The sequence below is a fragment of the Chitinophaga filiformis genome, from assembly GCF_023100805.1.
GTDB classification, from domain to species: Bacteria; Bacteroidota; Bacteroidia; order Chitinophagales; family Chitinophagaceae; genus Chitinophaga; species Chitinophaga filiformis_B.
The window spans coordinates 6789196-6904538 of record NZ_CP095855.1; the positions used below are offsets into that span (position 1 = coordinate 6789196).

At 47.1% G+C, this 115343-nt stretch carries 90 protein-coding genes (2 of these 90 only partly in view); 49 read left to right on the top strand and 41 right to left on the bottom strand.

Annotation, left to right across the window (positions count from 1 at the left end; genetic code table 11):
• Positions 1-949, bottom strand: the 5' portion of a protein-coding gene (locus MYF79_RS26405) for a glycoside hydrolase family 43 protein (RefSeq protein ID WP_247810886.1). It extends 563 nt beyond the left edge of the window; 949 of the gene's 1512 nt are visible here — the first part of the coding sequence; the start codon lies at positions 947-949; its stop codon lies off the left edge, out of view.
• Positions 950-1055: 106 nt separating this feature from the next.
• Positions 1056-1913, bottom strand: coding sequence for a hypothetical protein (locus tag MYF79_RS26410; RefSeq protein ID WP_247810887.1), 858 nt, complete (start codon positions 1911-1913; stop codon positions 1056-1058).
• A 111-nt stretch (positions 1914-2024) separates the two neighbouring features.
• Between MYF79_RS26410 and MYF79_RS26415 the strand changes: the two genes are divergently transcribed.
• The 5 genes from MYF79_RS26415 to MYF79_RS26435 all read left to right on the top strand — a co-directional run bounded on the left by MYF79_RS26415 (position 2025) and on the right by MYF79_RS26435 (position 6854).
• Complete coding sequence (locus MYF79_RS26415; protein ID WP_247810888.1) at positions 2025-3125, top strand: hypothetical protein; 1101 nt, start codon at positions 2025-2027, stop codon at positions 3123-3125.
• Between the two features lie 106 nt (positions 3126-3231).
• Positions 3232-3636 carry a hypothetical protein gene (locus tag MYF79_RS26420; protein ID WP_247810889.1) on the top strand — a complete coding sequence of 135 codons (405 nt, stop codon included), beginning with the start codon at positions 3232-3234 and terminating at the stop codon, positions 3634-3636.
• Between the two features lie 50 nt (positions 3637-3686).
• Entirely contained in the window at positions 3687-4580 is an 894-nt protein-coding gene (locus tag MYF79_RS26425; protein ID WP_247810890.1) for a helix-turn-helix domain-containing protein, read from the top strand.
• An 84-nt stretch (positions 4581-4664) separates the two neighbouring features.
• Complete coding sequence (locus tag MYF79_RS26430; RefSeq protein WP_247810891.1) at positions 4665-5396, top strand: SDR family oxidoreductase; 732 nt, start codon at positions 4665-4667, stop codon at positions 5394-5396.
• A gap of 456 nt (positions 5397-5852) precedes the next feature.
• Positions 5853-6854, top strand: coding sequence for a 2-hydroxyacid dehydrogenase (locus MYF79_RS26435; RefSeq protein ID WP_247810892.1), 1002 nt, complete (start codon positions 5853-5855; stop codon positions 6852-6854).
• Between the two features lie 92 nt (positions 6855-6946).
• On the opposite strand, the gene MYF79_RS26440 is transcribed toward MYF79_RS26435, so the two are convergent.
• A complete protein-coding gene (locus MYF79_RS26440) occupies positions 6947-7723 on the bottom strand; it encodes a hypothetical protein (RefSeq protein ID WP_247810893.1) in 777 nt (258 codons plus the stop codon).
• Positions 7724-8202: 479 nt separating this feature from the next.
• On the opposite strand from MYF79_RS26440, the gene MYF79_RS26445 reads away from it, so the two are divergent.
• The gene (locus tag MYF79_RS26445; RefSeq protein ID WP_247810894.1) at positions 8203-8370 is read left to right on the top strand and encodes a hypothetical protein; all 168 of its coding nucleotides are present in this window, start codon (positions 8203-8205) and stop codon (positions 8368-8370) included.
• Between the two features lie 361 nt (positions 8371-8731).
• The gene (locus MYF79_RS26450) at positions 8732-9418 is read left to right on the top strand and encodes a class I SAM-dependent methyltransferase (protein ID WP_247810895.1); all 687 of its coding nucleotides are present in this window, start codon (positions 8732-8734) and stop codon (positions 9416-9418) included.
• Between the two features lie 86 nt (positions 9419-9504).
• Here the strand turns inward: MYF79_RS26450 and MYF79_RS26455 are convergent, their stop codons facing one another.
• The 6 genes from MYF79_RS26455 to mnmD form a co-directional block, all read right to left on the bottom strand.
• Positions 9505-10023 (bottom strand): DinB family protein, encoded by a 519-nt coding sequence (locus MYF79_RS26455; protein WP_247810896.1) that lies wholly within the window; start codon positions 10021-10023, stop codon positions 9505-9507.
• A 182-nt stretch (positions 10024-10205) separates the two neighbouring features.
• On the bottom strand, positions 10206-11003 hold the full coding sequence (locus MYF79_RS26460) for a polysaccharide deacetylase family protein (RefSeq protein ID WP_247810897.1): 798 nt from the start codon (positions 11001-11003) through the stop codon (positions 10206-10208).
• Positions 10996-11772 (bottom strand): glycosyltransferase, encoded by a 777-nt coding sequence (locus MYF79_RS26465; protein WP_247810898.1) that lies wholly within the window; start codon positions 11770-11772, stop codon positions 10996-10998. Before MYF79_RS26465 ends, MYF79_RS26460 begins: the two co-directional genes overlap by 8 nt.
• Positions 11773-11796: 24 nt before the next feature.
• Positions 11797-12975, bottom strand: a complete 1179-nt coding sequence (locus MYF79_RS26470; RefSeq protein WP_247810899.1) for a glycosyltransferase family 87 protein — start codon at positions 12973-12975, stop codon at positions 11797-11799.
• 514 nt (positions 12976-13489) lie between these two features.
• Positions 13490-16960: a peptidase inhibitor family I36 protein gene (locus tag MYF79_RS26475; protein ID WP_247810900.1), complete on the bottom strand. Its 3471-nt coding sequence runs from the start codon at positions 16958-16960 to the stop codon at positions 13490-13492.
• Positions 16961-17093: 133 nt separating this feature from the next.
• Positions 17094-17765, bottom strand: coding sequence for a tRNA (5-methylaminomethyl-2-thiouridine)(34)-methyltransferase MnmD (gene mnmD / locus MYF79_RS26480; protein WP_247810901.1), 672 nt, complete (start codon positions 17763-17765; stop codon positions 17094-17096).
• A 267-nt stretch (positions 17766-18032) separates the two neighbouring features.
• On the opposite strand from mnmD, the gene MYF79_RS26485 reads away from it, so the two are divergent.
• Both MYF79_RS26485 and MYF79_RS26490 read left to right on the top strand, forming a co-directional pair.
• The gene (locus MYF79_RS26485) at positions 18033-19067 is read left to right on the top strand and encodes a LacI family DNA-binding transcriptional regulator (RefSeq protein ID WP_247810902.1); all 1035 of its coding nucleotides are present in this window, start codon (positions 18033-18035) and stop codon (positions 19065-19067) included.
• 20 nt (positions 19068-19087) lie between these two features.
• Positions 19088-20188 carry a glycoside hydrolase family 43 protein gene (locus MYF79_RS26490; RefSeq protein WP_247810903.1) on the top strand — a complete coding sequence of 367 codons (1101 nt, stop codon included), beginning with the start codon at positions 19088-19090 and terminating at the stop codon, positions 20186-20188.
• 96 nt (positions 20189-20284) lie between these two features.
• On the opposite strand, the gene MYF79_RS26495 is transcribed toward MYF79_RS26490, so the two are convergent.
• Together MYF79_RS26495 and MYF79_RS26500 are read right to left on the bottom strand one after the other, a co-directional pair.
• Positions 20285-21853 (bottom strand): RagB/SusD family nutrient uptake outer membrane protein, encoded by a 1569-nt coding sequence (locus tag MYF79_RS26495; RefSeq protein ID WP_247810904.1) that lies wholly within the window; start codon positions 21851-21853, stop codon positions 20285-20287.
• A gap of 22 nt (positions 21854-21875) precedes the next feature.
• Positions 21876-25061, bottom strand: coding sequence for a SusC/RagA family TonB-linked outer membrane protein (locus MYF79_RS26500; protein ID WP_247810905.1), 3186 nt, complete (start codon positions 25059-25061; stop codon positions 21876-21878).
• A gap of 392 nt (positions 25062-25453) precedes the next feature.
• Here MYF79_RS26500 and MYF79_RS26505 point away from each other — a divergent pair, with 392 nt between their 5' ends.
• On the top strand, positions 25454-26245 hold the full coding sequence (locus MYF79_RS26505; protein ID WP_247810906.1) for a response regulator transcription factor: 792 nt from the start codon (positions 25454-25456) through the stop codon (positions 26243-26245).
• On the opposite strand, the gene MYF79_RS26510 is transcribed toward MYF79_RS26505, so the two are convergent.
• Positions 26246-26749 carry a hypothetical protein gene (locus tag MYF79_RS26510; protein ID WP_247810907.1) on the bottom strand — a complete coding sequence of 168 codons (504 nt, stop codon included), beginning with the start codon at positions 26747-26749 and terminating at the stop codon, positions 26246-26248.
• A gap of 240 nt (positions 26750-26989) precedes the next feature.
• On the opposite strand from MYF79_RS26510, the gene MYF79_RS26515 reads away from it, so the two are divergent.
• The 6 genes from MYF79_RS26515 to MYF79_RS26540 all read left to right on the top strand — a co-directional run bounded on the left by MYF79_RS26515 (position 26990) and on the right by MYF79_RS26540 (position 35121).
• Positions 26990-27397: a hypothetical protein gene (locus MYF79_RS26515; RefSeq protein ID WP_247810908.1), complete on the top strand. Its 408-nt coding sequence runs from the start codon at positions 26990-26992 to the stop codon at positions 27395-27397.
• Positions 27398-27561: 164 nt separating this feature from the next.
• Positions 27562-28644 (top strand): efflux RND transporter periplasmic adaptor subunit, encoded by a 1083-nt coding sequence (locus MYF79_RS26520; RefSeq protein WP_247810909.1) that lies wholly within the window; start codon positions 27562-27564, stop codon positions 28642-28644.
• A gap of 27 nt (positions 28645-28671) precedes the next feature.
• Complete coding sequence (locus MYF79_RS26525) at positions 28672-31839, top strand: efflux RND transporter permease subunit (protein WP_247810910.1); 3168 nt, start codon at positions 28672-28674, stop codon at positions 31837-31839.
• The gene (locus tag MYF79_RS26530) at positions 31832-33265 is read left to right on the top strand and encodes a TolC family protein (protein WP_247810911.1); all 1434 of its coding nucleotides are present in this window, start codon (positions 31832-31834) and stop codon (positions 33263-33265) included. Before MYF79_RS26525 ends, MYF79_RS26530 begins: the two co-directional genes overlap by 8 nt.
• Before the next feature lie 170 nt (positions 33266-33435).
• A complete protein-coding gene (locus MYF79_RS26535; RefSeq protein ID WP_247810912.1) occupies positions 33436-34563 on the top strand; it encodes a glycoside hydrolase family 130 protein in 1128 nt (375 codons plus the stop codon).
• A gap of 129 nt (positions 34564-34692) precedes the next feature.
• On the top strand, positions 34693-35121 hold the full coding sequence (locus tag MYF79_RS26540) for an SRPBCC domain-containing protein (RefSeq protein ID WP_247810913.1): 429 nt from the start codon (positions 34693-34695) through the stop codon (positions 35119-35121).
• A gap of 25 nt (positions 35122-35146) precedes the next feature.
• On the opposite strand, the gene MYF79_RS26545 is transcribed toward MYF79_RS26540, so the two are convergent.
• From MYF79_RS26545 to MYF79_RS26555, 3 genes are all read right to left on the bottom strand, one after another.
• Positions 35147-35593, bottom strand: coding sequence for a hypothetical protein (locus tag MYF79_RS26545; protein WP_247810914.1), 447 nt, complete (start codon positions 35591-35593; stop codon positions 35147-35149).
• Entirely contained in the window at positions 35568-36740 is a 1173-nt protein-coding gene (locus MYF79_RS26550) for a DUF4221 family protein (RefSeq protein WP_247810915.1), read from the bottom strand. The genes MYF79_RS26545 and MYF79_RS26550 overlap by 26 nt, the downstream gene beginning before the upstream one ends.
• A 62-nt stretch (positions 36741-36802) precedes the next feature.
• Positions 36803-37009 carry a hypothetical protein gene (locus tag MYF79_RS26555; RefSeq protein ID WP_247810916.1) on the bottom strand — a complete coding sequence of 69 codons (207 nt, stop codon included), beginning with the start codon at positions 37007-37009 and terminating at the stop codon, positions 36803-36805.
• 300 nt (positions 37010-37309) lie between these two features.
• Between MYF79_RS26555 and MYF79_RS26560 the strand changes: the two genes are divergently transcribed.
• Entirely contained in the window at positions 37310-37849 is a 540-nt protein-coding gene (locus MYF79_RS26560; RefSeq protein ID WP_247810917.1) for an SRPBCC family protein, read from the top strand.
• A gap of 110 nt (positions 37850-37959) precedes the next feature.
• On the opposite strand, the gene MYF79_RS26565 is transcribed toward MYF79_RS26560, so the two are convergent.
• From MYF79_RS26565 to MYF79_RS26595, 7 genes are all read right to left on the bottom strand, one after another.
• The gene (locus MYF79_RS26565; protein WP_247810918.1) at positions 37960-39888 is read right to left on the bottom strand and encodes a glycoside hydrolase family 97 protein; all 1929 of its coding nucleotides are present in this window, start codon (positions 39886-39888) and stop codon (positions 37960-37962) included.
• A 23-nt stretch (positions 39889-39911) separates the two neighbouring features.
• On the bottom strand, positions 39912-41042 hold the full coding sequence (locus MYF79_RS26570) for a glycoside hydrolase family 105 protein (RefSeq protein WP_247810919.1): 1131 nt from the start codon (positions 41040-41042) through the stop codon (positions 39912-39914).
• A gap of 31 nt (positions 41043-41073) precedes the next feature.
• On the bottom strand, positions 41074-42786 hold the full coding sequence (locus MYF79_RS26575; RefSeq protein WP_247810920.1) for a RagB/SusD family nutrient uptake outer membrane protein: 1713 nt from the start codon (positions 42784-42786) through the stop codon (positions 41074-41076).
• Between the two features lie 55 nt (positions 42787-42841).
• Positions 42842-45976 carry a SusC/RagA family TonB-linked outer membrane protein gene (locus MYF79_RS26580; RefSeq protein WP_247810921.1) on the bottom strand — a complete coding sequence of 1045 codons (3135 nt, stop codon included), beginning with the start codon at positions 45974-45976 and terminating at the stop codon, positions 42842-42844.
• A gap of 485 nt (positions 45977-46461) precedes the next feature.
• The gene (locus MYF79_RS26585; RefSeq protein ID WP_247810922.1) at positions 46462-48561 is read right to left on the bottom strand and encodes a chondroitinase-B domain-containing protein; all 2100 of its coding nucleotides are present in this window, start codon (positions 48559-48561) and stop codon (positions 46462-46464) included.
• Between the two features lie 173 nt (positions 48562-48734).
• Positions 48735-49226 carry a hypothetical protein gene (locus tag MYF79_RS26590; RefSeq protein ID WP_247810923.1) on the bottom strand — a complete coding sequence of 164 codons (492 nt, stop codon included), beginning with the start codon at positions 49224-49226 and terminating at the stop codon, positions 48735-48737.
• 12 nt (positions 49227-49238) lie between these two features.
• A complete protein-coding gene (locus MYF79_RS26595) occupies positions 49239-50303 on the bottom strand; it encodes a serpin family protein (protein WP_247810924.1) in 1065 nt (354 codons plus the stop codon).
• A 187-nt stretch (positions 50304-50490) separates the two neighbouring features.
• Between MYF79_RS26595 and MYF79_RS26600 the strand changes: the two genes are divergently transcribed.
• The 6 genes from MYF79_RS26600 to MYF79_RS26625 all read left to right on the top strand — a co-directional run bounded on the left by MYF79_RS26600 (position 50491) and on the right by MYF79_RS26625 (position 64328).
• On the top strand, positions 50491-54576 hold the full coding sequence (locus tag MYF79_RS26600) for a hybrid sensor histidine kinase/response regulator transcription factor (protein WP_247810925.1): 4086 nt from the start codon (positions 50491-50493) through the stop codon (positions 54574-54576).
• 218 nt (positions 54577-54794) lie between these two features.
• Positions 54795-57977: a SusC/RagA family TonB-linked outer membrane protein gene (locus MYF79_RS26605; protein WP_247810926.1), complete on the top strand. Its 3183-nt coding sequence runs from the start codon at positions 54795-54797 to the stop codon at positions 57975-57977.
• 20 nt (positions 57978-57997) lie between these two features.
• Positions 57998-59641: a RagB/SusD family nutrient uptake outer membrane protein gene (locus tag MYF79_RS26610; protein ID WP_247810927.1), complete on the top strand. Its 1644-nt coding sequence runs from the start codon at positions 57998-58000 to the stop codon at positions 59639-59641.
• A gap of 17 nt (positions 59642-59658) precedes the next feature.
• A complete protein-coding gene (locus MYF79_RS26615; RefSeq protein ID WP_247810928.1) occupies positions 59659-60918 on the top strand; it encodes a glycan-binding surface protein in 1260 nt (419 codons plus the stop codon).
• An 89-nt stretch (positions 60919-61007) separates the two neighbouring features.
• Complete coding sequence (locus MYF79_RS26620) at positions 61008-62750, top strand: alpha-L-arabinofuranosidase (RefSeq protein ID WP_247810929.1); 1743 nt, start codon at positions 61008-61010, stop codon at positions 62748-62750.
• A 111-nt stretch (positions 62751-62861) separates the two neighbouring features.
• Positions 62862-64328 (top strand): MFS transporter, encoded by a 1467-nt coding sequence (locus tag MYF79_RS26625; protein ID WP_247810930.1) that lies wholly within the window; start codon positions 62862-62864, stop codon positions 64326-64328.
• Positions 64329-64340: 12 nt separating this feature from the next.
• Here the strand turns inward: MYF79_RS26625 and MYF79_RS26630 are convergent, their stop codons facing one another.
• Both MYF79_RS26630 and MYF79_RS26635 read right to left on the bottom strand, forming a co-directional pair.
• The gene (locus tag MYF79_RS26630; RefSeq protein WP_247810931.1) at positions 64341-64808 is read right to left on the bottom strand and encodes a group II truncated hemoglobin; all 468 of its coding nucleotides are present in this window, start codon (positions 64806-64808) and stop codon (positions 64341-64343) included.
• A 16-nt stretch (positions 64809-64824) separates the two neighbouring features.
• Positions 64825-65148 carry an antibiotic biosynthesis monooxygenase family protein gene (locus MYF79_RS26635; RefSeq protein WP_247810932.1) on the bottom strand — a complete coding sequence of 108 codons (324 nt, stop codon included), beginning with the start codon at positions 65146-65148 and terminating at the stop codon, positions 64825-64827.
• A 175-nt stretch (positions 65149-65323) separates the two neighbouring features.
• Here MYF79_RS26635 and MYF79_RS26640 point away from each other — a divergent pair, with 175 nt between their 5' ends.
• The 4 genes from MYF79_RS26640 (at position 65324) to MYF79_RS26655 (ending at position 73621) form a co-directional block, all read left to right on the top strand.
• Positions 65324-65689, top strand: a complete 366-nt coding sequence (locus tag MYF79_RS26640) for a winged helix-turn-helix transcriptional regulator (protein ID WP_247810933.1) — start codon at positions 65324-65326, stop codon at positions 65687-65689.
• Between the two features lie 78 nt (positions 65690-65767).
• Positions 65768-68203: a bifunctional YncE family protein/alkaline phosphatase family protein gene (locus tag MYF79_RS26645; RefSeq protein WP_247810934.1), complete on the top strand. Its 2436-nt coding sequence runs from the start codon at positions 65768-65770 to the stop codon at positions 68201-68203.
• Positions 68204-68631: 428 nt separating this feature from the next.
• Positions 68632-71817, top strand: a complete 3186-nt coding sequence (locus MYF79_RS26650; protein ID WP_247810935.1) for a SusC/RagA family TonB-linked outer membrane protein — start codon at positions 68632-68634, stop codon at positions 71815-71817.
• Between the two features lie 22 nt (positions 71818-71839).
• Positions 71840-73621, top strand: a complete 1782-nt coding sequence (locus MYF79_RS26655) for a RagB/SusD family nutrient uptake outer membrane protein (RefSeq protein WP_247810936.1) — start codon at positions 71840-71842, stop codon at positions 73619-73621.
• A 97-nt stretch (positions 73622-73718) separates the two neighbouring features.
• On the opposite strand, the gene MYF79_RS26660 is transcribed toward MYF79_RS26655, so the two are convergent.
• From MYF79_RS26660 to MYF79_RS26670, 3 genes are read right to left on the bottom strand one after another with little or no spacing between them, the layout of a single operon-like run.
• Positions 73719-74423, bottom strand: coding sequence for a hypothetical protein (locus MYF79_RS26660; RefSeq protein WP_247810937.1), 705 nt, complete (start codon positions 74421-74423; stop codon positions 73719-73721).
• Between the two features lie 30 nt (positions 74424-74453).
• On the bottom strand, positions 74454-75155 hold the full coding sequence (locus MYF79_RS26665) for an LA_2272 family surface repeat-containing protein (RefSeq protein WP_247810938.1): 702 nt from the start codon (positions 75153-75155) through the stop codon (positions 74454-74456).
• Positions 75156-75175: 20 nt separating this feature from the next.
• Positions 75176-75880 (bottom strand): hypothetical protein, encoded by a 705-nt coding sequence (locus tag MYF79_RS26670; RefSeq protein WP_247810939.1) that lies wholly within the window; start codon positions 75878-75880, stop codon positions 75176-75178.
• 124 nt (positions 75881-76004) lie between these two features.
• On the opposite strand from MYF79_RS26670, the gene MYF79_RS26675 reads away from it, so the two are divergent.
• Both MYF79_RS26675 and MYF79_RS26680 read left to right on the top strand, forming a co-directional pair.
• Positions 76005-76229 (top strand): DUF2798 domain-containing protein, encoded by a 225-nt coding sequence (locus MYF79_RS26675; RefSeq protein ID WP_247810940.1) that lies wholly within the window; start codon positions 76005-76007, stop codon positions 76227-76229.
• A 21-nt stretch (positions 76230-76250) separates the two neighbouring features.
• Positions 76251-76820, top strand: coding sequence for a Crp/Fnr family transcriptional regulator (locus MYF79_RS26680; protein ID WP_247810941.1), 570 nt, complete (start codon positions 76251-76253; stop codon positions 76818-76820).
• Positions 76821-76894: 74 nt separating this feature from the next.
• On the opposite strand, the gene MYF79_RS26685 is transcribed toward MYF79_RS26680, so the two are convergent.
• From MYF79_RS26685 to MYF79_RS26700, 4 genes are all read right to left on the bottom strand, one after another.
• Complete coding sequence (locus MYF79_RS26685; RefSeq protein ID WP_247810942.1) at positions 76895-77173, bottom strand: hypothetical protein; 279 nt, start codon at positions 77171-77173, stop codon at positions 76895-76897.
• Between the two features lie 209 nt (positions 77174-77382).
• Positions 77383-77580 carry a hypothetical protein gene (locus tag MYF79_RS26690; RefSeq protein ID WP_247810943.1) on the bottom strand — a complete coding sequence of 66 codons (198 nt, stop codon included), beginning with the start codon at positions 77578-77580 and terminating at the stop codon, positions 77383-77385.
• Between the two features lie 108 nt (positions 77581-77688).
• Positions 77689-78786 carry a hypothetical protein gene (locus MYF79_RS26695; RefSeq protein ID WP_247810944.1) on the bottom strand — a complete coding sequence of 366 codons (1098 nt, stop codon included), beginning with the start codon at positions 78784-78786 and terminating at the stop codon, positions 77689-77691.
• 57 nt (positions 78787-78843) lie between these two features.
• The gene (locus MYF79_RS26700; protein WP_247810945.1) at positions 78844-80688 is read right to left on the bottom strand and encodes a glycoside hydrolase family 2 protein; all 1845 of its coding nucleotides are present in this window, start codon (positions 80686-80688) and stop codon (positions 78844-78846) included.
• A gap of 208 nt (positions 80689-80896) precedes the next feature.
• Between MYF79_RS26700 and MYF79_RS26705 the strand changes: the two genes are divergently transcribed.
• Positions 80897-81694, top strand: a complete 798-nt coding sequence (locus MYF79_RS26705; protein WP_247810946.1) for a hypothetical protein — start codon at positions 80897-80899, stop codon at positions 81692-81694.
• A 25-nt stretch (positions 81695-81719) separates the two neighbouring features.
• On the opposite strand, the gene MYF79_RS26710 is transcribed toward MYF79_RS26705, so the two are convergent.
• On the bottom strand, positions 81720-81941 hold the full coding sequence (locus MYF79_RS26710) for a hypothetical protein (protein ID WP_247810947.1): 222 nt from the start codon (positions 81939-81941) through the stop codon (positions 81720-81722).
• Positions 81942-82045: 104 nt separating this feature from the next.
• On the opposite strand from MYF79_RS26710, the gene MYF79_RS26715 reads away from it, so the two are divergent.
• The gene (locus MYF79_RS26715) at positions 82046-82924 is read left to right on the top strand and encodes a serine hydrolase (protein WP_247810948.1); all 879 of its coding nucleotides are present in this window, start codon (positions 82046-82048) and stop codon (positions 82922-82924) included.
• 12 nt (positions 82925-82936) lie between these two features.
• Here MYF79_RS26715 and MYF79_RS26720 read toward each other — a convergent pair whose 3' ends face one another.
• The 6 genes from MYF79_RS26720 to MYF79_RS26745 all read right to left on the bottom strand — a co-directional run bounded on the left by MYF79_RS26720 (position 82937) and on the right by MYF79_RS26745 (position 87723).
• Complete coding sequence (locus MYF79_RS26720) at positions 82937-84235, bottom strand: BamA/TamA family outer membrane protein (protein ID WP_247810949.1); 1299 nt, start codon at positions 84233-84235, stop codon at positions 82937-82939.
• Positions 84236-84355: 120 nt separating this feature from the next.
• On the bottom strand, positions 84356-84862 hold the full coding sequence (locus MYF79_RS26725) for a GNAT family N-acetyltransferase (RefSeq protein WP_247810950.1): 507 nt from the start codon (positions 84860-84862) through the stop codon (positions 84356-84358).
• A gap of 11 nt (positions 84863-84873) precedes the next feature.
• A complete protein-coding gene (locus tag MYF79_RS26730; protein WP_247810951.1) occupies positions 84874-85308 on the bottom strand; it encodes a MarR family winged helix-turn-helix transcriptional regulator in 435 nt (144 codons plus the stop codon).
• A gap of 253 nt (positions 85309-85561) precedes the next feature.
• A complete protein-coding gene (locus tag MYF79_RS26735; RefSeq protein WP_247810952.1) occupies positions 85562-85810 on the bottom strand; it encodes a hypothetical protein in 249 nt (82 codons plus the stop codon).
• A 155-nt stretch (positions 85811-85965) separates the two neighbouring features.
• The gene (locus MYF79_RS26740) at positions 85966-86712 is read right to left on the bottom strand and encodes a M57 family metalloprotease (RefSeq protein ID WP_247810953.1); all 747 of its coding nucleotides are present in this window, start codon (positions 86710-86712) and stop codon (positions 85966-85968) included.
• Positions 86713-86979: 267 nt separating this feature from the next.
• A complete protein-coding gene (locus tag MYF79_RS26745; protein WP_247810954.1) occupies positions 86980-87723 on the bottom strand; it encodes an SDR family oxidoreductase in 744 nt (247 codons plus the stop codon).
• Positions 87724-87816: 93 nt separating this feature from the next.
• Here MYF79_RS26745 and MYF79_RS26750 point away from each other — a divergent pair, with 93 nt between their 5' ends.
• The 3 genes from MYF79_RS26750 to MYF79_RS26760 all read left to right on the top strand — a co-directional run bounded on the left by MYF79_RS26750 (position 87817) and on the right by MYF79_RS26760 (position 90107).
• Positions 87817-88386, top strand: coding sequence for a Crp/Fnr family transcriptional regulator (locus MYF79_RS26750; RefSeq protein WP_247810955.1), 570 nt, complete (start codon positions 87817-87819; stop codon positions 88384-88386).
• Between the two features lie 103 nt (positions 88387-88489).
• The gene (locus tag MYF79_RS26755) at positions 88490-89224 is read left to right on the top strand and encodes a carboxypeptidase-like regulatory domain-containing protein (protein ID WP_247810956.1); all 735 of its coding nucleotides are present in this window, start codon (positions 88490-88492) and stop codon (positions 89222-89224) included.
• Positions 89225-89258: 34 nt separating this feature from the next.
• Positions 89259-90107 carry a helix-turn-helix domain-containing protein gene (locus MYF79_RS26760; protein WP_247810957.1) on the top strand — a complete coding sequence of 283 codons (849 nt, stop codon included), beginning with the start codon at positions 89259-89261 and terminating at the stop codon, positions 90105-90107.
• A gap of 90 nt (positions 90108-90197) precedes the next feature.
• Here MYF79_RS26760 and MYF79_RS26765 read toward each other — a convergent pair whose 3' ends face one another.
• A complete protein-coding gene (locus MYF79_RS26765) occupies positions 90198-90398 on the bottom strand; it encodes a hypothetical protein (protein ID WP_247810958.1) in 201 nt (66 codons plus the stop codon).
• A 250-nt stretch (positions 90399-90648) separates the two neighbouring features.
• Between MYF79_RS26765 and MYF79_RS26770 the strand changes: the two genes are divergently transcribed.
• On the top strand, positions 90649-91392 hold the full coding sequence (locus tag MYF79_RS26770; protein WP_247810959.1) for a lysophospholipid acyltransferase family protein: 744 nt from the start codon (positions 90649-90651) through the stop codon (positions 91390-91392).
• Positions 91393-91755: 363 nt separating this feature from the next.
• Here the strand turns inward: MYF79_RS26770 and MYF79_RS26775 are convergent, their stop codons facing one another.
• A complete protein-coding gene (locus MYF79_RS26775; protein WP_247810960.1) occupies positions 91756-94506 on the bottom strand; it encodes a putative LPS assembly protein LptD in 2751 nt (916 codons plus the stop codon).
• A 238-nt stretch (positions 94507-94744) separates the two neighbouring features.
• Between MYF79_RS26775 and MYF79_RS26780 the strand changes: the two genes are divergently transcribed.
• The 8 genes from MYF79_RS26780 (at position 94745) to MYF79_RS26815 (ending at position 105872) form a co-directional block, all read left to right on the top strand.
• Entirely contained in the window at positions 94745-96400 is a 1656-nt protein-coding gene (locus MYF79_RS26780) for an N-acetylmuramoyl-L-alanine amidase (protein WP_247810961.1), read from the top strand.
• A gap of 217 nt (positions 96401-96617) precedes the next feature.
• Positions 96618-97616 carry an MlaD family protein gene (locus MYF79_RS26785; protein WP_247810962.1) on the top strand — a complete coding sequence of 333 codons (999 nt, stop codon included), beginning with the start codon at positions 96618-96620 and terminating at the stop codon, positions 97614-97616.
• Positions 97613-99667, top strand: coding sequence for an OstA-like protein (locus MYF79_RS26790; RefSeq protein WP_247810963.1), 2055 nt, complete (start codon positions 97613-97615; stop codon positions 99665-99667). Before MYF79_RS26785 ends, MYF79_RS26790 begins: the two co-directional genes overlap by 4 nt.
• Positions 99664-100803: a Na+/H+ antiporter NhaA gene (gene nhaA, locus MYF79_RS26795; RefSeq protein WP_247810964.1), complete on the top strand. Its 1140-nt coding sequence runs from the start codon at positions 99664-99666 to the stop codon at positions 100801-100803. Before MYF79_RS26790 ends, nhaA begins: the two co-directional genes overlap by 4 nt.
• A 70-nt stretch (positions 100804-100873) precedes the next feature.
• Positions 100874-101332 carry a hypothetical protein gene (locus MYF79_RS26800; protein ID WP_199652494.1) on the top strand — a complete coding sequence of 153 codons (459 nt, stop codon included), beginning with the start codon at positions 100874-100876 and terminating at the stop codon, positions 101330-101332.
• A gap of 48 nt (positions 101333-101380) precedes the next feature.
• Positions 101381-101902: a hypothetical protein gene (locus tag MYF79_RS26805; protein WP_199652495.1), complete on the top strand. Its 522-nt coding sequence runs from the start codon at positions 101381-101383 to the stop codon at positions 101900-101902.
• Between the two features lie 101 nt (positions 101903-102003).
• Positions 102004-103548 carry an NAD(P)H-hydrate dehydratase gene (locus MYF79_RS26810; RefSeq protein WP_247810965.1) on the top strand — a complete coding sequence of 515 codons (1545 nt, stop codon included), beginning with the start codon at positions 102004-102006 and terminating at the stop codon, positions 103546-103548.
• An 89-nt stretch (positions 103549-103637) separates the two neighbouring features.
• Complete coding sequence (locus MYF79_RS26815) at positions 103638-105872, top strand: sodium-translocating pyrophosphatase (protein WP_247810966.1); 2235 nt, start codon at positions 103638-103640, stop codon at positions 105870-105872.
• 1527 nt (positions 105873-107399) lie between these two features.
• Here the strand turns inward: MYF79_RS26815 and MYF79_RS26820 are convergent.
• On the bottom strand, positions 107400-108401 hold the full coding sequence (locus MYF79_RS26820; protein WP_247810967.1) for a helix-turn-helix transcriptional regulator: 1002 nt from the start codon (positions 108399-108401) through the stop codon (positions 107400-107402).
• Positions 108402-108506: 105 nt separating this feature from the next.
• Here MYF79_RS26820 and MYF79_RS26825 point away from each other — a divergent pair, with 105 nt between their 5' ends.
• The 6 genes from MYF79_RS26825 to MYF79_RS26850 all read left to right on the top strand — a co-directional run.
• Complete coding sequence (locus MYF79_RS26825; RefSeq protein ID WP_247810968.1) at positions 108507-108725, top strand: hypothetical protein; 219 nt, start codon at positions 108507-108509, stop codon at positions 108723-108725.
• Positions 108726-108859: 134 nt separating this feature from the next.
• Positions 108860-111238, top strand: a complete 2379-nt coding sequence (locus MYF79_RS26830) for a TonB-dependent receptor (RefSeq protein WP_247810969.1) — start codon at positions 108860-108862, stop codon at positions 111236-111238.
• Positions 111239-111261: 23 nt separating this feature from the next.
• Positions 111262-112131: a DUF4249 domain-containing protein gene (locus MYF79_RS26835; RefSeq protein WP_247810970.1), complete on the top strand. Its 870-nt coding sequence runs from the start codon at positions 111262-111264 to the stop codon at positions 112129-112131.
• Between the two features lie 75 nt (positions 112132-112206).
• Positions 112207-112833 carry a hypothetical protein gene (locus tag MYF79_RS26840; RefSeq protein WP_247810971.1) on the top strand — a complete coding sequence of 209 codons (627 nt, stop codon included), beginning with the start codon at positions 112207-112209 and terminating at the stop codon, positions 112831-112833.
• Between the two features lie 358 nt (positions 112834-113191).
• Positions 113192-113584 (top strand): BlaI/MecI/CopY family transcriptional regulator, encoded by a 393-nt coding sequence (locus tag MYF79_RS26845; protein ID WP_199652503.1) that lies wholly within the window; start codon positions 113192-113194, stop codon positions 113582-113584.
• Between the two features lie 31 nt (positions 113585-113615).
• Positions 113616-115343, top strand: partial view of a M56 family metallopeptidase gene (locus MYF79_RS26850; protein ID WP_247810972.1) — the 5' portion only. The gene runs 255 nt beyond the window's last position; the window shows 1728 of its 1983 coding nt (coding positions 1-1728); the start codon lies at positions 113616-113618; its stop codon lies beyond the right edge, outside the window.

Consider the following 115343-nt stretch of genomic DNA (forward strand, 5'->3'; position numbering starts at 1 on the left):
TTGAGCTGCTGTCTGTTTGCTGACTGATGAAAGAAGGCCAGGAACCATTACTGCCCCATACCAATTCTGCCAGCATACCTTCACGACCGGTGAATACATTGCTCTCCTTATTGTAAGCATGATAAATATACATGTACTTCCCATTGTTCTGCTGTACAAATGTTCCGTGACCTGGGCACTTCCAGCCTTCGTTTGTCTGCAATACAGGGTTCCGGTCATACTCCTCATAAGGGCCTTTAAAATCCTTCGACCTGGCAACACGTACGTTATAGCTGCAGCCTTTGCCGCAACAATCGCCGGCGGAATAGAATAAGTAGTAGAAACCGTCATTGTGCAGTATACTCTGCCCTTCCATTCCCATACGGTTAGTGTCTTTCAAAAGGGAGAACATCTCCCCCTCCAGTTTCAATCCATCGGCAGATAGCCTGCTGCCCAGTATTTCGATCGGCCGCTGATCGAGGCCATAGGCCTTAAAGGTGATATACAGCTGCCCCTTATCGTTATACACAAACCCATCTATCACTTCTTTGCCAAAACTTATAATCACACCATGATCTTTGAATCCTCTGTCGGGGTATTTTGAAGTAGCAACACCAATGCAGGAGACATTATCAGACTTCCGGCGAGCTGTGTAATACATGTAATAGGTGTTGTTATGGAAATAATATTCCGGTGCCCAGAAAGAACCAGAGGTCCATTCAGGCGTCTTGTCAAACACATAGCCAACCTGTTTCCAGTTGTGCAGGTTATCTGACGTATAGATGGGAAAATGTGGCGCCCATTCTGAGGAAGTGCCGACCGCGTAATACCTGTTCTTCACTTTGATAATGGACGGATCTGCGAAATCGCCGGAGATAAAAGCTTTTGAATTTCCCTGTCCCATCAATGAAGAGGACTGAACATATAAAAAGCCGATCAGTAATAACAGGTTGTTAAAATAGTATCTCATATTTGTACAATAACGTGAATGCGAAAAATACAAAATCGATATGATTACGCATACATCTTTCGGGAATGATTGCAGTGCGGCAACTGCCGGCCGAACAGAGCTCCATTTACCTTTCCCAAATCTTCTTAATAACTTTTAAATATTGTAAACGTTTATATACCGCCGGCCTGTTCTCAACCCCTCCTCCTGTTGTTTTCCCATCGTCATAATCCATCTCCTTTTCAAACATCTCTTGTTCGACAGGTTTGTTCCCTTTTTCCGGCTCAGCCGCTGTATTTTCACCTTCCTCCTCTGCAAGCATTTCCTGTTCGAAGCGCTCCCATTCATCCAATGGCTGTTTTAAAGCAATACCTCCTTTATGGGCATATTCAACATAATCTTCCGCCGGCTGCGGCAATTTTCCCTCACAATCCCTTGAACACAGGTTCACGAGCAAAGGCATAACATCTGATCCAACCCATAGAGATATCCAAAGCTGATTCGTTTGATGATAAGCCATTTCTTTTCCGCAAACACTGCATTTTATTGTATTTCCTGAATATCTGACCGGATTATCTGCAAGATCCGGGAAACCTTTTCTGTTTTTAAAATTTCCATAAAGCCCACTTGTGCTAACCCTACTGCTTTTTAAATTTTTGCAATTTGTTATTTCATAGGGGAACCAGAACAGGTTGTAAGATGTATACGGATCAAAATATTCCATCGCCTCCATTTCTCCTATCTCAGGTGGGATGCGTTTCAGGCTGCTCCCGTATAGCCGTACTTTCTTTACCTTTTTCAATTTGGAGATTGTTTCCGGCAACGTATATATCTGAGAAAAAAGTTCTGGTCCCAGCTCCTCCAAAGGCGCAAATTCTTCGCCGCCTTCCAAAGCAATTCTGTCAATATAATCACAGAGTTTGTTCCATGCCTGACTATTCCGATCCTGCACATCGTTTTTTATTGCGGAAATCCTGTCATTCATACATTCCATTTTTGTCCGTGATCAAATTACTCATTTTTTATCTATAATTTACAACCGCATTATATCTATACCTAAATACCAACGCTTTAACGTTTTGGCTAACTACCTTATATGGCTGACATAACATCATTTGAAACATTAGACATGGAAATTGAAAACGTCGGGGGAAAGCCTGTTGTGCTGGAAGCCTTATGGGGAGGAGACACACGGGGATGGTCTTTACTACTGTATGTTTATACTGTGTCTGGATTCTCGTTCACTAAACGCACTACAAGACACTTTTTAGGCCACGTTGCTCTTCCTGAAGAGATGGAACAATTTACTGACGGCAGGCCGTCCGTATCCTTTCTCGCGGAACAGTTCGGAAGCAGCGCTTCCAAAAAATATAATCTTACCTTTTATTTCCCATCCCCCAAGCACGCCGATGAAGACTGCCCCACGTGGGAAGAGCGGCACCTCGCAATCACCTGTGCAGATTGCCATAAATTAATTATTCCCACGGATAGCCCGTATTTGCCAAAGGACATTTGCTATGATTGTCATCTCACCAGAGAACGAGATAAAGAGCTAAAAGATGATGAGCCCTGTGACGAAGGCGTTCACATGTACATGTGTAAAGATGGAGAATACGAACACCTGGGCTATAGCACATACTTCGATTCCTTTACAATTGCCCCTTTTATTGATGAAAAAGTAAAAAAACGGCTGACGAAGAATCCGGTAGATGTGGTTGAACTCGGCAGGGAGGATATCATCGAACTGAAATGTAAATTAGAAGACGCCTTAAGTGAGAAGCTGAAAAGCTACACAAAGCCTGTGATTAATGAACGAATGAGAAAATTCCTGATCACAGATACTATTGAGTATAAGGGGAAGGATTACGAAATTACGAGAAATTCCAATCACGAGCACATGGAAATTTCCAATTTCATTTACAGCGTTCAGACCGCAGAAAAAGCTATTGCCGGCAATTATATTTATAAAATCTACTTTAAAAATGGATTCACATACCGGGATGACCATTTCTTACGCTTCATCCATTATGTTTGCCAGGGCGCAACAAACATTGTAAATATAAACAGTGAACATAAGCATATACTGACCGATACAGAAATAATGAGAACACTGAAAAAATTAGAGCAGGTACATTGTGTGACAATATACAACGGCGAGGTTAGTATTACCCAGATGGGCAGATGTTTAGTTTCCTAGGAAAACCAATGTCCTATTGGACATTTCAACACCATAACAATGACAATAACAATATAAAATAGTCAAGACCTAATCTGACAGTATTGCATTCATCTATAAGCCTCCTATGTTTAACTTCTTCAAAAAACGCAAACCGGTTATACCGCCTTTCGATAAGCTGCAAGCCTCTCCAATAAAAGATTGTTATTTCTATCGCGTGGCCCAATGGCATCGGCTATCAGACGGAAACATCCTCGCAATTGATCCCAATGCGCCAAGAATAGTCACATTTGACCCCTGGCCACAGCTTATTTTCCTGGAAGCCGACGGCAAGAGAACGGTGACAGAATTTGTTGCCTATCTGGCATCAAGTTACGAAAAGGAAGTGCCATTGGAACTGGACGACACTGTTTTGACAACCATTGACAATGTACTAAAAACAGGTCTTATTCAGTTATCAACTATACCTATACAATTAGATCCAAAGATTCTAAAACCTTCCGATAACAATATAATTGATAAGCTGAAATGAAATAGTACCTTAAGTACATAATACGCGTTTGAATTTTGTAATATTGCCCTATGAAAGCAAAATCACTGAACGACTATTACAAGGCCAATTTCAACTGGCTGCCGGATCATATTCAGCAGGAAATAGGCCGTTTTAATGTGTTTAAGTTGGATGATTTTGTAAGACAACATTACAAACCGGTGCCTTTTGGCAGGAAGGACTATTATAAAATAAGCCTGATCATCGGGAAGAATAAAGTTTATTATGCCGATAAGATATTTGAGGTAAAGAAGCATGCAGTACTGTTTTCCAACCCCCAGGTTCCTTATAACTGGGAAAACCTGGATGGCGAGCAAAGCGGCTATGTTTGTGTCTTTTCCGCCGATTTCTTTTATCAGTTTGGCAACCTGAAAAATTATGAAGTATTCCAACCCGGCTTCCTGCCTGTATTTGAATTAACGCTGAAACAGGTGACAAAACTCAGGCAGTTATTTGAGCAGATGATGATTGATCTCAACTCCAGCTATGTACATAAATACGATGCATTGAGAAACCTGGTGTTTGAGATCGTGCATTATGTATTAAAGACGCAACCAGCGTTTAACACAAGTGGACAGAAACTTAATGCTTATAATAAAGCCGTACAATTCCTGGAACTGCTGGAACATCAATTCCCAATTGAAGATGTTCGCCAGAGGCTGCAATTACGGACTCCGGCAGATTTTGCCGGGCAATTGGCTGTACACGTTAATCACCTGAACAGGGAGGTTAAGACGGCTACCAATAAAACCACGTCCCAGCTGATTGCTGAGCGTATTCTACAGGAAGCAAAAATATTGCTAAGGCATACTAAGTGGAATATATCTGAAATTGCATTCGCCTTAGGATACCCGGAGGTCACTCATTTTAACAACTTCTTCAAGAAACAGATGAACATCAGCCCTACCCAATTCAGGGACGTTTGATTTTCGTAAGGCTTCGTTTGAATTTCGTTACATCACCTTTAGGCAGCATGCTACCTTTGCTATGTAAAATTTAAACGCCGTACAATGAATCTTACCAATCAAACAATCCTGATAACAGGTGGCACCTCTGGGATTGGCTACCATCTTGCTGTTCGCCTGCATGAAAATAATAATAAAGTAATTATCTGCGGCAGGCGGAAAGACCGCCTCAGTGAAATATCCAGCGCACATCCCGGCATCGATACTTATGTATGTGATATGGAAGATGCCGATCAACGTGTCATGTTGGCCGAATGGGCAATCAACACTCATCCATCACTGAATGTCCTGGTCAACAATGCCGGTATCCTTCATTATGTGGATTTGACAAAGCCGGTTGATCAACAGCAACTGACAGCTGAAGTAACCACTAACCTGATAGCACCCATTCATTTGAGTGGCCTGATGATAGCACACTTACAAAAGCAGGAGAATCCAGCCATTATGAATGTAACGTCCGGGCTGGCATTCACTCCTATCGCGAATATGCCGGTTTATTGCGCTACGAAAGCAGGTATGCATGCCTTTACGATGTCACTGCGACATCAACTGAAAAACACCTCCATCAAAGTATTTGAAATCATTCCACCGGCTGTCAAAACCAACCTGGGCAAGTCTGATGGCAATGACGATACAGGCCATGACGCGATGGATGTGAAGGAATTTGTTGAGCAGGTGCTGCTGGTGGCAGAGCAGGACCAGTATCAAAAAGGCATAGGAATAGCGGAAGGACTGGTGGCACAAAGGGATGCCTTGTTCGATGTTATCAATCATTAACCTTTATATAAGCTGTCTCAGAATAATTTTGAGACAGCTTGTTCATATATCAAGATATATTGACAAAAAAAACAACTCCTTCCGATCGTTACGCCCTTGCGGCTCCAGTTTGTTTTTGCCACAGGCCAAGGGTTACCAATGTTTCTGCTCTGCTTACTCCTCCTTGTTCTCTCAAAATAGCAAAGCCCTTTACCGCGAAGGATCTTATCGTAAAGCCGGGTCTCTTTCAGGTCATAAACTGATATTATCTTAACATTCTCATGTATTCCAACTCGGGTTTATTAGCTATCTTGGGGCTTACCAGCAGCTCCCAGGTTAGCTTCAGGCCCGCTGACATGCTATAGGCGCTGATATCAATCATATCTACAGTCAACCGGCGTCATATCATTCTCTTAAAAGCGGCAGCTACCTTTATGCGCACCATTTGAATTGTAAATATTAAATATTTGAGATAATATGAAAGTAGCAGTATTCAGTGCACATAAATTTGAGAAGGATTATTTGCTTGAAGCAGCAAAAGGAAGACACGAACTATCCATGTTCGAACCATCCCTTACCGCTACTACGGCAGCCCTGGCAAATGACTACGAGGCCGTCTGTATTTTTGTAAATGACGATGCATCCGCAGAGGTTTTGCAAAAGCTTTCATCTAACGGCGTAAAATACCTGGCGCTACGCTCAGCCGGCTTTAATCACGTCGACTTAAAAACCGCCGGGAAATTAGGCATAAAAGTAGCAAGGGTACCCGATTACTCCCCTTACGCCGTGGCTGAACATACCGTTGCTTTAATGCTTGCACTTAACCGAAAACTACTCAAAGCCCATAACCGCATCCGCGACCTGAACTTCTCTCTGGACGGGCTAACAGGATTTGACCTGAACGGAAAAACGGTTGGTATAATAGGGACCGGCAAGATCGGGAAATTAGTGGCACAGATCATGCGTGGTTTCAATTGCAAAGTACTGGTCTTCGACATCTATCAGGATACAAGCTGGGCTACTGATACGGGGGTTGTATATCAGGATCTTGATTATGTATGTGAGCACTCCGATATCATCTCGTTGCATACGCCATTGAATGAACATACCCAATATATAATAAACCGGGAACGTATCAACAAAATGAAGAAAAACGTAATGATCATCAATACAAGCCGGGGTGGCCTGATCAATACAAAGGATATCATATTGGGCTTAAAAGACGGGCAGATCGGATACCTGGGATTAGACGTATACGAAGAGGAAAAAGGATTGTTCTTTGAAGACCATTCCAACGATATTTTACAAGATGATGTGATTGCAAGACTGATGACCTTTCCCAATGTGCTTATAACCAGTCACCAGGCTTTTCTGACAGATACCGCATTGCAAAATATCGCTGAAACAACCATGGGGAATTTAACCTGCTTTGAAAAAAATATTGAATGTAAGAATGAACTGATTGACAAATCAGCATAAGGGCAAAACAGATAGGATAAACCTAAACGGCTTATCCTATTGTCAGATATTCGGGTTCCTTGCATCTCAGACATTCACCCGTTTTTTTCCTTTTAATTGCTTTTCAGGATCACCAGTTGCTTCGGCTCGAGGTATAATTTCACGAAGCTGGCGCCATTGCTTTGCTGTATCTCCACTCCACACTTACGGCCGTAGATGTATCTCATCTGCTGCTTATCTTTATTGATGCCCGGGTCTACGAGAACATATTCTTCCTTTGCGTCTGCAACAGCAGAATTGTATACAACCAGTATTTCTTCGTTGGAAAGGATGCGTGAAAAGGCCAGGACACCTTGCGGACTGTCGGAGAAATGAAAGTTACGCCGCTCAGCGGATGTTTGCCTGAAATGCATTGTTCCGTGCCTCAATGCCGCTTCTTTCCCGCATAAGGCCGCAATGGCTGTAATCTCTCTGTAAATGTATGATCGTTGGCTGAGCATATTCGTCGACTGTTCATCCGGTGTAAACATCGCTTCCCAGTCCTCATAGCTATTGCCTTCCCCGGGTGTACCCATAGCGCAGAGCTCGAATCCCATGCCGGCAATCACCTGTTTTGGGCAGGCATTAAAACTAAGCCAGCGTTTGATTTCTCCACCTGCCCGCTGATGATCGTCAATAGAGCTTACCATCAGCTCACCGTATTTACCCTCGCTCAACACACTTCTTTGCAGGGCATCGTAGTGCTTAATGAATTCGCCCGGAGGAGTTTGCCCTTTGATGACACCGGCCAGCAGGAAATAAATGAATTTCTCCTGCCATTCACGATGCCCGGCGGTCCAGGCGCTTTTGCCTGGCTTTGGGGAAAGATCAACATTGTGGAAAGATATCATGTATGCATTTTCATTTATATGCACAAGCCGTGCATGTTAACTAATCATTCAATCTCAGGTAAATTTAATCTGAAGACATGGCTGAGAAGAATGACGGCTATCGACGACCTGGATGATTGTAGTCATTATATTCAACCCCAGGTAGCATGCGGTTAACGTTTTTTTTACTGGCACGAAATACTGCAGGCCGGAAAACCGCGGTACCGGTCGCCTTAGAATTTTGAACATCAGAAAAATTTAATAAATTAGTAGAGTAGTTTATTCTATAACCCTCAAATGATTAACCCGATGAACCTAAACCCTTATGTTATCTACACTGATACTAATTTCCGTTAGCCCATACATCACCTGTAATAAACACAGATGCGACACTTTCCCGTTTAACATTCACCAGAACTTTTATACGTGCTGAACAACCGCTCCATGGCATAGCTCCCCAGGCTGAAGACAGGAGAGGACAACTTTAAATATTACTCACTATGAAAAAAGTCCCAAAACAGAAAAAACTGCAGCTGGTAAAGATCAAAATCGCCAATCTTAGCAAGCTAAAGGATGACGCTATGAAAGGAGGCCGTATTTGCGAAACCTCCCTTGCTGAGACCTCCTGCCCTACCTGCTCCCGTGGAGAAACACTGTGTGATTGCTAAAGGAAGACAGTGTCAAAGGCTATTATCAAGGCCTTTGACACTGCCTGTAGTTATACCTGACATTGTCATAAGGATGAGTATGCAAGCATTTTGAACTGATGAGATGTGAAGCCTGCGCCCCAGCAAACAAAAAGAATGTTGGTGGTGTTATCTTATTATTAAACAGCGATATAAAGTCGAAGGAAGGGACCATTATAGATATTACAGTCTACGTTTTTAGTTAAGCTCATCATCCACGATACAAACAACTACGGAATGCAGAAATATTAAGCGGTAGATCCGGGCGGATCTACCGGTGCCGTCATACCGGCATCAGGCAGCTTATGTATTTACCAAACCATTGAGATTAAACCAATACATTATGATACAGAATTTAGCGAATCTCGGCAATATTAACACAAAAGAATATTGGGACGACAGATTCAGTTCAAATAACAAAAAGTCATGGCGGGCAAATGCCGGGGAAAATCAAACTAAACTTTTTGCTTACGAGATTGTGAAAAGATTAAAAATGGATGCTGATTTCGATGGAACTATTCTTGACTTTGGTTGTGCGCTGGGGGATGCAATACCCATTTATAAAGAGCGCTACCCAAAAGCCAGGTTTATGGGAACGGATTTTTCAACTGCAGCTATAGAGATCTGCGTCAGGAAATTTGGGGATATCGCGACTTTCATGGCCAAGGATGCTGATGGTATTCCGGCCGTAGATGTAATCATTATGTCAAATGTATTGGAACATTTACCTAAACATAAGGAGGTGGTAGATACATTACTGAGTAAGTGTAAAGACCTATACATTGCTGTGCCATATGACGAGCAGGAGCCTTTGCATGAAGAGCATGTCAATTCATATGACCGCCACACGTTTGACTACCTGAATGCTGAAAACGACGTTTATCTGTGCAGGGGGTACGAATTTAAACAAATACTGAAATCGTACATCTACATTGAATTGAAAAACCTGATACGCCCGCTTTTTAAAGTGCCACTGTATAAAGGAGGGCTCAACAGGCAGATCTTATTTCATATAAAAAGTCCAAAATAATTACACCAGTCAGATACTTCACCGGAGTTAATGCAAATGGCTACAGTTTTTCCCTGTAGCCATTCGGGTTATTATTATTAATAAGCTTACTTAGCAGTATTTTTCATGGCCTGTTCCTGCTCATAAGTCGGACCATACATGCCGGGCACACTATTTCCTGTGGTACGCAGGTAAACGATCATTTCGCCGCGATGGTGATAAATATGATTAAAGAGAAAGCTCCTTGTAACCATACCCCGTGGAAGCGGCCCCAGAACAGTATGCTCTCCCACCTTCATTGTCCAAGGCACCTGCAGGCTTTCTTCTGTCACCGTTTTCAGCGCTGCTCTTGCCTTTTCTACATTGTCTTCAAACAAAGCAAGTGTTGCCTGGATATCCGCAGGATCGCCCCGCTCCAAACGATCAGCCGCCATATCGTACACATCTTGTGTAAGCGTACCGGTGTACCAGTAATAGATAGTGGCAATGTGCTGTGCCAGCTGCCCCATTGTCCAGGAAACAGGTGAAGGCTTAAAGTTAATGTCCTTCTCAGGCACTGCCTGCAGCAATTTCCTGGTGCTGGCCACCTCATGTTCAAATTCCTGTAACAAGGTTTGTACAATCATAAGCAAAGTTTTGATGAAGATACAAAGTGATTACATATCATCCATCATTACTGAAGTACATGTAGTACAGGTTATTGTACCAACTAACGGATAAGTCTGTCGGCCCGGGGAATACCCAACGCGCTTCCACTTGATGCATCTATGCAGCGTCACAGAGATAAAGAGCAGGATACAAGATTAGTTCAGGGGTGAACATGTGCAAGTTGTTCATATTCCCTGAGCCATTCCACATGCGTGCAGAACTCCCCTTTCTGTTGCAGGTATTGCAGGAAGCTGTTTAAGCGCTCTTGCATTTTGATACCTGATACCCGACGGATATAAGCCGGCAAGGTGTAATCTTTAAGATCGGCCAATTCCCACGGGTGGAAATAGGTGGACAGCATACCATCCTTTTTGAGTATAGTGTTGCTGAAATGCCGGGTAACAAAGCCGGGCATATTCTTGATGCTGAGCCAGAAAACGGGATAGCGGCACAAAGGAGATACAGAGGAAGGCATTATCCACAGGCCGTTATCCTGGAAGGGCGTTCTTGGTTTGTCCCGGTTATTATAACGTCCCGGCAACCAGGTGGGGTTCAGGGACGCGTCGTACAGGTAACCGGCATTTTTCAATGCAGTCGTACTGACCGGTTTAAGACGGGGCATACGGAAGCCGTATACAGGCTTGCCTGTTATATCCTGTAATGCCAGCCGGGAACTTTCCAGGTGTGCGGTTGCAAACTCGCTATGATAATAAGCATGAGAGGCCACTTCATGCCGGGTGGCCAACTGGCGTACCAGCTCAGGATAGCGCTGCGCCCAGTGAGCTGTGATAAAAAAAGTAGCCCGTACCTGGTAGCGCTCAAAGAGGTCCAGCACGGTCATCAGCCCATTGTAGGAAACAGACATTTGCTGCTCCGGCGGCACCTGTCCGCCAAATTCCAGGGGAATATCAAATTCCTCCACATCTACACTTATCAGCAACCTGTTTACCTTACTCATGATGCATTTTTAAGATCCTTATATAGTTCCGCAGCTCCCGTAACAACAACTTTAGCCTGAAGGAAGAAAAGCTGATACCGGAACGGCAGGTAATATCCAGCGATTCCATGATAATCATCGGATCCTGACCTGCCATGTAAATAAATTCGCTATCGTATAAAAAACCGTCTATTCTGGTAGACAACAATACGCGGCGTCCATGCCGGTTAAAACCTTTCAGGCCTGCCTGGGCATCGTTGATCTTCAGATGCAGCAGGAAACGGTTCATACAACGGCTTATCTGCGTAATAACCTTGCGCCTGGCCGGCAGTAATTCCAGGTAAGCAGCCCCCCTTTCTCCTGCCACAACATCTGCTCCTTTCAGCAGCAGCTCATATACCTTTTTTATAACGGCTACGCCAAAAGGAAAATCCAGGTCCGTATATACCTGCAGATCAAAACGGGAGTGTTTTGTGCCCTCCCGCACGGCATGTCCCTTTCCACGGTTCACCGGGTAGCCCACAATGATGATATCCGGAATAGCTGACTGGAGCTGCGCGATGTGCTGCAGTCCAAAGTTACGTGTAGATCCGTCATTCACCAGTATAAGCTGTACCGGCGCCGGCGCAAGCATGCGCCGTACTTCTTCATAATGTTGCAGCAATGTGCCCACCCAGTTCTCCGGGGGATTGCAGCAAGGTAATATAAGATCAAGACCGGTGGTTGTAGTCAATACATTCCCCGGCCTTGTATTAACATTCACAGGTGTTAATAAAGGCTGCACAGACATAAGGCGGTTATGTGTTGTATTGTATTAAGTAACGTCGGGATTCCTCCATCCCCCTATATGAGCCTGTAAAAAAAGCAGTACAACGGTACAAGGCAATGCTTTAATATGCCAGGCAATGGCATATTGATTAATGAACTTCGGCACCAGGTCCGTTGGTGAAAGGGATACCACCACCAGCGTAAACCATAACAGGCCATTACGCCAGCTAAGGGATAAAGGCATCACACAGCAGGCAATAGCCACGCCGGTAACTGCCATAATGTAGGTGGGGGATTCTGTGCTTTGATTAAAAACTACGATCCATATCAGCAGGTAGGCCAGCAACATCCAGGGATAACCCTCTACGCGCTTTAACAGCCCATATATCAATACATGCAGGAGCATTACCACTGCTATCAGCAATGCTATTTTGTCAAACAGCTCTATGGTAGCCGTTTTGAGGCCCAGCATCACATGCAGCATCCCCAGCAGGGAACCATCCTCTTTAATAGTACTGCTTGTCAGCAGCTGGAACCAATCAACATAATGCTGCCAAAGCAGCTGCGGGGAAATGAACAGCAGCGGAAGCAAAGAACCGGCAATAGTCCATACGAGGCCCCAGCCAATAAAGGCGCCTTTCCGGGGGAAGAACAGGAATGCCAGACCTGTAATAGCCCCATATCCCTTTATGAAAAAACATAACGCTGCGAACAGGGCAGCACGCATAGATTGTTGCCGTTGCAGGCTTACCACCGTCAGCACCATAAATGCCGTCATGGCGGGATTGGTTTGTTCGGATTGAATGGCATTACTCAGCTCAATGAGCAGGAACCAGGCAATGATATACTTAATACTTTCTGCGAAAGGCAGCTGCCGGATCATATAAAGGAAAATGGCAGTACTGCCCAGCATCCAGGCCAGTAGTCCTACCTCCTTTGGCAATAATGCAAAAGGCGCAAACAATACAGGAAATGATGGGTGATACAGGAAATAATCATAATATTCCGCAGGGTACAGCTGGTATAACGGTAAGCCTTGCACGAGATGATAAAACGAAGTACGGAAAATAACAAAGTTATTATAGCGTCCCGTAGCTATCGCCTGTATGTACAATATAATGGTGGCAACAAAATATATAGCGGCAATGACCGCCGGATGTCTTAACCATGTTGGGATTTTATTACGCCATAAAGAACTGGCGTCAGGTACAGCTGTTGTTGTCATAAAAAATCTATAGGTATCCCCCGATAAATATCTGCTTTACCGCGGTACAGCGCTTAACAGTATTTAACACTATTTAACACTATTTAACGTGCAAATATGTATAATGTTACAGTACGCTACAAAGGAAAGAGAAAATTTAAGCCGTTTTTAAGTTCCTGCCCGGAAGCGGTCTTTGGGCCTTTTTGTCCCGCCTGGGCTACAGGCCTGCGTTACAATGGTGCTGCTTATCAAGTGCCAGGCACCTCTAAGATCATAACAAGAGCTGGAGGGCATAGGCATACCGGAGAGACAGACAAAAAGATCATAAGACGACAAACACACATTCAAAACAGCAACCAACAGATTGATATATAAAAACATAGCCCGGGAACAAGTTCCCGGGCTAACATTTATGTCTACTAATGGGCAAATACTAAACTGATCAAGTTCCCCATACGTCGGGTAAAGTGCATGAACCACATCAGGCGCATTCGTCTTTCCCTCCGGCCGCCGTATCAAAGACGTCTTGTTCCTCTTAATACTTTATCACCTTATTGCTATATGTCTTCTTCCCCGCTGTCGTATTAATGATATACACCCCGGCAGGAAGATGTGAAAGGCTGAGACTTGTACCATTCTGTACTCTTTTAGCAGGAAGTACCAGTCCTCCGTTACTATTAAATACCTTTACGATGACATACGGCTCCTTTATACCCTCAGCCTTCACCGTAATATCAGACGTAAACGGATTAGGTGCTACTACCAGGCTGCTGCCGGTTGCCGGCGCAGACAGGGTACATCCGGCCTCAAATGTCCATGCCCCGGAAGATACCCTGAACTTCACATACTGCGCATCTTCTCCATTGAATGTTACACCGGGTATTGTCGTTACGGTTGAGCCGTTTCTCCATATAACGGTACCATTCACCCTGATCTCCTTCAGTCCGCAGGTAATGGCGCTCTTCGGAATACCGACGATACCTGTTGTTCCGGGGGGAGCGGTGATAGCCTGTGTAAGACCGGCACTACCGGTGGTAAGGCTTGCACTGATATTGCCTTTAACGGTAGGGATCACACCCGATATATTTGTAAGGTCGGCCGGCTGCGGCAGAAAGGCATACTCTTCATATCCAGGCAATGAAGGACGTATGCCAAGCACGTAAGCACTCATAACATATAATGGTCCTGCGGCCCAGGCATGATTATTACTATTGGAAGCCGGGAACTCTTCCCACAGGGTGGACGACCAGCTATCGATCATGCCGGCATAGCGGTCTTTCATTCTTTTAATGCCTGCCTTTGGATCCAGCTGCACCATAGCCTGTTCTATATACATTTCCTGGTAGGGGCTCGCATTGTACTTTGTTTTAAGCACGTTCAGTATCGCTGCTTTCTGTGCGTCATTAGCCACACCGGCCAGGAAGGCCCAGGCATTGCTCCTGTCGTCTATGATCTGCGACTGGACGCCATCGGCGGTACGATGATATACATAAGCGTTCGCGTTGCTGTTCCAGAAGTAATTATTAAAATTGCTTCTCACCCTGTTCAGCAATTGCTCGTAGTAAAGTTTATCTGTTACATATCCCAGTGCATTGGCGATACTGGCGGCCGATTCAAGGAAGGACACATAAATACCGTTATAAACAGTGTTGGCGGCGCCTGCAGGTGTTGCATCCTTATTATCGCCCCAGTCTATCCAGTTCCATGGCCCATCCTGCCATACAAGCATGCCATCGCTGTTTGAACTGTTTACACAATAGGCAGCAAATTTCTTAATGGATGGATACAGTTCCTCTAACAGCGCCCTGTCGCCCGTGTAGGTATAATATCTTGCCAGCATGGCGATCGCGGCCAGGTTCTGGTCAGGTAAATGGAACGCAGTACCGGGGCCTGTAGTATACAATGATCCATCGCTTTTCTGTGAACGCAGCAACTCCCTGTAGCCTTTGCGGGCAAGCAGATTGGAGGCAGTGTCATAGAGATAAAAAGAGTAAAGGATCTGCTGGGATACATCGCCCCACCATTGCCCTCTTTCCCGGTTGGGACAATCATAGAAAATATCTCTCATGCACACACGGGATGTTGCTTTGGATTTATTCCACAATGAATTGAGCCTTCCGTCGTTTGACGTGAAGGTTCCCGGTACCGTTGTGTTATAGCTCGTTTCGCGATACCTCAGTATCAGTACCTGTACAGGGCCGGTCACGTTGGAGAATTGATAACTTACTGTATCGCCACTGGAATTCTGCCAGGCAAAACATTCAAACTCCTGTTCCCCTGCTTTGGTAATATATTCCTGCCAGTAAAAGCGGTTCACTTCTATCCTGATCTTAACACCGGCCGGTGCATTCACTTTCAGGTATGGCCGCAGCTGTATATTCGTACCCACTCTTGCTGTAATGATACGATTGGAGCTGATAGTAGCCGGGAATGACGCTGCATTGGTATAGGCGCCAAGATCATATTCTTTCCACATCGGTATCGTTCTTGGCATCAGCTGATTCCATGGCGCCGCACCTGCTATACCTTTCTGAACGGCAGATGGCCAGCTGCTGTCATCGTAAGCAGCAGTTGTCCAGGCGCCGGGTTCTGCCTGTGCATTGTAGGAAACAGGCCAGGCAATCCATTTGTAGTCGCTGTTGTCCAGGATAAGCTGCGTAGTGGCGCCAAACGATGGATGCACCTTTGCTTTCCAGGAAGCATCGGAAACAATAGATGAAGGGGTGCTACCCGACAGGGATGATTCAAAAAGGAATCCACCATTATTCGTTACACGCTGTGAATAGGAGTTATTTCCTCCTTTATGCCAGACAAGTACGGCGATGGTATTTTCTCCTGGGGTGAGATAAGGGGCAAGATCTACTTCGTCGTAATAAGTATTTAAGAGGTCAGGACGTACATCCAGCCCGCCGTCTTTCACAACCAGCTGGTTATTCACATACAGCCAGTATTTATTTTCCACAGCGATCTTCGTCAGTGCACGGGATGGTTTGGCTGACAGCGTTACCTTCTTTCTCAGCGCAAGCCATGTATTGGCGGGTCCTGCAGCAGATGTCCATACCCAGTTAGCCTGCCATGATGAAGGATTGATCTTTGCAATGATCAGGGATGTTACCTTATCGTTCCAGTCAGGCCCGATCCAGGGTTCCGATGCTGTTCTCGTCAGGCTGGCGCCGGAGAAATTATCATCCCAGTATACCGTTACCTGGTAGCCTGCGGGTACTGTAAACGAAGAAACCGCATCATCGGGCAATCCATAGGCTATCATTTGTGCCCGTGTATAATTACCGGGAGAAAGCGGGACCGCCTTTCCCAGGTAGGATGCATCTGTATAGAAAACAGCCTGCTCTTCCGGCGCTACCTTTGTAATAATGAGAGAGGTAACCTTATCATTCCAGTCTGTGCCGATCCAGGATTCTGATGCCGTCTTAGTAAGACTGGCGCCGGTGAAATTGTCATCCCAGAAAAAGGTGACCTGGTAACCCGCCGGAATCATATAAGAAGTGATGGCATCATCCGGAAGACCGTTCGCAATCATCTGCGCACGGGTATAGGTACCGGCAGATAACGCTACAGCCGTTCCGCCGTAGTTGATATCTGTGTAGAATACGGCCTGCTCTCCCGGCGGTATCCTTGAAACAATAAGAGAGGTGACCTTGTCATTCCAGTCAAGGCCAATAAAGGACGCTGATGCCGTCTTAGTAAGACTCGCGCCGGTGAAATTGTCATCCCAGAAAAAAGTAACCTGGTAACCCGCCGGAATGGTGAAGGAGGAAACTGCATCGTCAGGAAGCCCGCTGCCGATCATCTGCGCCCGGGTATAGGTACCGGCAGATAGTGCGACAGCCGTTCCGCCGTAGTTGATATCCGTATAGAAAACCGCCTGGTTTGAGGGATCGTTGGCGGCAGCATGTACGGATATACAGCAGGTCAAAAAAAGGGACAGGGCCAGAAGGACCGGCATACGTCTTCCGGGCCACTTCATAGGTAGCTTTAATGGTCTCATTGTGAGTTGTTAAAGAGGTTTGTACTTAATGATTTCTACAGCTGTAATGGAATGGGTAAGTTAACGCGTCGTAGTATAAATATATGCAATCCTGTGGGTTTTATACCGGATAATATGGGATGTTTTACAGCTGTCAGCGTATAGCCCGCACGATCTCCCGTTTATGGGAAGGACCCGGCAGTTTCTCAACAATAAAACCCACGGATTTCATCGCACGTCTTACACTTCCTTTGCAGGAATAGGTCACCAATATTCCTCCCGGAACGAGACAGTTATACAGCTTTTCAAAAATTTCTTCTGTCCAGAGCTCAGGCTGTACAAGCGGATCAAAGGCATCATAATAGATGAGATCAAAAGACCCGTTAAAAGCAAGGTCCTGCAGTGCCGCATGCGTTTTATGCAGGCAGAAATATGGGTTTATCCTTACATCTTCATCCCAGGAAGCACTGTGTATGGTCATCAGACAGGAATGTAAGATGGGTTCATCAAGCACTTCATCATAGTTCAGTGGGTCTGTCTCTGCTTGGGTTAGGGGATGTTGTTCGATGGTTTGATAATAGATATGCCTCCCTTTCCTGGCACTCTCCCGGAGGGTCAGCAAAGCATTCAACCCGGTTCCGAATCCCATCTCAAGTACCGACAGAATACCATCGGCCTTTTTTGACAGCTGATACTTTAACCCCTCCCGGATATACACATGAAGACTTTCCTGGACAGCGCCATGAATACTATGATAGGTGACGTTCCATTCAGGAATGGATATCGTATGGGATCCATCTGCAGTTATCTGTATCCTTCGTTCCATCGGTATAAAGTTCGGTAATTCAATTCCTGCAGCAAATATACAGATCATCTGCCGGCTGATCTCAGACCAACATCCAAGGCTGACACACTACCCGCTATTATTAAGCATCCTGCATACTATTTCTAAAATTGCAACCGATTGTGTTATTTATTTTCCAAAAAAGTTTACTTTAGCTGTACAGTCCAATCGCAAGCGATTGTGCTATGTTCACGATTATGAGTGCCCGGATCTGCTCTCTCATTTATATTTTTATCGATACTGACATTTATGGCAAACGAACGAGAGGTCACCATATATGATATTGCCAGGGAGTTGAATATATCCGCAACTACGGTCAGCCGTGGCCTGCAGGATCATCCTACCATCAGCAAAAAGACAAAGAAAAAGATATTTGATCTTGCTGAAAGACTGGGCTACCGCAGCAATCACTTTGCCCGCAGCCTGCGCAACCAGAAGACAAATACCTTCGGCATCATTGTGCCCCGGCTGAACAGCCATTTTATGTCCTCAGTGATTGCCGGCATTGAAAACGCTGCCAACGAACATGGATACTCACTTCTCATTGCGCAGTCGTCGGAATCTTCCGTGAAAGAAGCGTCCAGCGTCCGAACGATGTTCGACAGCCGGGTGGACGGACTGCTTGTTTCACTGGCCGTCGATACCGCCGACCTCAGTCACTTTGAGCATTTCTTCAAAAAGAACATCCCGGTCATCTTTTTCGACCGTGTAATGCCGCATGAAAACTCCGTCAATATCCTGATAGACAACCGCCAGGCGGCCTATAACGCCACCCGGCACCTCATAGAGCAGGGTTGCCGCCGGATCATGCACATCACAGCCCCTACCCTGCAGAATGTATACAGGGACAGGCTTAAAGGCTATAAAGAAGCCCTTGGAGAGCATAAGATCAGGTTCCGGGAGGATTATATCGCCATTACCAATTTAAGCCAGGAAGCGGGCGCAGAAATGGCAAAATCGATATTGAAGATGAAACCACTTCCCGATGGTGTCTTTGCCGCCAACGATACCTGCGCCGTAGGCTGCATGCTGGCACTGAAGAAAGCGGGCATCCGCATCCCGCAGGATATTGCCTTTGCGGGGTTTAACAATGAGCCTGTGACGGAGGTTATAGAGCCGCACCTCACCACCATCAACTATTCAGGTTATGAAATGGGACAGGTGGCAGCCAGGCACCTGATCAGCCATGTCAGGGATGTCTCTTTCGTAAGCAGTACCAATACCATCATTCTGCGTTCAGAACTGATCGTCAGGGCTTCCTCCCTGAAAAAAGGTTCCAAGTAGCATTTTAACACACTTACAATATGCGCCTTTTACAATTACCCGTTCTAACTATCCCCGCTGCCCTCGCATGCATGATCTGCAGCTGCGGACAGTCCGGTTCAACGAAAACGACAGACAGCACACAGGTAACCGCTACGGCCGACAGCAGTGCGAAGAAGTACCTTTCACAGCCGCTGGTCAACCACATCTACACCGCCGACCCTTCCGCACATGTGTTCAACGGCAGGTTCTATATCTACCCTTCACACGATACGGCAACCGGTATTCCGGAAGATGACCTGGGAAGTCATTTCGATATGAAAGATTATCACATCCTTTCCATGGATTCCATCGGCGGCAAGGTAACCGACCATGGCGTTGCTCTCGATATCAAAGACATTCCCTGGGCCCACCGCCAGCTCTGGGCGCCGGATGCGGCATTTGCCAACGGTACCTACTACCTGTATTTTCCTGTGAAAGACAGCCAGGATATATTCCACATCGGTGTGGCTACCAGCACTAAACCGGAAGGCCCTTTCAAAGCAGAGAAAGCGCCTATCCCCGGCAGTTACAGCATTGACCCATGCGTCTTTACAGATGATGATGGTAAATCGTACATGTATTTCGGAGGCATCTGGGGCGGTCAGTTACAGCGGTGGAACAACAATCGCTATGACTCCACCAAAGGCAACAGGAAGCCGGAGGAACTGGCTATTCAGCCCAGGATGGCGAAGCTGGAAACGAACATGAAATATTTCGACGGACCAGTAAAAGAAATACAATTGCTCGACGAAAAAGGCCAGCCCTTTCATGAAAAGGATAATGAGAAACGCTTCTTCGAAGCATCGTGGGTGCATAAGTATAAAGGAAAATATTACTTCTCCTACTCTACCGGCGACACTCATAACCTATGCTATGCCACGGGCGACAGCCCATATGGTCCATTCACCTACAAAGGCGTCATTCTGACGCCCGTTGAAGGATGGACCAGCCACCATTCTATCGTTGAAAAAGATGGAAAATGGTACCTGTTCTACCATGATGTACAATTATCAGGTAAAACCTACCTGCGCAACGTCAAGGTAACGGAGCTGCACTACAATGAAGATGGCAGCATTCAGACGATCCATCCTTCCATGTAAACTATAACGAAAGAATGTAAAAAGGGGAGCCTGCCGGTCTCCCCCTTTTTTTTGTGCTACCATTTATCTACAACATAGTATCTGTATTCAATACGCTTAATACCCGGGGTTCTGTGCATCCACCCCACCTGTTCCCAGCTTCGGATTATTGTCAATTTCCTGCTGTGGGATAGGTAACAGCTCATCCCTGTTCACCCTGAAATAAGAAAGCGGGTCTGTCGTGAAATATCCTTTTTTCCTCCACCTGAGGATGTCACGGTTCCTGATCTCCTCTCCTCCCAGTTCCACCATCTTCTCATGCATGAGGGCCTTCGTTACCTGGTCTTTATTGGATACCGGGAACTGGGCAGTGGGATAATGGGGCATCGCTACAGAAGGCCTGTCCCTTACCTGGTTGAGATAATCCACCGCAGCTGATGTATTGCCCAGTTCATTCTCACATTCGGCAAGCATCAGCAACACTTCCGCATAGCGGATGATGCGCTGGTTGTTACCACCGGGATGATAGGATGCAGTAGAAACGCTTTGTTTATAGATCAGCATAAACTTACGCCAGCTCACCTTTTTTGTTACACCACGTACAGTAGAAGCGTTACCATTCTGCATGGCATCTGTCAGCACATCTGCATCGTTGTTGAATTTGTCGCCCGTTTCATAAACAGACGCTTTATACCGCGGATCAGTTTTAGCTGCACCGCTGGCAGTATTCTCAAATTCGTTGAGGTATTTATCGGAAGGAATGAGGTTTCTCCATGCCAGCGGACAATACTCCTGGTTACGGATGGTAGATTGCGCTGTTCCTGAACCGTCGCCGGTATTATTCCAGTCAAAGCTGTTATCTCCCCTGTCGTAATACACTGCTTCCCATATTGACTCGGCATTGAATTCTGTTTCTTCGAGGAAGTTATCACTGTAATTATCAACCAGTCTGTAAAGTCCTGAACCGGTCACTTTCAGCAGGGCTGCCTTTGCAGCCGCATAATCGCCCTTCTGCATGTTTACCCTGCCCAGCATAGCGTTTGCTGCACCCGATGTTGCCCGGCCAAGGTCTGATGAACCATAGGTGGCTTTTAACACAGCGGCTGCTTCTGTAAGGTCTTTGATGATCTGCGTATATACCACTTCTTCTGTAGCCCTGGCCTGAAACTGATCAGGACCGCTCACCACAGTAGTGTATAAGGGAACCGGCCCCCAGAGGCTGACGAGCTCAAAATAAGCCCATGCCCTGAAATACTTTGCCTCAGCAATGCATTGGTCCCTTACCGCATCATTGTCAGTTACATTAGGAGCACTACCGATTACGGTATTGGCGCGATGGATAACCGTATAAAGCCCCCTCCATACACTGTTCATCACAGAGTTGTCGGAAGTGGTGGCGCCGTTCAGCATCTGCGCCCTTGGCAATTCCAGCTGTCCGCCACCGGAAGCTACATCGTCGCTTCTGAGATCTTCCACGAAGAACCATTCACGGGCAACAAGGTTGCCTGCGTGAAAAGAAGAATAAATGGCATTGGTGCCTTTCTGCAACTCTTCGCTGTTCTTAAAATATTTATCCAGTGTGGCATAACTGGGATTTGTTTTATCCAGGTCCTTGTTACAGGCGATGGAGAATACTGCCGCCATTGCAACGGCTATGGTGATCCTGTTGGAAAAATGCTTTTTCATGTCTGTTGTTTTTTGCTGCTCATTAGAAACCTACCTGCAGGCCAAACTGGAAAGACCTTGCAGAAGGGTACTGGCCATAATCGATACCGTTGGTGAGTGTGGTGTTCTTAGATCCGATCTCCGGGTCCCATCCTTTATAGGAAGTGAAGGTGAGCAGGTTCTGGGAAGAAACATATACCCTGAAACTGCTGATGGCACCATGCGCAAAGTTACGCAGGGTGGAAGAAGGGATCGTATAACCGAGGATCACGTTTTTCAATCGCAGGTAGGAACCGCTCTCGATCCAGCGGTCTGATACGCGAGCGTTCTGGTTAGGATCACCGCTGATAGCCCTTGGCATATCGTTGCTGTGATTCTGAGGCGTCCATGCGTTCAGCACTTCTACACCTGCGCCGAACAAACGGGCCATCCCTTCACGCAGTACCCTGGTACCATTGAAGATCTTGTTGCCCTGTACACCCTGGAAAAAGAGTGAGAGGTCGAAGTTCTTATAGTTGCCACCAGCATTGAGCGCATACGTGAATTTAGGGATATAGGAACCCAGGAAAGTACGGTCAGCCGCCGTGATCTTACCATCGTTGTTCAGGTCCTTGAACTTGATATCGCCGGCAGCGGTAGATTTAGCCGGATTGTTGCCTGGTATCTGCACAGGGCTCTTATTCACGTCGTCCTGGCTCTGGAAAATACCGTCTACCACGTAGCCATAGAAAGACTGGATAGGCTGACCCGCTACAGTACGGGTAATGCTGCCATTACCAAAATCGGCATCCGCGCCATCGTCAATAGTAGCGCCAGGCGTATTCAGGCTTAATATCTTATTCCTGATGAAGCCAATGTTACCGGTTACATTCCACTTAAAGCTGCCGCTTGTTTTGTTGTAGCCCAATTGCAGGTCAACACCGGTATTTCTCATGGATGCAGCGTTCAGCTGGGAACCTGTTCCACCGAAACCGAAACTGTAAGGCGTTGGAATGGTCAGGATCAGGTTATCTGTCTGACGGCGGTACCATTCTGCGGTGAAGGTGATGCTGTTATGGAACAATCCGAGGTCCAGCCCCACGTTCACCTGTTTGGTCTTTTCCCATTCCAGGTTGCTGCTGGCCAGCTGATTGTAATAAGACGCATTGCCCACAGTAATGGTGTTGCCAAAAGGATAGCTGGCGCCATTCGCCTGCACCACTGCCTGCCATGGATATTCATTGGCCAGTACGGAGTTTTGCAGCGCAGGGAAAATGCCGATCGCGTTCAGACCTGTCACACCCCATCCGCCACGCAGCTTTAACTCGGAGATGGCGGCCACCTGTTTAATGAATGGTTCCTGGTCCATCTTCCAGCCGGCAGATACTGAAGGGAAGTTCTGGAACTTCCTGCCAGGCGCCCATACGGAGAGCCCGTCGCGACGGATAGCACCACTCAGCAGGTACTTGCCTGCAAAGTCGTAACTGACACGACCGATATAAGACTGTATCAATGAAGCCGTGCGGGAAGAAAATGCCGTCACATTGGTAGCCCCAACAAGGGTTTCCCTGTCGTTGGAGCTCTGGTTGCCCGTCTGCGATTCACCAAAGTTATTCGCCTGCTGCCGCTCGTATACTGCTACTGCATTGATATGATGATTGCCGAAAGTTTTATCGAAGGTGAGCTGTTCCGTGAACAGTAATGTGGTCCTGTTTGCCCGCTGGTCGGTAATAGTAGCTACAGTGGCATTCCTTCCCTTGTCGTTGTAGATGGGAGCGAAAACATGCTGGAACTCGCTGACATAGTCACTACCAAATGTGGAGCGGAAATTGAGCCAGGGAGTGAAGTTCACCTGCGCATACACGGTACCGAGCAACTTAAAGGTCTGGCGGTGCGCATCTCCCAGCAGTGTAGCGTCTTCTACAGGATTGGTAGGGTCCGCACCGTCCACACTGTTCTCCGCATTGCGGTAGCCACCGTTCGTAGTGGGGTCATACACCGGCAGGTAAGGCAGGGCCCTTATTATATTGGCCAGGCGGGTCCTGTTGCCCGATGTATTGTCATAACGCTGTTTGGAATAAGAAAGGAGGAGGTTCTCTCCCACTGTGAACACCTTGCTGATATTATGCTCGGAATTGATCCGGAAGTTACCACGCTGATAATTTACACCCTGTGTAATACCGTCCTGCTTCAGGTGTCCTGCTGACATATAATAACGGGATACATCATTACCGCCGTTTACAGAAACATTAGACTGCGAGATCAGGGCTTTCCTGAAATAGGCATCCTGCCAGTCCGTATTTGTCTGGGCATAGGTCTGTGAAGTACCGGTGTATATCGGCTGATTGAAATTAGCATCTTCCAGGCGGGGAGGTTTCGCAATGCCGGCTGCACCATTCAATGCACGCTCGTACTGCAGGTATTGCTGTGTATTGAGCAGGTCGATGGTTTTCCAGGCCGACTGCACACCTACATAAGAATCAAAGTTCACATGAGGCTTGCCATCGCGGGATCCTTTTTTGGTGGTAATAATGATCACCCCGTTTGTAGCACGGGAACCATAGATAGCCGCCGCACTGGCGTCTTTCAATACTTCCACCGATTGTACATCCCTGCTGTCGAAACTTGCCAGGTTGGAAGTAGGGAAACCATCTATTACATACAAGGGGTCTGATGCATAACTGATGGAACTGATCCCCCTGATCCTTACAATAGGATCAGCGCCCGGTGTACCGTTGTTGGTAACGGTCACACCTGCTACCCTTCCCTGCAGGGCCTGTTGCACGCTGACAACCGGCAGCTCACTGATCGTTTTGCTGCTTACAGAAGCAACAGAACCGGTAAGGGAACTTTTCTTCTGCGCACCATATCCTATCACCACCATCTGTTCGAGCGACTGCATATTCGGGGCAAGGCTTATTTCATAATTGGCGCCGCTGCCTACAGTGACATGGTTTGGTGTATAACCGATAAAACTGAATTGCAATACTTCTCCGGGAGCTGCATTAATAGTATAGGCACCCTCAGCATTGGTCACTGTACCTCTGCCTGTATTTTTGACTGAGACGGTAACGCCCGACAGTGGCTTTCCTGTCTCGTCAATGACTTTACCTTTTATTGGCTGACCACCCTGACCGTACACTACAGTAAACAGCAATAATGCCAGTACAGTCAGCAGAGCCGGAAGGATGCGCTGCCTCCTGCCGGAAGCCGGACATCTCCGGAAAAAAACTCGTAAAGCAAGCTTCATAACGCGTGAATTGATAGTTTTTTAAATGATAAAATGGTAACAAAACAAAAAATTGTCAATTTAACACCTATAAGTAATTCCACAACGATGTAAAGCCAACTCGGGGGAACACAGTATTTCAAACGGGAATCAAATCTGGCCTTACTTATCTTGGTTCTTAAGTTCAATCGCAGCGTGAAGTACATACATAATTGGCAGATTATTTGGTCTGAGCTTATCAATAATTGGTTAATATTTCTCAAATCACAATCGGTTGCGTAAATTGTGGTCGTAAACCCGAAAAGAATAAACAAAAAGAATAAACAAAAAAGAATAAACAAGCGACCAGGAACAGGAACAATACTATTGTTGTATTGATACATTATTTATTGTATTCATTTTACACACCACGTATGCAAGACACACTATTATTAGTAGATGGCAACAGAGAAAAACTGCGCGTCCTTTCAGAAAACCTCGGTGAAGACTACCTTATTTTCACTGCAGAAAACGGGCAACAGGCGCTCGATATGGTAGAAAGGCATTCCGTCAGGATGATCATCTCTGATAGCCATACACCACTTGTCAACGGCTTGGATCTTTGCACCCGATTGAAAACAAGCCTGAACTACTCACATATTCCTTTCATACTACTCACAGCGCCCAACAGATTGCAATCAAAACTGGATGCACTGAAAGCCGGTGCTGATGCCTGTATCGAGCAACCATTCACTCCTGAACATCTTAAAGTACAGATCAGCAACCTGCTGAACAACCGTAAGAAGATCAGGGCTTATTACACCAGGTATCCCCTGGCACCTATGAGCACGATGGTACACTCCAGAACGGATGAGGACTTCCTGATCACGCTGAACAAACTGATGATGGAACACATGGAGAACCCGGAACTGGATGTAGAGCTGCTGGCAAAACTGATGAATACCAGCGTGCCTACTTTGTACAGGAAAATCAAGACCCTCTCAGATCTTACACCGAATGAACTGCTGACGGTAACAAGAATGAAGAAGGCGGCTGAGCTGCTGGCAGGAACGGGTTATAAAATATTTGAAGTGGCCATCATGGTAGGGTTCAACTCCCAAAGCAGTTTCGGAAAGGCTTTTTTAAAACAGTTCAATATGACGCCCACTGCGTTCCAGCAACTAAAGAAAGAAGAGCGGTTTTCCGCCAGTAAATTTATGTTGTAATTATGCCCTTAACCATCTGATCATTTCCGGAAATGGCTTTACGCCATGTTTCTGTGCATTGGCAGCGTCATAACAAAAACCTGCCCATTGCATTAATGGCAGGTAAAGCATATTTCCGGATCCATATTGATCAAGATACCAGTCGGACGATCCTTTGTAGCCATAAGGATGGAAAACGACTGCGGGATCAATGCTAAGGTGTATGCAGGCGGCATAACTCCAGGCAATCGCCATCATCTCCTCTCCATCCGATTTATTCTTCTCCGTCATTGCGCCTACATCGCCGAACATCAGTTCCCGGTCATCGGGAAATGCGACAGCAATGTGCCCTGCCTCATGTAAAAGATCGCCGGGATATAACAGGCGGCTTTCGTCCACAACAAGGCCTCCCTTATTTATCAGGATGCCCGGAACAAAGGTTTCCCCGGGAATGGTATCGAAAACTACCGGGATACCGATGGACCGGATGAACTCAACGATGGGAGCGATCAGATGACTTGACATGAGACGTAATATAAAATCGCTGCAAATTAAATTTTTTAAACGAACGGTCAATTAAACAGGCGCCCTCCTTGCATCACATTTTATTAAAATCAGCGGACCGGAGCCGGGTACTTGAATGAATAATACCGCTTAAATAGCGGGCAGGCGGGGTTGCAAGGCCTTGTTTGCCCGACTTAAATTAACCTTAAAATTTTTTAATATTACCTACTTAATCAACTTTCACATTATTTTTGTTACCCGATGACGAGGTTGTTAATTAATTTTTTCTTATCGCTCTGCTTTTTCCTGTTGAGAGGACATGGCCATCTGTACGCAGGTACAGATCAGGACTATGTGTACAGGTCTATGCTGCAGCATTCGGAAAATACTGTACATATATGCATTGCCCATGTACGGAGCGACCATGCAGTGATTAACAGCAAGCCCCCTTCCGGCGCAAAAAAAGAAAAGATAAAGGCCACGGAGGTGGAAGACGAGGAAGAAAGTCTTTCAGGCAGAAAACATTTACAACTCAGCAATTACTACCATTTAGACCCGCTTGAACCCGCAGTTTACTTCAACTACCTAAAACACCCCTTACCTTTTTGTATCCATTTTTCCTATGCATCTTCTGATAAATTTATCATGCACCGCGTGATCAGGGTATGATGTTTTTACCTACTGCAGCACAGGCAAAAAGAACTGCCTGACCATTCACAAATATTTTTTTATTGTTTGCCGTCATAGCATCCAGCTATTGAGGTTATGGCGCTATATACCTGTTAAAAACCAACATTAACCAATAGCATCTTATTTAAAACACATAAAATACTATGAAGAGAATTGTCATGCTTATGGGCTTGTATGCCTTGTTGTGCCATATAGGCTGTAAATCAGCGAAAGAAGGGAAAGAAGAAGAAACAAAATTGCTTGTTACCAGTCCGCTGAAAATGGACACAACGATCACCAGCGAATATGTTTGCCAGATACGTTCCATCCGTAACATCGAAGTAAGGGCGCAGGAGAAAGGCTACCTGCAGAACATCTATGTAGATGAAGGACAGTTCGTGAAAAAAGGTCAACTCCTGTTCAAGATCATGCCTACCATATATGAGGCCGAGCAACAGAGAGCACAGGCGGAAGTAGATATCGCGGAGATCGAAGTAAAGAATACCCAGCCACTGGCAGACAAGAACGTGGTATCAAAAAATGAACTGGCCATGGCACAAGCCAAACTTGGTAAGGCAAAGGCGGAGCTGGCACTGGCCAAAGCTCACCTGGCCTTTACTGAGATCAGGGCACCTTTCGACGGACTGGTAGACCTCCTGCACTTAAAACTGGGTAGCCTTGTAGAAGAAGGTGAACTGCTTACTACTTTGAGTGATAACAGTAAAATGTGGGTCTATTTCAATGTATCTGAACCAGAGTACCTGAGCTATAAAGCGCAGGCTAATAATAATGGTAAACTGGAAGTACACCTGCTGACTGCCGACAAACAACTGTTCAAAAGTCCGGGGGTAGTTGAAACCATTGAAAGTGAATTCAACAACGAAACAGGTAATATCGCCTTCAGGGCCACATTCCCTAACACAGACGGGCTGCTGAGACATGGTGAAACCGGTACCATCCTGATCAACAAACCGATCAGAGATGCGGTGATCATTCCGCAGAAAGCAACCCTCGAGATCATGGACAAAAAATATGTTTATGTCGTGGATAAGAACAATGTAGTGAAATTAACGCCTATCTCCATTGCTGCTGAAATGCCAGACCTGTATGTAATAAAAGATGGACTGAATGCCGATGAAAAGATACTGCTGGAAGGATTAAGGAAGGTAAAGAATAATGACAAGATCGCGTTCGATTATGAGGAGCCCAGGAAAGTTGTCTCCCATTTAATATTAGCATCGGAATAATGTAAGTATCTAAAAAAAGCAAGCAGCATGTTTAACATATTCATGAAGAGGCCGGTCTTTGCGATAGTGATATCTCTTATCATTGTCTTCATGGGCGTACTGGCCATTAATACCTTACCCACCTCACAGTTCCCTTCGATTGCACCACCAAGGGTAATTGTGAGTGTAGCCTACCCCGGCGCCAGCGCGGATGTACTGGTCCAGTCGGTGCTCATCCCGATGGAAAAAGCAGTGAATGGTGTGCCGGGTATGAAGTACATGACCTCCGACGCTACCAGCGCCGGTGAAGCGAATATTCAGGTAGTATTCGACCTGGGCACAGATCCGAACCAGGCCGTAGTAAACGTTAAGAACAGGATCGAACAGGTAACGAGCAGGCTCCCGCCACTCGTACAACGTGAAGGTATTGTGGTGAACATCCTGCAGCCCAACATGCTGATGTATGTAAACGTATACAGTACTGATAAGAAGGCGGATGAGAATTTTCTGTACAACTACGCCAACATTAACATATTAAATGAGCTCAAAAGGGTAAAAGGTATCGGTAATGCCCAGATCCTGGGTAGCCGTCAGTATGCAATGCGTATCTGGCTGAAGCCTGACCGTATGCGTGCTTACAATGTTTCTACCGATGAAGTGATGGAGGCATTGAGCAACCAGAGTATCATAGGCTCTCCGGGCCGTTTGGGAAGAAGTGATGGTAAACGTTCGGAGTCGCTCGAATATGTACTGACCTACCAGGGACGATATAACAAACCCGAACAATACCAGGATGTGATCATCCGCGCTAATCCGAACGGTGAGATACTTTACCTGAAAGACATAGCGGATGTTGAATTCGGAAGTGAGTTCTACGATATCTACTCCAACCTGAACGGTCACCCTTCCGCTGCGATCGTATTGAAACAGACTTATGGCAGTAATGCGAGCGATGTGATCAAAGCGATCAAACTCAAGCTGGATGAAATTAAAAAGAGCTCCTTTCCTCCGGGCATGGACTATGAGATCGATTATGACGTATCCAGCTTCCTGAATGCCTCTATCGAAAAGGTAGTGCATACATTGGGAGAGGCCTTCATACTGGTAGCGATAGTGGTATTCATCTTCCTGGGCGACTGGCGTTCAACGCTCATCCCCACACTGGCGGTGCCGGTATCGTTGGTGGGTGCTTTCTTCTTCATGCAGCTGTTCGGGCTCACCATCAACCTCATTACGCTGTTTGCACTCGTACTGGCTATCGGTATCGTGGTGGACAATGCCATTGTGGTGATAGAGGCCGTCCATGCTAAAATGGAGGAAGAACATCTCTCGCCTTACCAGGCAACCATCAAAGTGATACATGAGATCAGCGGGGCGATCATCGCGATCACCTTCGTAATGACGGCGGTGTTCATTCCCGTGGCATTCATGTCGGGCCCTGTAGGTATCTTCTACCGGCAGTTTGCCATCACCATGGCTACATCTATTGTACTCTCCGGCGTAGTGGCGCTGACACTGACGCCTGTGCTTTGTGCCATCATCCTGAAGAACAACCACGGGCAGCCAAGGAAAAAGACGATCGTCAACAGGTTCCTGGATGGCTTCAACCACCAGTTCGAGAAACTGACCGGTAAGTATGCCAGCTTTCTGAAACTGATCGTGAACCGCAGGGTGGTGACCTTTGGTATCCTCCTGGCTTTCGGCGCCGGTATAGTAGGCATCAACAGTAATCTTGCATCCGGTTTCATTCCCAATGAGGACCAGGGTATGATCTATGCCATTATCCAGACGCCTCCGGGCGCTACCCTGGAAAGGACCAATGATCTGGCTAAAAGAGTACAGGAGATCGCCGAACATATAGAAGGTATCCAGTCCGTTTCCGCACTGGCGGGTTACGAGGTATTGACCGAAGGTAGGGGTTCCAACGCAGGTACCTGTCTGATTTCCCTGAAAGACTGGTCAGAGCGTAAACACTCCGTAACTGAGATCATCGAGGAGCTGGAAGAAAAATCAAAAGATATCCCTGGTGCTACCATCGAGTTCTTTGGTCCTCCGGCCGTACCTGGTTATGGCGCTGCGGGCGGTTTTGCTTTACGTCTGCTCGATAAGACCAACAGCGATGATTATAAAGAACTGGAAAAAGTGAACGATCAGTTCATGGCGGCACTGGGAAAACGTAAGGAGCTGACAGGTCTCTTCACATTCTTCAGCGCCAACTATCCCCAGTACGAACTGCAGATCGACAACAAGGCAGCAATGCAGAAAGGCGTATCTATCGGTAAGGCGATGGACAACCTCTCCATCCTGATCGGTAGTACCTACGAACTTGGTTTCATCAGGTTCGGTACATCTCTCAAGGTGTACGTACAGGCCTCTCCTGAATACAGAAGACTGCCTGATGACCTGATGAAGTTGTACGTGAAGAACAATAAAGACGAGATGGTGCCTTATTCAGCGTTCATGTCCATCAAAAAGACACATGGCCTGAATGAGATCACCCGCTACAACATGTACACCTCTTCCGCCATCAGGGGTGAGCCTGCAGCTGGTTACAGCAGCGGTGAAGCCACTAAAGCCATCCAGGAAGTAGCTAAACAGACACTGCCACGCGGATATGATATAGACTGGGAAGGTTTGTCGAAAGACGAGGTAGAACGTGGAAATGAAGCGCTCTATATCTTCCTGGTAGTACTGGCCTTCGTATACCTGATCCTTGCTGCGCAATATGAAAGCTTCCTGCTGCCACTGGCGGTGATACTCTCCCTCCCGGCGGGTATTTTCGGAGCCTTCTTCCTGGTGAAGTTAATGGGACTGGCCAACGATATATACGCCCAGGTGGGTCTGGTAATGCTTGTTGGTTTGTTGGGCAAGAACGCGGTATTGATCGTAGAGTTTGCGGTGCAGAAACACCGTGCCGGTGCATCCGTGATAGATGCTGCGATAGAAGGTGCGAGAACGCGTTTCCGTCCGATCCTGATGACGTCCCTGGCTTTCATTGCCGGTCTGATACCGCTGTTGTTCGCAACAGGTCCGGGTGCTATCGGTAACCACACCATTGGCGCTGCTTCTGCCGGCGGTATGCTGCTGGGAACAGTGTTCGGCGTGATCGTCATCCCGGGACTGTACTACATATTCGGCGGTCTTGCGGCAAAACGCAAGCTCATTAAAGATGAAGACGGAAACCCCTTAACAGAAGAAATCGATCACAATGTTTAGAAAAAAAGTATATAAGTATATAGGAATAACCTGTGTTTCCTTAGCTGCTGCGGCTTGTGGCGTACCGGCCTTAACGGAAAAGACAGAAAACAGAACAGTGCCTGCGAGTTATAACAACTCGCAGGACACCGTTAACATTGCCAGGATGAAGTGGAAGGAATACTTCACCGACCCTTACCTGGCAGCGCTCATCGATACGGCTTTAAAGAACAACCAGGAGCTTAATATCACCTTACAGGAGATAGAGATAGCCCGGAATGAGATAAGGGCCAGAAAGGGCGAATATTTGCCATTTGTAGGGGTCAGAGGTGCTGCCGGGGTGGAAAAGGTAGGCCGTTACACGAGCCAGGGCGCAGGTGATGCAACTACGGAGATCGAACCGGGGAAAGAAATGCCTGACCCATTGCCCGATTTCCTGCTGGGCGCCTATGCTACATGGGAAGTGGACATCTGGCATAAACTGCACAACGCTAAAAAGGCAGCAGTGACCAGGTACCTCTCTTCCGTGGAAGGCAGGAACTTCATCGTTACCACCCTGATAGCTGAAATAGCCAATTCATACTACGAGTTACTGGCCCTGGACAATCAGCTGGGTATTGTAAAACAGAATATCGACATCCTGAACAATGCGCTGGAAGTGGTAAAGCTGCAGAAGGAAGCCTCCCGCGTCACCGAACTGGCTGTACGTAAATTTGAGGCGGAAGTGCTGAACACCCAAAGTCTTCAGTACGATATCCGCCAGAAGATCACCGAGACGGAAAACAGGATCAATTTCCTCCTGGGCAGATATCCACAGCCTATCCAGAGAAACCTCCAGACTTTCGACAGCCCGATGCCGGAGATCATTCATTCGGGTATTCCTTCCCAGTTACTGGCCAACCGTCCTGATATCAAACAGGCCGAACTGGACCTGGCTGCGTCCAAACTGGATATAAAGGTAGCCAAGGCCCAGTTCTACCCTTCCCTGGGTATTTCTGCGTCCCTGGGTTATAACGCCTTTAATCCGGCCTATCTGTTCCGGACGCCTAAATCGCTGATGTATTCCCTGGCGGGTGATCTGATTGCGCCGCTGGTCAACAAGAATGCGATCAAAGCCACCTACTACACCGCCAATGCCAAACAGGTACAGGCAGCTTACAACTACGAGCGTACCATCCTGAACGCCTATGTTGAGGTGGCCAACCAACTGATCAAGATCGGTAACCTGTCTAAAAGCTATGACCTGAAATCGAAGCAGGTACAGGCGCTTTCCGAATCCATCGCTATTTCCAACAGCCTCTTCCAGTCAGCCCGTGCCGACTATATGGAGGTGCTGCTTACCCAGCGGGATGCACTGGAATCGAAATTTGAGCTTATAGAAACCAAAAAACAGCAGCTGAACGCCATGGTGAATGTTTACCAGGCACTGGGCGGCGGCTGGAATTAATATATCCGGCAAAACCTGAAAACGAGGATAATCGCCCTAATAACCGTCAGGGTAGTATTATCCTCGTTTTTATTTGTATCTGCCTTCAGATAATTACGAAAGGAACCCGGCAACCGTTGTGAAGTCTCCCCTTCATTTATTATTTTCGTGATAACCCGTTAATAATCCACATGAAAAAGCTGTATTTCCTGTTCCTTGTCCTGTTAGCCATCAGCTGCCGGCTCTTTGCACAACAACCTATCGGCCGCTTACCCGACTGGGCCCTGGGCCCCTTCGTGAGACCACCAGGTCTGAACCCGATCATCTCTCCCGACACCAACAGCCGCTTTTATGACCCGATGCAGCAAAAGCTGCTGGACTGGGAAAGCAATGATACCTTCAACCCCGCCGCAGCGGTGAAAGACAGTAAGGTCTATGTGCTGTATCGTGCGGAAGACAAATCAGGTGTGGGTATAGGGCACCGTACCTCCAGGATAGGACTGGCAGAGAGCAGAGACGGTATTTCGATGAAACGGATGAAAGAACCTGTGCTTTTCCCGGGTTCGGACGACCAGCAGGAGTTTGAGTGGACTGGGGGTTGTGAGGATCCCAGGGTGGCTGTTACAGAAGACGGTACTTACCTGATGCTATATACCCAGTGGAACAAAAAAGTGCCCCGCCTGGGTTCCGCAACGTCAAAAGACCTGGTACACTGGAAGAAACATGGCCCTGTTTTCCAGGACGCATTCAATGGCAGGTTCCATAATATCCCTTCTAAATCTGCCTCCGTTCTCACCACCCTGAAAGATGGTCAGCTCAGGATCACGAAGTATAAGGGCAAATACTGGATGTACTGGGGTGAATATCATGTTTATGCTGCTACCTCCGACAATCTCGTTGACTGGGAACCGGTGGTGGATGAGAAAGGCGCCCTTAAAGCCCTCATATCTCCCCGTAAAGGCTATTTCGACAGTAACCTGACCGAGTGTGGCCCGCCGGCAATTCTGACCGATAAAGGCATCGTATTGCTCTATAACGGGAAGAACCTTGGCGGCAAGGATAGAGATACCAACTATACTGCCAATTCTTACTGCGCCGGTCAGATGTTGTTCAGTAAGGATGACCCGACAAAGTTCATTACCCGGCTTGACCAGCCGTTCATGGTGCCGGCCGAACCTTTTGAGAAAAGCGGGCAATACCCGGCAGGAACAGTGTTCATCGAAGGACTGGTCTATTTCAAAGGCAGATACCTGCTGTATTACGGATGTGCAGATTCCAGGGTAGCAGTGGCTGTTTATGATCCGGCGAGGGCAAATTAATTATTTGCTATCTGCTGCCTGTTCCCGGGTAAGAAGCTTGTTGATGTCCGGCCAAACGGATCAGATGATTAATTTCCTGATATTTGTCGCTGCCGGATAAAGAACCAACAGACTGAAACCGACGTTACAATGGAAGACATACTGGAGAAAAAGATACTGATCAATGCACCGGCTGCGGAAGTATGGAAATTACTCACAGACACGCGGCTCATGACAACATGGATGGGATCGGGTGAAATGGACCTGGAAATCAGCACCAGCTGGGAAGTGGGTACGCCGATACTGATCAAAGGCTTTCATCATGTGAAGTTCCAAAACAAAGGAACAGTAATGGAATACGTACCTGGCAGTGTAGTCAGTTATAACTTTTTAAGTTCAATATCCCGCCTGCCGAATAAGCCAGAAAACCATACAACCCTTAGGTTTGTATTGAAGCCGGGGGAAGATAAGACCACCCTGTTACTCACTATCAGCAATTTTCCTACGGAAGAGATTTACCACCATCTGAATTTCTATTGGAATGTTACATTGGCAATGCTCAGCAGGCAGTATGCTTAAAGCGATAAGCAAGAAAAATAAGTGTTCATTTACCCAACAAAGCACTCAGCCCTTCGTCATCAGGACTTTGATAAGCGATCCTGCGGATCTGATGATCTTTTACAGTAACGATCATCGGATAGATCTCTTTCCCCTTATCAGGATATTCGATCATATTTGCCGTATCCAGCAATACTTTGCTGCTGGATATAACATTACTTCCCAGTTTGATTCTTAATAATTTGGCGGATTGTATCCTGGTGAAAATATACCTGATACTATCTGACTTACCGATGTTATTCTTTACAAACGCTTCCGCTGTACTGATACAACCTTCACAACCCTGGTTGGGAATGATCACATAACTGCCGGTACTGAGCTGATGCTTATCCAATGCCACAATAGCCCGATTCAGGCCAGTATGTTCATCAGCACATGCAGATAAGAGTACTATCAGGAAAAACAGCTTATAGTTCAATCTTACATTGTACATACTGGGCGATGTTTTGATCCTTATTATTTGCATTCAGAAAATATAGGCCCTCCGGAGTCATAAAGAAGTTGTCCAATGCCAGTGCATCAGGTAAAGCCGCTTCTCCGAGGTACCTGAAGTCCTTATCGAATGCGATCAGGCTGGCTTGTTTTCCTTTTAACTTACCGGTGATCGACAGTTTATCAGCAGGAGGTAATTCGAGCAACCTGTAATACCTGTCATGATAATGATCATAAATGATATTACGGTAGGAAGGCGTACTGGTATAATAACCCAGGGCCAGCTCCGGATCCAGTATCTGTTTATCATTTTTGGATAATGTCATTGAGGTGATGCAGATGCTGTTCCTGCTGCCGGCATACAATTCTTTTGTCTGCCAGTTGCTGTCTACCAGCTGGATGTTATGATCAACCGGAAGGCTGATCAACAACTGCTTTGTCCTTTCATTGTAGGCAGCATACGGCGTGCGCATATGCGAACCGCCCCAGTTATGTTGCCAGTATACTTTGGAATAAGGCAGGTGATGACTGATATTTCCACCGGGCAGGTCAATCATTGTACAGATGGTACGGCTTTTTACAGGTTCTCCCTCCCTCTCCCCCAGCAGGAAGCCGGCACCAATGATCTTATTGCCCAGGAAAAATACAGGCGACGCTGCATTGGCATAAGGCCAGGCTGCAGCATTACCTTTCATCCGTGGTGCTGCACGGTTAACGAAATCAAGGCTCTTATAAACAGTATCATGGGTCAGCGAATAATAAGACAGCTTTGCACTGCCATAAGTATAAAGCACCAGGCTATCAGCAGCGAGAAATTTCATGTAAGAGACCTTCTGCTTAACATTCACCGGGTGAATGCTATCGGGATAGACCAGTCCTTTCTTCCCCAGCGGATATTGCAGCAGTCGCCTGTTATAGCTGTCAAATGCATATAATACATTTGCCGCAGCATGATAATCGATTGGTGTTGCAATACCCATTACCATTAAGCTATCCAGGTAAAGCTGCAGTGTATCATTGGTGGATATTCTGAGCGGAATGGCAGTACCGGCCGTGTTACAATTTGACCAGGGCTTTTCCTTCACCGTATCACAGGCACAAAGAGAAATAAAGACGGCCCATAATAAAAACAATGATTTTCCTGACATATGTCTGTTTAGACTTGAAATAAATAAAATAAACAGGGCGGTTGCGCCCTGTTTATCATCCGCTATTCTACATAATACGTACAATTGGTCTCATCCGGATTAACGGCAGACACACAGTCATAGTGATACACACCACCTACAACAGTGATCCTGCATTTTCCGCGCAGGCCATGATGGTCGTCCTGGCAGGCGCTTCCGGAAGATGATCCTGATACGAACAAAACAATTGCTGTAACAGCAAGGCTAAAAAGCATGAGGGATCTTTTCATCTTGTATGTTTTTAAATGAAGGAAAAAAGCTACGTGGCAGCACTGACGTTAACAAAATCTCTACCGGGTATAACACATCTACAGATTACAGGATATTGGCATCAGCGGGTATTCATAATTTTCAGTACTGACTAAATTTAGGTAAAAAATCTATAATTCAGCAAAACTGTTCTGAAAATAGCGATCGCTTATTTGTATAAAATTGTCAAGCTGACACATCGATACTTTCCGGCTATTTTCGTTTTCTTACAATCCCACCCGTATAAGGGCGGTTACTTTTGTATCATTAAATCAGATACAATGAAACGCAACACAAAAAAAGCTGTAAAGGGATCTATATTATTATTACTCATCCTCGCTATAACAGTATTCTCGCTTGAATACTTCAGCAATTACCAGGTAACCACGACTATTCATGCCGATGCCCCTGTGATAACAAGAAAGAGTATTGTGATCAATGCACCGGTAGAAAAGGTATGGAAGATATTCAGTGATGTGGATGACTGGGATACCTGGCAAAAAGAGATCGTTTCCCCTGCACTAAACGGGCAATTTAAAGAAGGTGCTGCTTTCGACTGGAAATCCAACGGACTTACCATACACTCCACATTGAACAATGTACAACCTAACAGGGAAGTGAGCTGGTCCGGTCCCGCCTTTGGCGCATTTGCCATACACAGATGGCATTTTTCAATGCAGAATGGGCAAACACTTGTCCTCGTGGAGGAAAGTATGGAAGGCTGGCTGGTGCAACTGCTGGCGGGCAAATTCCAATCAGGCCTTGACACTTCCATTGACCATTGGCTGGCTTACCTGAAGGTCGCTGCAGAGGAGGCATAAATAGACACTTAATGCATGAAATAAAGGAGGATGTATCAGCTGTGACACATCCTCCTTCGCCGTTTATTGCTTAAGCAATTCCGGCCCTTCATATACCTGTAACACCGGCATTACTCATCTTTCCGCCTGGCTGTTGTATTATGTGTACTATACACATTCCCTCCTGAAGCGGTCACGAACATCGCTACATAACCTCCTCCCGGCGCCAGCTGTAGCGGAATCACATCTTTCTGTGTATATGCCGCCTCTTCTATCTTCACAGTGCCGGTGCTATCAGGACTATCTTTCACTACAGACACCTTATACTTTGCATCCTTCAGGAAAGAGAGCGGGATGTTTAGCTGCTGAGGGGCGTCCCCATTCATAACAGCCAGGAACCAGGTATCGCCTTTACGGCGGGCAAATATCGCCAGCTGACCTATTTCAGAGGGAGGCAATACGATGGTTTCATCCCAGGTGGAAGGGATCTGTTTTATCAGGCCATTGGCAGGATTGTCCAGGATATGTTGCGGCTGGGCGGCATATGTAAGCAGCGGCGCACTCAGGATGGCAGCACTGGCTATCTGATGGGCCCAGGAGGTATTCTTCCTGCGCTCCCCGAAATGAACCACGGTATACTCCGCCGGGCCAGCCAGAAAACGCGTGAATGGCAGCGTGGTTTCATGTGCCGCTCTGTCTGTCAGCTTACTGGCTTCCATGCCTTTCACCGCTTCGCGTGTCAGTTCATTGGGCCAGGTGCGCGACAAGCCGGTAGGCTTGTTGGCGCCGTGAAAATCTGTCAGCAAATGATACACTGCTGTTTCCTGTAAAATAGCGGTATACAGGTCTATCACTTCCTTGCCTTCACTATCAAAGAAATCGATCTTGACACCTGTTATGCCCAGTTCATGACAGCGCCTGAAAAAATCCTGTCTTGTAGTTTTATCGCGCAATGCTTTGGAATGCTTCCAGACCCAGATGCCGACATGATGGCTTTTAGCATCATTGACCACATCCCTGATCTGATCGTCTGTCCATTTATCCCAGAAGCCTTCCAGGATATTGTGCTCGAAACCTAAAGCTCCTGCTTCTGCAGAGAATTGCTTCATAACAGCAGGTGTACCTTCGCCACCGCCATCCAGGTATTTCCAAACGGCACGGCCCGGCCTGATCCAGTCGGTGTGAATGCCTTTGGGAAAGAGCTTCGGATCTGGTGGTGGACAAAGATCATGCACTATATCATTGTTCACCATCGTATTCAGGTCTGCACCTATCATCACTACCCGCCAGGGAGTAGTGATGGTACCACTGATGGAGGCGGGCTTCAGAGAACGCTGCACATCCTCTTCACTGTAACGCAGCTTGTAAGGATATGATACGGGCTGGTGCTGCGCCAGGCGCAATACCAATCCCTGTTTACCATTTGCTTCCAGGGCCATGCCGCTGTAATTCACGAGGTCTGCTTCTGTAACAGCGGCATAAACACCCTGCGGCAATTTGAAGGTGGCCGGCGGCGCTACCCATTCCCCTGCCTGTAAAGCAGTGATCTCTTTCTTTGCGTACACGCTTTCATAATGCATGCTCAGGTCATGATACCATATCTCGCTGCCTGCAGGTATATTGAATACCGTCGCCTCATCAGGCACACGGGAAACACCGGCAGCGCCGGGCACCACCGTGCGGAAGGCGATACCATTGTTAAACACCCTTACCTCCAATGTGCAGGCCGTAGCGCCCTGTTGCAGGGCAATAGCGGCACCCTGACAGTTATTGACTGCCTCGGCATGCACACCGTTCCAGGGATAACGCTCATTGATCGTATAACGCTTTATAGTACCGGTTTTGACATCGCTGGTCAGCAGCCGGTCGTCCACCGATAATATCATCGGCGATGCCTCAATGACCGGGGTATTCCGGAAAGTAACTGAATAGTATAACTGGCGATGATCAGGAAATAACCTGAACCGGATCTGCCCGTCCGGACTGGCCACCAGTGTAGTATCGGCGGCAAATGCTTTTGCCGTCAGCAGCAGCGTACAAAGAAGCGCCGGTATTTTCATAGCATTGCTTTATTGATGGGAAACTATCTTAACAGGGCAGCGGCACACCATAACAGTGGCGCCTGTCCATGCATATCGCCGGTAATGCGTTTGCGGTCCAGGTAATACTGCCGGTCGTTCTTTTTGTTGGTGCCTTCACAGACTTCACGCACATCGCCATTACTATCGATATACGTTACCAGCGCCAGCCATGCCTTACGTGCGGCAGGACCATATACTTTTGCATCAAGCCATCCCTCTTTTACACCTGTGATCATGGCAAAGGTGAACATGCCGGTGCCGGACGTTTCAGGCCATGAAGCCGGGTCGTCTATCAGCTGCCGCCACATGCCATCTGCTGCCTGGTATTTTAATAATGCCGCCATCATCTTTTTGTATCCTTCCATAATGCGGTGCCTGTTGGGACTATTGGCCGGCAATGAACGTAACAGCTCACTCATACCTGCGGCCATCCAGCCATCACCTCTGCCCCAGAAGAATGGAACGTCCGGCGCATGATAAAAGAGGCCATTAGGTTGCTGCAATGAATCGAGGTAGACCACCATTTCCTTCGCTGCGCGGTCTATGTATTCCCGCCTGCCGGTAGCACGGTAGGCCTGCGCCTGTACGGCCGTGATCATGAACATGTCATCGATCCACATCCGTGTTTGCCATGTAAGGCCCTGCTTCGCATGCTCAAGCCCTTCAGGCTTCACGTGTGGTCCTTCCGGTGCGCCCCATTGTTTGTCGGCGATCTCTTTTCCCAGCTTCAGGTAACGTGGGTCTTTTGTTTGCTGATACAGCTCCAGCGGTACAGATCCGAACACGGTATGGTCCACATGGTCCGGCTTGGGCACCAGCCCTGAATCTGGCCCAAAAAGCGGCTCAAAACGCTCCGCCAGTTTTGTTGTCAGCGTCTTGTCCCTGCTTTCCTTTGCGAATGCCAATGCGCCATACCAGGCGCATACCTCCGGATAGCTGATCACTTTGGGCGGTGTGGGCCTGCCGAAGTTGGGATGTGGGGAGGCAATGAAACGATTGGCCACCCGTTTACCTACCTCCTGCGGGGAGCTCTCTTTCGGAAAATTCTTCAGTGTGCCGGTTTGCGCATACGCCACACTACAATGGATAAAGACCGTCATGGACAGGAGTATGCCTGCAGGCTTTCTTTTCATATGTTTGTTTTTACGGTTAATAGAAATTCACTTACCACTGCGGGTTCTGCGGATATTTGGCGCCTGTTGTCGTGGCATCTATCTGCGTCTGGGGAACAGGCCGGAGCATATGTTTCTCCTGGATATTCTTCTGGCCGTCTGTATTGTGTAATCTTACCCGTTTCACCAGCTGCCCCGTTCTTACCAGGTCCTGCCATCTCGTAAGTTCTCCGCATAACTCGCGGGCACGTTCATCCAGGATGAAATCCAGCGAGAGGTCGGCAACCTGTACTTCCATTTCCTGCGGATTGCCGGTAGGATAAGCCGCCCTTCTGCGGATCGCATTGATGAAAGGAAGTGCATCAGCGGGCCGTCCGTCCATGAACGCTGCTTCTGCAGCTACCAGGTAAGTGTCTGCCAGCCGGTACACAATGATAGGCCGGATAGATGGCGCATTCATATCAGTGCGCTTCGTATCAAAATATTTCGTCAGGGCGGGCGCTAAAGTAGGCGCGTATTTGCCGGGTGTAATGACCTGGTAGGGAGTCGCCTTTATCTGCGCATCGGGCATCTCATAACCGGGCATAAATATGGCAGTATCCCCTATGCCGAACCTTGGCTGCCCGGGACGGGCACTGGCCGGCGCACCCGGTGGTAAAGGGTCAGGCCAGTCAGGGATCAGCTTACGTGCATTACAGATCCAGGCAATCTGAAAACTTTTACTATACCGGGTATCATTCACCTTGTCGGCAAACACGGTGTCTGTGAGCCAACGGGTAGGGATCACGCGTATATAAGGCCGTCCGTAAAATACATCCCGTTGCATGCCCGGCTGGTTTTCATACTGCGGTACCCACAGATGACAGAGCAGGTTATCTGCATCCCTGTTATCCTGTTTAGGGGAACCGTTGTACGCAAGATTAGAGGTATGCTGCACGGTCCACAGCACTTCCATATTCGCTTCGTTCCCTTCCTGGAATACCTTCGCAAAATCGGGCAGCAAACCCACACCAGATGCCCCGCTGTTATTGATCAATGCAGTGGCTGTGGCATAGGCATTTTTATAGTCATCTGCTTTTTTAGCCCGGGAGCCAGCTCTTGTAAGGTAGACCTTAGCCAGCAGGTGTGTAGCAGCAGCGGCAGTGGCCCGTCCCGGTTGTACACCGGCACTCAGCGGTCCGGGCGGCAGGCTGGCAATTGCAGCATTCAGGTCTTCGATAATGAAATCATATACATCCGCCAGAGGGTCGCGTACGGCCGAGGTGGTAGGCGTACTCTGGAAATGCCTGTTCAGTGTTACATCACCCCATTGCTGCACTAGGATGAAATAATAATTGGCCCGCAGGAACCGCGCTTCCCCCACCATCCTCTTTTTAAGCGTTGAATCCATGCCTGGTATCTTAGGAGCATTATCCACCAGTCCATTGCAGGTATTGATGTACGTATAGCAATACTTCCAGACATTCGTCACATTGCCATTGGATGCGGTATAATTGCTGGAATAGGTATTCAGATCGGAACTGCCATCCACGCCTCTTTTAAATTCATCGGTGCCGCATACCGTCAGGCTGTAATAGTCCTGCGGTCCCCATATCCAGCGGGTACCTGAATAGGCAGCATTCAAACCGGCATCAAAGCCCTGTGCGGTGGTGAAAAAATCCGGCGTAAGCACAGAATGAGGTTCTTCCTCCAGTTTCTTCTGGCAGCCGTAAAACAGCCCTGTTATAAACAGGAGACGGGTAAGATATATACAGACCTTTTTCATATACTGATAGTTTTTGCGGTTCTTCCGGAACAATGCCCGTTTTACACGATATGTATCACAGCGACACGTTAACACCAAATATCATTGACCAGGTGCCCGGCGTATCTACATTCAATCCTCCCTGGTTATTAGTGCCTGCGCCCGAACCCATGGAAGTTTCAGGATCGATGCCCTTGTACTTGTTCCGGTAGGGAGAAAAGAGAATAAAAGGATTCTGGGCAGTTGTGTATATCCTTACTGCGCCAACACCCCATCGTTTCACCATAGCGGGTGTCAGGCTATAACCCAAACTGATGGTGCGGATCTTCAGATAGCTTCCGTCGAAATAACTTAAGAGGGAACTGTTGGGCGTATTGGTATTGGCATGGTTCGGTTTAGGATAAAAGTTCTCACCGCTGCCGGGTGTCCAGTAATGCACATCCAGGTTATTGTAATTACTCTGGTAGGTGTTGATAAAACTACCGCTCTGATGCATCTTACTCACGATCATCCCGCCTATTCTTACGAAGGCCACAACTGTCAGATCAAAGCCTTTAAACGTAAAGCGGTTGGTGATGCCACCTTCCCATTTCGGCTGATTGGAACCTAATATCACCCTGTCGTCTGCATTGATCAATGAATCGCCATTGGTGTTTGCAAGCCTCATCTGGCCTATCACCGAGCCGGGATGCGTTACCGTCAGCCCATATCCTTTTGCGATCAGCGAATCTTCTTTTGTATTCTGCCAGATGCCCTGCTTCTTATAGTCGAAGATGACGCCGATAGGATAGCCTACAAACCAGTTGTTATTGATGTCTCTTGTTACGCCATTGGCCAGCTGGGTGATCTTGCCGCGGTTGATGAATACATTGAGATTGGTGGTCCAGCCGAAACCATTGCCTGCATCGCGGATATTCACGGTACTGAGTTGTAACTCGATACCCTTATTAGATGTCTTTCCGACATTCGTCAGAATGGCGTTGGGGATACCAGAGGTAGGCGGTAAGGTCTGCGGCAGTAATAAAGAGCTGGTGCGCTGCTTATATACATCCACTGACCCTGCGATGCGGTTATCCCAGAGGCTGAAGTCGATACCTGCGTTGAGCGTAGCAGTGTATTCCCAGGTAAGGGCCGGATTGGCCACATTCGTGGGATAAGCACCGGTAACATTGGCGGAGCCGTAATTGTAGGTAACAGGCGACAAAGCACCCAATGTCTGATAAGGAGAGATAGCGGTGTTACCAACAGAACCATATCCTACTCTCAGCTTCAGGTTGGTGAGCGCATGCGCCTTCGAGAGGAAGCCTTCTCTGGACAGGTTCCAGGCAGCTGATACAGATGGGAACACATGGTACTTATTACCCGGCGCCAGACGGGAAGATCCGTCTGAACGCAGGGTCAGGGTCAGTAAGTATCTTTCATCATAGTTATAATTCAGTCTTGCCATGTAAGAGAGAATGTCCCATTTCTCATATTTGCCTTGTCCTGTGAGGTTGGCTGAATACTGCGGATTGTAATACTGCAGGAAATCTGCCAGGATGGAGTTGTTGTTGAAGGTATTGGACTGCACTGCAGATTCCTGCAAACTGTATAAACCGGTGAAGTTGATGTTGTGTTTCCGGGCAATCGTTTTCTCGTAGATCAGCAGGTTCTCAAGCGTATAGTCGAGGGTCATATTCGTCTGATTGCTGGAGGTAGACAAGGTGCCCTGGTTATATGTTGTTTTGCTGGCATAGAAATTTCCGTACACATCATTCCTGAGCTCTGCACCTGCATTGAACCTGTATTTCAGGCCCTTCGCCAGGTTGATCTCCGCATATAAAGTAGTGAAGGTGCCCGATCTTTTACGTGTCTCCACAGCTGCACCCGGCAGGAAATTAGCCAGGGGATTCCATACCTGGCTGGCAGTACCGGGTACATATGCATTCATTAAAGCACCGGTACTGTCGTACGGCGATACAAGCGGATTAGCGCGCAATACCTGCCCCATCGGGTTGGCATTCTCACCGTTGGTAATAGAATACGTATTCAGTGTATTGAGCCCCACTTTTACCGATTTTCCCAGTTGCTGATCAATACTCGCTTTCACTGAAAAGCGTTCGAAAGACTGACCGGAGTAGATGCCGGTTTCTTTATAATAGCCGCCAGATAAGGCATATTGCGTCGTTTCTGATCCACCGGTAATACCTAACTGATGATTGGTACTCATGCCTGTTTTATAGATCAGTTGCTGCCAGTTAGTGCTTCGTCCCATTTTAATGCCCTGCACTTCTTCCTGGCTGAAGCTGCCATTGGTATAAAAGGAGGGATCGTCCAGACCGGTGTATTTGCCGGGTGTTTCATTGATGAGCGCCCATTTTTTGAAGGTGGTGAACTGTTGCCCGTCCATTACATCATATTCACCCAGGTTCTTTACAAATCCGGCGTAGGCGCTGTAGGTTATAACAGGCCTTCCGGTTTTGCCCCTGCGGGTACTGACCAGGATTACGCCATTGGCGCCCCTTGAACCATAGATGGCAGTGGCAGAAGCGTCTTTCAGTACTTCTACAGATACGACGTCATCGGGGTTGAGATCGTTGATATCGCCGTTAAAAGGGATACCGTCTACGATAAACAATGGATCATTGGACGCATTCACGGATCTTGTTCCCCGCACGAGTATTTTAGGTTTTGCACCGGGCTTGCTGTTACCACCGTTCTTCTGTACATCGATGCCAGCGCCCTGTCCCTGCAATGCCTGGCTCAGGTTGGCCACAGGTACGGACCTGAGGGCCTGTTCTTTAATAGAAACGATGGAGCCTGTTACATCTGATTTCTTTTGTGTACCGTATCCTACCACCACTACTTCATTCAGACCTTTGTTGTCTACCTGCAGGGAAATGACCAGCGACTGCGGATCGTCGCCCACAACGATCTCTTTACGTACATATCCGGTAAAGGAGATGCTGAGCACAGATCTTTTCGGAACAGTAATGCTGAACTGTCCGCCGGCCATTGCGGCAGTTCCGTTTGTTCCACCTTTTACTCTGACGATAGCTCCCGGCAGCGGATTGCCCTGTTCGTTCGTGATGATGCCTTTAATTACTACCCCCTCTTGCTGACGGGCGTATACACTGCCCGATAAAAAAATTAAATAATACCATATGGCAATAGCCCATATCTTCCTGGTTCTGCAACTATTGCATGTAATTGCAGTGATCAGATCTTTCATAACGGAATTTTTAATTGTTAGGCGGAACTTATACTGATGGAACCTGGATAAAATGCTAAGCCCTGCTGACAATGCCAGACGTGATTAGAACATAAGTTAAGTGTGCAAACGATTGCATAAATAGAGAATAGAATTCCCATCCCATGTATTTCATGAGAGTACCAACGTTGACAATTTATTCCTTATTCATGCAAACGTTTGCACATATCGAAATAAGAAACTGTTAAAGGATAATTAAGCTCATAATTTAATTGGTGATTTTGGTGAAGAAGATAAGTAAATGCTACCGGGCCAGGAACGATCAAACTTTCATAACGTAATAACTTGAGAGACTAAGCTATCTACTGTGGAACACTGTTTTAAAGTTAAACAAAAGGCATTGAAAAAAGGCTCCATACCACTTGTCTAATTTTATCATTTACTTATACTTTTTTCTCATCCATAAAGCTATTAGAGTGATCTGACGGAGAATATCCTCTCTTTACCTACAGTTTCTGCAGCTTCTTTGTACACGATCTTCCATTATGCTGTAACTCCAGCAGGTACATACCGGCAGGGGCTTTGTCTGACCGAAAGGGCACGGTGTATTGTCCTGCCGACAGCTGTGCATTGATCAGCACTGCTATCGCTTTACCATTCATATCATATACGGCTAAGCGGGTCCTGCCGGCATCCGGCAGTGTGAAATGAATAGTGGCCTGCTCTGAGAACGGGTTAGGAGAAGTATTTAAGTTCATTTCAGGTGCTGCACTATTCTTTATCGCGGCAACATCCTGCCTGGCGCTGCCTGTGGGTATATTCACTTCTGTGTAGCTGTTCCAGGCATTCACGCTGTTACCGTGCCCCAGTATCCGTACATATTTCGCCTGCCGGGCAGTGAAGGTGAAGGTCTCCAGGTTAAGGGAGGTACCGCTGCTGACCCGTCCTGTAGACGCATTGGTCCAGGCAGCGCCATCATTGCTTGTTAAGATATCGAAGGTAGAGGTGCGGGTATTGCCGTTATAAAATGCGATCTGTACACTGGAAACAGACACTGTATTGTTCAGGCAGAATTGTATCCATTGCCCGTCGCCATTGGCAGACCAGCGTGTGTTCAGATCGCCGTCCAGTACATTGGCAGGCACATTACCATCATCGGCGCTGGCGGATACAGGCTGGCAGGACGTGCCGGGATTGCCGGCTGCATTGGGCCCCACCATTGCTGCAGTGAGTATCCGTGCAATAACCGGAGCGCCGGATACTTCATCTGCGCCGATTTCCAGTGAAGATGTACGGGGCTGTCCGTCCATGTCTGTCGTTACAGATGGATAAGATCCCGTAGCAGCGCCAATAGCGGGACTACCGGACTGCAGGTGGAAAGTGCCGGTTGCATCCCTGGCCAGCAGCGGATTGGCAGTAGTGTATCCGCTGGAAGGCATGTCGCCGTCGCCATTCGTATTGTAGAGCATATTGCCGCTCCATACGGCGCCGGTATAAGGTCCGGCAATGGTGGCTGCGGCTCCCCCGCCCTGTACAATATTGTTAGCGATAGTAATAGCGGTTGCTCCCAGGCCATTGGTGCGCCCGGCCTGGATGATGTTGGCGGGATTGTTGACCAGCGTATTAAAAGCGATCAATACACGATCCGGACGGTCATGTACCGTCAGCGCATCTCCATCGGCCACTTCTCCATCACCATTGCCCACATTGATAGCGGGGTTACAGTTTTCGAAATGATTGCTGAAGATCTTATGATCATCTCCGAAAATACGCACACCCGGGGTGTTGATAAAATAGTTGCCATAAATAACATTGAAATTACCATGACGCAAGGTGAGGTGCGCAGGACAATTACGGATCGTGTTATAGCGGAATGTAACTGCTGATGCTTTGATAGACACCAGCTCGTTCTCTCCCTCGCAATCCTCAAACAGGTTGTGTTCTATAATGCTGTTGCTGGAAGATAAACTGTAACCGCTAAGGCCCACCTGTACTGATTCTGCCCCGTTACCTGTTTGTGGGTTATGATCAAGGAAATAGTTGTGGTGGATATGTATGCGCTGACATATCTGGCTACCAGAACCACGCATAGCTATAAACCGGCCCAATGCATTCTTGTGCTGGAATGTATTGTAGTCTACTTCATGATCATTGCCGTTGATCAGCAGGTTCTCCCCTTCCCCGGGTGTTTCAAACACATTCTGCGTCCAGCGGCAGAAACTGGTCCCGCTGGCCATCGTAGCCTGGGAGGCATTGAAAGTGAATTTAAATCCTCGGATAACGATGTACCTGGCAGGGCTGACAATATTAAAACCGGCAGTACCACTGATCACCGCACCACCTATGGACTGGGCAGCAATCGTAATAGGCTGTGTAGCAGTCCCCTGTTTACTGATGGTAATATCAGTACTGGCGGAATAGGTGCCATTGGCCAGGACGATCACATCGCCCGGCGCCGCATTGTTAATGGCCGTTTGCAGGGCCGATAAGGACGACACATTAATAGTGGCTGCATGGAGATGTCCGGACAGGCACAGGATGGAAAACAACAGGCAGGCTTTCAGGTTGCCGGGCAGGCATAAAAATGGCTTGATTAGCTGTTTCATTTGGATTTTTTTTTACAATAATTGATTAAGGGAGTGATAAAAACAGGTTATATAAAAGTGGGAATTCTGCACCTGCTTTTTAAGCGGAGTCAACGTGGTTGTTCTAAGATAGGATTTTTTTGGTAACAAACAATGGAGCCAGACTTTTGAATGTATATCACCCTGTCCGAACCTTACTCTTCTGTCTTATAATACCTCAATGTTACATGATACACCCCATCCCGGTATTTACGCGTGTAAGTCCCCGCAATATGATGATAAGCGCCTGCGCCACCCGTAATAGGGAAATCATGATCCGGGGCAATGGTATCTCCCGGCATCAGGTTAAATGAGCCAATCGCTGAAATACTGCCGTCCGGCAACTGAAACACCGTGGTAGTAGTGCAATCATAGCGTTTGCTGCGCAGGTTGTAGTACATGCTGGAAAATACATCCTGGGTAATAGTGTCTCTCCCGCCTGTGCTGTCATGACAGGTGGCAAGCGCCTGTTCTATCAGCCCATTGTATACTCCGGAATCGGCCTGCTGGTAATTATACAGGGTATCAAACTGGTTCTGTATATCTGATTGCTGGTAAGTCAGCTCGATAACAACAGGATTTGATGCCTTATGTTGTTTGCAGGCGGTAAAGGCCAGCACTGCACAAATAACCGGAAGAATCTTCATGTATTGAATTTTTTATTTATTGTCGTTGTCAGGAGAAGCGGAGACTTTTGCCATCAACGCCGTGTTTTCGACCTTCATCATGAAATAAGGGTTTCGCACTTTATCTTTCTTTAATATCATTACAAAAGGCTTATCAAAGAGCAAATGTTTAACAGTTGGCTTTGGCGCTTCGGGCATGTCTACTATTGCAGCAGCAGAATCAACCATTTCGGCTTCGCTTTCTATTTTAGCTCCGAATTGATTCAATACCAGCGCGGTTCGCTGATATGCTTTTACAATTTTATGTTCTTCATCCCCGACTGAAAAGTGTGTGTTTTCGATTCCACTGAAATTATTGCCCAGATTAAAACTGACTATGGGAATAACCACTTCGTCAGATTCATTCAAAGCATATTTCCATGCAGCTGTCGCAGCAGTATCGCTCTTTCTTCCGGCCTCAATTGCAGCATAAATGTTTTCCAGCGTGGTACTTAAACGAGTATCCTGAGAGAAACCCTTCGCTAAGATCATTTCATTGCCCTCCTGTTCAAGGGATATACTGATGATAAATTCATCATCACTCTTATAGTATAAAATTCCTATTTCGGATGCAATAGTTTCTGAATAATACGGCATCCCAAACGCTCTTACAGACTCTCCATTAAATGCGAAACTATATGTTATACTATCCATCGGATAGCGGAAGCTTAGTGATTTCCCAAATGCGGTACGTACACTTATCTTTTGTTCTGTCACTTTAATATCCTTTACATATTCACCCACCTCCAACGCACCTTTATAACTTCCTGATTGTTCCATCAGCTTCAGTTCATCAGATTCCAAATTTTCAGGTTTGCCTATTTGATTTTTTAACTCCTCCCACGCCAGAGCCAAACTGACCGCATAAATTATATTCTTCCCCTTTTCTGCCTGCGCCTCCAGTACCGGCACAAACTGTGTCTGCGAAGATGGCTCCAGCATTTTTATTGGCGGAAAACCATTCGCATACACATCAACCGCCTGATCAGGAGTGTTCGGGGTACATTTGAAAGAGAAAATCGCTAAAAGTACAGGGATGATTAATTGTGATTTTGACATTTTTGTCATGTTGAGAATTAAACTATTGCTTTCTGAAAGGTATATGAATAATAATGAGTATTCCGGCCTTTGCAGTAAAAATAATCATAATACCTATAAAAAGAAATCCTTCACCATACTAAGAGCGGCCCATATGTAAGTTTAAAATGCTATATTTATATTGAGTACAGATGCCTATTCCATGTTGATGAAACTACTACTGATTCCACTGTTATTGCTGGTGAGCTATGCCTATCCACAACAGCCTACTTACCAGTTCTCTTCTTTGAATGTGAACAATGGCCTATCCCACAACCAGGTCAATTACATCTACAAAGACGCTAAAGGCTTTTTGTGGTTTGGAACAATGAGCGGATTGAACCGTTATGACGGTTATTCCTTTAAGATATTCAGACATAACGTAGGGGACGCCAATTCCCTGAGCGATGACTATATCACGGGCATTTATCCCGCGCCGGATAACCGCCTGTATATCAAAACCCGCAACGGCGACAATATCTACGACCCGGTCAGGGAACAATTCTCGGATGCGGCCAAATGGTTGTCGCGGAAAGGACTGCCGGGCTTGTATGTCAACAGTGTTGCACAAACAGGCAATACCTGGTGGGTCTCCTATACAGGAGGCGGTTTGTACAAAATAGACAGTACCGGGCATGCCACCAAGATCCTCATTCCAGGTTCGGGCAATATTACCATCACTGACCTGAAGAAAGATGCACAAAACAGGCTGGCCATCCTCTATACCAATGGCAGGGTGGAAAAACTGGATGTCAGCAATAACAGGATCGTTTACCGCAACGACCGTATTATCCCCCTGATAGAAAAACAACCTGCTGCGCTGCGCTTCTTTATAGATGCACAGGATGATATGTGGATCTATATGCCGGAAAATGACTTTGGCGTCATCTACCTCGATCCGCGGAAAGGAACGGTCAGGCAATTGTCAAGCAGGAACGGCGCTTTAAATAACGACATCGTTAACAGCATTGTGCAGGACGATAAAAACCTCATCTGGATAGGCACGGATCATGGAGGCGTCAATCTGGTGAATAAAAGCGACTTCTCTTCCCGCTTCCTGCTGAACAAGGAAGAAGACCCTAAAAGCGTTGCTGAAAATGCCATTTATGCACTCTACAAAGATAATTTCGGCATCGTATGGTGTGGCACCTATAAAAGAGGTATCAGTTATTTTACAGAGAACATGCTGAAATTCCCGCTCTATAAACATAACATGAGCGATAAACAGAGCCTCAGCTACAATGATGTGAACTGCTTTGCCGAAGACAAAAAAGGAAATATCTGGATCGGTACCAATGGAGGCGGCCTTATTTACTACGATCGCAGCACCGGTACATATACCCGGCATCAACACAATCCTGCGGATGACAACAGTATCAGTAAAGACGTTATCGTCAGCCTTTACGTGGATGAACATGACAACCTGTGGATCGGGTACTATTTCGGGGGAATGGACTATTACAACAAAGGCCGGATCACCCATTATCAGCACAATGAAAAGAATCCCAACAGTCTTGGCAACAAGACCGTCTGGAAAATATACAGGGATAAGCGTAACAATTTCTGGGCAGGTACCCTCGGCGGCGGATTAGACAGGTTTGATCACGGCAACAGCATTTTCTACCATAATAATGTGAATCAACCTGCTTCCGTTCATTCCAACTTCATCACCGCCTTTGCGGAAGATAAAAAAGGGAATCTCTGGATAGCCACCGCTTATGGCATTGATGTACTGGACAATTCCAAAGGCATCTTTGTACATTATCTCACCACCACCCACCAGCTAAGCAATGATAATGTGTTCTCCCTGCTCTACGACCGGAATGGGCACATGTGGGCAGGTACGCGTTCCGGCCTCAATGTATTCGACGAAGCCACACAGACATTTAAGTCGTTTACGGTAAAAGACGGGCTGCCCGACAATAATATCATCAGCATACTGGAAGACAATGAGGGCTATCTCTGGGTCAGTACCTCTAACGGATTGAGCAGGGTGGCGGTAAAGGAAGGTCCTGACGGACAGCTCAGCATCAGCTGCCGGAATTATGATGATAAAGACGGCCTGCAGGGAAAAGCCTTCAACGTCAATGCCGCCTGTAAGCTCCGTTCAGGCGAACTGATATTTGGTGGCGCCGATGGGTTCAACCTCTTCAATCCTGCATCCCTGCCACAAAATACCAATAAGCCCGCCATTGTATTAACAGGTCTGCAGCTGTCCAACAAGACGGTAGAGGTCAATGAAAAGGTGGGCCGCCGCGTTATCCTGCCGGCATCCCTGTCAGAGACCAAAGAGATCGTGCTGAAATACAATGAGAATGATTTCTCTATTGATTTTGCAGCCTTAAACTTCATCAATACCGACAAAAACCAGTATGCCTACAAGCTGGAGAATTTCAACAACGAATGGCTGACCACCGACGGTAAGACAAGACGTATCACTTACACCAATATCAATCCCGGTACTTATACCCTCTTACTGAAAGCCGCCAATGAAGACGGCTACTGGAACGAGGAAGGTATTTCCCTGAAGATCCGCATCAAGCCACCCTTCTGGAAAACGCCCCTGGCCTACGTCCTCTACCTGGTACTGGTGGTATCCATATTGCTGCTGCTGAGAAGAAGGGTGATCAGGCGGGCCCATACCCGCTTCGTGCTTGAACAGGAAAGAAAGGAAGCGCAGCGCATGCACGAGCTGGATATGATGAAGATCAAGCTGTTCACAAATGTCAGCCACGAGTTCCGTACTCCCGTGTCGCTGATATTGGCGCCTATGGAAGAGATCATCAGTCAGACAAAGGAACAGGACGACAGGAACAAGTTCCAGCTCATTTACCGCAACGCCAAACGCTTACTGAACCTCGTCAACCAGCTGATGGACTTCCGGAGGATGGAGATGCACGAGCTGAAACTCGACCCTGTAAGAGGGGATATTGCCGGTTTTATAAAGGACGTTGCCTGCTCTTTCACAGACCTGGCAGAGCGGAAACGGATCAACTTCTCCTACCAGAGCAGTTGCAGCCAGCTGTATACCAGTTTCGACCACGATAAGATAGAACGGATCCTGTTCAACCTCCTGTCCAATGCTTTCAAATTTACGCCCCAGGGAGGCACGGTAACTGTTGAAATGACTACAAGTGCCACCGGCGATACAACCTGGACGGAAATACGGGTTAAAGACACAGGGATCGGCATTCCGCCGGAGCGACATGAAAAGGTCTTCGAACAGTTCTTCCAGAGCGATATGCCAGGCGGCTTTGTAAACCGGGGCAGCGGTATCGGACTGGCCATTACGAAGGAATTCGTCAAACTCAGTAACGGCACCATTACTGTAGAAAGTGAGGTGAACAAGGGGAGCTGCTTTATTGTGAAACTGCCCTTTGAGCTATCCCGCGAACAGGCCCCGCAAGTAGAACCTGTTCTCGTCGCATCAGCGGTCCCCATATCCACACCTGAAGATGGGCTCCTCCCTGCCACTGCCGACCTGCATGAGACGGCAACCGGGAAACAGACCATCCTCCTCATAGAAGACAATGACGACTTCCGTTTCTACCTGAAAGAGAACCTGAAGGCCTATTTCAATATCATTGAGGCAGCCGATGGCGGCGCAGGATGGCAAAAGACCCTGTCCGGGCATCCGGACCTGGTGGTGAGCGATATCAATATGCCCGTTATGGACGGTGTTGAACTGTGCGGAAAGATCAAACACGACAACCGCACCCGCCACATCCCGGTAATACTGCTCACCGCCATGGCAGGCGAAGAAGAACAGCTGAAAGGACTGGAAACCGGCGCGGCAGATTATATGGTGAAACCTTTCAACTTCGAGATCATGCTGTCCAGGATCCGTAACCTCCTGGCAAGACAGACCCTCGTGAAACATGTTATCGGCGCCCCCGAAACAGCGGACGAAGAGCATGTTCCCTCCCCTAACGAGAAATTCCTGGAGAAAGTACTGGCGATTGTGGAAAAGAACCTCTCCAACGCCGGTTTCTCGGTAGAAGAACTCAGCCGGGAACTTTGTATGAACCGGGTATCTGTTTACCGGCGTATTTTCTCCCTCACGGGACAAACGCCGGTGGAGTTCATCCGCACCGTACGCCTCAAAAAAGCGGCCCAGTTGCTGTCAAAAACTGAAATGAACGTGACAGAGGTCGCCTATGAGGTCGGGTTTAACAATCCTAAATACTTCACCAAATACTTTAAAATGGCCTACAACATGCTGCCCTCCGCCTACGTTGCCTGCATGAGAAAATAGGCCCCTGCAAAGAGCTATACCCATCCATGTAACATTTGATACCCCTGCTGCAACATTTTATCCAATTTAATAAACATTGTACAACCCTCGCTTTCCCCTCATAACGATACTTTTATCCTATCGTTATGAGGGACATCATGCCGTTATTTGACAAACCAAAATCAAAAGATCGCGCATTCATTTAAACATTTAATATCCACGCTATGAAACGAGCCAGTATGACTGGAAGATCATACCTGATGGTATGGGCCATGATCTTCTTTTGGGCTTTAAGTATGCCAGCCCGGGCACAGCAGCAATCCGGCGGTGAACGGACTGTTTCCGGAACAGTCACCTCCAGACAAACAGGCAACCCCGTTCCGGGCGCCTCCATTATTATTAAGGGGACAAAAAAAGGAACCACAACTGATGACAAAGGACATTTTACTATTCAGGCAGCTCCCGGCCAGGTAATCAGTATTGCCTCTATGGGTTTTATGCCCCGGGACGTCAAGACAGGCAATTCCGGCACTGTCAGCGTCTCATTGGAAGACGACTACCGCAAGCTGAACGACGTAGTCGTGGTAGGTTATGGTACCATGAAGAAAAGGGACCAGAGCAGCGCCCAGGTATCTATCAGCGCTGCTGACGCAGACCGTACCATCAATACGACCATCGACCAGGCCATCCAGGGCCGTGCAGCCGGTGTATACGTAACCCAGAACTCCGGGCAACCGGGTGGAGGGATCTCCGTAAATATCCGGGGGGTGAATACCCTCAGCGGCACCAATGAGCCTTTATACGTAGTGGATGGGGTACAGATCCAGCCGTCTACCGTGTCTTATGGCAATACCAGCTCTGTGAATGCACTGGCGGGTATCAATCCGGCAGACATTGCATCGTACGACATCCTGCAGGGACCTTCCGCCACCGCGATATATGGCTCCCGTGCTACCAATGGAGTGGTGCTGATCACTACCAAAAGAGGAAAGTCCGGCCAGGTGAAGCTGTCCTACAATTATCTCTATACCCTTCAGGACAAACCCGACGACATCACCACCATGAGCCTCTCGCAGTTTGCTGAAATGAACAATGAAATTGCGCGGCTGCTGAACCGCACCCCTACGCCTGAGTTCCAGAATCCCGGCGTATTAGGACAAGGCACCAACTGGCAGAACGCACTCTTTAAAACAGCCCCCCTGCAGAAACACCAGGTGAACCTGAGCGGAGGCTCCGACAAGACCACTTATTACATGTCGGGTGAATACTTCAAACAGGATGGTGTGGCCGTCGGCTCCAATTTCAACCGCTACTCCTTCCGCCTCAACCTGGACAACCAGGCATTTACATGGCTGAAATTGAGCACCTCACTGAACTTCTACCAGACAAAAGAAAAACTGTCTGCCACCAGTGAGGACGTGGTTAGGAACGCCATCAACCTGGCGCCCAATATTCCTGTGAAAAACCCGGATGGCAGCTGGGGTGGCGCTACGGAAAACGAATATGGCGGCAACGCAAAATATGCACCGCTCAATCCTGTAGCGATCGCCAACCTGGTACGCAATGATTATAAACGTACCGGCGGATTGGGAGGAGCCAGTGCAGAAATAAATATCATCAAGGGACTGACCTTCCGCACCAGCTTCAATGGCAACTTTGAATATGCCGATGGCAGCAAATTCACGCCTACCTACCGCTTAGGGTACAATGTCAATGAGAAAGCTTCGCTGGCCATCAGCAACAACAGGAATTTCTACTGGAACCTCAACGAACTGTTGCAATACAACAGGGACCTGGGCAAACACAGTTTCAGCGTGATGGTGAGCCACGAAGCACAGGCCTGGAACAACCAGGGCTTCTCTGCACAACGTGTCGGTTTTGCCAGCAATGATATTCCTTCCCTGAACCTGGGCGACGCCTTAGGACAAACCACCGGCAGCTATAAGAGTTCAGGTGCGTTAGAGTCTTACCTCGGTCGTATCAACTACACCTACGATAATAAATACATCCTGCAACTGGCGGGAAGGGCAGATGGTTCCTCCAACTTCGGTGTAGACAACAGGTGGGGTTATTTCCCTTCCGTGTCTGTTGCCTGGCGACTGAGCGGCGAAAACTTCATGAAAGAGCTGCCATTTATCAATGAACTGAAGATCCGCGCTGAAATTGGTACTACCGGTAACAATGGCAGCGGCGGCGCACAATACTCTTCCCTGACTGCCGTAACCACGCCATGGGGCGCAGGCTTCCGCACCGGGCAATATGGTAACGCAGGCCTTAAATGGGAATCGACCGAAACAAAGAACATCGGCTTTAACCTGAGCGTACTGAAAGACAGGATACAGCTGGAAGGCGACTACTATATCAAGAAAACAAACAACCTGCTGATGCCTAACCCGCTCCCTGCCTATATGGGTACACAGGGCGAAGGCGCTATCAATCCTCCTGTAGTGAATATCGGCGCCATGCAGAACAAAGGTTTCGGTATTACGCTGAATACGGTGAATATCGATAATCGCAGCGGTTTCTCCTGGAGATCAAACTTCAACATCTCCTCCTTCAAAACCAAGATCACCAAGTTCTATTCAGATGCAGCCTTCCTGTCCCGCTCTGCCTGGTACATGAATAACTTCACCTCACGCTCTGCAATAGGCATCGCGCCATGGCAGTTCTACGGTTACATTTCCGATGGATTGTTCCAGTCTGTAGATGAGATCAACAACAGCGCCATTCCTGCACAATCGGATGGTACCCGCTTACCGGTATCAAAAGATGGTGGTGTGTGGGTTGGAGATGTGAAATACAAAGACCTTAACGGGGACAAGATCATCGACTCGCGCGACCAGACCTATATCGGTAATCCATGGCCCAAGCTGACATTCGGTTTTACCAATACTTTCTCCTATAAAGGATTTGATCTCAGCATACTGGTGACCGGCGTACAGGGCAATGACATTTTCAACTACCTGCGTTTTGAAACTACCAATCCAAACAACATCAACCTGGGCCGCAACCTGCTGCAGGAATCATTCGGCTATGCACGCATCTCCGACGAAGGCGGCAAAACAGTATTACTGAATCCCGGTACAAAGGTGCCGAGAATTGTAGGTAACGATGTAAATGGTAACGGCAACCGTTTCACTAACCTCTTCGTAGAAGACGGCTCATATATCAGGATCAAAAATGTGCAACTGGGGTATACCATTCCATCCTCACTCATCAGGCATCAGTCTGTAGTAAGAAGCGTCCGCTTATCTGCAGGCGTACAGAACCTGGCCACTTTCACAAAGTATAAAGGATACGATCCTGAAGTGGGCGCCTATCTTGGAAAAGAAGTACAGTTAAACAGTCAGCTGATCGGTGTGGACGCCGGCCGCTATCCGTTAACCAGGTTATATTCTGCAAGTGTAGCTGTTGATTTTTAATGAGCCTTTAAACAATCACCATGAAAAAGAGAAACTATAATAAATACCTCATCACGTTTATATGCCTGGTTGCGCTGTCAGCCTGTAGTAAGGATTTCCTGAACAGGCCACCGGAAGATGCGATCGTTGACGTAAACTTCTATAAATCGTCCGACCAGGTGCTGGCTGGTACTGCGCCATTGTACAACATCGTATGGTTTGCCTACAATGACAAGGCATCTCATGGTATCGGAGACGGCAGGGCCGGAGTTCTCATGTCGGGGTCTTACCAGGTGGATAATATCAGGATGCAGACAACAGACGTAACGCCTGAAGTATACAGCTCCTGGACGGCTTTCTTTAATGTTGTTGCCCAGTCTAATATGGTGATCAACAACCTCACCAAATACACTGCTTCCAGCGTACCTGAAAATGTTAAACAGGCAGGTATTGCAGAAGGACGTTTCATGAGAGGACTGGCCTATTCCTACCTGGTACAGAACTGGGGACCTGTTCCCATCATCGTGGACAATAACGTACTGCTCACCGATACTTCCATCACGCGGAACACCATAGAATCTGTATGGGAGTTCATCATCCGCGACATGCGTTTTGCTGCGCAAAGTCTGCCTGCTGCACCACTTCAGAAAGGCCGTCTCACCAAATGGGCAGCAGAAGGCATGCTGGCGAAGGCATTCCTCACACGTGCCGGTATATCCGGTTCCCGCAATCAGTCAGACCTGGACAGTGCAGCATGGTACGCCAATGATGTGATCGTGAACAGTGGCGCTGCTTTAATGAGCAATTATGAAGACCTGTTCATGATGAAGAACAACAACAATTCTGAAAGCCTGTTCGCATTACAATGGAAATATGATGGCGACTGGGGTACGCAGAACAGTGTACAGGCCTTCCTCGCTTTCGGTTCTGAAATAACAGGTTTCGGAGACGGATGGGGCGGCGACCTGGGTGCATCGCTGGACCAGCTGCAGTTGTACAGGATTGACGACAAACGCCGTAAAGGTACATTTATGTTCCCCGGCGATCATTACTCCTACATTCATCAGTCAGTAGACGATCCTAACAATCCTGGTAAAAAGATCATACAGGAACTGCAGGTGCCATGGAATTTTGTGGGCACGGAAAGATACAATACCAGGGCCTGGGTGAAGAAGTATGTGGTAGGACGTCCTGAAGACAATGATGGCAAAGTAACACAACAGCATACCGAGATGAACACCTATATGCTTCGCCTGGCAGATGTATACCTGGTATATGCAGAAGCAGTACTGGGTAATTCACCATCTACCAGCGACGCCAAAGCGCTGCAGTATTTCAATGCAGTACGTACCAGGGCCGGTGTACCAGCAAAGACCAGCATCACCTGGGATGATATCTATGTGGAAAGAAGACTGGAACTGGCCATGGAAGGACAGGCATGGTATGATATCGTAAGACTGCATTATTATAATCCTTCAAAAGCGATCGCCCTGCTGAACAACCAGAACAGGGGCACATACAGGATCGTTGCCAATGCAGCTACCAATGCTACTTCCTGGACCATTACATCAGATACGCCTGCATTCTACCCCGTAACAGAAAGCAACTTCCAGTTGCCCTACCCTGCCGCGGAAATGACAGCAGCGCCAAACCTGAGAAAACCACCGGTGCCATACAAGTTTTAATTAAAAAAGAATACGTTATGACTCACTATATATCAGCCACTATCAGAAATATGAAATGGGTACTTTTCTTTATCCTGCCGGTGGCGCTTTCCCTGTTCGTATCCTGTTCAAAAGATGAGAGCCATTCAGGTGTGCCTATTGTCAGCAGCGTTACCCTGCTGGATTCCACCAAACAGGACAGCGCCTTTGTAAGGGCTTTACCGGGTACGCTGATACTGATCACAGGTCAGAACCTGGGCGGCATCACGCAGGTAGATTTCAACGGGAAGAGTGCATACTTTAATCCGACATACAACACCGATACACGCCTGATCATCACTATACCCGACAATGCACCGACAGAAGCAACAGATCCGCATGTTCCCAATACGATCCGTATTGTGACCACACATGGTGAAACCGCCTACTCTTTTGTTGTAGACATACCACCGCCATCCATTGCAGCTATCTCGAACGAAAATGCACTTGCCGGCGATTCCCTGATCATTTATGGGTCCAGTCTCTGGCTCATTGACAAGATCGTTTTCCCCGGCGGCAGAGAGGTTACTGCATTTGCGGCCAACGAAGCAGGCACCAGGGTTGGGCTGATCATGCCAGACCTGGGCACAGATACCGGCAGACTGGTGATCCATGCAAAATATGGCAGCACTATGTCTGACGGACCTTTAAACGACCACGAAAGCGGTGATGTAATCAGCAACCTGACCAATTCCGGTGAAACAGGAGAAACGCCTGTGTTCAACTGGGGATGGTGGGGCGCTAACAGAACAAACGATGCAACACTCTTCCCCGGTACAAGGGGAAGCTACCTCCAGAACATCTTCGGTGGTGTAGGCGCAAACGACGGGGCATGGTGGAACGGCAACCGTTCCGGCAATTTCTCCGATATCAACACCATGTTCACTGCAGACATCATGACACAACAGGCTTCCAACTACGCCCTGAAGTTTGAGATCAACACGAAGGAACCGTGGACTGCCGGCATTAACCTGATCCGCTTCGGCGATAACTACGCTTACCGCTTCATGCCCTGGTCAGGCGCAGCCAACAGCAAATTTGATACAGACGATAAATGGGTAACCGTTACGATCAATTTAAGTGCCTTTAAGGCAGCAGCCGATGGTAAGGAAGGAACAGGTGCAGGTGCTGTGACCATGGGAGATCTGCTGAAACCCGGCGGTGTTGTAGCATTCGGTTATCGCTTTATCACAGAAGATGCTCCTGTTGATGTATACAATGCTGCTTTCGACAATTTCAGAATTATCAAGGTCAGATAGAAGATGTTAGTTAGTTACCGGGAAAAGACCAGGTCCGCGGAAGCAATTTCGTGGGCCTGTCTTAAAGTATCATGAATAAAACTTAGCGGATGAAGAGAATATCAGCTATCTGTTCGATGTGTATGGGAATATTGATAGCAACAGCATGCAGCAAGAATGGCACCGAAAAATACAACGATGAAAATAACGGCACTGATACAAGCGGCGTAGTCGTAAAGCCCGATGACCCTTCAGTGGCAGCCAGTATAGGATTCTTCCAGGACCGTTGGGCGCCAAAGAATTTCACAGCGCCCGCTTACACCGAAGCAACGCCTCCTTCTTCAACGACGTACGCAGTAAATGTAGACGCTTCCGTTGTACTGACCAAGATCTCTCCCGCACTATTTGGCAACAACAGTAATCCCTACATGAGCCAGATAGTAACAGAGCCTGTACTGATGGAACATCTGACTAACCTGCATCCCGGCATTATCAGGTTTCCCGGCGGCAACATCAGCAGTGTCTATTTCTGGAACAGGCAGCCGGGCAATCCCCCAGCTGATGCACCCGCCAAGGTCCTGAATGCGGATGGATATCAGACCGACCCGGGGTACTGGTATGGCGGTACTACGCTTAGCTGGAGCCTGTCTGTCGACAACTATTACAAGATGTTACAGCTGACGGGCAATGAAGGTATCATCACTGTCAATTACGGCTATGCGCGGTACGGCACCAGCGCCGATCCTGTTGCTGCAGCCGCTCACCTGGCAGCTGACTGGGTAAGGTATGACAATGGGCGCACGAAGTACTGGGAAATAGGCAATGAAAGCAATGGTAACTGGCAGACCGGCTACAGGATAGATGTATCGCAGAACAAGGACGGGCAGCCGGCACTGGTCAGCGGACAATTGTACGGCCGCCATTATAAAGTATTTGCAGACTCGATGCGTAAAGCAGCTGCTGAAAAAGGTAAAACGATCTATATAGGCGCACAGTTGCTGGAACATGAACCCGCGTTCTGGGCCAATGATGTAGATAAACAGTGGAACAGCGGTGTGCTGCAACAGGCAGGGGCCGCGGCAGATTACTTTATCGTGCACAGCTATTTTACACCCTACAATACCAATTCAAATCCGCAGGAAGTACTTGCCTCTGCAGGCACTGTTACGAAGGCGATATACGATTATCTGTCGTCTTCCATTTCGGGCAATGGCGCTGCTATGAAACCAATAGCGCTGACTGAATGGAACATCTTCGCAGTAGGCTCGCAACAAATGGTATCGCAGGTGGCAGGCATGCACGCGGTAATGGTGTGGGGAGAACTGATGAAAAACAAGTTCGGCATGGCCAGTCGCTGGGACCTTGCCAATGCCTGGGAAAATGGTAACGACATGGGGCTTTTCAGCCAGGGAGAATCTGCTTCCGGCGAAACACAATGGTCGCCCAGACCGGCCTTCTATTACCAGTATTTCCTGCAAAAATTCCTGGGCGACAGGTGCATCAATGCAACGGTGTCTGACAGCAGTGCCAACATCAATGCATACGCATCCACCTTTAGTTCCGGAGAAGTGTCTGTCACGCTGGTGAACCGGGGGGCGATGACGCAGAACGTAGCGCTTAGCTTTAAGAATTTCAATCCCGGCGCCCGTTTTTACTGGTATGTATTAAACGGCGGAGAAGGCAGCACCGGCTTCTCCCGCAAGGTATTTATAAATGGCGCAGGCCCTTCAGGTATTGCAGGCGGTCCTGCTGCTTACACTACTTTGAAGGCATATGCTGCCAGCACCGGCAATGGCGTAAAGATCGCATTGCCGCCAATGTCTGTCGTCAATTTGGTTGTGGATAAAAAATAGGCTTATCAAAAGCCGGTGTCGTTTCAACGATGCCGGCCTTAACTCATTGGTACTCCGGGAATGAAATTTGTAATAGACGCTGGAACGTACTGAAACTTTAACAGCGGACTTATGAATTTAAAACCGAAAGAAGTACTAACGGAGAGTGAAGTCCGAAGGGGAATGAATGTAGTGATATGGGACGGGCTTGCTTCGGAAATGATGACTACTTTTACCGGTAGCGCCTTCCTCGTGGCGATGGCGCTCCTGATGGGCGCCAATAATGTTCAGATCGGGATACTGGCAGCATTGCCGACATTTACCAATATTTTTCAACTCATATCAATAGGGCTTGTCCGCAAGTTTAACAACCGGCGGGCCATTGCTGTGTTCTGCGCTTTCCTGGCCAGGTTTCCCCTGGTTTGTATCGGCCTCAGCGCCATCTGGTTTGCCGGCAGCTCCATCAGCGTTCTTATTTTCTTCCTTTTCTTTTACTACCTGTTCGGATCTATTGCCGGTCCTGCCTGGAACTCCTGGATGAAAGACCTCATTCCGGAAAATATGCTGGGCGATTACTTCTCCCGGCGCAGCCGATATAACCAAATACTGGATGTGGTATTAAGTATTGTACTGGCCGTATTGCTGGACTTTGTCAAAAGCAGGTATCCGGAATTTGAGCTGCGGGTATATGCTATTTTCTTCATCATTGCAGGCATCGTGGGCACCATCGGAGGATATGTATTGTCATGGGCGCCGGAGCCTCAATCATATCTATCCAGCGCAAATATCCTTTCCTTATTTAAGCAGCCTTTAAAAGATAAGAATTTCCGCAGATTGCTGACATTTAACTCCGCCTGGGTATTTGCATTGAACATAGCAACTCCCTTCTTTACCGTATTTATGATGAAAGCGATGGGGCTGCCTATTTCCTATATCATTATTCTTTCTATCATCAGCCAGCTGTCAAGTATTATGACCATACGCGTGTGGGGCACCTTTGCCGACCGGTACAGCAATAAAACCATTATAGCACTGAGCGCCCCTATCTACATTGTATGTATCATTGCATGGTGTTTTGTGGGGATCTACACCAATCTCTATATTAACCTGGTATTGCTTGCAGGCATTCATATATTCACAGGTATTTCCACCGCAGGTATTAACCTCTCACTTACCAATATAGGATTGAAACTGGCGCCCCGGGAAGATGCCATTGTGTATCTGTCAGTAAAGAATATCATCACCGCCTTCTTTTCCTCATTAGGCCCATTGGTGGGTGGTATACTGGCTGACTATTTCAGCAGCAGGAGCCTGCTGATCACTGCACAATGGAGTGCTCCCGGTATTACCAAGGTAGGTCGCCTGGTATCTCTCCATCAGTGGAACTTCCTGTTCCTGATAGGTGCATTATTAGCCTTACTGTCAATGGAATTACTTACCCACGTAAATGAAGTGGGTGAAGTGGATAAGGACGTAGTGAAAAAGGTCATGCGAAAAAGTATTAAAAGAGACCTCAAGGAATATTTCCTGATAGGCAATATTATCAGCTGGCATGAACAACTCCGTACAATTATCAAACTGAAAAGAAGAAACGTATAATGTACCGCCTTTTTAAGGCTGGTAAGGGCCGCCGGGCACTCCCCAGCCCCACTTAGGCATAGGCTCATCTGTATTCATATTGATATCAGCCAGATTGGAGTTCATTACTGCCAGGCGGGTGCCCCATTCCAGGTAGGCCATAAAGGCAGACCTGAATTCAGGATCTTCGGGCAGTCCCAGCTCATCCGCCGTTTCAACCAACAGTTTCACCCATTGCTTACGATGTTGTTCAGTCAGGTGTTTGCCAATGTGTTTTTGTATCATGCGGAAATGGCTTCCTTCATGGGTGCTGTAAAATGCAGGACCACCAAACACTTCTGCAATAAAGTGGGCCACATGCAGCTGGTGCTCTTTGGACATATGCCTGAACACAGGTTCCAGCAGCTCGTCCTGTAATACCTTTGCATAAAAGCGGTCTGTCAGTTTTTCAAATACGGGCATTCCTCCGGCCCATTCATACAAGGTGGGTATAGTATTCATATAGCTTCCTTACTTATTATCTTTTCCAGTTCACCAGTGGTGGATGATAATGTTTCATCTCAGCGATATTACTATAAAATGGTTTAACAAGCTGAAAAAATCCTGCAAACTGCTCACTTTTACGGAACTTTTGCAGATGATCTTCTTCTGATGTCCAGTAGATGGTGACGATGTAATGATCCGGTTCATCACTCCCCTTGATAATGTTATACCCCTTACAATAAGGAGATGCCTCCAGCAAATTCCCTGCATCAAGATAAGCCTTCTCAAACGCAGCATGATCGGATGCAGAAATATTGTACCTGATAATTTCAACGCTGTAGTCTTTGTTGTCTTCCATATTTTTTTTCTTAGTTTGTGCAAAGGATGGAGCCATTATAAACAGGCAACAAATGGCGATAAGATGGGATAGCATTTTCATGGCCCCAAGTTGCCACATTTTAACGGATCCGGCAATAACTTACCAAAAAGTAAGCCCGGCAACAACAGTTTTTATCATCTGAATTTATACGCCAATGATCAAACTACATAACAAAACATACACCTGTCCTGTTGATGTAACGCTGAGCTTTATCGGCGGCAAATGGAAGATACTGATCCTTTCCCATCTCAATATTTTCAGCGACAGAGGCTTCAGTGAGATAAGGGATAATTTACCGGGCATTTCAGAAAAGATGCTGGTACAGCAACTAAAGGAACTGGAAAGAGATCAGCTTATCGAAAAGAAAGTACTTTCCCTGAAGCCTTACCGGGTGCAGTATAATATTACGCCAACGGGCAGGTCCTTATCGCCCTTATTCGACTTCCTGAGCGAGTATGGTATTAATTACCTCAAACAGCATGGCATAGACTATATCAAAGATCAGCACCTGTATAAATAGGCCATCCCGAAGGATAACAGTAACTTAACATACCGCCATATCGATTTTTACAAACTTGCTGGTTTATAACTGGAAACTATGAGGACTATTGTTGCTTTTTTAATTGCGTTGTTGGACGTCACACTCACCTTTGCGCAAACAGCGGCTCAACTGGAAGCCAGCGCTGTTCATCTTCCCAATGGCTGGACGCTGACACCTGTAGGTGAACATTTACAACTGGGAGATCTTCCCCTGAACATTGCCGTGTCATCTTCAAAGAAATACATGGCGGTTACCAACAACGGGCAAAGCGTTCAGAGCATACAGCTCATTGACGTAAAGTCACAGCAGGTAACAGATGCAGTAGTGATCCCGAAAAGCTGGTTCGGATTAAAGTTCAGCCTCGATGGCAACAACCTGTATGCTTCCGGCGGAAATGATAACCGCATTCTGCAATACGCTGTGCAGATGGGCAAGCTATTGCTAAAGGATAGTATTATCCTTGGGCCCAAATGGCCTGAAAAGATCTCTCCCTCCGGTATTGAGATAGATGACAGCCGGAAACTGATGTATGTGCTGACGAAGGAAAACAATTCCCTGTATGTGATAGATCTTGCTACAAAGCACATTGTAAAACAATTGCCGCTGGGTGGAGAAGGATATAACTGCTTATTGTCCCGCGATAAAAAACTGCTGTATATCACCTGCTGGGGATGTGATAAAGTGCTGGTGTTCGATACCAGGCTGCATGCCTTCAGCGGGGAGATCAAAGTGGGCGACAATCCCAATGATCTGTGCCTGTCGAAGAATGGTAAATATCTCTTTGTTGCCAATGCCAACGACAATTCCGTATCAGTGATAGACCTCGCCAAAAATGCGGTCATAGAAACGCTGAATACAGCGCTCTATCCTGACGCCCCTAATGGTTCCACCACCAATGCCCTGGCGCTGAGCGAGAACGGCAAAACGATCTATATCGCCAATGCGGACAACAACTGCCTGTCTGTATTCGACGTCAGTACACCAGGCGCCAGCAAGAGCAAAGGCTTCATTCCGGTAGGATGGTACCCGACCAACGTAAAAGTGATCGGCAGGAAGATATATGTAGCCAATGGCAAGGGCTTTTCGTCTATGGCGAATCCATTCGGCCCTAATCCCTTGCGGAAAAAGGAGGATGTAGCGTACCAGGCAGGAGACAGTAACCGGCCGAAGGAAGTACAGTATATCGCAGGACTGTTCAAAGGCACGATGAGCATCATCCAGGAACCAACAGATCAGCAACTGACCATCTATTCACAACAGGTCTACAAAAACACACCATATACCAAAGAGAAAGAAAAGGTTACAGCCGGCGAAGCGGGCAATCCTATTCCCATGAAAACCGGCGCGTCCTCCCCTATCAAATATGTGTTCTATGTCATTAAGGAAAACCGCACTTACGACCAGGTGCTGGGCGATATGAAAGAAGGCAATGGCGATTCCAGCCTCGTACTTTTCGGGGAGCGGATCACGCCTAATCAGCATAGGCTGGCCAGGGAATTTGTATTGCTGGACAATTTCTATGTAGATGCGGAAGTAAGCGCAGATGGTCATAACTGGAGTATGGCGGGGTATGCTACCGATTACCTGGAGAAAACATGGCCTACCAGCTATGGCGGCCGTGGCGGCACTTACGACTCAGAAGGCAACCGGGCTATCGCCAATGCGCCTAAGGGGTTCATCTGGGACCATTGTAAACGTGCAGGTATCAGCTACCGTACATATGGAGAATTTGCAGATAATTCCAAACCTAATATCCCGGTGCTGAAAGATCATTACTGTCCGTACTATACCGGCTGGGACATGAACACTTATGATACCACCCGTTTCTACCAGTGGAAAAGGGAATTTGATTCCCTGCTGTCCATCGGCCAGGTACCGCGTTTTAACACCGTTCGCATGGGCAACGACCATACCGAGGGACTGCGTAAAGGCAAGCTGTCGCCGCTGGCGCATGTAGCCGATAATGACCTGGCGGTAGGCCTGTTCATAGAACACCTCAGTAAAAGCTCTATCTGGCAGGAAAGCGCGGTCTTCATCATAGAAGACGATGCACAGAATGGCGCGGACCATGTAGATGCCCACCGCAGCACTGCCTATGTAGCAGGCGGTTTTGTGAAACAGGGATATGTGGATCACACGATGTATTCCACCACCTCCATGCTCCGCACAATGGAACTGATACTCGGTATCCCTCCCATGAGCCAGTACGACGCTGCTGCCACTCCTATGTGGAATTGTTTCTCAGCAGATGCCCGTCATGCACCTTTCCGGTCGGTAGCCGCACAGGTAGACCTCCGGGAAAAGAATGTGGCGGTAAATGAATGGCAGCGCCGTTCCGAACATTTTGATCTTACTAAGGAAGATAATGTGCCCGACCTGGAGTTCAACACCGTATTGTGGAGCGGACTGAAAGGCACGCCTTTTCCTGCTCCAAAACGGGCTGCTTTTGTGAACCTGGTGAAGAAAGAAGGCGAAGATGAGGATGATGATTGATCCCTGAAAAGCAACTATCTAATTAAATAGTAACCTGACCCCTGATAAGAGCATCTTATACCGTAAAAATACCCGGCGGACTAGGATGCTCTTATCAATTTTTTTTACTTAATTTATATTGTCATTTCAACACTCTTTATCCGGTTTAACCTGTAAAGACAACAATGACCCGGCAAGGAAGATAACCCACGAGAGAAAGCGAAGCCCAATATATTCTGTATATAAACAATCCACCGGATATTGATTACCAGTTATTTTATTATCGTTCATCAACCAAAGAAAACACTGTTATGACCTGAACATTGCTACACAACTAATTCCATGTTATGCAGGAAAAGCCCTATTGGTACATTTCCTGACCTGAAAACACATTCCGGGTACAACCCAGGGCACCGGCATGTATTCTTCCATCGTTTAATGAAAAACATATGAAACCAAACAAATGGGGCGCCCCTCTGTGCAAGGGACTGTGCCCACTCCTGTTGCTTATATTACTGATCAGCAGCCGGGCAACGGCGCATGCATGGTATGCAGCGGGTTCCCGTTCCACGCAGCAGGCGGCTGTCCTGAAAGGTATTGTCAGGAACACCAAAGGAGAATTCCTTGCCGGTGTTACGATCAAAATTAAAGGCGGTACCAGCGGTACGGTATCCAAAGAAGACGGTACCTTTCAACTGCCGGTGCCGGAACCCGATAAAGCCATCCTGGAGATCAGCTACATGGGCTACCAGTCGCAGGAAATTGCCCTCGGCGGCCGCCACACGCTGGAGATCACGCTGACCGAAAGCGCCGCCGGACTGAATGAAGTACTGGTGATCGGCTATGGTACACAGAAAAAAGTGTCTTCTACTGCGGCCATATCATCAGTAGGTGGCAAAGAGCTGGCTAAATCGACAGTGCCCAATATTTCCAATTCATTGGCAGGAAGAGTGGCCGGCGTGAGTATGCGCCCGAATGGCGGCAGGCCGGGAGCGGATAATCCTGATATTCATATACGCGGTATCGCTACTACGGGCAACAACGGAGCGCTCATCGTGGTAGATGGTATCATCCGCAATAACATCAATGAAATACCCGCCAGCTCCATTGCTTCCGTAACAGTGCTGAAAGACGCTGCTGCCGTAGCGCCTTATGGCCTGGGCGGCGCCAACGGGGTACTGCTCATCACGACAAAAAAGGGTGTAAACGGCCCGCCCCAGTTATCGCTCAACGCGTATTACGGCGTACAGACACCCACTTATTATCCTGAGATGCTGAATGCACAGGATTATATGCGCCTGCACAACGAAGCCTACCTGAATGAGAATCCGACAGGTACGCAATTGCCATACGCCCAGACGCTCATCGATCAGTACGGGGAGCTGAATGCGAAAGATCCCGACAAATATCCTATCAGCAATACCAAAGATCTTGTACGCATGCATGCGCCCATGCAGAATTACACCCTGCAAATGAGTGGCGGCTCCCCTTACATGAAATATTTTGTGTCACTGGGCTACCTGAACCAGGCAGGGATGTTCGACCCGGTGAAATATCAACGCTATGACTATGCAGTCAACCTGGATGTACAGGCTACAAAAACCACTACTGTCAACATATCGCTGCTGGGCGCCGTCCAGCAGACGCGTACAGTGGATGCTGCCACCACGGTCAACATACTGTTCCGCAGTGGCTACAAATTCATTCCCATCGCCAACCTGCGTTACAGCAATGGCCTCTGGGGTGAATTTGCAGGTAACTCTCCCATCGGCATCCTGAAAGCGGGGTACCAGCGGGACAATAAGAGCACGATGCTGTCCACCATTGCGGTAAACCAGGAACTCCCCTTTATACCCGGATTGAGTATCAAGGGTAGCTTCAGTTTTGACCCTATGCAGACTACCCGCAAAGGCTGGCATACACCGTTCTACTTCTACTCACAGAACCTTTCTACAACGCCCTATACTTATACCAGGCAGGTATCCACTTCCGAAGGTAACGCGGCCTCCTATACCTGGCTGAACCAGGAATATGCACAGCAGCGCACCTACACTTACCAGGGATACCTGAATTACAAGCGCACATTCGGTAAACATGACATCACCGGCCTGGTGGTGGCAGAAGCGCGCGACAGCGATTCGAGCGCCTTTTCTGCCCGCAGGAACAATTTCGGAGTAAACATCGACGAGCTCAGTATGGGTAGCTCTAACAAGAATGATTTTGATAACAGCGGCTCCTCTTCCACCGGTAGCCAGATCGGTTTCGTATACCGCGTAGGTTATAGTTATGCCAATAAATACCTGGTAGAAGCATCCGGCCGTTACGATGGCCACTACTATTTTGCTCCTGGCAAGCGCTGGGGATATTTCCCTGCCGTATCTCTCGGTTGGGTGATGACCGGCGAAAGTTTCATGCAGCGGCTGCCCTTTATCAATTATCTGAAATTAAGAGGATCCTGGGGTAAATCGGGTAACCTGGCAGGTACTTCCTTCCAGTACCTGCAGGGATACTCCCTGTACGGCAATGCCTATGCCTGGGGCAATGGCTCCATGGTGCAGGGCTCCTTCGTTCCCCGCGAAGCCAACAGGAACATCACCTGGGAGATCTCTACCAAAACAGATGTAGGCTTTGAAGCCTCGCTTTGGAATGGATTACTGGACCTGGAAGTGGATTACTTCCGTGAGAGAAGGACCGGTATGCTGCTGCCTCCTGCTGTAACAATACCGATCGAATACGGCCTCAGTCTTTCTGACGAGAACGAGGGCATCATGCAAAACCATGGTATAGAGATCACCGCCGGTACAACACATCAATTTGCCAACGGCCTTCGCCTGGGCATCAGCGGTAACTTCAGCTATGCACGTAACAAGATGCTGCAGATATTTGAGACATCTGCTACACGCAACAACCCCAACAGGAGCCGTACAGGCAGGGCACTGGGCACACCATTCGGCTATCATGCGCTTGGGCTGTTCACTACTGCTGACGATAAAAACAACGATGGTGTTATCAATCCTGCAGATGGCTATAATGTTATACAGTTCGGTAACCTGCATCCGGGCGATATTAAGTATGCTGACCTCAGTGGCCCGGATGGGAAACCGGACGGAAAGATCGATGCCAATGATGAAACACATATCGGCAATCCCACCTATCCCCTGATCACCTATGGTTTCACGCCGACGGCGTCCTGGAAAGGACTGGAGCTCAGCTTATTCTTCCAGGGCTCTGCCATGTCCAGCTTTAACATAGCGGGTTTCCAGACCATCCCTTTCAACAACAACAACAGTAACTCAGCGTACGAATATTACAACAACCGCTGGACGCCCAATCACCAGGACGCAAAATATCCGAGGGCTAACCAGTCGCCTTACGCCAACAATACACAGACCTCCGATTTCTGGATGGCCAGTACTTCCTTACTCCGCCTGAAAACAGCAGTGCTGGGCTATACCTTGCCCGGGCAGCTGACGCAGCGCTGGAAGATGCAGGCAGTACGGGTGTATGTATCAGGACAGAATGTGTTCACCATCAGCAAGCTGAATTTTATGGACCCTGAAGTAGGCTATACTGACGGCGAGGTGGCTTATCCTAATCAGAAGGTATATGTAGCCGGACTGAATGTAACTTTTTAGATCACGTTTAACAGGATTTACTATGAAACGTATAACATATTGCATACTGCTCATCATATTGCTGCCGTTCCTCTCCTGTACCAAAGACTTCCTGGAGAATACGGACAAAACAAAACTGACGGATGACATCCAGTGGTCGTCGGAAGGAAATGCCGACATCTTTCTCAACGACGTTTATGGCGCCTTGCCCAATTACTGGAATCAGCCGGAGAACCTGGACAATTTTACTGATGATAATGATGCCGGTTTTTACTACACCTCCTACAACTGGAAGCAGGGCATCGTATCGCCTGCCGGCACAGACTATACAGTATGGGGCGGCATTACCGGATCCGGAGATCTCACTAACTGGCCCGCTATTTTCACAGCGGTGAGGAAATGCAATACATTTATTGCGAAGGTGAATACCTATGCGGCTAATTTTTCCGAAACATGGCGGAAGAAACGCCTGGACGAAGCGCGTTTCCTGCGGGCTTTCTTTTATAGTGAACTCTGGATGCACCTGGGTGGGCTTCCCATTATTACCAGTGTACCTGACCGCAGCAATGGCGATAGCAGCCAGCTTTATTATCCCCGCAGCACATTTGCTGAAACGGTAGACTTCATTGTCAGCGATCTCGATACGGTGGTGCGCAATGGCAATCTGTCCACCAAATACAACCACGGAGACGCAGATGCCGGCCGTGCCACCTTAGGCGCTGCATTGGCCTTAAAAGGATGGGTACAGCTATATGCTGCCAGTCCTGCCTTCAATGCTGCCCAACCCGCGGCCGGGGCCGATCCGCATCACGTAGCAGGCTATGGTCAGTTTGATGCCGGCAGGTGGGCTGCTGCTGCAGCTACGCTCAAACAATTCATCGATCAATATGGTAACGGGCATCCTTATGGATTGTTTCCCGACCTTTCCGCATTGTGGTATGAAGCCAATGAATACAACAGTGAAGTACTGTGGGACCGCCAGGTAGTGGCTGTTACCATGGGATCATCCTTTGAACAATATGGTGGTCCTGTATGGATCAATGGCGCTTATTATACCTGGGGCAATTACAATCCCACACAGGAGCTGGTAGACCAGTTCAGGATGGCCAATGGCAAGCGTATTGAAGATCCCACATCAGGTTACGATCCTCAAAATCCTTATGTAGGAAGAGAACCCAGGTTCTACCAGTGGATCGTGTATGATGGCGCACCTTATAAAATGACCTGGATGGATAAACAGGATACGATCTATACCCGTATCGACAAGGTACGTCCGTCGAAGAACCAGATAGACTTTGGAACAGATGATGTGAGCAATACCGGTTATTATTTCAAGAAAAGGCTAAACCCATTGGTAAGACCTGGTGGAGGCACTATCAGCGGCGCGAACTTCATTTACTACCGTTATACGGAGATGCTGCTGGGATATGCGGAAGCGCAGAACGAAGCCGTAGGACCAGATGCCAGTGTATATGATGCCGTTAACCAGGTACGTATAAGAGGCGGTCTTCCGGCCTTGCCTGCATCACTCAGCCAGGACGAGATGCGTACCGCCATTCAGCAGGAAAGACGGGTGGAATTATGTTTTGAGAACAAACGCTTCTATGACCTCATCCGCTGGAAAATGGCAGAACAAGTGCTGATCCATGACCGGCATGGCATGAAGATCTCGAACACCGTTCCGGAAAACAACAGCGGTGTATGGAAGTATGAAGCAGTGCCGCTGAATCATCCGCATGTATTCGTTCCGAAGATGTATCTCAATCCGATTCCCCAGGATGTGATAGACCGTAATCCACGGGTTACACAGAACCCGGGATATTAGCATAAAAAAGGGCGTGTCATTGCTTATCTGACACGCCCTTTTTTTCAGTTATATGAACGGGATCATTGTTTGAATACCAGCAGGCTGGTGTATTATCCTACTTACCCAGATGCATGTTGATAAAAGGTAGTCTCCTTAATCCCCTGGGATTGTTCAATGCCACATTGAATAACCCTATTTGTACGCCCCTTAACCGGGAGGTCCTGTTGATGCCACCAACAGCAAGTCCTTTATGTGACTCTGACAGGTTACATGCAGCAACCACTACCCCTCTTACCTCACCAATGTCTGCAACAAACAGGGTCAATGCCATCCCGTTGACGACATTTTGTCCAGCCCCTCCAATATATTTATTACCCGTTAACCAGCCACTGATTGCCAGTCCGTTCACCGTATCGGCCATCATCATTCCCATCACCCCGACTCCATTCAGCCTGCTTCCTCCACCCATAATAGCCGCCAGCATTACACCGTTCTGGCGCTCTGCAGCATTCAAAAGACCTCCAATAGAAAGGCCATTATTCTGAGCCTGCATTTTACAGATAACACCAAGTGAAACACCATTACTCGTTCTATTATCATCCTCGTCCAGATCCAGCAAGCTAAGATCGAATCCGTTTAATGTTCTCACCCTTTTGTTCATGAGGTTAAACCTGAAACCGGTATAAACAGTTGAATTACCGAAACAGATACCTGCCTTTTTTAATCCAATGCTAACATATTTTGACGATAGTGAATCAGTTTCAGCGCAGGCCAATACAGGGAAAAACACTATAAAAAAGAGCGTTAAAGAAGTGGACATCGGTATAGGTTTTTCTTTTATTAATTTATATTATTTCCCAAGATGCATGTTGATAAAGGGTAATCGTCTCAATCCCCTGGGATTATTTAAAGCCACATTGTATAATCCTATTTGTACACCTTTCAAGCGGGAGGTCCTGTTAACAGCACCGACAAAAAGCCCCTTGTGGGCCTGAGCACGATTATATATGGAAACAGCTATTCCATTCACCCTGCCAACATCTATTCTGAAAACGGACACCGCCACCCCATTGATAACGCTTTGCACCGAATCAGCGAGATGTCTGTCCAGCAATACTGTATTAACCACCAATCCATTCAATGTATCGGGAATCAACACACTCCCAATTCCTATTCCATTCAACCTACCCACTGCACTGATAAGAGGTCCCACCATTATTCCGTTTGCTATGTCCGAAGCATTAAAGATCCCTCCAATGGAAAGACCATTATTCCGATGCTGCGCTTTTGCAATAATACCCACTGAAAGGCCATTGCTCGTTCCTTCCTGGTCATCGTCAAGCAATGTAAAATCGAACCCATTTAATGTGCTGATCCTTCTGTTCATCACATTAAACCTGATCCCGGTATAAGCAGGTGAATTACCGAAACAGATACCTGCCTTTTTCAAGCCAAGACTGAAATATTTTGCTGGTAATGAATCAGTTGCTGCGAATGCATGGGCGGCTAACAACAGCACAAAAAGAAGGGTTAAGAAAGTGGACCTGGGCATAATTATAGGTTTATTTTTTATCAACGCTGTTGTCTCCCGAAATGCATATTAATCAACGGCAGGCGCCTGAACCCTTTGGGATTATTCAACGCAATATTGTAAAATCCGATTTGCACCCCGTTTAATCGTTTTGTATTGTTATAAGCGCCAATAGCAAGCCCCCTGTGCTGATGAGAAAAGTTCTCTAAAGATACGGCTATTCCATTCATCGTTCCGGTTATCGTGCCACTGATAGCTACCGCCAAACCGTTGATTTCGCCTGATGTATCCGTCCCGCGTCTGCCCACCTCTCCGCCTATGGCTAATCCATTCACCGTATCGCAGGCCAGAAACACAGCTGCGCCCAACCCATTGAGCCTGTTACCCACGTTATACAAAAGTCCCAGCATGACTCCATTCTCATGGTCTACGGCATTCACAAGTCCGCCTATTGCAAGGCCATTATTTCGTTCCTGTGTATTAGCGCCGGCTGCAACCGAAATACCGTTACTCGCACCTTTTCCGTCCTCATTGACCAGGGCAAGATCGCATCCGTTTAATCGTCTGACATTTTTGTTCAGTCCATTAAATCTGAAACCAGTAAATACAGGTGAATTACCGAAACAGATACCTGCCTTTTTCGCGCCAATACTTAAATATTTTGCTGGTAATGAATCAGTTGCTGCGAATGCCAGTACAGGGAATAACAGTGTAAAAAGAAGGACCCTAAAAGTGGACCTGATCATAGTTATAGGGTTTATTATCAAACTTACCCTTTTTCACGCGGGAATTCAAATTTTTTGACTTAGATCAAATATTAACCCCGGCGGCTATTCCAACTTTGCAGTGTTATAATTTTAAACAACAACAATGAAACAGAAACATTTCAAGTACATCAACACACTCTTTGTCGTCATTCCCATGACCCTGATCATGGCATTTGTAGGCCTGATCCGTAACTATGGTTTTGGTGAAGACTGGTTCATCAAATTCCTGAAAGCCTGGAGCATCATGGTTCCCGTCGCTTATCTGGCAGCATTCATCATTATTCCCAATGCACGTAAACTGGCTGAAAGGGTCACCGCAAAATCGTAATTTCGCAGGAAATACGATTGCATGCACGAGCTGCTGACTAATTACCTCAGGGAACAGATCAAGGTCAGTGAAGAAGAATTAACAACTATTCTCTCCTGCTTCAAGCCTTTGAAAGCAAAGAAAAATGAGCTCCTGTTAACACAGGGACAAACCAGCCAACGATCCTATTTCGTTGGCAAAGGTTGTTTGCGGATATACTTCCTCAATGAAGACGGACAGGATGCCACCCGTTATTTTGCGTTTGAGAACAAGTTTGCCACTGCATTAGTGAGTTTTATTACAGGTGACCCCTCTGACGAGTTTATACAGGCGGTGGAACCAACGGAACTGCTTTATATCAGTCATAAGGATTTCTTCCATTTACTAGGTATCATACCACAGTGGGAAAAGTTTTACAGGAGTTATCTGGAAGGCGCTTATGTCAATAACACAAGGCGTTTGATGTCGTTCATTACATTAGATGCAGTAGAGCGTTATCGCCAGTTACTTGAGCAAAATCCTGTTATTGTAAGGAGACTGCCGAATAAAATGGTGGCTTCTTATCTTAATATTTCGCAGGAGACCTTGAGCCGTTTGAAATCCAGGGTTTGATAGCGAAACCGGGTTAATGAAGATACCGGCCGGCTTGTTAAGGAAGTGATGGGTAACAGATAGCAGAACTTTATTCATGCTGTTGCTTTCACAGCGGCCGGCAATGTCGGAATATATTTTTTTATATTCCATTTAACGAAGTCGATTTCAGTTCTTGGAACAAAAAAACCCATAATACTGTTTAAGTTCCTGACACAGATCTGAATATGATTCTTTTCCAGGATACCAGCTCCGGTAAATGCGGGACCACCCTCGGTAAATACTCCCCTTACCGTATCAAACATTTTAATATCTGTGAAGCCTCTATTCTCTATATCAGAAACATAACTATTTGTTATTTCTGCATGCGCCAACCACTGATGGCTCGTTTATGAGACCCCGCTTAAATTTTTCATTTGCCCATTGAATGGCTCTCTCAATATTATTCTCCCATAAGTAGAAGCCATGTCCCAGCCAGTCGTATGGTTCTTCGCTGATTTTTATACTTTTGGGATTACTCACTAATTCATCACGTGTAGTTTTATCACAACCGTGGAAACCTATTACAAGGTTAGGGCGGACATCATACATGAAAAGATAGCTTACTTTTTTGCAACAACTCTACCGCTTGCGCTAAATGCTGATACGGAGCTGTAAAGTTGCCGTTATTATCAAGATGGCCAGCACGTTGTAATGAACGCAGAGCTTCCTCCTTGGAAATACCGTTAGCCAACTTTTTTTCGGCCAACTCTTTCAATCTTTGGATATCCTTGTCGCTCATAATTGTTTATTGTTGTGTTAGCGAAGGTAAATTTATTTTTGTATTTCCAAGGGCGCATGAATAAATATTTTTTCAATAAACATCTGTTTATCAATTCAATAATACACCTTAATCCAAATAATAAAACTTCCTGATACTACTCTCCTCCATCTTCCGATCATCCACTACCTTATAGCAAATAGTAAACTCCAACTGCGATTTCTCATTATACTCATTACGGAAAAACGTTGTCGAAAACGTCTCCCGTGTCTGAGGATCTACCTGTTTAAGCTCACTGACATTTCCTTTATCATCATACTTCTCAATACTACAACTGTGCGCATCAAATACAGCCCTGTCTGCATACCCTGCATCATACATGGAAACAGCCCAGTCCATCCCCCTTTCTTTCAGCGTATCATGTAATGCCGACAGATCGTAGTAGCCAATTACCTGCTCAATGCTGGAAACAGACGACTCTTTTTTAGTCAGTACATTTCCCTGGCGGATCGCTTCTTCTGTCCTGTACAACACCATTTTCCCATTATATCTGCCATAATATTCAGTCTTCTCTACTTCCTTCTTTGCGTTGTAGAAAAACTTCTTCTGAGCAGCCATAAACTGCGTATCCTTATGTTTACCAAACTGCTGTTCTTCTAACAATACATTGTTATTCCCGTATACATAAATAAATTGCCCGGAGAACTGGTTGTTATTTAAAAGAAGCTTTGACTGCAGTATACCATTATGATAAGTGTAGTTCGTTTTCAGCGCCGTGCCGTCTTCGTTTACGCTTGTCTCTGACACTTTTAGCCCGTTCTCATAAGTGTAGTTAACAGATTGCTTTGTCCCATAGCGGATGTCATGATAATGATCACTGACCAGCAATTCTTTTTCAAATTTATACTCACGGGTAGACAATGCTTCATCGATCGCATGCCAGTTGCCTGCTCCCAGTATCGTATGCCCTTTGGCTTTAAAGATAGCATAGCTTTTAGTTTCATGCCCGTATTTCACAATACGGTAATTCTCGCCGGTGTATTCATAAACACTTAAAAGACCGTGTTCTGCTGAGGAGTGCTTTCCCGTCTCCAGTATGCCGCTCACCTTCTTTTTGTCGTTATAGAATATCTGCTTTGTATGAGTGGAGTGCTCATCGCGGTAAACTTCTTTGGAGAGATGCATGGGTATAGATTTATAGGAATGAAAATAGGTAAATTCTATCATAAAAAAGCACCGGTTTTCACCGGTGCTTTTCAAATATGTTATTCTGTGTTCCACTGTTTACTTCACCAAAGCAGGATCATACAGTTTCACATTCGCCTCCTTTAACCTGTCAACAGGCATTTTATCTACCTGGCGATCGTAGGTCATAAAACCATTCACCTCGCCTTCTACATCTGTGGTCTGTGTGTACACAGCTGCTGATAACCCCAGGGGGATCAGCTGGGCAATTCTCTCTGTGAAGGTTTCATAACGTTTGAACATATCCTCAGATGTTTTGAACGACTGGTATCCCCAGTTCTTGTTCTTCTGCCAGGTATGGCCTTCCAGCGGCAATCCCAGTCCGCCGAATTCTCCCAGTACCAGGACCTGTTTCTGACCAAAGAGGTCTGGTCTCGGCATGGCAGGATGTGGATAGTTATGCAGATCGATGATATGTCCTGTTGGATAGAAGTTACCCCCGCTGGCGCTGTTCACCAGTCGTGAGGGATCTTTCTTCATCGTCCACTCCGTGATCTCTGCTGTCTTGAATTGTCCCCAGGCTTCGTTGAATGGTATCCATACCACAATGCTCGGATAGTTATACAAAGCATCTATGATCGCATTCCATTCTTTACGGTAATATCCTTCAGATTCCGGTGTACGGTTTTTGTCAGTAGCATGATCCAGCACTCCGGGGCGGTTCTCCCAGCCATTGCCCCTATCGCCGCTTGGCATATCCTGCCATAGCAACATACCTGCCTTATCGCAATAAGCATAGTAGGTAGCGGGTTCCACTTTAATATGTTTACGGATCATATTAAAGCCCATCTTCTTCAGCTGGTCAATGTCATATATCATCGCTTCGTAGGTAGGCGGTGTATATAAACCATCAGGCCACCAACCCTGGTCCAGCGGCCCATACTGGAAAAGGAACTTATTATTCAGCAGCATACGCTGTATACCATTCGCATCGGGCGCCATTGATATCTTGCGCATAGCGAAATAGCTCTTTATTTCATCTACCGGTTTGTTGTTACGTACCAGCGTCACTTTCAGATCGTACAGGAAAGGTGTGGAAGGCGACCACAATTTCTCGTTGTTAAGTGTGATCACAGCTGTTTCCTTAGCGCCCACCTGCTGTTGTGCGATGACGGTAGCGCCGTCCAACACTTCAATTTTCAGGTTATCACCTTCCTGCAGGTTCTCTACATCTGCAGCTACTGATATCGTGTGTTTATCAATATCAGGGGTATTTTTGGTCGATTTGATATATACTTTCGGTACTGCTTCCAGCCATACCGTCTGCCATATACCGGTTACGGGTGTATACCAGATGCCTTCAGGTTTAACGACCTGCTTACCGGCGGGCTGCGGACCATCATCTGTAGGGTCCCATACACGCACGGTTATTTCCTGCTTTGCCCCCTTCTTCAGGTAGGGCGTAATGTTGATGGAAAAAGGATCATAGCCTCCCTCATGTTTGCCGGCACTCTTGCCGTTCACAAACACTTCCGTCTGCCAGTCAACCGCGCCAAAATGCAGCAGGATGTCCTTGTTCTTCATGGAAGAAGGAATGCTGATGGTATTCCTATACCACAGTAAACTGTCTTTTCCAACGGTGCGGCCTACACCCGATAGTGCCGATTCTACTGCAAAAGGCACCAGGATGTTGCCTTCATAAGCGGAAGGTGCTGCCTGCGACTTAGGCGTAATTGCGTAACTCCAGAGACCATTTAAATTTATCCAGTTATTACTTCTGACCAGGAGCGGACGTGGATATTCTGGTAGCGGGGCTTTCGGGTCAACTTTCTCTGCCCATTGGGTTACAATTCTGTCTTTGATAAGGTGCCATTGCGTTCCCTGGGCCTTTGCAGCAGCGGCTATGCCGAGGGACACAACAAAACAGGATAATAATTTCTTCATGTGTTTCAATTATTGAGTTCGATTGTTAGCGCTTTAATTTACTCAAATGTTTGTTAAATCTATAATGGTTTCCTATTGCCTCAGCTCCCCAGCCCCGGATCCCTGATAAAATATACCAACTACTTGGTATTTCTTTTTGCAGTCTATTGTAATAATTTACATTGAACCGGACATCAATATTCAATAACCCCATTTACATCTCATTCATATGAATTCCGAGGAACTTAGTTTACTGAAATTTGAGCATGAAAAGAACGTTCAACTGGAAGAACTTGCACTCAAAAAAAAGGAGTTAGACCTTAAAATACAGGAACAGCAAAGTAAAAGGATCTTTACGCCACTGCTGGTATCTATTATCGGTGGATTGATCACGGTAATTACAGGCATTGTGCTGAAATATTATGATAATCTTGCCACGCTGCAACTGGAAGACAGAAAATTCCAGTCCAGCATTTTATTGAAAGCAACTGAGGCTGGCAATTACCAGGAGTTTTCCGACATCATCGTTGCATTTCAGGAAAACGGATTGCTCTCTCTTGATTCAGCGAAACTCGCCAACTTCAGGAAAAAACGGTTCGTAGCTGAGAAAATAGACCTTGCTACCAGGGGCACAGACTTCTACAATATTGAGATGCCTGCACTTAAGAAAAAACCGGGTACTGCTACTTTAGTACCTGTCTACGATGCACCTGACAGTGTCATGCAATCTGTTAACGCCCCTGACAGCAGCTATTGGATCATCGTTGCAGGAGGTGATAAAGATATTGCTGCAGCACAGCATGAAATAAAGAAATCACTGGACAATGGATTCAAAGACGTAAACCTTTTCTTCCGTGACAATTACTACAGAACGGTTATTGGTAAATACGCGTCTTATATTGATGCATACAATACGCTTTTTGATGTGAAGGAGAAGATCAATCGTACATCTTACGTAGTGAGGAGTGACAAATGGTGTACAGCTCCCAGCTATGACGCTACAAGAAAGTTATTTGTGTGCAAATAAAGGCGTGGTAACACCATAAGGCCGCTCACATCCTGTCCTGGTAACCATATTCTTCGTCTTCCGCCAGTTCGCGGCCGGTGTATACACCGTACTTCAATACCGTATATACCATCCATACTACCAGAAATGGGGAAACAATGAACATGTAGACTGCTATCCACTGTGTATGTTCAATCTGCAACAATATGCAATACACCAGCAGGTACACTGTGACGGCTATTACTGAAAAAGTGGAATTTGTTAGCATAACACAGGTTTAGCTGTTATGCCGCAAAATATGCGCCAAGGGAAGCTATCTTTTAGGGAAATTTCCGGTACTGTTTTATATCTTAGGGCAAACGTTGATAAACCATGTACCGGTTCTTCATTTTATGCATGTTGCTTCCCACACTGGCATTTTCACAACAGGACCGCAAACTCGAAAAAGGGTTGCGGGAACTCATCGGGGACTTTAAGGGAGACGTAGGCGTCTATGTCAGGAACCTGAAAACCGGCCGCTATGCAGGCATTAATGAAGATACCATCTTCCCCACTGCCAGTATCGTGAAGATCCCCATCCTGGTAGGCGTGTTTGACAAGATCGACAAAGGGGAACTGAAGTACCATCAGCCGCTCATTTACCGGGATTCCATCAAATACGGCGGATCCGGATTAATGCAATTCTTCAAAGACAGTACGGAAACTGAGCTCAGTGTATTGCTGGCATTAATGATGTCTTACAGTGACAATACCACTTCTTTATGGAACCAGGCCCTGGCCGGCGGCGGACAGCGCATCAATGAACTGATGGAACAATACGGTTTGTCCGTCACCAGGGTAAATTCACGTACAGCGGGGCGCGAAGAACTCAGGAACATCTACGGCTGGGGCATGACCACCCCACATGAGATGGCTGAGCTGGTGGTGAAGATCCGCCAGGGAGACATCATCAGCAAGGCTGCATCTGAGCGCATGTACCGGCTGATGACACACGGATATTACGACGAAACAGGTCTTTCGCAGATTCCGCCTTACGTACAGGCTGCCCATAAAACAGGTTCTGTGGACGCTTCAAGGTCTGAAGTCATACTGGTAAATGCACCGCATGGGGACTATGTGTTCTACGTAGGCACAAAGAACAATAAAGACCAGCGCTGGACAGACGAGAACGAAGCAGAAAACCTGATCAGGAAGATATCAAAGTATTTATGGGATTATTTTGAGCCGGCAGGACGCAGAAAGAGGGCCTAGGCCGATTTGGCCTTAAAACGCCTCATTGAGTCCCAGAAAGAACCCTCTGGCCCCATATTTACCCCAGGCATAATCCAGGCAAAGATTGGTACGCGTATGCTTGTTAAACAGTATGCGCAATCCCGCTCCTCCCCCTGGCCGGAATGTCTGGAACAATCTGGTACCTATTTCATCGCTGGCGGTCTGTAAATGGAAGAAAGCGACACCACTGATAAAATTATTCCGCAATATCGGGAACCGGTATTCCACTTCCGAATAGTTGTAGTTCTCGCCCTTGAAATAACCAACCACATATCCCCTTCCACTGCGGGAACCGGGATCTTTAGCTGTACCCGGCAGTTCAAAGTAAGGTATGGCGCCGCTCATCAGGTAAGAGCCCCAGTTCCAGAACGCTATTACGTGCGCCGGGTTCCGGGCAGAAAGACTGAAATACTTCCTGAAATCCGTCGTAAACTGCAATCCGCTCCGTGTACTTCCCAGCCAGGTCTGATTAGCGCGGAAACCAGCGTCTATATACATTCCCTTGTAGGCACGGTTCTGATTATCGCGGGTCGTGTACTGGACATTAAACAGTAACCCGTTGGCCATATAGTGATCTCTCGGAAATCCATGCCGGTCGCTGTAAATATTGAAAGGTGTGAGGTCGGTGGTCGTATCACGGTTCTTGAGCGCCCGTCTGATATCGAACGACACGCCCAGTCCCACGAAAAGGTTCTTACTGACCTCCTTATATACCTTTTCCCTGAAGTTGTAAAATTGCCCCTTCACCGCACGCGGCTTGCGTGCTGCATTGGCGAGCATGATATCTGCTTCGCTTTTCCCTCCTTCATTGGCTATACCCAGCCCAAAATCGGGCGTCACTGTTTTGGCGGCCACCAGGCTCCCCTGCAGGTTCCACTTGTTCCCGGGAGTATACACATTGTGAGAGATGTAGAAATAAATAATTCCTTTGGTAGTAATAGAGGCAGATGTTGCCGCTACTGAAAGCAGGGTGTTGGGATCGCCACCTAGTTTTCTCCCCGCAACGGCCTTGATCCCGATCTGTGAACCAATACTGGGATTAGAGGCCACATTAGGGATGATAATGATCCCCGAACGTGTTTTCGGCGGTCCGGGCTGTCGCTTCGGATGCAGGATATATGTGGCCAGGTCTCCAAGATCAAATTGCCTTAACAGGTTTTCCTCCGCTTGTCTTTGAGCCGGCGGCGGTAAGGAATCCCGCTTTAATGTGTCTGCAGGCGGTTGCACCTGGCTATAAACAGTCCCATGAATAATAACAAAGGATGTTAATAGTATGATTCGCCATAGCATATGTATGCGTTCACTTATCCGGATATGGTTTCCTCTACGGTTTAGCAAAGCTTGAGTTGTTTTGTCTACAGGTAGGATCAAAACAAATTTCAAACCAAGTATGCGAATGCTTCTGTTCGGTTAATACACCATTTCCATATCATACCTCCTTTCCACCAGTTCCTTATCAAACGCATCTGACCTCTTCTCTTCCGTCAATCTGAAGCCATACCTTGTATACAAAGCAATCGCCTCCTCCTGTTCATTGGTCGTCCACAGATATGCTTTGGTAATTCCAATCTCTTTCATATAACTGATAAATTCATTCATCAGTTTCTTCCCCAATCCTATTCCCCTGTATTCCGGTAAGAAAATGAAATAACGCAACTGCACACTATCTACCCTGTTCAATCCCATCAGGAAACCGATGATCTTAGCTTCATGCTCACAGATCCATATCCTGTCCTTTGCAGGATCATACCGGTGGGCGAATTCGCCCAAACCATCCAGTACATACCCTTCGAAATTAAGTCCATACCCGCGTTCCTTTGCATACAATAATCCATGCAGATACGCAACATAGCCAAGATCTCCCGGCAACAGCTCGTTACGCAGGCTGATATCATTTAAACTCATCGTAGTTGTCATAGCATTCCCTGTTATTTGTGTTGTAATATCTCCTGTATTGCTTTCATATGATCTACCAGTTCCTGCTGCCTGCCGGCGGACAGGTTGCTGATCAGCCCATCTATCTGTTCATCTGACGCCTTGTTAAGGGTTTTGAATACTTTCAGGCCTTTTTCCGTCAGGGAGATCAACGATGCTCTAGCATCTTCCTCAGATGGCATTTTCCATATCAGTTCTTCTTTTTCCAGTTTCTTCAGAATACGGCTTAAATAACTCTTATCAATATGCATAGCTGTCATGATCTGGGATGCCTGCACACTTTTACCTGTATATATTTCATACATGGTACGTACTTCCGACAGCGAGTAAGCACTGTTCAGCAGATGTGCGTCCAGCAGGCCGATAATATCTGTATAGAAACGGTTGAACGCACGGATCTCCCGGACCGCAGTTTTAGTGTCCTTCATATTTAATGCTTGTAAGTTATCAGTGAATTCAATGCGAATATAGCATATTTAGTGGACAAAGTCCACCATTTAGCATTAAAATAAATTTATGGGAAGAAGATCGGGGACCTTAACTGGGCAGACGCGTATTTCATGAAAAGTGGCAATCCGTAACTGTTTTACCGCGATATTAGCAATTACCGAATGAATGCCATGCCTCGCTCAGGTGAATGTGCATTGTACCTCGGTAACTATTACAGCAATAGCCTGTTACTCAGCATTCAGAATAATCCGCAGAGAACGTACCATTCACTGCATACAATTTGTCAATCCTGATCTCTGTCTGATCTTCCAGCTTTAACCACTGATGACCATCCCGCTCAAATATGCTCTCAATAAGACCGTTGGCACGGGTCACTCCATTGTCATCATAAAGAATTGCCGCCTTTTCTTTCTTCTCGAAAAGGTCTTTCACTATAGGGTAAAAAGTACCGCCGGTAGGAATTGTTTCTCTCGTGTCCATGGTAAATTGTTTTACATACCAAAGTTACAGGTTACTCTCTTCATTTACAACGATCCATAAAAAGCAGCGGTGGCGTATCAAGTCACATGCTTTTACCTATAATGAGAAAAGCCGCTTATACAGCGGCTTTCACACATATTCAATTGTTTATGTTATCAGGGGTATAAAGCCGCTGCTGCCTGTTTGTCTTTTGTAGAAAGCGTTGTTGCGCCGCTGCCACACTGTCCTCCGTTCATCAGAGAGGAAGCATCAGTGCCTCCTACACCAGGAACAGGTGTAGCGCTGGACTCGCCGATGGCAGACCAGTTGGTATGCCGGAAAGACACGTTGTGTCCCATTTCATGGCAGATAGTACGTGCACGCTGTGCAAAACTGTTGCCTGCTATCTGCGCCTTGTTGATCCTGATGGTGCTACCTGCCCTGCCGCCGGAAGGGAAAGTACCCTGTCCGCATACACCAGACCCCAGGTTACTGTCTACAATCAGTACATCGTAACTACCGGAAGTAACCACCGTCCAGTTAATAGAGCAATTAGCTACTCCATTCCACTGTGAAACAGCAGAGTTAATTTCCGACAACATGGAAATCATGGAAGCGTCTACCATCAGGCGGATGTTTGTTACATTGGATGCCGATACCAGGCTTCCGGTATAGTACTGCTCTGCTCGTACTTTTCCGGCAGGTACTTCCATATTTTTAGGGAAGATAATGTCTTCTTCAACAATAAATTCATTTGCGTTTTCAACAATCCTGTCTGATGGGAATCCCAGGTCATGGATGTAGGCCAGTACTTTTTTGGCGTTGTCATATTCTGTTTGCGGATCGCCTGGTCCTTCGGCCGATTTCTTACAGGCTGCAAAACAAATGATCAACAGCAATAGGGGGAATAGCATGTTCTTCATGTTTCTTTTGGGTTTTAATGTGAAAGATTAGGGTAGAATAAAGACGGTATACAATAGTGCTCTCAGTACTTATTACAGGACTATAAAAAAGGATTTAGATTTTGGTTGACAGATTCGGGTTTTAACAATAATACAAATTTTTCCTGATGATCAAAAGACTTTTATTATCCGCCTGTGGCAGCATCTCAGTAGAAATTATTACCGGCCGGTAATGTTATATATCAGGTACATTTCCAGGATAGAAAAAAAGTAAAAAGGGCGGCATGATCAGATCAATACCGCACCGCCATCAACAGTTAATATCTGCCCGGTGGCAAACTGTTGTTTCATCATATACACAAACGCCTGGGCAATATCTTCGGCCTCTCCTATACGTTTTACCGGCAGGGCTGCCCCCACAGAAGTATACAGGTTATTGCGGTCTTCTGCTGACATGCTGTTCCACAGGTTGGTCCTGATCACGCCCGGCGATACCTGGTTCACACGGATGGGCGCCAGCTCGACAGCCATAGCCCTGGTAAAGCCTTCCATGGCGCCACAGATGCTGGCGGCTATCCCCCACCCTGCCTGGGGCCGCGGACTGGCAATACCTCCAACAAGGTTGATGGAACCTCCTTTGTTGATATATGGTGCGCTATACTTCACCGCCGCCAAAGCACCCCAATAACGCAGGTTAAAAAAAGCATGCGCCTGCTCCAGATTGGTGTCGCTGATGTTGTTCAATACAAGGTTTTCACCGGCAGTATATACCAGGTGATCAAAGTTCCCTGCCTTTTCAAAGAAGGACTGAATGTTCTCTTCCCGGGCCAGGTCTATGGCATACCCTTCACAGCCTGCCGGCAGCCTGGTCAGCGCCTCATTAATACGTTGCTGATTGCCGGATACAATGACAACTTTTGCGCCTTCCGCCGCAGCAGCAATTGCCGTTGCCAGTCCAAGTCCGGAACTACCGCCTAATACAATTACCCGCTTTCCTGTTAATGCCGTTTTGTTTGTTTGTTGACTTTCCATGATTCGTTGTTTTGATATGTCAAAGGTCGGAAGCCGGCAACGGGGACTTTTTAACAAATGGTAAAAAACAATTTCAATTCCGATATTTGTTACATGGACAATCAGCTGCTTCATCACCTGCAATTGGGCAAACTACTGTCTGAAAGCGATCTGGCTATCATCCTGGATACTTTCGAACAGCGCACGTATAAAGAGGGGGCCACATTATTTCAATCAGCACACATCTGCCGGCAACTGTTCTTTGTATGTAAGGGCATACTCCGGATACTGGCACAAAATGAAAACGGCAATGAAGTAACACACTACTTTATCGGTGAAAACCGCTTCTGTACTATCCTGAACAGTTTCATTAACCAGGTGGTAGCACACGAAACGATCCAGGCGGCCTGCGATGCGGAAGTGCTATGCATAGACCGGGCGGCCCTTATGGATCTGTACGGGAAATACCCCGCGCTGAAGACGGCCATCGACCAGTCCATACAAAAGACGCTGCTGGAAAAGATAAACACGCGTAATGCCTATCTGGGTTATGATTCCAGCGAGCGATACCGTTTGTTCGTCGAACGGCAGCCAGACATCGCCAGGAGGGTACCACTAGGTGATATTGCCTCTTACCTGGGCATCACGCCCCAGTCCCTCAGCCGGATCAGGAGGAAGCAGTAGCCATCCGTCTGTCCTTTCCAGGCGCCCGTTCATCTAAAATGAAATGTTAATATATTCCCCCGCTCTTGCTTATATATTACTCCTGTCTTAGATTGGTCCCGAAATGAATACTAATAGCCTCTTCCTGAAAACAGCCCTGTTTGTGGTATTGGTCCTGCTGGCCGGGATAAGCAAAGCGCAGGTCCGTACTGTCTACGGAACGGTATATGAACGTTCGGCCCGTTACGGACTGCCGGGTGTAAGCGTCATGAGTACCTCCGGCGCGGGCGCCGTTACAGATTCCCTGGGGCGCTATACTATTAAACTGCCGCTCACAGACTCTATCAGCTTTTCTTACCTGGGAAAGGCCACGATGAAGATCCCGGTAAAAGAGGCGCCCCTCAACCGTGCTTTCGATATGCGCCTGCATGTGGATATCACTACACTACCCACCGTCGAGATACATGAGAAAAGGAAAAGCTATCAGTTAGACTCAATAGCCAACCGGGAGGAATACCGCAAGGTATTTGACTTTTCACCGGAATACATCTCCACCGCTGCCGGTGGTGTGGGCGTTAACCTGGATGCCCTCTTCAGCATGAGAAAGATCAAAAGAATGGAGGCCTTCAGAGAACATCTCATAGAGCTGGAACAAGAGAAATATGTAGACTACCGCTTCAACAAGACCCTGATACAAAAACTGACAGGCCTGCAATCGCCCGCCCTCGATAGTTTTATGGTGGAATACCGGCCTTCATACTACATGTTACAGAGCTTTGACACTGAATACGAATACTACAAATACATCCGCGACTCAGGCAATTATTTTCAACAGGTATGGAAGCAGGATCATCCTTAATTATAACGTAACTTACGATAGTTAGAATGATCGCATGAAACTAGTAATTAAAGACCCGGTGTCCGGCGGCACACTATTGCTGTTTAAAAATGAAGAGAACTTTGACCGCCTGTACTATGGTCGCGACAGAGACACCAAATATTTCACCATTGCCTGGAATGCAGGCGAAACACAGACAGTCACGATAGACGGTGAGGAACACGTCTTTAAATCGCATACCATCCTGGCGCTGATGTTCAACCAGAGCTTTCAATTTGAACGTCCCACAGATATCGTAGCCTGGCAGTTTAACCGTGAGTTTTATTGCATCGTCGATCACGACAGGGAAGTGAGCTGTGTAGGGTTCATCTTTGGAATAGATAAGCTCTTCATCACCCTGGATCCTGATACACAGCAAAGACTGGAGCTCATGCTGGATATTTTCGTACTGGAAATGAATACAGTGGATAATATCCAGAATGACATGCTGCTGATGTTGCTGAAGCGGCTTATTATCACCATTACCCAACTCGCCACATCAACATACATTCCGGATAAAAAGCTGCAACAGGACAGCCGTTTTCATATTATCAGGAAGTTCAACCTGCTGGTGGAAGAACATTTCAGGACGGAACATTCAGTGAGCTATTATGCACAACTGTTAAATAAGTCGCCCAAAACACTGTCCAATCTCTTCGCTCTTTTTAATCAGAAAACACCAACGCAGATCATCCAGGAAAGGATCATTATTGAAGCAAAAAGACTATTACGTTTCACTAATAAGTCGCCCAAGCAGATTACGTTTGAACTGGGCTTTGAAGATCCTGCCTATTTCTCCAATTTCTTTAAAAAGCACACCAACGCAACGCCACTTGAATTCAGGAATGCAAAGGTGGAAGAATAAAAACGGATCCGCATACATTAACATACGGATCCGGGGTTGTGTCCGGCTTGGAACGCGGACACATACTCCAGTGCCACTACTTTCGGATGATTACCTGCTGGACAATAAAGAGAAAATGCTCATTCCTGCGGGCAGCGCTCCATGTTTTGCTGCTATGAGCTGTATCCGGTGTTTCGCGCCATATGCAACACCGGATGCTTCGTCATCAGCAGTGCTGCTACTATTTATGACGACAGCGCCATACTTCTTTACATTCTCATTTATCAAAGCGGGAGTAGCGTCTTTATTCATGGTTCTTTTTTTTGCGTTGAACAATACAAAGGTGCGATAAGAGGCGGGCCACGGTATTGCGGATATTTCCCGAAGGATTGCTATTTTTCAGCTTCCGCAAAAAGGGCATCCGGAAAGCAGCCTGTGGCAGATTAGCCGAAGGAAACACTGTTTTGCAATAGCAGATTATAAATCAGGGCTTGCTATATATTGTAGATTCTAACTATATTTATATACTGAAAAAAGGGACTAAGAATAACTTCTACAGATTATGAAATGGCTAAAGAATCTCCTGGCCAGGTTGTATGCCGCTTATGCATTGATCCTGTTTATCTGTACTATGCTGATCATGCTCCTGCCTATGTGGTTGGTGTCGCTGCTGCCTTCCCCCCGCAATATCCGTTATTTTATGGCCCTGGGACGCGGCTGGATGCATGTTTATATGCCACTGATATTTTGTCCTGTGCGCAGAAAGGGAATGGAGCATTTTAAATCAAAGGAGCCCTACATCATCGTTTGTAACCACAACTCGATGATGGACATTCCTACCACTGCCTATGCCATTCCGGCCGGTAACAAAAGCCTGGGCAAAAAGGAGATGGAAAAAACGCCCATCTTTGGCATCATGTACAAGGTGGGTACGGTGCTGGTAGACAGAACCAGTCCGGAAAGCCGTAAAAGAAGCATACAGGAAATGAAGGAAGTACTGCAGGAGGGAGTGCACATGCTGTTATATCCCGAGGGCACCCGTAATAAAACGGATGAGCCCCTCAAATTCTTTTACGATGGCGCCTTTACCCTGTCCATTGAAACAGGGAAACCCATTCTCCCGGCGGTCATTTTTAACACCCGCAGGATATTACCACCGGGCAAGATCTTTTATGCCCTTCCTCATGCCATAGATATCCATTTTCTGCCTCCTGTATACCCGGATGGACTTACCCTTGCCGATACGGAATCATTGAAAGAAAGGGTATTTAAAACGATGTGGGAACATATTGAACAACACCGGTAACAGGGACCGGCACAGGACTTTCTGAGGGAACATATTCGCCTGGAATAGTATGGAGATTCGGTGGGAGCTTCTACCTACAGGCTCTTTACTATAGCATTTCAGGCACTGTTCTATAGCGAACGCTATAGAATAGTAGGGAAAATGCAGGACTGTAGCGCCTATAGGTAGGAACCGGTAGTATAGTCGAAGCGAATCTCAAGCGAATACATAGCGGATCCCCGATACTGCGGCATTTTTGAACCTGGTTTTTCGGGAGATGCGTCTGGTATGCGTCTGGTATACGTCTGGTATGCGTCTGGTATACGCCTGGTCCTCAGGTGCGGGCCACCGGCATCCATGAACTGATGCCGGCCCTAAACGACGTTATAAATCGTAGAACGTTCGTGACCGGTTGAGGCGGAGGTCACGAAGAATACCTGATTTAGGACTGATGGTAATACTGAACTGACGGTAGGTACCGATCGGGATCAGGTTAATTGACATCTGCCAGCAGTGGAGGTCGCGGGAAATATACACATTCGTATAGGCCAGCTTATTCTCCACGAAGTTATAACCACTGTTCACCCCGATCTTCCATTTAGGCGTCAGGCTGAAGTCTCCGTTAAAGGAGAGATACTGGTTAATGTTGATCACCACACCTCCCGAATCAGGAATGATACCTTTGGTGTAGGTCAGGCTATAGGAAAGGTCCAGCTTCCAGGGGATGTCAAAATCCACATATTCACCCGGGTTCTTTCTAATGGCCTGCAGCTGACGCTGTTGTGCCTGGAAGGCAGCATCGGTGCTCTGCTCATTTTCAAGCTTCTGGAGCTCCTGTTCTTTTTGTTTGCTCTTCTTGTCGGACGACTGGAAAGAGGTGCTCAATGCAATATTGGCACTGGTAAGGCGGCCAATACTGAATTGTCCTTCCTGCCACACGAATCTTTCTAATCTCCTTCCCCTGGAGTTCACCGCATATGGATCAATGGTACCGCCCGCTGTGATATTCAGTTTATCAAAGAGGTTGGTACGGGCATAAATGTTAAAAGTCGACAATTTAAAGCTGTCTGCCAGGAAGTTGTAGGAGCCATTGATCCCAAAACCGTCCAGCAGCTTGATCTTTTTCTCTTTATTGGCAGAGGTATCTTTTTTGGAGAACACCTTCATTTCCAGGTTGTTATCCAGGCCAAAGGAAATAGACGCCGCCCTTCCCTCCGAAGGCACACCTACGGAAGAGCTGGTGAAATAGGACTGTCTTACTTTCTGGCTATCCCTGGTGTAATAAAGGTCATAGTAAGCATTCTTTGCAAGGTCCGGCGCGAAGGTGGCGCTGACGGTTGGCCGCATAACATGCCTGATAGCCTTGATCTTTGAATTCTTGCCAAATTGGTACATACCATACAAGGCCGTAGACAGCGATACGCCGGTGCTGGCCTGTCTGGCAGCGTAAAACCCTGACTGATAGGTGGTATCTATACCTCCCAGTGAGTCGATACTGATACGCTTATTCGGATTCCATGCCCTGATCGTTTTCTTGGTAAACCAATATTCCGAATAGCTGATTGACGGAGAAAAAGTGAAATTTTTAAATACCGGTATGGAGAATGAGATCGGGATCGCATGTCTTACACCGGACTGTAAAGCGTCAAACATCTTTGACTTACCGAATACAGAATCCTTGAAGGTCACACTGTTATTCAGTGTACCATTATAGCCTATCCCCAGTTTGTGGTACCATTTTGCCCTGCCTACCAGTTCTTTCGGCTGGAAAGGATAGATGGTATTCACCGTAAAGGTGGCAGAAGGGAATGATATATTAACATCACGCGTGGTCAGGTTCTGCGAGTGGGTAAGGCTGGAGGTAAAGTTGAACGGCTTTCCCTGCCAGCTTTTTGAGAAACTGATGGACGATCCTAAGTTATTATTCACACGGGATGCGTAATCATACACGTTGAAGGTATTATACTTGGAGGTACCAAAGTTTACGCTGGCCCCGAAAGTAACGCCGGGACGCGCCTTACTGTCCATACTGTGGTTCCACATCACGCGGAAGTCACGCGAGCGGCTAAACTCAGTTTTAACTGCCGGGTCGCCGAAACGGGTATTGGAGAAGCTCAGCGTCATACCACCATTATAATGGTAGCGTTTCCGGTAGGTGGGGCTGGCTGTGAGGGCCCAGCTACCGTAAGAGTAGATCTCGCCACGCAGGGTCAGGTCGAAATTATCGCCCAGACCTACATAATAACCGCCATTCTCCAGGCCCATCCCCTTCTGTGCATTCACAACATAGCCGGGCACCAGGATGCCGGACTGCTGGCCGTGGGTGATAGGGAAGATGGCAAATGGTATAAATAATGGTGTAGGAACGCCTTCGATCTCCAGGTTAGCCGGACCGGATATAACCAGTTTATCCGGTATCACCTTGATCTTACGGGCCCTGAACTGGAAGTGAGGGGTATCCAGGTTACACGTAGTATATCCATTTCTGAAACCGAAAATGCTGTTGTCCGGCTCGCGTTTGGTCTGCTCGCTGGCCACAAAGCCTTCCCCATATTGTGAACGGGTATTGTAGATCTTTGCCCGTTGTGTGGTAATATTATATCTGAGCGTGTCTGAATCGAAGGCTTGCCCATTGTCATCCAGCTGCGGACGGCCATAGGGCTTGCCGGCAGTATCCAGGGCGGTGGTCGCTTCCATGATACCTGTAGCCTGCGTATAATTCATACGTTCAGCAGAAAGGTTCGTCTTTTTGTATTTGGTATTGGCAGTACCATAAAAATAAAAACGTTTATCCGGCACTACGAGAACGATCGAATCCTTAGCTTTATAGGTAATAGGAGCATCCAGGCTATCTTTGGAGAGTTTAGGGACAAACATACTGTCAGTACCTGTATAATCCGTTGACACCGGAATACTGTCGGTCACCTCTTCGGGCGCCGTAACTGGCCTTAATGTTGTATCTTTTCGCCGGGAAGATGTATCAGTTTTAGGGACGGGCACCGTATCTTTTGGCACGCCATCTGTGAAACTTTTGTTAAAACTCCCATAGGTATCTGGCGCGGGAGTTGCGACAGCCGTTATTATGAAGGGAATGGCAATTAATATACCGGCAAAAACCAGGTATATCTGTCGCAAAAACTTTTTATAATTATTTTTGTGATTCAGGTGCATGTGTTAAGCGGGCACAAACCTACATGTTTTTAGACAAATTATTATCAATTGTAAAACGAAAATGAGTGCCAGGCCAAACAAGCATACGGTCATTTATCGCGACCAAAATACGAACGACCGTTTAACGGTCAAAGCAGTGGCTGCGATCTTTGAACAATTTAACATACTACTAACGCCCATAAATTATAATAAAAACTGAGTCATGCGCTGGAACCGATTTTGGATCTTTTTGGGATGTGCCATCTTTTTAGGGACGATCCTTCTTTATGCAACGAACCGAACTGTCATTGGAAAAAAGCAAAATCCTCCCCTCAGAACTATCGTCATTGATCCCGGCCATAGTGCCCAGACTCCCGGAGCCCGGGGTAAATATTCCACCGAAGAGGAAGTTGTACTGGATGTAGCTATGCAGCTGGGAAAGCTGATTGAAGCAAATATGAAGGATGTACGTGTTGTATATACACGTAAAACCAGGAATGCCCTGGGTTCTACCCTTCGTGCCGATCTGAATGAAAGAGCGATCATCGCTAACAGGGAAAAAGGAGATCTTTTTATCTCAATACACTGTAACTCAGCAGGTCCGACCCGCCGGGTTACCGGTTATAAAACCACATACATTAAAAAAGGCAAACGGAAAATACCTGTGAAACGGGCTATCTATGCCACCTCTCCCAGTACCGCCCAGGGTACCGAAACCTATGTATGGGCTACCGGGAAGAACAATGCCAAGACAGAATCGCTGAAAGAGAGCTCTGTGATCATGCTGGACGCCAATTCCGAAGACGCCAACTCCGTGTTGGACATGTCTGATCCTGAAACCTTTATATTATTAAATACCCTCCGCAACGCCTACTTTGACCAGAGCCTCCGCCTTTCTACACTTATTGAAGACGAGTTTTCCAGCGTAGGCCGTATCAGCCGCGGCGCCCGTCAGCGCGATGAAAAGGGCATCTGGGTACTGCAGGCTACCGCCATGCCGAGCGTACTGGTGGAACTGGGCTTCATCAGCAATCCTGAAGAGGAAGATTACCTGAACTCAGCCTCCGGTCAACAGGAAGCTGCCAGCTGTATCTTCAAAGCCATCAAACGCTATAAAGAAGAACTGGGCCGTTACAGCGCTCCGGAAGACCGCCAGGTAACTCCTGCAGCAGAACAGCCTACCATGGAGGCCGCCCCGATCAGCTACAACACGCCAAGATCGAGGAATAACAGCAGGAAACCCGCTGTCAGCACAAAACCACAGGCAAGCAGCAGAACCACTACCCGCCAGGTAGCATCTTCCGCCAGACCAGATGAGGCAGTACGTAAGAATCCATATAAATATGATGTGCAGCTGCTGGTGAGCGATAAGAAATATACCCGGGATGCTGCCATCTTTAATAAACTGCGAGGCACGATCCGGAAAGAGCAGCTGGTAATGAACAGCAGAAAAGTAAATAAATATAAATACATCTGGGGCAGCTTTAAGTCCCAGGCTGAAGCCAATGCTGCTTTGCGACAAGCAAAGCAGCTTGGCTTCAGGAAAGCCACCCTGATGGGCCAGGACAATGAAGAGGTACAGCTGGCTGCTGCCAGGCCGACCGCCAGGCCTGCCGTACCCAAAGTCAGTTTTAAATACGACGTCCAGTTGCTGGTCACCGACAAGCGATACACACGCAGTGCCCCTATTTTCAAGGACTTACGAGGCACAATCGTCCGCGAAACTGTCGTGATCAACCGCAAATCCCTGAATAAATATGTATGGGTGAACTTTAAAACAGAAAAAGAAGCCACCGCTGCACTGAGCAAGGCAAAGAAAGCAGGATTCTGGAACGCCTCCCTCGTATCCGCAGATAACAACCGTATCGCCAGCCGCTAAGCGCCCCTTAAGCCCGACTACCCCGATATTAACCCGATATTCGCCCCTCCCCCATCATTTCCTTTTAATATATTACTTTACTTTTTCTGCTGAAAAGCTGCATATTTGTCTGCCGTTAAAAGAACAGGCCACCGGATTCCATATCCGCAGCGGGGAGCAGAGCATGATTGCCCGCAACCTTTTTTGATTATTTTTGCAGCAACGTATAACGTATTCTATGTTTAAAGTATCGAACGAAACCAAAGTAGGCGTTCTTGCAGCCGTCTCGATTGCTATGCTGATTTTGGGGTTTAATTTGTTAAAGGGTAAAAGCCTTTTTTCAAAAAGTAAGAAAATTTATGCCGTATATACACAGGTAAATGGTCTCCAGCCCTCCAACACTGTACAGGTGAATGGCCTTGTAGTGGGTAGCGTATCAAACCTGGAAATCATGGATAAGAATGCCGGCAGGATATTGGTTGAGCTCAGGATCAACAAAAAAGTCGACATTCCCCAGAACTCTGTAGCCCGTATCGCCAGCGATCTCTTAGGCACCAAAACCGTACAGATCGACTTTGGTAACGCGAATGCCTATCTTGAAGATGGCGATACTATCTATGCCGCTGTAGACGGATCCATTACTGATGCGCTCAAGGAACAGCTAAGCCCCCTGGCGAAAAAGCTGGAAGTAACACTGGGATCTGTAGATTCTGTGCTCCTGACCATCAACTCTATCTTCGACCCGGGTACCAAAGGGAATCTGCGTGAAGCCATCGCTCACCTGAATACCACTATGGGCAATTTCACACGTACATCCGCTTCTCTGAACAGTATGCTGGACCCTCAGCACGGGAACGTAAAAGCTACGTTTGATAACCTGGAATCGCTGACAGCCAACCTGAAAAATAATAACGAGAGGATTAACGCCATCCTGGGCAATGCAGAAAAAACAACTGCCGCCCTGGCCAATGGTCAACTGGATAAAACATTGCTGGAAATGCAGCAAATGGTAGCACGACTGAACGAAACAATTGCCAAATTAAACAGTACGGATGGGTCTATCGGTATGATGCTGAACGACAAGAAAGTATATAATAACCTGCAAAATTCGCTCAATAGCCTGAATAAATTACTGGAAGACCTGCGCGTAAACCCAAAACGTTACGTGCATTTCTCGCTGTTTGGCAAAAAAGCCAAAGTACAGCCCATACCATCTGATACCGCTAAGGCACTATGATCTTGAAAACGCAGCAATTAGTAAAATGCGGGCTTATCCTGGCAGGGCTCTTTCTCGGCAGGCTATTTCCGGCTACCGCGCAGGAGGTACAACCCGCGGGAAAGGACTCAAATAATGTGATCCATATCATTCAGTCTGATAAGCTGAATGTACTGACCAAGGACAGCGTTCAGCTGAACCGGTTTATCGGTAATGCCATTTTCCGCCAGGGGAACACATTATTCTATTGCGATAGTGCATTGATCAACAGGGCATCCAATATACTGGACGCCTACGGTCATATCCATATTAACCAGGCAGACAGTATCCACATCTACGGAGAATACCTTCACTATGAAGGTAATACCAGGATGGCTACCCTGCGTGATAATGCCCGGCTCACCGACGGTAAGGTTACCCTCACCGGCCCTGAGCTCCAATACGACATGAATGCCAGGATCGGTACTTATGTGAAAGGAGGAAAACTCGTCAACGGCAGTAGTGTGCTGACCAGCCAGGAAGGATATTACTATGCAGATACCAAAGACGTATATTTCAATTACAATGTACTGCTGGTAGATCCGGAATACACACTCAGCACAGATACCTTATTATATAATACCCAGACTAAAATAGCTACCATCGTGGCTCCTACTACCATCAATGATGGCAAGACGGTCATGTATGCTACTTCAGGGGAATATAATACCGAAACAGGACAGGGCAATTTCGACAGCAGACCTACTATTGAAGATAGTACGGCCACCATCACAGCCGACAGGATAACGATGGACAAACGCACCGGGCTGGCATATGCCACCGGGAACATGGTCTACCGCGATACCGCGCAGCATATGACCCTCCTGTCCAACTATGGCACTGTTAATCAGACAGAAAAGACCATCCTCGCTACCCAGCATCCACTCATGATACTGGAGCGGGAAAAAGATACGCTCTACCTGGCAGCCGATACGCTGTTTTCCGGCGTACTGAAAAAGGATAGCTTCAGCGTAGCGCCCGTCCGTACTTCGGCCGACAATGAGGAAACCACAGACAGTACATCGATTGTGCCCGACTCGTTGCGCAAACCACTACACGATTCGACAGCCGCTCCGTTGGCAGATACCTCTGCCTTCGCAAAGAAACTGAAGAACGCACTGGCGCCCGGCGATAGCAGCAAATTGATCCCCGCGATGGTAGTACCAAAAGATTCTGCACTGATCACCCTCAAGCCCAATGCAATAGGTGTTCTCAGGGATACAGCCAAAGCAATGGCCATCCTCCGGGATTCTACCCGGGCATTGAAAGCTGACAGTATCGTATTGTCGAAAGATTCCGCCGTGATCGGGCTGAAATCCAAAGCGCTGGCGCTGACGAAAGACTCGCTGCGCCCACAGGCCCCTGCCCTGGCTTTGGAAACAGATACCAGCGCAACAAAAGATACCAGTGAGATCAGGTATATCCGTGCATGGCATCATGTACGCATCTATTCCGATTCCCTGCAGGGCGTAGCAGACAGCATCTATTACTCCAGCAAGGATTCCATCTTCCGCTTCTACAGGAACCCGGTACTGTGGGCGAATGAAACACAGCTCAGTGGCGATACCATTTTCCTGTATACCAAAAACCAGAAGGCAGACAAGTTACTGCTCGATCAGAATGCACTGCTGGTAAAAGAATCTGATCCGCAATTGTACAACCAGATCAAAGGCAACCAGATCACCGGTTATTTTGCAGGTCAGGCCCTGGACTGGATGCATGTGGACGGTAATGCAGAAAGCATCTATTATGTCCGGGACGATGATTCTGCCTATGTCAGCGTGAACAGGACCCTGAGTGGCATCATCAACATTTATTTCAGAGAAGGACAACTACATCATATTTCCTTTATAAAAGACCCGGAGGGAACGATGTATCCTTTCACCCAACGCCCGCTGGACCAGATGCAACTGGAGAATTTCCACTGGGATATCAGACGGAAGCCTAAAAGCAAATATGAGCTGATGGGTACTGTGGGTGAGGCTAAAATAAAAGAAGAACCACCGGTACAAAAAACAGAGGACGAATTTTGATAAAGAGATTATTATCACCCATTTACGAGTTTTTACAGGATAGCCGGGCAGTAGGGATTGTATTGATCATCTGCACGGCTATTTCACTTGTACTCGCTAACTCCTCCTGGCAACAATCTTATGTGGCCAGTTGGGAAACCGTTGTGCATATACCCATCCCACAGCTCCATCTGCCGCATACCATCCTTCACTGGATCAACGACGGACTGATGGTGCCTTTCTTCTTCCTGGTAGGAATGGAGATCAAAAGAGAGGTGACTATCGGGGAATTATCGTCCCTCCGCCAGTCCATGCTGCCCATACTGGCTGCCCTTGGCGGAATGGTTTGTCCGGCGCTGATCTTTACCCTGTTTAATGGAGGTACACCGTTCGCAAATGGCTGGGGTATTCCAATGGCGACTGATATCGCATTCTCGCTGGGTATTCTTTCACTGCTGGGTAACAGGGTGCCGCTTTCACTGAAGATCTTTCTGACAGCACTGGCCATCATTGACGATCTGGGCGCTATTCTTACCATCGCGGTTTTCTATACAGCAGGCATACAAGTGGGGTATCTGCTGGCTGCAGGCCTTATGCTTGTCTTGCTGATTGTGCTGAACCTTTGTAAGGTACGGAAGCTCTGGTGCTATTTTATTCCCGGCATTATACTCTGGTATTGCATTTATAATTCCGGTATCCATGCCACCATCGCGGGCGTATTGCTGGCAGCCTGTATACCGTTGTCAAAGGTCTCCCGGCTGATCCACTGGTTGCACGATCCTGTCAATTTTGTGATCATGCCCATTTTTGCACTATCCAATACGGCTATAGTATTTCCGCCGGATATGCTCCATACATTCAACAGCAGCATCAGTTATGGCATACTGGCCGGGTTGGTGCTGGGTAAACCACTGGGGATCTTTCTTTTCTCTTATATAGCCACACGGCTTAAACTGGCAGCCCTGCCGGAGGGAGCAACCTGGGTCCAGATGGTTGGTATCGGGGTCATTGCCGGCATTGGTTTCACCATGTCAATATTTATTTCGACCCTGGCCTACTCCCGGGAAGAGTGGCAGATAATCTCCAAAATAGCCGTCATTGCTGCATCTTTGCTTGCCGGCATCGTCGGTTATTGCTATCTGAGGTTATCAAAATGACCAGTTATTTACAATATAAAAAATAATAATCTGTATCTTGGCATCGTTATTGCCATTGCAATGCAATAACATGAAAAAGCGCCTTTTCATAACCCTGCTGCTTGGAATAGGCATTCATACAGTGAATGCCCAGACAAAAGGTAATCCGCAAGTGGGATTACGCCTTGGTTTGCCCTTTGGTGGCACCGCACGTTATTTCTTTGATGATGCGAATGCCGTTGAAGGTATAGCCGGCGTTTATTCCGGGACCTTTACCGTGACCGGCCTCTATGAGCGCCATTTTGATCTTTCGGCCCTTACAACCGAAGGTTTTGGATGGTTTATCGGAGGCGGAGCACATATGGGAACACGCGAAACGGATGGGAATGTGAAATTCATAGCAGGCGTGGATGGCATCGGGGGAATTGATTATACTTTTCCAACCTTGCCGCTGAACCTAAGTCTTGACTGGAAACCGGCTATTCACTTCAACACATCCTCCGACCTGACGGATTTCGCTGTATCTGTACGGTACACCTTTGGGAGGTAACAGCGGGAAAACGAAAAACCTAAAAACCAATTCTAAACAGTAATAAATATGAAACAACTTGTGTTATTATTTAGCCTGTGTGCAATGATGGCAGTACAGGCAAATGCACAAAGACGTGGTGCAAGCGCATCATCTAACTATCAGACAGCTGTAGGTATACGCGTAAATCCGTGGCTGGTAGGTGGTACTATCAAGCATTTCATTGCAGGCCCTCATGCTATCGAAGGTTTGATCACTACAAATGTGAGCAACAGGAGCAACGTAACCTTCACAGGCCTGTATGAATACCACATCGCCCCATTCCCTAAACCAGAATTCCGCCTGTATTTCGGTGGTGGTGTACACCTCGGTATCTATGACCGCTTTGACTACGACCGCGACCGCTGGTACAGACACGGTAACGGTACTTATGTTACTCCTGGTATGGATGGTATCGTAGGTCTTGAGTACAAGTTCAAAAAAATTCCTTTGGTAGTGAGCGGCGACCTTAAGCCTTTCTTCAACTTCACCGGCGAGACCAACTTCATCGGAGAAGAGATCGGAGGTGCTTCTGTGAGATACACCTTCTAATCGGGGAACAAAATAATATTGAAAAGCGATCATGCCGGCCAACGGTATGGTCGTTTTTTTTTGCTTATATTTATAAGCTATGCCCCCGGCGGATACTAACTATGAAAATATTCACAGCTCAACAAATACGCGATGCGGATGCCTATACGATCAGGCATACCCCTATCAGCAGCCTGGATCTGATGGAGAAGGCCGCTATTGCCTGTACGGCATGGATCTGTCGTCATTATAATGAGGATACGCCCATTTATGTGTTCTGTGGTTTAGGCAACAATGGAGGCGACGGGCTTGCCATTACCCGGCTGTTGCGTAACAGGGGATATAATGCAGTTGCATTCATTCTGCATCACAGTACCAAAGCCTCTGACGATCATACTGCCAATCGTAATGCCTTACAGCAACAATATCCTGCAGCGATCCATGATATTCCTGACAACGGCCTCCTTCCTCAGCCGGACCGCAACGCCCTGATCGTAGATGCAATACTCGGCACAGGCCTGAGCCGCCCGGTAGAGGGCTGGATAGCAAGTGTAATTGAGCAGCTGAACGATCTGAAAGTGCAGCATGACATCGTGGCTATAGACATGCCATCAGGCTTGCAGGCAGATGCATCCTCAGTAAATACAACCGTAATAAAGGCAGATCAGACGCTTAGTTTCGAGTTCTACAAACTGGCATTCCTCCTGCCTGAAAACGCAGCATTTGTTGGAGAAATATGCATTCTTTCGATAGATCTGTCACCGGATTATATTGCGCAAACACCCTCCCGTTTTAATATTACAGATGCCTTCCAGGTACGTAACATATACCGGCCGCGCAAGCCCTTTTCCCATAAGGGCACCTTCGGCCATGCCCTGCTGATAGCAGGCAGCGAAGGCAAGATCGGGGCGGCAGTATTAAGCGCCAAAGCCTGCCTGCGGGCGGGCGTAGGATTGCTGTCCTGCCATATTCCAACGTGCGGCTATGAGATCATGCAGATCGCCGCGCCGGGGGCCATGTGCTTTGTTGATGAACAGCGCGACCACAGCTCCGGCTTTCACAACCATGTGCTGACGCCGGAAGCAGCCGCTAAATTCAGGACCATCGGTATAGGCCCGGGACTGGGTACGGCAGCGGGTACCTGCTGGGCGCTGGAGAAACTGCTGGACCATTACCGTCAGCCTATAGTGATAGATGCAGACGCCCTGAATATACTGGCCTCCTCTCCTGCCCTCCTGAAAAAGGTGCCCGCCGGTTCCCTGCTGACGCCACATCCAAAAGAATTTGAGCGCCTTTTCGGCAAAACGGCCAATGATGTGGAAAGGCTGCAGGTACTGTCGCAAAATGCCGTTGAAAGACAACTGAATATCCTGCTGAAGGGCCGGTATACCGCCATGGCCTTCCCTGATGGCTCCATCTGGTTCAATGCCACAGGCAATCCCGGTATGGCCACCGGCGGCAGCGGAGATGTACTTACCGGAATACTCACTTCCCTGCTGGCCCAGGGGTACAGTCCGCAGGACACCATGCTGCTCGGTGTTTACCTGCATGGCCTGGCCGGCGACCATGCCGCAGCAATACACTCTGAAGAAGCCATGATAGCGGAAGATATTGTTGAGTTCCTCGGGAAGACCTTCCTGGAATTACGCAAATTAAAGTCCTGTTGACCTGTTTTTTTACCCACAACATGTCAGTAAAACCCCTCCTTTTATAAACCATAAAAGGTTATATTTATAGAATTGTTAAAATCACGTATATGAATATCGTTTACCTCGTTCCATGTTTTGGATTACTAGCTTTGTTATTTACCGCTATCCGGAGTGCCTGGGTATCCCGCCAGGAGCCCGGCAATGAAAAGATGAAAGAAATTGCCGCACATATTGCTGAAGGGGCAATGGCATTTCTCAAAGCTGAATATAAGATCCTTGCCTATTTTGTGATCATAGCCGCGCTGTTGCTGGGCTATATGGGCGCCACCAACCACAATTCAGACTGGACCATTGCCCTGGCCTTTATCGTCGGCGCATTATTTTCCGCTACAGCAGGTTTCATAGGCATGAAGATAGCCACCAAAGCTAACGTGCGTACTGCACATGCAGCCCGTACCAGTCTTTCCAGCGCATTGAAGGTATCTTTTACAGGAGGTTCCGTCATGGGAATGGGGGTAGCCGGATTGGCAGTACTGGGTCTCGGCTCACTATTCATCATACTCAAAGCATATTTTGGCGCCAATCCTAATACAGAAGAGATGATCCGCACCATTGAGGTGTTGACAGGTTTCTCCCTGGGTGCAGAAAGCATCGCACTGTTTGCCCGTGTAGGTGGCGGTATCTATACCAAAGCAGCCGACGTAGGCGCTGACCTGGTGGGTAAGGTAGAAGCAGGCATCCCGGAAGACGATCCCCGCAATCCCGCTACCATAGCCGACAACGTTGGAGACAACGTAGGCGACGTAGCCGGTATGGGCGCTGACCTCTTCGGATCTTATGTAGCCACCGTACTGGCCACCATGGTACTGGGCAGTGAGATCATTTCCAATGACAATTTTGGCGGCGTTGGCCCTATCATATTGCCCATGCTCATCGCAGGCCTGGGTATCGTTTTCTCTATCATTGCCACCCTGTTCGTAAGAATATCCGACAGTGCAGGTTTGAGCACTTCTTCCGTACAAAAGGCCCTGAATATGGGCAACTGGGGTTCCATCGTTCTCTCTGCGATCGCGAGTGCAGCCCTGGCATATTATATCCTGCCAGGAGAAGCGATCTACCTGAAACGTGACTTTGTAGCGGGCACCAACGAACTCAAAGCCGGCACTAAAGCGATCACACAGAACGGTGTGGTAGGCGCCATCTTCGTAGGTCTGGCAGTAGGTACATTAATGAGCCTTATTACAGAATATTATACCGCTATGGGCAAACGCCCGGTATTGTCCATCATCCGTCAGTCCTCCACCGGTCATGCCACCAACGTCATTGCTGGTCTGGCGATAGGGATGGAATCTACCCTGCTTCCGATCATCGTACTGGCAGCAGGTATATACGGTTCATTTGCCTGTGCAGGCCTGTATGGTGTGGCTATTGCCGCTGCGGGCATGATGGCGACCACCGCTATGCAGCTGGCCATCGATGCTTTCGGTCCGATAGCCGACAATGCGGGTGGTATTGCAGAAATGAGTGAACTGCCTAAGGAGGTACGTGAAAAAACGGATATCCTCGATGCGGTGGGTAACACGACTGCTGCCACCGGGAAAGGTTTCGCGATTGCCTCTGCAGCATTGACGGCGCTGGCCCTCTTTGCAGCATTCGTAGGCGTGGCAGGTATTGACGGTATCGATATTTACAAAGCCGATGTACTGGCAGGCCTTTTCATAGGCGCCATGATCCCGTTCATCTTCTCTTCCCTTGCTATCAGAGCAGTAGGTGAAGCTGCCATGGCGATGGTGGAAGAGGTACGTCGCCAGTTCAAGGAAATTCCGGGCATCATGGAAGGTACCGGCAAGCCGGAATATGATAAGTGCGTGGCTATCTCTACACAGGCATCCATCAAAAAAATGATGCTGCCGGGAGGTATTGCTATTCTGACGCCGCTGGTAGTGGGTTTCATTTTTGGTCCTGAGGTATTGGGCGGATTCCTGGCAGGGGCCACTGTAAGTGGTGTATTGATGGGGATGTTCCAGAACAATGCCGGTGGTGCGTGGGATAATGCTAAAAAGTCCTTTGAGAAGGGCGTTGAAATAAAAGGACAGGTTTATTATAAGAAATCAGAGCCGCATAAGGCTTCTGTTACCGGGGATACTGTGGGTGATCCGTTTAAAGACACCTCCGGTCCTTCTATGAATATCCTGATCAAGCTGATGTCTATCGTGTCATTGGTAATCGCTCCTACACTCGCGGGGATACATCATACCGGTGCAACGGCTGCGAATAAAAAAGCAGTGGCGACTGAGCAGGTTGCGGAGGCTAAGGTGCAGGCGCCTGTGCCGGGTAAGTGATAGCAATCAGGCTAATTATATCAGAAGGTGCATTCTTTGCGGAATGCACCTTTTTTTTGACATAGTTCTTCTGTGCTTTGCTATCGTTGATTGCAGCCCTGCCGATATTACTGTTGTTATTTTCTGGTCCCTGCTTTGGTAGATTTTGTATGGCTGACAGTGATTATTGCGTTGACCTTCTTGCTCTCGGATCAGGCTGGGATCGCTGTCTGTAGTTCTTTGAAGTTCCTTACTATGAAACTTTGAAGGGCGGATTGGCATTTGGATATTTATTAAACTCCCGGTATGGCGCGTCAGCTTACTTCAAATAACTAAGGCCAGCGATTCCCACCTGACCGCTCGCTGCGTACGGTCTCCAAAATAATAGCAAGACGGCCTTTTTTTATAACTCAAATGATTAGTACCAACATTCTCTTCTGATTATTCATTGCACGCGATTCTCATTATTAGCAGGACAACTATTTTCATGATTCAAGTAGCAAAGATCTGTAATTCCTGCCCGGCCGCTCATTACGTATGGTCTCCAAAATAATAGTAAGGCGGCCTTTCCCGTAGCTCAAATGAATGAACCATGATTCTCTTTTGATTATTTACTGCATGCGATTCTCATAATAGCAAGGTGCCGATTTCGTGATTCAAGTAATGAGATCCTGCGATTCTCATGTAACCATTCATTGCATGCGATTCTCATAATAGCAAGGCGTCGATTTCGTGATTCAAGTAATGAGATCCTGTGATTCCCGCGTGACAGTTCGCTACTTACGACCTCAGAAATATGGCAAGACTGATTTTTTATACCCCAAATGATTAGCAGCGATTCTCATCTGATTATTCATTGCATGCGATTCTCATTAACAACAGGTCGCATATTTCATGATTAAAGTAACAAGACCTGTGACTCCTACCTGAGCGCTCGCAGGGGGTATGGTTGCTAAATAACAGATGGAAACTTTCATACCTCAGACAATGAGCACTAGCTATTTATACATGGTTACTCGTTGATATGACCTCGAATATGATTGTAAAGCTGCAGCCTTTATTTTGAGTCAATTTTTCTCTTGCTTATCCATTAAGATGCTATAGACAGCGATTCTCCGTTGCCAACCGAAATTAAAGCGAAGAGGTTAGCATAATATTCATTGCAGACCCTATACGTTCATAAGAAGTAACGGCCCGAATCGCTATCCTTAAAACTAATAACACTATCTGAAAAACGTATTTTATCCGATTGCAGACTTACAGATTTACAGACCTACACGCTTTATGCGTCTGCTCGACTATTATTTGGGAGACCGTACGCAGCGAGCGGTCAGGTGGGAATCGCTGGCCTTAGTTATTTGAAGTAAGCTGACGCGCCATACCGGGAGTTTAATATTCATCCAAATGCCAATCCGCCCTCCAAAGCTTCATAATAAGGAACTTCAAAGAACTACAGCCAGCGGTCCCAGCCTGATCCGAGAGCAAGAAGGTCAACACAATAATCACTGTCAGCCTGCATAAAAAATAAAAAGTATACACCATCATCCCTTACTTCATCTTACTCGGACTAACGCCGAATTTTTTCTTGAACGCAAGACTGAAGTGCTGTATAGAAGAAAAACCCAGTTGCTCCGCTATCTCAGTGAGAGAATACTCCTGCGCGACAATCATCTTCCTCGCATAATCCATTCTGTGATCATTCAGATAACCAAACACAGTATTATCAAACACCTGCCGAAAACCATTCTTCAATTTAAACTCATTTAACCCCGCCGACCTTGACAACTCAGCCAACGAAGGTGGGTTTTGCATATTTTTTAACAACAGGTCCTTAGCATAGTGAATCTTCTCCCTGTCGGCCGCAGACACCGTGAAGGAATCTGTCCGTACATGCTCTACCCGCTCGTATTGCTCACATTGCAATGCCAAGAGTTCCAAGGCTTTGGATTGCAAAAATAGTTTCTTGACGCCACCTGTAAAATGGCACTGGCGTATTTCTTCCAGCACCATCAGCATACGGGTGGTAATAGGCGGGTTGACCTTCTTATTAAGATAGGCGCCCTTGCCGCCAGCAACTTCATTAGCCAAATTATCCAGCACACGCCCACCGTTGGCAGCAATATCCAGGAATCTGTCGGTGGAAAAAGCGAGCGCCATCAGCTCGAATCCCCGCTGTTTATCGACATCAATGTTTTCTGCAGGACTGGGATTAAAAAAGAGATTGTGCTCAAGGGATTGGTAGCGGCGCTTGCCGAAATTGCCTGTAAGCAGATCCGGTCCGGTCGCAAACTGGCCATTCAGCATGAAGATCAATGATATTGTAGGAACATGCTCGCTTGTATAGATGTGGAGGTTCTCGTGAACGTGAACATCTCCTATCGCAATATGATATCCGTCAAAATAGATCTCCTTAAAACTGGCGTCTGCAAAATGATAGTTGAATTGCTGCTTTTCCTCTATCAGGGAAGGAGAAAGGAATTTCGGCAGCGGAAAATCCATCTGCTCACTGTATATCAATTCACTTGCATCATTTTTAATCTGGATATCCATAAAAATCCTTTAAGTATAAATTTTAATCCCTTTCATGTAACAACTATCCGGATGGAGACCACCAATTTTGCACAAAAATATCCCTTAATATTTAATATTATAGTCATGGAGATCGGAATATTCCGTACAAATATATGTACCCATCAGGACAAGAATGATGTCATACAGGCTATACAACAACACTTTAACACTAGTAATTGTAGTATCGATATTGAAGATTGTGACAAAGTGATGCGTGTTGTTGCCGGTCCGGCTATTGTAGAAGAGAATGATATCATACTTTTTGTCAGCAAGATGGGCTACCAGTGCGAAAAACTCGACTAAGTTATCCAGCCCCGAAAAATTCCCCTATAGCCTTATAGGGGTAACCCCTTCCCTCCACGTCATATATGCGTAAACAAAAAATGTTATAGCAAGGCCAGCTATCTGCTATTAAATTACAAGAACCTTAACCTTATATGAAGACAAGATTACTTATGCTGCTTGGCGCATGCCTGCTGCTCATACAAGTCCGTCATGCCAGTGCACAACAGAAATTTACTGTAAGCGGTTATGTAAAAGACCAGCAAAATGGTGAAAGCCTGATCGGTATATCTGTATCAAAAGCAGGAACCAGCCTGGGCACTGTGACCAATGAATATGGCTTTTATTCTCTTACCCTGCCTGCCGGCGATCACGAAATCCAGTTTTCTTACATTGGTTACGCACCTGTTAAAATGAGCGTATCCCTAAGATCCAACAAGAACCTGGATGTAAAAATGGAGAAATCCAGCAGCCAGTTAAGTACGGTAACAGTAACCGGCAATAAACAGGAAAAAGCGGTAAATACACTTACTACTAGTCTCAACAGGCTGGATATAGCTCAAATGAAGAAAATGCCCACCTTCATGGGAGAAGTGGATGTACTCCGCTCCATCCAGACACTGCCGGGGGTAAATACAGTAGGGGAAGGCGCCAACGGGTTTAACGTCCGTGGTGGTGCGGCAGATGAAAATCTCATCCTGCTGGACGAAGCCCCTGTTTATAACTCCACACACATGATGGGTTTCTTCTCTGTGTTCAATCCTGACGCGGTTAAAAGTATCAATCTCCTTAAAGGCGGTTTTCCGGCTGAATACGGCGGTCGTACCTCTTCTGTACTGGATATACGCATGAAGGATGGAAACAACCAGAATTTCAATGTAAATGGTGGTATAAGCAATGTATTCAGCAGGCTGTCGCTGGAAGGACCGATCAAAAAAGATGAATCATCCTTCATTCTTGCCGCCCGCCGTTCTTATATCGATGTCCTGATGAAGCCTTTTCTGAAGGGAGACATGAAAGATACCAAGCTGAATTTCTATGACCTGACCGGAAAGGTGAACTTTAAGCTGAACAAGAACAATACCCTGTTTGCCAGCGGCTATCTTGGAAGGGATGTATTCGGCTTCGGTACCCAGATCGATATGAACTGGGGAAATAAGACAGCTACTGTACGCTGGAATCACGTATTCACCAATCGTACGTTCCTGAACCTGACCACTTTTTACAGTAACTACGACTACAGTCTTAAATTCAACAACGAAAGTCAGAAAGGTGCAGGAGAAGAAAACCAGTCTTACCACTGGACATCCAACATCATCAATTACGGCGTAAAACCTGCATTTACTTTCTACATCAATACACACAACAGCCTGCACTTCGGTCTGCAGGGCATTTATTACACCTTTAAACCCGGTACTGGTACAGGAGTGGAAGGAGATGAAACAAGCGTAAAGGAACTGACACAACAACATGGTCTTGAGGCAGCAGCCTACCTGGATCATGAATGGAAGCCCAGCGATAAGTTAGGCATACAGTACGGAATCAGGTTCTCCAGCTATCAGTACCTGGGTAAAGGCACCGCTTATTACTACAATGATACAACTCCCGGCATCCGCAGAACGCTGGCTGGTACAAAAGAGTATGGCGCAAATGAGCTGATCAAGGCCTACAGTTACCTGGAACCGAGGATCACTGCCCGCTATGCACTTACTCCGGATCATGCGATCAAGGCTTCTTATGCACGTACTACACAGTATATGCACCAGTTGTCCAATACCGCATCCCCTACCCCGCTGGACATCTGGACACCGAGCACCAATAACATACAGCCACAGGTTGCCGACCAGTATACCATTGGATATGTATATGATGCGCCATCCAGTATCTTCGAAATATCAGCAGAGGCCTTCTATAAAAAGATGGAGCATCAGCTGGATTACATCGACAATGCGAACCTGGAGTTAAACCAGCAGATTGAAGCCGATCTGCTCCAGTCGCACAGCCGCTCTTACGGTCTGGAAGTAATGGCCAGAAAAGATATCGGCAGAACTACCGGTTGGGTAAGTTATACACTGTCCCGCTCTGAAAGACAGACAAATGGTATCAGCCAGAATGAATGGTTCCTGAATCGTTACGATCGTACTCATAACCTGAACCTCGTTATTACACATGAGTTAAACAAGCGTACCTCTCTTTCCGCCAACTGGGTTTACGCTTCCGGTACACCGGGTACATTTGCCGACAGCCGGCTGGAATTCCAGGACTGGGACATTCCTTACAACAGCACCGACAAGCGTAATAACTACAGACTGCCTTCCTTCCACCGCCTGGACATGTCTTTAACGCTGAAAGGAAAACAGCTGCGCCGCTGGAAAGGCGAATGGGTATTCTCCCTGTATAATGTATATGGCCGTAGAAATGCCTACACCATTTACTTCAGGCAGAATGAGGATGATCCTTCCAAAAAAGAAGCAGTTCGTCTTTCTATCATCGGTTCTATCATCCCTGGTATTACCTACAATTTCAAATTCTAACCATCCCTTAAAAAAGAACACAGATGAAAAAGATCAGACTTAGCATATTAATAGCGATGGCAGCAGCTTTCACTGCGTGTGAAGATGCTATAGACATCAACGTCAAGAAGGGTACTTCCTATCCTGTACTGGATGCCTGGATCACAACTGAGCCGGGAGTGCAAAAGATCAGGTTCACCAAATCATTACCATACACCGATCAGGCGCCTGCTCCGGTTATAGATGACGCGCTGATCACCCTGATCGATGAGACTGCAAATAAGTCCTATCCTTTCAAATTCAGCAATGGGGTTTATACCTATGATCCCGGAGACAATGAAACCATCGGCGTGATCGGTCATGCCTACAGGTTGAGGATAGAGTACAATACAGAAGTATTTGAAGCAATAGATACCATCAAGAGAATAACACCGATCGATTCCATCTCTTACAAGTTTAAAAAGAAAGATGAAAGCTTCGTAGAGGAAGATGGATACGTTGCAAAGTTCCATGCCATTGATATCAAAGGTGGAGTGGATTATTACTGGATGCGCTCTTACAGGAACGATCTGCAACATAAGGTAGGCGATGCATTTTCTGTAGATGGCTATTTTGAGCAGAGTGTGCAAGATGGTTCCGCATTTATATTACCTATCCAGGAAGCGGTGACAGACTTTGATAAACCATTCCAGAAAGGAGAAAAAGTGATCGTTAAATTACGCTCACTCACTTACCAGAGTCATTTCTTCCTGACACAGGTAGACAATCAGATCAATTCTGGTGGGCTGTTTGCCAAGGTACTGGAGAATGTAAGATGCAACGCCATCAATGTTACTGCAGGTGGTGGAAAACAAAAGCTGTTAGGCTGGTTCGGTACTTCTGCCGTAAGCAGCAAAGAAAGGGTTATCGAATAATACTTCACTATAACAAGCTGGCTAAAGGAGTACACTTTAGCCAGCTACACTCAAAACAATTTCAAGCAATTTTTTATGAAAAAGATTTTATCAGCGCTGCTGGTGCTCGTTGCACAGCAGGCCTGGGCTCAGCATGCCACTACTGAAACATTATTCTCTTCAAAAAGCGGCAAAAAAACAACTATCGGAGCATATGGTGTCCCTGCAGCTAAATTTACACCCATTGATGGTAAATTTGGATTGTTGACAGGCGGGTACGGCGGTGTGTTGCTGGACAGCAAGATCATGCTCGGCGCCGGCGCTTTCTCCCTGGTGAACAATGTAGATATGCCACCTCTGAATGCCAATGGCCAGAAGGAATACCTGAATCTCTGGTATACAGGTTTTGTAGCAGAATACATTCACAATTCTGACAAACTGATCCACTGGACAGCAGGAGCTTTGATCGGTGGTGGTGCGGCAGGCCGCAGAGACAAGAACTGGTGGAACGATGATGAGTTTGACCATGACCATGTGTATGACAATCATGGGTTCTTTGTAGCAGAGCCATTTGCCAACGTAGAGCTGAATATCACTAAATTCCTGCGTTTGGATATAGGAGCATCATACCGTTATATTGCCGGTTCCAACACAACAGGCATTACTGACGGAAAGTTAGGCGGCCCATCCATTAATGTTGGCCTCAAGGCCGGTAAGTTCTGATGTGACAATCATTACCGACGGTAAGTGAAGACAACCCGTCCGTTAATGTTGACCTCAAGGCCGGTAAGTGCCGATGTCATAATCATTACCGACGGCAAGTAGAAACAACCCGTCCGTTAATGTTGGCCTCAAAACCAGTACGTTCTAAGTAGTCATATTGATACAGGCATCGTTGCCCGTCTTGCTGAACGATTTCATGCAGCGGGTAGCATGCCTGTTTTTTTGTGCCCCCGTTTACCCCAGATAATCAGCGCTCTCCCCCTCTCCTAAAAAAATATCCCTCCACATTTGGCAATTACGAAAACTATCGTACATTTGTTACGAAAATATTCGTAGATCAATAATCATTGGAAATAAAATGGGTACCGCCAAAAATAACAAGCCGACAGAAAGTGAGCTGGAGATCCTGGGCATATTATGGGAAAAAGGTTCCGGTACTGTAAGGGATGTGCATGAAATACTGGAGAAAAGCAAAGATGCCGGTTATACAACCACCCTCAAGCTGATGCAGATCATGCATGAAAAAGGGTTGTTAAAAAGGGACACCAGCAGCAAGACACATGTGTATGAAGCTGCTATTTCCCGGGAAAGTACACAGCAGCAACTACTCAATAAGATGATTGATACGGTGTTTAATGGTTCTGCCTCACAGCTTGTGTTGCAGGCTTTAGGTAACCACCGTTCTTCACAGGAAGAACTGGATAAGATCAAACAATATCTGAATGAGATAGAGCAGCAACAGAAAAAGTAAACCTGCGTCCACGCGCGTTAATCTGTAAATCATGATTGCACAACTTCCTTTCACCGCAGACCTGATCCAGGCTTTCGGCTGGGCTCTTCTACACTCATTCTGGCAGGCGTTTTTCATCTTTGCCTGTTTGAGGATCGTTTTACGGCTCTGGCCTCAGGCAAGTTCCAGTATAAAATATAACCTGTCTTACATCTCACTGACAGGCATTTTTACCTGGTTCTCCGTAACCCTGTGGCTACAGATAGACGCCGTAAGAAGAGTGCACCAGGCGGCTTATTTAATGATAGAAACCGGCATCAGACCTGCGGCATCTGTGGAAGTTCCGGCCATCTATAAAAGCCAGGCAGAGCTTACGGGCCTGTTCCCTGGTCTGGAAATGTGGTTCCCCGCATTAGTAGCCATTTACGTGGCGGGGGTTGCCGTCATGACTATCAAACTGACACTGGACCTTTTACAGTTGCAGCAGATCAGGAAAAAACAGGTACTTCCCATTGATGAGGCATGGGAGAAGCATCTGCAGAAACTTGCCGCGCAGCTTAAAATTCCCCGCCGGGTGAAACTGCTGATATCGCAGTACATCCAGGTGCCGGTGATGATCGGGTTCCTCAAACCAGTCATCTTATTACCCGTAGCCATGTTCAACAGCCTGACGGCAGAACAGCTGGAAGCTATCCTGTTGCACGAACTGGCACACATCAAACGCAATGATTATCTCCTGAATATTTTCCAATCCATTGTAGAAACCATCCTGTTTTTTAATCCTTTTGTATGGTGGATATCAAAGAACATCCGCCTGGAAAGGGAACACTGTTGCGACGATCTTGTACTTACAAATCAGGTACAACCGCTGCATTACGCCAAAGCCCTGGTAGCATTGGAAGAATACCGGTTAACAGTCAATGCACTGGCCATGGCGGCGGCAGACAATAAACAACATTTATTTCACCGCATCAAACGCATCATGGAAATGAAAACTAAAAATATTAACTATACGCAAAAGTTATTAGCTGTAATGATCATCGCAGTAGGACTGGTGTCCATTGCATGGCTCAACCCTTCCAATAAAGAAGAACAACGCGATAAGAAAAAACCTGTTGTAAAAGAGGATATCGCGAGCGCTCCCATCGCCCCTGCCATAGTAACACCAATTGTCAATAATGCACTCAGCCTGGCGCGTTATTTTACCGACACCGTACCAGGAAAAAATGATAAGCTCCTTGATGAAAAAATAGCCGCAGAGAAGGCTGCACGAGACGGGATGGAGGCTGCAGCCGAAGCAATGAAAAACATAGACTGGAACCAGATCAATACGGAGGTTTCCAACGCTATGAAGAACGTTGACTGGAAGAAGATCAACGAAGAAGTTTCCAACGCGATGAAAAACGTTGACTGGAAAAAGATCAACGAAGAGGTTTCTACTGCCATGAAGAATGTAGACTGGAAGAAGATTAACGAAGACGTTAAAACCAGCCTGAAAAATGTGCCTGATACGCTGGTAGATCCCAAGCTCATAGAAGAAAGCGTCCGTGTGGGCATGGAAAGCGCTAAGGCAGCTATGGCCAATATCAATATTGATGAGATTATCAAAAAGAGCATGGCTGAAGCCAAAGTAGCGATGGACAGCAAGGAATATAAAGAGGCCATGGAAGAAGCCAGGAAAGAGATTGACAAGGCAAAGCAGGAAATCAGGGAGGCCCAGAAAAATGCCAGGAAAGAGATCAGTGCTGCCAGAAACGCTACCCGCGATGAAATCAGATTA

Coding starts and splice junctions, on each gene's coding strand:
- MYF79_RS26660 (WP_247810937.1), bottom strand. CDS start 74,423: ATGTCCACTTCTTTAACGCTCTTTTTTATAGTGTTTTTCCCTGTATTG.
- MYF79_RS26835 (WP_247810970.1), top strand. CDS start 111,262: ATGAAAAAGATCAGACTTAGCATATTAATAGCGATGGCAGCAGCTTTC.
- MYF79_RS26560 (WP_247810917.1), top strand. CDS start 37,310: ATGAAACGCAACACAAAAAAAGCTGTAAAGGGATCTATATTATTATTA.
- MYF79_RS26420 (WP_247810889.1), top strand. CDS start 3,232: ATGTTTAACTTCTTCAAAAAACGCAAACCGGTTATACCGCCTTTCGAT.
- MYF79_RS26495 (WP_247810904.1), bottom strand. CDS start 21,853: ATGAAAAAGCATTTTTCCAACAGGATCACCATAGCCGTTGCAATGGCG.
- MYF79_RS26515 (WP_247810908.1), top strand. CDS start 26,990: ATGACGAGGTTGTTAATTAATTTTTTCTTATCGCTCTGCTTTTTCCTG.
- MYF79_RS26415 (WP_247810888.1), top strand. CDS start 2,025: ATGGCTGACATAACATCATTTGAAACATTAGACATGGAAATTGAAAAC.
- MYF79_RS26410 (WP_247810887.1), bottom strand. CDS start 1,913: ATGAATGACAGGATTTCCGCAATAAAAAACGATGTGCAGGATCGGAAT.
- MYF79_RS26435 (WP_247810892.1), top strand. CDS start 5,853: ATGAAAGTAGCAGTATTCAGTGCACATAAATTTGAGAAGGATTATTTG.
- MYF79_RS26600 (WP_247810925.1), top strand. CDS start 50,491: ATGAAACTACTACTGATTCCACTGTTATTGCTGGTGAGCTATGCCTAT.
- MYF79_RS26640 (WP_247810933.1), top strand. CDS start 65,324: ATGATCAAACTACATAACAAAACATACACCTGTCCTGTTGATGTAACG.
- MYF79_RS26470 (WP_247810899.1), bottom strand. CDS start 12,975: ATGACAACAACAGCTGTACCTGACGCCAGTTCTTTATGGCGTAATAAA.
- MYF79_RS26570 (WP_247810919.1), bottom strand. CDS start 41,042: ATGAAAAGAAAGCCTGCAGGCATACTCCTGTCCATGACGGTCTTTATC.
- MYF79_RS26625 (WP_247810930.1), top strand. CDS start 62,862: ATGAATTTAAAACCGAAAGAAGTACTAACGGAGAGTGAAGTCCGAAGG.
- MYF79_RS26740 (WP_247810953.1), bottom strand. CDS start 86,712: ATGAAGAACATGCTATTCCCCCTATTGCTGTTGATCATTTGTTTTGCA.
- MYF79_RS26525 (WP_247810910.1), top strand. CDS start 28,672: ATGTTTAACATATTCATGAAGAGGCCGGTCTTTGCGATAGTGATATCT.
- MYF79_RS26690 (WP_247810943.1), bottom strand. CDS start 77,580: ATGAGCGACAAGGATATCCAAAGATTGAAAGAGTTGGCCGAAAAAAAG.
- MYF79_RS26705 (WP_247810946.1), top strand. CDS start 80,897: ATGAATTCCGAGGAACTTAGTTTACTGAAATTTGAGCATGAAAAGAAC.
- MYF79_RS26605 (WP_247810926.1), top strand. CDS start 54,795: ATGACTGGAAGATCATACCTGATGGTATGGGCCATGATCTTCTTTTGG.
- MYF79_RS26820 (WP_247810967.1), bottom strand. CDS start 108,401: ATGGATATCCAGATTAAAAATGATGCAAGTGAATTGATATACAGTGAG.
- MYF79_RS26635 (WP_247810932.1), bottom strand. CDS start 65,148: ATGGAAGACAACAAAGACTACAGCGTTGAAATTATCAGGTACAATATT.
- MYF79_RS26700 (WP_247810945.1), bottom strand. CDS start 80,688: ATGAAGAAATTATTATCCTGTTTTGTTGTGTCCCTCGGCATAGCCGCT.
- MYF79_RS26780 (WP_247810961.1), top strand. CDS start 94,745: ATGCGCTGGAACCGATTTTGGATCTTTTTGGGATGTGCCATCTTTTTA.
- MYF79_RS26490 (WP_247810903.1), top strand. CDS start 19,088: ATGCGCCTTTTACAATTACCCGTTCTAACTATCCCCGCTGCCCTCGCA.
- MYF79_RS26455 (WP_247810896.1), bottom strand. CDS start 10,023: ATGATTGTACAAACCTTGTTACAGGAATTTGAACATGAGGTGGCCAGC.
- MYF79_RS26800 (WP_199652494.1), top strand. CDS start 100,874: ATGAAAAAGCGCCTTTTCATAACCCTGCTGCTTGGAATAGGCATTCAT.
- MYF79_RS26445 (WP_247810894.1), top strand. CDS start 8,203: ATGAAAAAAGTCCCAAAACAGAAAAAACTGCAGCTGGTAAAGATCAAA.
- MYF79_RS26815 (WP_247810966.1), top strand. CDS start 103,638: ATGAATATCGTTTACCTCGTTCCATGTTTTGGATTACTAGCTTTGTTA.
- MYF79_RS26810 (WP_247810965.1), top strand. CDS start 102,004: ATGAAAATATTCACAGCTCAACAAATACGCGATGCGGATGCCTATACG.
- MYF79_RS26840 (WP_247810971.1), top strand. CDS start 112,207: ATGAAAAAGATTTTATCAGCGCTGCTGGTGCTCGTTGCACAGCAGGCC.
- MYF79_RS26465 (WP_247810898.1), bottom strand. CDS start 11,772: ATGTCTGTGCAGCCTTTATTAACACCTGTGAATGTTAATACAAGGCCG.
- MYF79_RS26555 (WP_247810916.1), bottom strand. CDS start 37,009: ATGAAAAGATCCCTCATGCTTTTTAGCCTTGCTGTTACAGCAATTGTT.
- MYF79_RS26760 (WP_247810957.1), top strand. CDS start 89,259: ATGAAACTAGTAATTAAAGACCCGGTGTCCGGCGGCACACTATTGCTG.
- MYF79_RS26805 (WP_199652495.1), top strand. CDS start 101,381: ATGAAACAACTTGTGTTATTATTTAGCCTGTGTGCAATGATGGCAGTA.
- MYF79_RS26510 (WP_247810907.1), bottom strand. CDS start 26,749: ATGTCAAGTCATCTGATCGCTCCCATCGTTGAGTTCATCCGGTCCATC.
- MYF79_RS26610 (WP_247810927.1), top strand. CDS start 57,998: ATGAAAAAGAGAAACTATAATAAATACCTCATCACGTTTATATGCCTG.
- MYF79_RS26770 (WP_247810959.1), top strand. CDS start 90,649: ATGAAATGGCTAAAGAATCTCCTGGCCAGGTTGTATGCCGCTTATGCA.
- MYF79_RS26565 (WP_247810918.1), bottom strand. CDS start 39,888: ATGAAAATACCGGCGCTTCTTTGTACGCTGCTGCTGACGGCAAAAGCA.
- MYF79_RS26615 (WP_247810928.1), top strand. CDS start 59,659: ATGACTCACTATATATCAGCCACTATCAGAAATATGAAATGGGTACTT.
- MYF79_RS26540 (WP_247810913.1), top strand. CDS start 34,693: ATGGAAGACATACTGGAGAAAAAGATACTGATCAATGCACCGGCTGCG.
- MYF79_RS26500 (WP_247810905.1), bottom strand. CDS start 25,061: ATGAAGCTTGCTTTACGAGTTTTTTTCCGGAGATGTCCGGCTTCCGGC.
- MYF79_RS26460 (WP_247810897.1), bottom strand. CDS start 11,003: ATGAGTAAGGTAAACAGGTTGCTGATAAGTGTAGATGTGGAGGAATTT.
- MYF79_RS26440 (WP_247810893.1), bottom strand. CDS start 7,723: ATGATATCTTTCCACAATGTTGATCTTTCCCCAAAGCCAGGCAAAAGC.
- MYF79_RS26530 (WP_247810911.1), top strand. CDS start 31,832: ATGTTTAGAAAAAAAGTATATAAGTATATAGGAATAACCTGTGTTTCC.
- MYF79_RS26550 (WP_247810915.1), bottom strand. CDS start 36,740: ATGTCAGGAAAATCATTGTTTTTATTATGGGCCGTCTTTATTTCTCTT.
- MYF79_RS26765 (WP_247810958.1), bottom strand. CDS start 90,398: ATGAATAAAGACGCTACTCCCGCTTTGATAAATGAGAATGTAAAGAAG.
- MYF79_RS26755 (WP_247810956.1), top strand. CDS start 88,490: ATGAATACTAATAGCCTCTTCCTGAAAACAGCCCTGTTTGTGGTATTG.
- MYF79_RS26695 (WP_247810944.1), bottom strand. CDS start 78,786: ATGATAGAATTTACCTATTTTCATTCCTATAAATCTATACCCATGCAT.
- MYF79_RS26620 (WP_247810929.1), top strand. CDS start 61,008: ATGAAGAGAATATCAGCTATCTGTTCGATGTGTATGGGAATATTGATA.
- MYF79_RS26730 (WP_247810951.1), bottom strand. CDS start 85,308: ATGAAGGACACTAAAACTGCGGTCCGGGAGATCCGTGCGTTCAACCGT.
- MYF79_RS26680 (WP_247810941.1), top strand. CDS start 76,251: ATGCACGAGCTGCTGACTAATTACCTCAGGGAACAGATCAAGGTCAGT.
- MYF79_RS26535 (WP_247810912.1), top strand. CDS start 33,436: ATGAAAAAGCTGTATTTCCTGTTCCTTGTCCTGTTAGCCATCAGCTGC.
- MYF79_RS26670 (WP_247810939.1), bottom strand. CDS start 75,880: ATGATCAGGTCCACTTTTAGGGTCCTTCTTTTTACACTGTTATTCCCT.
- MYF79_RS26430 (WP_247810891.1), top strand. CDS start 4,665: ATGAATCTTACCAATCAAACAATCCTGATAACAGGTGGCACCTCTGGG.
- MYF79_RS26785 (WP_247810962.1), top strand. CDS start 96,618: ATGTTTAAAGTATCGAACGAAACCAAAGTAGGCGTTCTTGCAGCCGTC.
- MYF79_RS26485 (WP_247810902.1), top strand. CDS start 18,033: ATGGCAAACGAACGAGAGGTCACCATATATGATATTGCCAGGGAGTTG.
- MYF79_RS26830 (WP_247810969.1), top strand. CDS start 108,860: ATGAAGACAAGATTACTTATGCTGCTTGGCGCATGCCTGCTGCTCATA.
- MYF79_RS26575 (WP_247810920.1), bottom strand. CDS start 42,786: ATGAAAAAGGTCTGTATATATCTTACCCGTCTCCTGTTTATAACAGGG.
- MYF79_RS26580 (WP_247810921.1), bottom strand. CDS start 45,976: ATGAAAGATCTGATCACTGCAATTACATGCAATAGTTGCAGAACCAGG.
- MYF79_RS26475 (WP_247810900.1), bottom strand. CDS start 16,960: ATGAGACCATTAAAGCTACCTATGAAGTGGCCCGGAAGACGTATGCCG.
- MYF79_RS26725 (WP_247810950.1), bottom strand. CDS start 84,862: ATGACAACTACGATGAGTTTAAATGATATCAGCCTGCGTAACGAGCTG.
- MYF79_RS26710 (WP_247810947.1), bottom strand. CDS start 81,941: ATGCTAACAAATTCCACTTTTTCAGTAATAGCCGTCACAGTGTACCTG.
- MYF79_RS26585 (WP_247810922.1), bottom strand. CDS start 48,561: ATGAAACAGCTAATCAAGCCATTTTTATGCCTGCCCGGCAACCTGAAA.
- MYF79_RS26750 (WP_247810955.1), top strand. CDS start 87,817: ATGGACAATCAGCTGCTTCATCACCTGCAATTGGGCAAACTACTGTCT.
- MYF79_RS26675 (WP_247810940.1), top strand. CDS start 76,005: ATGAAACAGAAACATTTCAAGTACATCAACACACTCTTTGTCGTCATT.
- MYF79_RS26630 (WP_247810931.1), bottom strand. CDS start 64,808: ATGAATACTATACCCACCTTGTATGAATGGGCCGGAGGAATGCCCGTA.
- MYF79_RS26545 (WP_247810914.1), bottom strand. CDS start 35,593: ATGTACAATGTAAGATTGAACTATAAGCTGTTTTTCCTGATAGTACTC.
- MYF79_RS26505 (WP_247810906.1), top strand. CDS start 25,454: ATGCAAGACACACTATTATTAGTAGATGGCAACAGAGAAAAACTGCGC.
- MYF79_RS26825 (WP_247810968.1), top strand. CDS start 108,507: ATGGAGATCGGAATATTCCGTACAAATATATGTACCCATCAGGACAAG.
- MYF79_RS26665 (WP_247810938.1), bottom strand. CDS start 75,155: ATGCCCAGGTCCACTTTCTTAACCCTTCTTTTTGTGCTGTTGTTAGCC.
- MYF79_RS26655 (WP_247810936.1), top strand. CDS start 71,840: ATGAAACGTATAACATATTGCATACTGCTCATCATATTGCTGCCGTTC.
- MYF79_RS26845 (WP_199652503.1), top strand. CDS start 113,192: ATGGGTACCGCCAAAAATAACAAGCCGACAGAAAGTGAGCTGGAGATC.
- MYF79_RS26720 (WP_247810949.1), bottom strand. CDS start 84,235: ATGCTATGGCGAATCATACTATTAACATCCTTTGTTATTATTCATGGG.
- MYF79_RS26590 (WP_247810923.1), bottom strand. CDS start 49,226: ATGAAGATTCTTCCGGTTATTTGTGCAGTGCTGGCCTTTACCGCCTGC.
- MYF79_RS26425 (WP_247810890.1), top strand. CDS start 3,687: ATGAAAGCAAAATCACTGAACGACTATTACAAGGCCAATTTCAACTGG.
- MYF79_RS26645 (WP_247810934.1), top strand. CDS start 65,768: ATGAGGACTATTGTTGCTTTTTTAATTGCGTTGTTGGACGTCACACTC.
- MYF79_RS26650 (WP_247810935.1), top strand. CDS start 68,632: ATGAAACCAAACAAATGGGGCGCCCCTCTGTGCAAGGGACTGTGCCCA.
- MYF79_RS26450 (WP_247810895.1), top strand. CDS start 8,732: ATGATACAGAATTTAGCGAATCTCGGCAATATTAACACAAAAGAATAT.
- MYF79_RS26520 (WP_247810909.1), top strand. CDS start 27,562: ATGAAGAGAATTGTCATGCTTATGGGCTTGTATGCCTTGTTGTGCCAT.
- mnmD (WP_247810901.1), bottom strand. CDS start 17,765: ATGGAACGAAGGATACAGATAACTGCAGATGGATCCCATACGATATCC.
- MYF79_RS26715 (WP_247810948.1), top strand. CDS start 82,046: ATGTACCGGTTCTTCATTTTATGCATGTTGCTTCCCACACTGGCATTT.
- MYF79_RS26735 (WP_247810952.1), bottom strand. CDS start 85,810: ATGGACACGAGAGAAACAATTCCTACCGGCGGTACTTTTTACCCTATA.
- MYF79_RS26745 (WP_247810954.1), bottom strand. CDS start 87,723: ATGGAAAGTCAACAAACAAACAAAACGGCATTAACAGGAAAGCGGGTA.
- MYF79_RS26790 (WP_247810963.1), top strand. CDS start 97,613: ATGATCTTGAAAACGCAGCAATTAGTAAAATGCGGGCTTATCCTGGCA.
- MYF79_RS26595 (WP_247810924.1), bottom strand. CDS start 50,303: ATGTCAAAATCACAATTAATCATCCCTGTACTTTTAGCGATTTTCTCT.